Annotated in this window: 62 protein-coding genes and 1 pseudogene; 34 read left to right on the forward strand and 29 right to left on the reverse strand. The window is 45.4% G+C overall.

The features are described 5' to 3' along the window. Positions 1-241: 241 nt before the first annotated feature. The gene (gene yqhD / locus BMZ28_RS07635) at positions 242-1399 is read right to left on the reverse strand and encodes an alcohol dehydrogenase (protein ID WP_047781246.1); all 1158 of its coding nucleotides are present in this window, start codon (positions 1397-1399) and stop codon (positions 242-244) included. Positions 1400-1750: 351 nt separating this feature from the next. Between yqhD and BMZ28_RS07640 the strand changes: the two genes are divergently transcribed. The 4 genes from BMZ28_RS07640 to BMZ28_RS07655 all read left to right on the forward strand — a co-directional run bounded on the left by BMZ28_RS07640 (position 1751) and on the right by BMZ28_RS07655 (position 5433). Next, complete coding sequence (locus tag BMZ28_RS07640) at positions 1751-1963, forward strand: YccJ family protein (RefSeq protein WP_047781245.1); 213 nt, start codon at positions 1751-1753, stop codon at positions 1961-1963. Positions 1964-2237: 274 nt separating this feature from the next. Further along, complete coding sequence (locus tag BMZ28_RS07645) at positions 2238-2945, forward strand: GntR family transcriptional regulator (protein ID WP_047781244.1); 708 nt, start codon at positions 2238-2240, stop codon at positions 2943-2945. A gap of 6 nt (positions 2946-2951) precedes the next feature. Beyond that, on the forward strand, positions 2952-3941 hold the full coding sequence (locus BMZ28_RS07650) for a sugar phosphate isomerase/epimerase family protein (protein ID WP_074822078.1): 990 nt from the start codon (positions 2952-2954) through the stop codon (positions 3939-3941). A 232-nt stretch (positions 3942-4173) separates the two neighbouring features. Next, positions 4174-5433, forward strand: coding sequence for an MFS transporter (locus tag BMZ28_RS07655; RefSeq protein WP_074822081.1), 1260 nt, complete (start codon positions 4174-4176; stop codon positions 5431-5433). A gap of 70 nt (positions 5434-5503) precedes the next feature. Here BMZ28_RS07655 and ade read toward each other — a convergent pair whose 3' ends face one another. The 3 genes from ade to BMZ28_RS07670 all read right to left on the reverse strand — a co-directional run bounded on the left by ade (position 5504) and on the right by BMZ28_RS07670 (position 10527). After that, positions 5504-7237 (reverse strand): adenine deaminase, encoded by a 1734-nt coding sequence (ade, locus tag BMZ28_RS07660; protein WP_197723503.1) that lies wholly within the window; start codon positions 7235-7237, stop codon positions 5504-5506. Positions 7238-7378: 141 nt separating this feature from the next. Beyond that, a complete protein-coding gene (locus tag BMZ28_RS07665; protein ID WP_047781241.1) occupies positions 7379-9187 on the reverse strand; it encodes an adenine deaminase in 1809 nt (602 codons plus the stop codon). A 17-nt stretch (positions 9188-9204) separates the two neighbouring features. After that, positions 9205-10527 carry an NCS2 family permease gene (locus BMZ28_RS07670; protein ID WP_074822434.1) on the reverse strand — a complete coding sequence of 441 codons (1323 nt, stop codon included), beginning with the start codon at positions 10525-10527 and terminating at the stop codon, positions 9205-9207. 447 nt (positions 10528-10974) lie between these two features. Between BMZ28_RS07670 and BMZ28_RS07675 the strand changes: the two genes are divergently transcribed. Next, on the forward strand, positions 10975-11802 hold the full coding sequence (locus BMZ28_RS07675) for a VanW family protein (RefSeq protein ID WP_047781240.1): 828 nt from the start codon (positions 10975-10977) through the stop codon (positions 11800-11802). A gap of 35 nt (positions 11803-11837) precedes the next feature. Here the strand turns inward: BMZ28_RS07675 and allS are convergent, their stop codons facing one another. After that, the gene (allS, locus tag BMZ28_RS07680; RefSeq protein ID WP_047781239.1) at positions 11838-12776 is read right to left on the reverse strand and encodes an HTH-type transcriptional activator AllS; all 939 of its coding nucleotides are present in this window, start codon (positions 12774-12776) and stop codon (positions 11838-11840) included. A 474-nt stretch (positions 12777-13250) separates the two neighbouring features. On the opposite strand from allS, the gene BMZ28_RS07685 reads away from it, so the two are divergent. Further along, on the forward strand, positions 13251-14603 hold the full coding sequence (locus tag BMZ28_RS07685; RefSeq protein ID WP_232036550.1) for an MFS transporter: 1353 nt from the start codon (positions 13251-13253) through the stop codon (positions 14601-14603). Between the two features lie 317 nt (positions 14604-14920). Here BMZ28_RS07685 and allE read toward each other — a convergent pair whose 3' ends face one another. The 4 genes from allE to allD form a co-directional block, all read right to left on the reverse strand. Beyond that, the gene (allE, locus tag BMZ28_RS07690; RefSeq protein WP_047781237.1) at positions 14921-15706 is read right to left on the reverse strand and encodes a (S)-ureidoglycine aminohydrolase; all 786 of its coding nucleotides are present in this window, start codon (positions 15704-15706) and stop codon (positions 14921-14923) included. An 88-nt stretch (positions 15707-15794) separates the two neighbouring features. Then, a complete protein-coding gene (locus tag BMZ28_RS07695; protein WP_047781236.1) occupies positions 15795-17051 on the reverse strand; it encodes an MFS transporter in 1257 nt (418 codons plus the stop codon). Between the two features lie 11 nt (positions 17052-17062). Then, the gene (gene allC / locus BMZ28_RS07700) at positions 17063-18295 is read right to left on the reverse strand and encodes an allantoate deiminase (RefSeq protein WP_047781235.1); all 1233 of its coding nucleotides are present in this window, start codon (positions 18293-18295) and stop codon (positions 17063-17065) included. A 232-nt stretch (positions 18296-18527) separates the two neighbouring features. Next, entirely contained in the window at positions 18528-19577 is a 1050-nt protein-coding gene (allD, locus tag BMZ28_RS07705; RefSeq protein WP_047781234.1) for an ureidoglycolate dehydrogenase, read from the reverse strand. A gap of 493 nt (positions 19578-20070) precedes the next feature. Between allD and BMZ28_RS07710 the strand changes: the two genes are divergently transcribed. From BMZ28_RS07710 to BMZ28_RS07725, 4 genes are all read left to right on the forward strand, one after another. Continuing rightward, positions 20071-21738 carry an acyl-CoA synthetase FdrA gene (locus BMZ28_RS07710; RefSeq protein ID WP_074822084.1) on the forward strand — a complete coding sequence of 556 codons (1668 nt, stop codon included), beginning with the start codon at positions 20071-20073 and terminating at the stop codon, positions 21736-21738. A gap of 10 nt (positions 21739-21748) precedes the next feature. Continuing rightward, on the forward strand, positions 21749-23008 hold the full coding sequence (locus tag BMZ28_RS07715; protein ID WP_047781232.1) for a YlbE family protein: 1260 nt from the start codon (positions 21749-21751) through the stop codon (positions 23006-23008). 86 nt (positions 23009-23094) lie between these two features. Then, positions 23095-23955 (forward strand): oxamate carbamoyltransferase subunit AllH family protein, encoded by an 861-nt coding sequence (locus BMZ28_RS07720; protein ID WP_074822087.1) that lies wholly within the window; start codon positions 23095-23097, stop codon positions 23953-23955. Positions 23956-24107: 152 nt separating this feature from the next. Next, complete coding sequence (locus tag BMZ28_RS07725) at positions 24108-25034, forward strand: carbamate kinase (protein ID WP_047781230.1); 927 nt, start codon at positions 24108-24110, stop codon at positions 25032-25034. 117 nt (positions 25035-25151) lie between these two features. Here the strand turns inward: BMZ28_RS07725 and BMZ28_RS07730 are convergent, their stop codons facing one another. Then, on the reverse strand, positions 25152-25352 hold the full coding sequence (locus BMZ28_RS07730) for a 2-hydroxymuconate tautomerase family protein (protein ID WP_074822089.1): 201 nt from the start codon (positions 25350-25352) through the stop codon (positions 25152-25154). Positions 25353-25533: 181 nt separating this feature from the next. On the opposite strand from BMZ28_RS07730, the gene BMZ28_RS07735 reads away from it, so the two are divergent. The 5 genes from BMZ28_RS07735 to cobT are packed head-to-tail and all read left to right on the forward strand — an operon-like array spanning position 25534 to position 30083. Further along, the gene (locus tag BMZ28_RS07735) at positions 25534-27072 is read left to right on the forward strand and encodes a cobyric acid synthase (protein WP_074822092.1); all 1539 of its coding nucleotides are present in this window, start codon (positions 25534-25536) and stop codon (positions 27070-27072) included. Then, positions 27069-27629 carry a bifunctional adenosylcobinamide kinase/adenosylcobinamide-phosphate guanylyltransferase gene (cobU, locus tag BMZ28_RS07740; RefSeq protein WP_074822096.1) on the forward strand — a complete coding sequence of 187 codons (561 nt, stop codon included), beginning with the start codon at positions 27069-27071 and terminating at the stop codon, positions 27627-27629. Before BMZ28_RS07735 ends, cobU begins: the two co-directional genes overlap by 4 nt. A gap of 2 nt (positions 27630-27631) precedes the next feature. Continuing rightward, positions 27632-28381 carry an adenosylcobinamide-GDP ribazoletransferase gene (gene cobS, locus BMZ28_RS07745; protein ID WP_345889633.1) on the forward strand — a complete coding sequence of 250 codons (750 nt, stop codon included), beginning with the start codon at positions 27632-27634 and terminating at the stop codon, positions 28379-28381. 3 nt (positions 28382-28384) lie between these two features. After that, a complete protein-coding gene (gene cobC / locus BMZ28_RS07750; RefSeq protein ID WP_074822097.1) occupies positions 28385-28999 on the forward strand; it encodes an alpha-ribazole phosphatase in 615 nt (204 codons plus the stop codon). A 31-nt stretch (positions 29000-29030) separates the two neighbouring features. Then, positions 29031-30083 carry a nicotinate-nucleotide--dimethylbenzimidazole phosphoribosyltransferase gene (gene cobT / locus BMZ28_RS07755; protein WP_074822101.1) on the forward strand — a complete coding sequence of 351 codons (1053 nt, stop codon included), beginning with the start codon at positions 29031-29033 and terminating at the stop codon, positions 30081-30083. Between the two features lie 268 nt (positions 30084-30351). Here the strand turns inward: cobT and BMZ28_RS07760 are convergent, their stop codons facing one another. Then, on the reverse strand, positions 30352-31062 hold the full coding sequence (locus BMZ28_RS07760; protein ID WP_053007609.1) for an autoinducer binding domain-containing protein: 711 nt from the start codon (positions 31060-31062) through the stop codon (positions 30352-30354). A gap of 282 nt (positions 31063-31344) precedes the next feature. On the opposite strand from BMZ28_RS07760, the gene BMZ28_RS07765 reads away from it, so the two are divergent. After that, entirely contained in the window at positions 31345-31773 is a 429-nt protein-coding gene (locus BMZ28_RS07765) for a DUF4902 domain-containing protein (RefSeq protein WP_074822104.1), read from the forward strand. A 97-nt stretch (positions 31774-31870) separates the two neighbouring features. Further along, positions 31871-32428: an acyl-homoserine-lactone synthase gene (locus BMZ28_RS07770; protein ID WP_047781224.1), complete on the forward strand. Its 558-nt coding sequence runs from the start codon at positions 31871-31873 to the stop codon at positions 32426-32428. Positions 32429-32521: 93 nt separating this feature from the next. On the opposite strand, the gene cobO is transcribed toward BMZ28_RS07770, so the two are convergent. Next, complete coding sequence (gene cobO, locus BMZ28_RS07775; RefSeq protein WP_047781223.1) at positions 32522-33121, reverse strand: cob(I)yrinic acid a,c-diamide adenosyltransferase; 600 nt, start codon at positions 33119-33121, stop codon at positions 32522-32524. A gap of 324 nt (positions 33122-33445) precedes the next feature. On the opposite strand from cobO, the gene BMZ28_RS07780 reads away from it, so the two are divergent. Next, the gene (locus BMZ28_RS07780; protein WP_074822107.1) at positions 33446-34639 is read left to right on the forward strand and encodes an amino acid aminotransferase; all 1194 of its coding nucleotides are present in this window, start codon (positions 33446-33448) and stop codon (positions 34637-34639) included. 400 nt (positions 34640-35039) lie between these two features. Here the strand turns inward: BMZ28_RS07780 and BMZ28_RS07785 are convergent, their stop codons facing one another. Together BMZ28_RS07785 and BMZ28_RS07790 are read right to left on the reverse strand one after the other, a co-directional pair. Further along, entirely contained in the window at positions 35040-36761 is a 1722-nt protein-coding gene (locus BMZ28_RS07785) for an amidohydrolase (RefSeq protein ID WP_074822111.1), read from the reverse strand. 201 nt (positions 36762-36962) lie between these two features. After that, entirely contained in the window at positions 36963-38315 is a 1353-nt protein-coding gene (locus BMZ28_RS07790; protein WP_047781220.1) for an APC family permease, read from the reverse strand. A 1304-nt stretch (positions 38316-39619) separates the two neighbouring features. Between BMZ28_RS07790 and BMZ28_RS07800 the strand changes: the two genes are divergently transcribed. From BMZ28_RS07800 to BMZ28_RS07810, 3 genes are all read left to right on the forward strand, one after another. Beyond that, on the forward strand, positions 39620-42265 hold the full coding sequence (locus tag BMZ28_RS07800) for an autotransporter outer membrane beta-barrel domain-containing protein (protein ID WP_074822116.1): 2646 nt from the start codon (positions 39620-39622) through the stop codon (positions 42263-42265). 292 nt (positions 42266-42557) lie between these two features. Next, positions 42558-42902, forward strand: a complete 345-nt coding sequence (gene yajD, locus BMZ28_RS07805) for an HNH nuclease YajD (protein WP_047781219.1) — start codon at positions 42558-42560, stop codon at positions 42900-42902. Between the two features lie 45 nt (positions 42903-42947). Then, positions 42948-43589, forward strand: coding sequence for a glutathione S-transferase family protein (locus tag BMZ28_RS07810; RefSeq protein ID WP_074822119.1), 642 nt, complete (start codon positions 42948-42950; stop codon positions 43587-43589). A gap of 59 nt (positions 43590-43648) precedes the next feature. On the opposite strand, the gene BMZ28_RS07815 is transcribed toward BMZ28_RS07810, so the two are convergent. Beyond that, the gene (locus BMZ28_RS07815; protein WP_074822121.1) at positions 43649-44146 is read right to left on the reverse strand and encodes a hypothetical protein; all 498 of its coding nucleotides are present in this window, start codon (positions 44144-44146) and stop codon (positions 43649-43651) included. 808 nt (positions 44147-44954) lie between these two features. On the opposite strand from BMZ28_RS07815, the gene BMZ28_RS07820 reads away from it, so the two are divergent. The 5 genes from BMZ28_RS07820 to BMZ28_RS07840 all read left to right on the forward strand — a co-directional run bounded on the left by BMZ28_RS07820 (position 44955) and on the right by BMZ28_RS07840 (position 64437). Beyond that, positions 44955-58592 carry an Ig-like domain-containing protein gene (locus BMZ28_RS07820; RefSeq protein ID WP_074822124.1) on the forward strand — a complete coding sequence of 4546 codons (13638 nt, stop codon included), beginning with the start codon at positions 44955-44957 and terminating at the stop codon, positions 58590-58592. A 165-nt stretch (positions 58593-58757) separates the two neighbouring features. After that, the gene (locus BMZ28_RS07825; RefSeq protein WP_074822128.1) at positions 58758-60155 is read left to right on the forward strand and encodes a TolC family outer membrane protein; all 1398 of its coding nucleotides are present in this window, start codon (positions 58758-58760) and stop codon (positions 60153-60155) included. A gap of 10 nt (positions 60156-60165) precedes the next feature. Beyond that, positions 60166-62304, forward strand: a complete 2139-nt coding sequence (locus tag BMZ28_RS07830; protein ID WP_047781214.1) for a type I secretion system permease/ATPase — start codon at positions 60166-60168, stop codon at positions 62302-62304. A 10-nt stretch (positions 62305-62314) separates the two neighbouring features. Continuing rightward, positions 62315-63484 carry a beta-barrel domain-containing protein gene (locus BMZ28_RS07835; protein ID WP_047781213.1) on the forward strand — a complete coding sequence of 390 codons (1170 nt, stop codon included), beginning with the start codon at positions 62315-62317 and terminating at the stop codon, positions 63482-63484. A 269-nt stretch (positions 63485-63753) separates the two neighbouring features. After that, the gene (locus tag BMZ28_RS07840) at positions 63754-64437 is read left to right on the forward strand and encodes an outer membrane protein (protein WP_175474934.1); all 684 of its coding nucleotides are present in this window, start codon (positions 63754-63756) and stop codon (positions 64435-64437) included. 55 nt (positions 64438-64492) lie between these two features. On the opposite strand, the gene BMZ28_RS17490 is transcribed toward BMZ28_RS07840, so the two are convergent. The 5 genes from BMZ28_RS17490 to norV are packed head-to-tail and all read right to left on the reverse strand — an operon-like array spanning position 64493 to position 68860. Further along, positions 64493-64651: a hypothetical protein gene (locus tag BMZ28_RS17490; RefSeq protein ID WP_158487434.1), complete on the reverse strand. Its 159-nt coding sequence runs from the start codon at positions 64649-64651 to the stop codon at positions 64493-64495. 14 nt (positions 64652-64665) lie between these two features. Beyond that, positions 64666-65361 carry a c-type cytochrome gene (locus BMZ28_RS07845; protein ID WP_345889634.1) on the reverse strand — a complete coding sequence of 232 codons (696 nt, stop codon included), beginning with the start codon at positions 65359-65361 and terminating at the stop codon, positions 64666-64668. A gap of 22 nt (positions 65362-65383) precedes the next feature. Further along, complete coding sequence (tehB, locus tag BMZ28_RS07850; RefSeq protein WP_074822134.1) at positions 65384-66247, reverse strand: SAM-dependent methyltransferase TehB; 864 nt, start codon at positions 66245-66247, stop codon at positions 65384-65386. Between the two features lie 37 nt (positions 66248-66284). Beyond that, complete coding sequence (gene norW, locus BMZ28_RS07855; RefSeq protein WP_074822136.1) at positions 66285-67418, reverse strand: NADH:flavorubredoxin reductase NorW; 1134 nt, start codon at positions 67416-67418, stop codon at positions 66285-66287. Positions 67419-67429: 11 nt separating this feature from the next. Next, positions 67430-68860 (reverse strand): anaerobic nitric oxide reductase flavorubredoxin, encoded by a 1431-nt coding sequence (gene norV / locus BMZ28_RS07860; RefSeq protein ID WP_074822138.1) that lies wholly within the window; start codon positions 68858-68860, stop codon positions 67430-67432. A gap of 164 nt (positions 68861-69024) precedes the next feature. Between norV and norR the strand changes: the two genes are divergently transcribed. The 3 genes from norR to BMZ28_RS07875 all read left to right on the forward strand — a co-directional run bounded on the left by norR (position 69025) and on the right by BMZ28_RS07875 (position 73742). Further along, on the forward strand, positions 69025-70566 hold the full coding sequence (gene norR / locus BMZ28_RS07865) for a nitric oxide reductase transcriptional regulator NorR (RefSeq protein ID WP_074822142.1): 1542 nt from the start codon (positions 69025-69027) through the stop codon (positions 70564-70566). A gap of 215 nt (positions 70567-70781) precedes the next feature. Next, positions 70782-72659, forward strand: coding sequence for a bifunctional glutathionylspermidine amidase/synthase (gene gss / locus BMZ28_RS07870; RefSeq protein WP_047781208.1), 1878 nt, complete (start codon positions 70782-70784; stop codon positions 72657-72659). An 87-nt stretch (positions 72660-72746) separates the two neighbouring features. Continuing rightward, positions 72747-73742, forward strand: a complete 996-nt coding sequence (locus tag BMZ28_RS07875) for an alpha/beta hydrolase family protein (RefSeq protein WP_074822145.1) — start codon at positions 72747-72749, stop codon at positions 73740-73742. A 423-nt stretch (positions 73743-74165) separates the two neighbouring features. On the opposite strand, the gene BMZ28_RS07880 is transcribed toward BMZ28_RS07875, so the two are convergent. The 9 genes and pseudogenes from BMZ28_RS07880 to BMZ28_RS07920 all read right to left on the reverse strand — a co-directional run bounded on the left by BMZ28_RS07880 (position 74166) and on the right by BMZ28_RS07920 (position 84169). Continuing rightward, entirely contained in the window at positions 74166-75917 is a 1752-nt protein-coding gene (locus BMZ28_RS07880) for a UvrD-helicase domain-containing protein (protein ID WP_074822147.1), read from the reverse strand. Further along, the gene (locus BMZ28_RS07885) at positions 75914-77920 is read right to left on the reverse strand and encodes an AAA family ATPase (RefSeq protein WP_074822150.1); all 2007 of its coding nucleotides are present in this window, start codon (positions 77918-77920) and stop codon (positions 75914-75916) included. The genes BMZ28_RS07880 and BMZ28_RS07885 overlap by 4 nt, the downstream gene beginning before the upstream one ends. Positions 77921-78086: 166 nt before the next feature. Beyond that, positions 78087-78677, reverse strand: a pseudogene (locus tag BMZ28_RS17605) (tyrosine-type recombinase/integrase). A 170-nt stretch (positions 78678-78847) separates the two neighbouring features. Further along, a complete protein-coding gene (ychF, locus tag BMZ28_RS07895; RefSeq protein WP_047781207.1) occupies positions 78848-79939 on the reverse strand; it encodes a redox-regulated ATPase YchF in 1092 nt (363 codons plus the stop codon). Between the two features lie 144 nt (positions 79940-80083). Further along, complete coding sequence (locus BMZ28_RS07900) at positions 80084-80584, reverse strand: protein disulfide oxidoreductase (RefSeq protein ID WP_114986707.1); 501 nt, start codon at positions 80582-80584, stop codon at positions 80084-80086. Then, complete coding sequence (locus tag BMZ28_RS07905) at positions 80581-81321, reverse strand: DsbA family protein (protein ID WP_074822158.1); 741 nt, start codon at positions 81319-81321, stop codon at positions 80581-80583. The genes BMZ28_RS07900 and BMZ28_RS07905 overlap by 4 nt, the downstream gene beginning before the upstream one ends. Before the next feature lie 4 nt (positions 81322-81325). Then, a complete protein-coding gene (locus BMZ28_RS07910) occupies positions 81326-83350 on the reverse strand; it encodes a protein-disulfide reductase DsbD family protein (protein ID WP_074822160.1) in 2025 nt (674 codons plus the stop codon). 52 nt (positions 83351-83402) lie between these two features. Beyond that, positions 83403-83765: a hypothetical protein gene (locus tag BMZ28_RS07915; protein WP_047781203.1), complete on the reverse strand. Its 363-nt coding sequence runs from the start codon at positions 83763-83765 to the stop codon at positions 83403-83405. Positions 83766-84034: 269 nt separating this feature from the next. Next, complete coding sequence (locus BMZ28_RS07920; protein WP_047781202.1) at positions 84035-84169, reverse strand: entericidin A/B family lipoprotein; 135 nt, start codon at positions 84167-84169, stop codon at positions 84035-84037. Positions 84170-84658: 489 nt separating this feature from the next. On the opposite strand from BMZ28_RS07920, the gene BMZ28_RS07925 reads away from it, so the two are divergent. From BMZ28_RS07925 to BMZ28_RS07945, 5 genes are all read left to right on the forward strand, one after another. Beyond that, entirely contained in the window at positions 84659-84931 is a 273-nt protein-coding gene (locus BMZ28_RS07925) for a transposase-like zinc-binding domain-containing protein (RefSeq protein WP_047781201.1), read from the forward strand. A gap of 273 nt (positions 84932-85204) precedes the next feature. After that, entirely contained in the window at positions 85205-85408 is a 204-nt protein-coding gene (locus BMZ28_RS07930; RefSeq protein WP_047781200.1) for a hypothetical protein, read from the forward strand. Positions 85409-85432: 24 nt separating this feature from the next. Beyond that, the gene (locus BMZ28_RS07935) at positions 85433-85741 is read left to right on the forward strand and encodes a hypothetical protein (RefSeq protein ID WP_047781199.1); all 309 of its coding nucleotides are present in this window, start codon (positions 85433-85435) and stop codon (positions 85739-85741) included. Positions 85742-86612: 871 nt separating this feature from the next. Then, on the forward strand, positions 86613-89465 hold the full coding sequence (locus BMZ28_RS07940; RefSeq protein WP_074822162.1) for an autotransporter outer membrane beta-barrel domain-containing protein: 2853 nt from the start codon (positions 86613-86615) through the stop codon (positions 89463-89465). A gap of 151 nt (positions 89466-89616) precedes the next feature. Next, the coding region (locus BMZ28_RS07945) for an AIDA repeat-containing protein (protein WP_175474935.1) at positions 89617-90871 on the forward strand (1255 nt) is incomplete at its 3' end.

Here is a 90871-nt window from a genome sequence, read left to right on the forward strand (position 1 = left end):
CCCGCGCCTTCGCCCCCGAATCCAGGTCGCCTACGGCGACTTCCCTCCACTATCAATAAGGCTTAACGTACCGGCATAGACCCGCTCCCGGCGGCGCTATGCCTCTCGCAGCATCCATGCTGCTCGTACTGCCTTATTGCCAGTGTCGGCTGAATTCCAGCGCTCAATAACAAAGGGCCGAAATAAAGTCATCCTGAGGCTACCGAGATGTTGGCCTTTTTTATTAAAGATCAACCCATCCTTAGCGTGCTGATTCGTAAATTTTCTGACTGTCCGCCAGCGTAATATCACGGTGCTCACCCAGTTTGGTCATTCCATGTTCTTCCAGTTTTTTGATCAGGTCTGGAATGGTGCTGCCGTCTAACTGGTAATCAGACAGGCGGGTTGGTGCGCCCATTTGCTGGAAGAATTGCTCGGTGGCTTTAATGGCGGCCTCAATACGCTGGTCTTCCGTACCGGTATCAATTCCCCAAATGCGATCGGCATATTGCAGGAGTTTTTGCCATTTTTGCGCTTTTCTGGCGCGCATCACCGCAGGCAGAATAATGGCCAGCGTTTGTGCGTGGTCTAAACCGTGCATGGCGGTGAGCTCATGGCCTAACATATGGGTGGTCCAGTCTTGAGGTACACCGGCACCGATTAAACCGTTAAGTGCCATGGTGGCACACCACATAATATTGGCGCGTACCGCATAGTTTTCCGGCTCTTTTAACGCTTTTGGGCCTTCCTCGATCAGCGTTAACAGTAAACCTTCAGAAAAACGGTCCTGTACTTTGGCATCTACCGGGTAAGTTAAATACTGCTCCATGGTGTGAATAAAGGCATCGATAACGCCGTTAGCCACTTGACGCGGAGGTAAGGTATAAGTGGTTACCGGATCGAGAATAGCGAACTTTGGTAACACCAGTGGGGAGCCGAAGGCTTGCTTATCGCCGGTTTCTCGACGGCTGATTACCGCACCCATATTCATTTCTGACCCGGTAGCCGGTAAGGTTAAGACTGAACCGATGGGCAGAGCTTGAGTGATTTTTTTACCACCGCTGGTGACGATATCCCAAGTGTCACCGGCATAATCTGCCGCTGCGGCAATAAATTTGGTACCGTCTAATACTGAGCCACCGCCAACGGCCAGCAGAAAATCGATTTTGTTATTATGAACCACCTCCACGGCCTGCATTAGGGTTTCATACGTAGGGTTAGGCTCAATTCCGCCAAATTCAAACAGGGTATAGCCCTTTAGCGCCTGATGAACCTGATCTAAAACACCATTACGTTTTATGCTGCCGCCACCGTAGGTAATCAGCACTCGTGCATCGGCGGGAATGACGCTTGGCAGTTGGGCAATTTGCCCCTGACCAAACAGGACTTGTGTTGCGAGATGAAGGCTAAAGTTATTCATAGCAATAGATCCTGAGGATAAAATTTCGGATAGGAGAGCATCGTTAAAACCGGTGCGTTAACGAAGCGTTTTATAAACGGTTCTCAAACAGATTGAGTTTCCAATTTACGCCTTTAACTCTGGATAGTCGATGATAAAAGGAAGGGGGGAGTCAGCTTGGCCTGGATGGCTGCTAAATTGCGGATTTCAATCATTGATACGGTTTTTAGCAATAAAAAGAATGAAAGTTAGACGGGAGGGAAAAGTGGTTTTTTGAGATATTTAAATAATATTTACGTGCAAAATTACCTGTCACGGCGATACTCTAATAAAGGAGTTATCACAGCTTCATAAAACCATTTGGAGATAACAATGCATAAGTTAAGAATAAAAGAATGGGCCAGAATTCGTGAAACATCGGTAGAGATTGCCGAAGCCATTTTTCAACTGGCGGATAATGATGAAGTGAAGGCTCAGCAAATCTGGGACGAAGGTTGCGATGAAGTTCTGCCCATTGCATTTAGTAAAACGGACGCCGATATCCTTTATTGGGGTGAAGAGTCGATTGAGCGTAAGAACGTCTAGTGATGTTGCATCGCAGCTAAATAGATTGTGTTATCACTCTAATGGCTACTGGCTGTATTGGTAGCCATTAATACCACAGACCTGCCAATAATTAATTTACTCACACATGTTCATCTTCATGAAAATATATTTGCCATAGTCTGAGCCTTTCCTCAAAGGTTCTGCGAGCAATATCACAAATATCCTCTCAATTATAACGAACTCATTGCTTCTTTTTAGCGATAAGAACTACCATTTATCATCTGGTTTAAACCAAAAGGGATAACCCAATCTTATGGATAACGTATCAACGGTAGAAGTAGCTAAAGAAAAACTGGATCGATGGCTACAGAATGGCACGATTATCGCTGGAGCAAAGCTCCCCTCGGAAAGAGAGTTGGAAGAGTTATTAGGGGTTAAAAGAATGACTCTGCGTCAGGCTTTACTTAACCTTGAGTCGGAATCCAAAATCTTTCGTAAGGATAGAAAAGGTTGGTTCGTTGCCCTACCTCGCTTTATCTATAACCCGAAATCCTCTGCAAGTTTCAAACTTGCTGCCTTAGAACAAGGAAGAGAGCCATCTTGGGATTTTATTGAAAAAAGCTTGGTGTCTAGCTATCCCGCGGTAGTTGAATCTCTGCTTGAGGAAGGAGATTCTGGTGAGCTTTATCGAATCACCGGATGGGGGGCGTTAGATAACCATAAAGTGTTTTATCACGAAACCTTTATCAATCCCCGTATCGCTCAGGGATTTATTGATAAATTAGGTCATGACTCTTTTTCTCATTTATGGGAGGAGGAATATAAAAAGAAAATAGTGACTCAACGATTGGCTTTTAGACCCATTAGAATGTCTGGTGATGTGTGCAAAATAATAGGTGGCTCCGTTGGCACGCCAGCAATTTTAGTGGAGAAATATCGAGCCGATAGCAATAAAAATATTATTCAGATAGATATTGAATACTGGCGTTTCGAGTCAGTAGACTTTCTTATTAACCTCTAGGGGAAAATTATGACTAGGGATGAAGCCAATAAAATTATCCAGCGTGTAGATAATTTACCGCTCTATTTGCATGCCTATGCTTATCATTTAAATATGCGCGTAGAGAATATTTTACCTGCTGATTTATTGGATATTGCTTATGAACAGAAATTAACCGGAGTAAAAATTCACGTTTTAGACGGTGAAACCCGTGCTTTAGGTCAATTAGACGACGCTGAACTCGCATTATTCCGTTTAAAGGCAGAGAAATTAAAGTTAGATATTCATATTGAAACCAGCTCATCAGAACAAAAATATATCGATCAAGCGGTCAGGATTGCAGAACAGGTCAAAGCCTCTTCAGTCAGGTTTTACCCAAGATATGAAGGGCCTTTACAAGAGGTTATTGCCAAGATTGATGCCGATATTCAATATATTAAAAACAACTATTCTCAATCGGGATTAACGTTCACCATCGAGCAACATGAAGATTTAAAAGGCATTGAATTGGTTGATATCGTTAAGCGTAGCGATATGGCATCCCTGTCTATTCTGTTTGATTTCGCCAATATGATTAATGCCAATGAAGAGCCGCTGGATGCGCTTGATGACATGAAAGACTGGGTCACTCAGGTACATATTAAAGATGCATTAATTATTCCTGAAGGGAATGGGAAAGGGCATAAAGCCTGTGCTTCTGGGGCGGGTGATATGCCATTTAAGCAGCTGTTAACTAAGTTAATATGTCTGGGTGATGAGCAACCACAGGTGATTGCTTATGGTCTGGAAGAAGAGGTGGATTACTATGCGCCAGCTTTTCGCTTTACAGGGGAAGATGATAATCCTTGGATCCCTTGGCGCGAAATGAGTGAAACGCCGTTGCCAACGGAAAAACTGACGCAACGACTGGCTCAGGAACGTGAGGATGCATTGAAACAGATCGATTTTGTACGCAGTACATTACAAGAAATAAAGCGTGATGCGCTATTAACCCTTGAACAAGAGAATCAGATTTAATTAAGTGATCTATGTCATCATTTATTAAAAAATAGCTATCTTGACAATATCAGTGAGTGTTTTTATGTAATTAATTTTTATCACCCATCATTAGGTTTATGGTTATTTTAAATAATTAATATATTGGCCTGTTAATCATGGCTAAGGGGCATCTTTATTTTAAAACTTAAACCATGAAATGTATTTTTATATCCGAACTGTTTTAAGTGCTCTAAAAATAAAGGGTTAAACTATGTTAACTAAAAAGAAGTGGGCAATATTTAGTTTGTTAACACTCTGCGGCGGTACTATTTATAAGCTGCCTTCGTTAAAAGATGCTTTCTATATTCCAATGCAGGAGTATTTTCATTTAACGAATGGACAGATTGGTAATGCCATGTCCGTTAACTCCATCGTGACCACCATAGGATTTTTCCTGTCTATCTACTTTGCAGATAAACTGCCAAGAAAATACACGATGTCATTCTCGTTGATCGCCACGGGTCTCCTTGGTATTTACCTATCGACCATGCCAGGCTATTGGGGCATCCTTTTTGTGTGGGCGCTATTTGGCGTAACCTGCGATATGTTGAACTGGCCGGTACTGTTAAAGTCGATTAGTTTGTTAGGTGATAGTAACCAACAAGGGCGGTTGTTTGGCTTCTTTGAGACCGGGCGAGGCGTTGTTGATACGGTGGTTGCTTTCTCCGCGCTTGGATTATTCGCCTATTACGGCAGTGGGTTATTAGGTTTTAAAGCGGGAATTTGGTTTTATTCCGGTATAGCGATTCTGGTCGGGATTTTTATTCCTTTAGTGCTGGATGATAAGAGTGATAATCAAAAAGAATCAACGGATAAACCCGCTCAAAAGAATAATAATCGTATTTCTGCGGTATTAAAAAATAAGACGGTATGGATGATTGCGTTTAACGTATTTTTTGTTTACGCCGTTTATTGTGGTTTAACGTTCTTTATTCCATTCTTGAAAAACATCTATGCTCTGCCAATCGCCTTAGTTGGAGCGTATGGCATCATCAACCAATACTGCTTAAAAATGATTGGTGGACCGATTGGTGGAATCATTTCCGATAAGATTTTGAAGTCCCCGAGTAAGTTCCTTTGTTACTCTTTTATTATTAGTGTTGTGGTCTTAATTCTGTTGATTGTTTTACCTCATGAGCAGATGCCGGTTTATTTAGGTATGGTTTGTACGCTGGGCTTTGGCGCCATTGTGTTTACTCAACGAGCGGTATTTTTTGCGCCAATTGGGGAAGCTAAAATAGGTGAGGAATATACGGGATCGGCCATGGCATTGGGCAGCTTTATTGGTTATGCGCCGGCAATGTTCTGCTTCAGCTTGTATGGGCATATTCTGGATTCTAATCCAGGTATTCTGGGCTATAAAATTGTGTTTGGAATTATGGCTGCTTTTGCATTCTGTGGGGTGCTGGTGTCTGTTGCGTTAGTGAAGAATATTTATAAAAACAGAGAGGCGACGCCAGTAGCATCATAAAGAGGAATAAACCGTCATAGCAAAGCGTTCTGCTATGACGGTTTGATTTTATATCACCGGAGTAACGTACTTAAACGCAAACCTCAACCGGCTGGAATTTCACCACATCAAAGAGTCCGGTGGAAGTCAGTTTCAGCGTTGGGATTACCGGCAATGTCATAAATACCAACGTCATTAGCGGCTGAATATTTTCATTGATATGGAATTCAGCGTGAGCCAACTTCAGCATATGTTCGATTTGTTCAGCCACTTCCTGAGCACTCTTATCTGACATTAAACCACCAACCGGCAATGGCAGATGGGCCAGAATTTTGCCTTCACGGCATAGGGTAAAGCCACCGCCCATCGCTTCAACATCTTTAACCGCAGTCAGCATATCCGCATCATTATCGCCCACGACCACAATATTGTGGGAGTCGTGTGCAACGGAAATCGCAATTGCGCCACCTTGTAAACCATAGTTAGCTAGTACGCCAAGACCCATATTGCCGGTAGCGTGATGGCGTTCTATAACGGCAAGCTTATTCAGACCAGGATTCAGCTGTGAAGTAAATAACCCTTGAGCGTCAGGGACGACGGGTAGCTCCAGATTTTGAGTAACGACGCTGCGTGGTTTCACACCAATGGCGCGTACTGTATTACTGGTTAGAGGCAGCTTAAAGTTATCCTCGGTTAGCGGTGCCAGACGCACGGTATTCCGCACGCTATCGGGAATAATGTTAGGGAGTTCAACCAGCATCTTACCGTCACGAGCAATCTCTTTGCCCGCAGTGAACACGTGTTTAGCGTTAAATTCTTCCAGATTATCAACAATCAGAATGTCAGCATCATAGCCCGGACCTAAAGCGCCTTTATGACGTAAACGGAAGCATTCCGCGGCGTTCAGGGTTGCCATGCTAATGGCCATTAATGGATCCAAACCGGCTTCAACCGCCAGACGCAGGCTCTTATTAATGTGGCCGGTAGACAGAATATCGGATGGCTCACGGTCATCGGTACACATGACACAGCGGCGGGAGTTGGCCGGGGTAATTTCTGGGATCAGATTAAGCAGGTCTTTACAGGTAGACCCTTCGCGCAGCAGGATATACATACCTAAACGCAGACGTTCCAGCATCTCTTCACGGCGGCTACATTCGTGATCGGTCATTACGCCACTCATCACATAGGCGGTGAGATCTTTACCTTTCATACCCGGACTATGGCCGTCAATCACCCGGTCATGACGGCGCGCCATCATGATTTTATTCATCATAGAAGGGGCGTGATTGATAACGCTCGGGTAGTCCATGACTTCGCCAAGGCCTAACACACCGTCATAATCGATAAGCTGTTCGAGGTCTTCTGCTTCCAGTATGGCTCCAGCCTGTTCAAACGGCGTGGCCGGAACGCAGGATGGCAGCATAACGCGAACGTTGAGCGGCAGATCGCGGGAAGAGTCCAACATATAACGAATGCCGTCCAGGCCGCAGACGTTAGCAATTTCGTGCGGGTCAGCAATAACGGTGGTAGTGCCGTGTGGCAGAATGCAACGGGCAAACTGCGGTGGAGTTAACGATGAGGATTCGATATGTACGTGTCCGTCAATCAAGCCTGGCATCACATAGCCACCTTTGGCATCCAGAATCTGTTTCGCCTGATAATCACCGCAACCAATAACCTTACCGCAACCGATAGCCAATGGGCCGTCCATCAAAGTTTGGTCAAATACGTTAACTACTTTACAGTTTATAATCAGCAGATCGGCTGGAATACGTCCGGCAGCCATATCAATCAATGTTGCCAACTGGGCTTTATCGCTCACTCTACACCTCGGATAATAACAATTTTATCCCCTTAACTTGTAAGGTTTTAAGGGGCTATAGAAATACCAAGCGGCACGAATAATGTGCCGCTGTTGTTGTTCAGTTTACTTGTGTAATAACCAATTCAAATCGAATCATCGCTATTCCGGCTTATGCAGTTTTCCGTGGCTGCAACCGCAGCGTAAAACCGGGTCAAAGGTTTTTTGCTGATGGAAGTCAATCACGCCTAAATCGGTAATCGCATAGTCAGGTATGGCAGTAATCTGTAAACAGCACATATAGAACAGCGGATCCGGTAGATCGCAGCCCAGCTCTCTGGCAAGTTGCAGTAGTTTCTCTTCTTCTGCCGCCATCAGTTCAGGCTCAAGGTCAGACACAATACCGCAGATTGGTAATGGTAAGAAACCAAGAATTTGTCCATCACGTACGATAACCTGTCCACCGCCATTCTCTGCCAGATGGTTAATGGCCATTGCCATATCTTCAGAGTTGGTGCCGATACAGATCACGTTGTTATCATCTGGGGCACAGGAACTGGCCATCGCACCGGCTTTCAGTTTCCAACCGGAGCAGAAACCAACGGCAGGTTTGGTGGTGGTTTTACCAAAGCGTTCAACGACTGTTGCATACAGTACGTCGTTAGCTATGTCAGGCATCACTACGCCATTAACTACGTCCAGCTCTACGTTACGGCCTTTACGGACAAACGGTACGTTAAAGTCAACGTCCAGCGATAGGGCGTGAACGCGCGTTGCATCCAGCGTGGTGCGAACTTTCATATCATCGGCTGATACCGGGTTTAGCTTCATGCTTTGCAGCAGCGTGGCGCTACGTACCGGCGGTTGCAGATCGTAAGCCATTTTACCTGCTTCTACGGTTAGCTTACCTTTGGCAATCACCGTATCTATTTCAAATTTGCACAGGTCTTCTACCAATAAAATATCGGCAAAGCGTCCCGGGGAGATTGAACCCACTAAATGATCGATACGATAAGCTTCAGCCGAGTTGATAGAACCCATCTGAATCGCAGTCATTGGATCAACGCCGCAGGAGATAGCCATGCGGATTAACTTGTCCATATGACCATTAGCCATAATATCGGAGGCAATAACGTCATCAGTACAGAAGCTGACGCGACGAGAAATACGTGGATTCAAATGGGTAACAATCTTCAGGTTTTCACGCATAAAGTGTGAAATGGAAGATTCACGAATCAGCACATACATCCCTTTACGGACTTTTTCCATCATCTCTTGATGATCATAGCTTTCGTGGTCAAGGCGTAGACCGGCACACAGCACGGAGTTCAGCTTTTTACCGCGGGTCATAGGGGCACAGCCGAATACCGGTAAGCGGTTCTCGCGCGCCAGCTCAATGGCTTTCATCACGTCGTCGTGCTGATTTTCAACAAACTCGGAAACCGTTTCCCATACGCCGAACACTTCAGGCCACTTCTGCACTTCACGGTGGGTTTCTGCGGTGACGTTAAAGCCGACGTTACTTTGCGGCAGTGTATAAGGAGTAATAAACGGTAGACCCCAGAATACTTTTAGTGGGCCCATATCGATTTCATCCAGCACTTCGCGGATGCCTTCCAGACCTGCGGTAACCACGTACTGATCCAGACCGGAAATAATACTGGTGGTACCATGAGGAACCACGGCCTTCGCGAAGCTGGTCATCGATAACTTGCTGCACTCAATATGCAGGTGACCATCGATTAGGCCAGGAACCAAATATTTTCCTTTGGCGTCAATGCGCTGAGTATTAGGGCCAATATATTCCGAAACATCACCGGTGGCGACGATCTGAGAACGATAAATAGCAACGTCAGCCTGATAGATTTCTGCTGAGTTTACGTTAACCAATTGGCCATTACAGATAACGAGATCTGCCGGAAACTTCGCCGCGCCGGCATCAATCATTTCACGCAAGTCTTCTTGTAACATCCCTAACACTCCAGTTTTTATAAAAAGATATAACGTCCGAGGAACAAAATAGTCATTACTGCGGTACAGGCGGAGATTTCACGCCAGCGCCCGGTGCCCAATTTCATAAATGAATACACCACGAAACCAGCGGCAATACCTTCAGTAATGGTGAAGCTAAATGGCATCATCACCGTAGCAACAAAAGCGGGAACGGCTTCGGTTAAATCATGCCAATCAATACGGGTTAAATCAGAAATCATCAGTACGCCGATATAGATCAGTGCACCGGCGGTCGCGTAGCCGGGTACCATTTCTGCCAGCGGAGAGAAGAAGATAGCCAGTAGAAATAACAGGCCAACGCCCACCGCCATCAGACCGGTACGACCACCAACGACCACGCCGGAAGTACTCTCGATATAGGCGGTAACCGCGGAGGTGCCCATATAAGCGCCTCCGACGGAGCTGATGCTGTCAATACACAAAGATTTCTGCTGGTTGGGGTAGCGGCCTTTCTCATCGGCGAGTCCGGCTCTATCGGTAACGGCAATTAACGTACCGGATGATTCAAACAGGTTAATCAGCATCACTGAAATAATGATACCGGCCAGCGTCATATTAAACGCACCGCTCAAATCAAGCTGACCAACGACCGGAGAGATATCCGGTGGGGTACTGAGAATACCGTTGTATTGAACGTCGCCCAATAACCAACCAATAAACGTCACTACGGCAAAGGAGATCAGCACCGCAGCATGTAGACCGCGATAGGCTAGAACAGCAATCAGTAAAAAGCCCAAACTACCCAACGCAAAAGGAATGGATTTAACATTACCGATAGTCACCATGGTGTCAGGGTTAGCAACCACAATTCCGGCGTTGTGCAGGCCAATCAGGGCAATTAATAGACCGCAACCGCTGCTGATACCAATGCGCAATGAAAGAGGGATATTGGAGACCATCCAGTAGCGTACGCGGAAAATGGACAGCAGAAAGAAACCTACCGCACCAAGAAAAACGATGGTCATGCCGGTTTGCCAAGCCAGTCCCATACCGGCAACCAATACGTAGGCAAAATAAGCATTGATTCCCATACCGGGCGCAACGGCGATTGGTAAATTGGCGATAACGCCCATCAGAATACAGCCGACGGCGGTGATAAGCGCCGTGGTGACGAATACGGCTTTCATATCCATACCAGCAGCGCCAAGAATCTGGGGATTAACGAAAATGACATACACCATGGTGATAAAGGTGGTGAAACTGGCAATCAGCTCGGTTTTCACCGTGGTACCGTGCTCTTCAAGCTTAAAAATTCGCTGTAGTAGCGAACGTTTAGCAATGGATGCAGTATCAGCAATATCAGTCACTTCGTTTCTCCATAGACTGAAACATCATTGAGTGCTAATCCTTTGAAATTTCATAAAGTTCAAAAACCAAAAAGCCGCTACACAAAGTGTAGCGGCACAACCGTATCGGTAAGGAATTTTATAAATTAGGATCTAGCGCTTAAAGCGGTCTGGACACAGACCGTCATTTTGTTGCGCCTATCATAGCAACCGATTGCCTAAGATTGCAAACGTTTGCTTATAATTTTTGAGATCTTGATGCTATTTCACTCATATCGATGTTTATTGGCAAGTAACATGATGAAATTCAAAGCATTGGGTGATTTTTCTTCATCGTGTGGGGATAGATAAGCGACATCTAATGGATTCATCGATATTCTGATGGTTTATCAACTTCATATAAAACACATATTCTCTGGTTAGGCTGCTCTTATTGTATAAGCTAATGGATTAACCATCATGAGCAGGCCGCTTTCTTCATATCATCCGATTCTTTATTGGTTGCGCGTTAGGCAAAAGCGTCTATTTCGTCAACTGGGTTGGACATTTTCGCCGCGTCGCTATGCCAGTTTGAAAACGCCAGAGCAGCGACTCGACTATCGCTTTATTAAGCATACTTCTAAGCTGATCCGTCAATTAGGGAGCAGTGATATTGCTCTGCAGCATAACAAAGTGATTAACTTAAGATTAGCGACGGCGTCGACCAGCGGCATTATTATTCGTCCCGGTGAGTACTTTTCTTTTTGCCGATTAGTTGGCAAACCTACGGCGAAACGAGGATTTGTTGAGGGAATGGAGCTTTCCCATGGCGAGGCCCGTAGTGGCGTCGGCGGCGGTATTTGTCAATTAAGTAACCTGATTCACTGGATGGCCATTCATTCACCTTTGACGGTGGTTGAGCGGGCAAATCATAGTTTTGATCCTTTTCCCGATGAAGGGCGGATTCTGCCGTTTGGCTCTGGTGCAGCGATTTTTTACAACTATATCGATCTGGTTTTACACAATCCTACACAGGATACTTTCCAGCTTATCTTTAAGGTGGCCGATCATCAGTTAGAAGGGGAGCTGTTGTGTGACCGACCTCGTGAGGTGAAATATCACGTGTATCAGAAAGCGCACCGATTTGTGCTTATGGGGGGACATGTATATCGTCAGAATGAGATTTGGCGCGATATCTCAACGAAAGGGCAGGAGCCGATAGTGTTGCAGTCAGAATGCCTTTATCGCAATAACGTAGTGGTAAAATATGATGTTGATACGCAAGAGCTACAGCAGGTCGTTGAGTAGGCGAATATTGTTCTCTCGCTCAACGACCTTACTAATTAAGCATGACGTTTAGTTGCACCTGGTGTCACATTTTGTAGAAAACCGTGGATAATAGGGTTATCCGATTTAAATAATGAAACGATATGATGAACAATCTGACCGTCTTTTTCATTGTTCCATGCCAGCGAGAGCTGAGAAGGATGGCGACTGTTCTGAATTGTTTTGGTGATGAGTTGCCCGGAGTTTAAATAAGGCTGACAGAGTTTACGCGGTAGAAAGCCGACGCCGAGGCCGTTAAGGTGGCACTTTAGTTTACTTCCCAGGTCAGGCACTTTTATCTCTTTTTGACCGGGTAACAGCCATGCAATACGTTTAGTCAGGTTTTTGGACGTATCTTCAATATTGATCGCTGGGTATCCACGTAGCATCTCTTCGGTCAGGACTTCCGGCCCTTTGGCTAATGGATGAATAGGGGCAACAACAAATACCCATTCTACGCCGCCCAGCGGTAGAATTTGAATATTATTGGACAGCGATTCGCTGCCGGTTGCCCCGATGGCCATTTGACAGTCGCCATACAGTAAGTTATCCCATACTCCCATATAGATTTGGCAGGAAACTTGAAATTGGGTGAAAGGGAATTTCTGATGTAGGTAGCTGAGTAGGCCAGCACAAGTATCTTCATCGTAGAGTAGATTGTTCACGACAATATTAACCTGACGCTCAATACCATCGGTGATCTGACGAAGTTCATTAGGCACGCTATCCAGCCAAGATAGCCACATTCTGCACTGTTCTAACAAATGAACGCCAGCGGGTGTTAGTGACACGCTACGGGTGGTGCGTAAAAAAAGCTGGGTACCGACATCATCCTCTAGCGTTTTTATCCGATAGCTGATTGCTGCTGGGGTTTTGTGCAATAACTCCGCCGCTTTAGAAAAACTGCTACATTCGGCAACTTTGATGAATGAGCGGATAGTATCGTGATCTAGCATAGTAAGCCTTTATGTTCCGTAACTGAATAATGACTAATTTGATGTGGCCATTCTCTTAATACCATGAATTTTCGCCTTATTCGCCTAACGAGTGTATTTGTTATGAGGTCAGTTTCAAAGTAGATTATTGAGATAAATTTTTTATATTAGTGATTTAACAAGGTAAATCTTAAAATATGTGATCTGATACTTTTTACTGATGTATTTACATTTTTTCATAACCATATGATTAGCATGGTTATTAAGTGGTACTTATTTATTCAATTAGTTATGTTGTCATGGCTAAAGTGTAAAATAAATGACTGGCTGTTAAGTCATAATAATTGTAAAATTTCTTTAATCAATAATTAATCGTATGGCAATATTTTTTAACTAATCCAGTTTATTATAAAAACTGTGTAATATCGCCGGTATTTCTTAATTCGTTTTAATTAAACTTCTCCTGCTGAACAGTTATAGCAAGGAGCTATGAAAGTGGAAACAAAAAACGCTGTGAAAACAGGATCTTTTTCATTAGATAGTGAAACAGAAAAAGATCGTATTTATTCCAAAATCGCTTGGCGAGTGATGCCAATATTGCTAATTAGCTATATTGTTGGCTATCTGGACCGGGTAGGGATCTCCTTTGCAAAATTCCAGATGATGCCGGATTTGCTTGGCGGTAATATCGCTATGGCTGAGTCGGTTTATGGGCTTGGCGCTGGCGTTTTCTTTATCGGTTATATTATTGCTGGTGTACCCAGTAATATTTTACTTAGCCGTTATGGCGCCAGAAGAATCATTGCCTTTCTGATGGTGGTGTGGGGAACGATTTCCATGCTAACCATGTTTATAACCACCCCTTTACAGTTTTATATTGCCCGTTTTTTACTGGGTATTGCCGAGGCCGGTTTTTATCCCGGTGTGATTCTCTATTTAACTTATTGGTTCCCCTCTAGCCGAAGAGCCAAAATGACCGCGTTGTTTGTGTGCGGTATTCCGGTAAGCAATATTATCGGTGGCCCATTATGTGGATGGATCATTGAGAACTTTGACGGTCTATTTAATTTATCCGGTTGGAAATGGTTATTTTTTGTTAGTGGCCCAAGAGCCGTAATTGTTGCTTTGATTATTTTTCTCTTTTTGGATAATACCTACAGCAAAGCAAAATGGTTAAGCCCAAGAGAAAAGTCATTAATTGATGATGATATGCAGAAAGCCAAAGTGTCATCAGATAACCAAAAAGCCCCGGTAAAGGAATGGACCACCCAAGAGATGCTGAAATCCTGGAATTTTAGCAAGATGTGTCTGATCTGTTTTTGTACCGTGATGGGGCAAGGTGGGCTGGCGTTTTGGGTGCCGACTATTATTAAGGATACCGGTGTGAATTCGGTATTTGAAATTGGTGTGATGACGATGTTCCCTTATATGTTAGCGGTGGTGGCGATGCTTTGGGCGGCACGTAGCTCGGATAAGCACCGTGAACGGCGCTGGCATATGATTGTACCGTTTTTGATTGCTGCGGTTGCGCTGGTTTGTATCGGTTTATTCCATGAAAATAAGCTGGTTGTGATGATTACGCTGTCAATTGCGGTCGCGGCAAGTCTGGTGCCTTCTCCGTTATTCTGGAGCCTGCCCAACGCTATTTTCACCGGTGGCTGTGCCGCGGCGGGAATCGCCTTGATTAACTCATTTGCCAATATTGGCGGATTTATTTCACCCTATATTATTGGGTATTTTAAAGAAATAACCGGTACCAATCTGGCGGCCATGAGTGTTTTGGCGGTAATGATGATTTGTGGCGCAATATTAACTTATAGCGTATCGCCTAAGCTGGTCAATAAGTAACAGATTACAGGTATTAGCCTTGTTGATTGGTTAACCATTTTTACTCAGCGTGTCATAGTTCAATAACCCATCATTTCGGTAAAAGCCGGGGTGATGGGTTTTTGCTATTTGGTTTAAGGGGTAGTGCCCATCTAGCATTTTTTTCCATCTAACACGTCATTCCGGTGGTCACCAGGATGACGGGATTCATCAGTTATGATGACATACAGGAGTGAAATACCTGCGCATTGGGTATAACGTTTATCGCATATTACTGTCAGTTAGCCATAAAAATGGCCGCACAATGGCGGCCATTTGGCAATTAACGGAATAAACGATTACAGTTCGGCATCCCGGTTACAGTCTTTAGAATAGATATAGCTAAATGGCTGATCGCCAACTGCATAGCCTGCCTGAAGGCAGTACGCCGCCATAAAGATGTAGTCGCCTTTTTTCACCGGCATCCAGTCATTATCCAGATTGTACATACCCGCACCGGTCAGAATGTAAGCACCGTGTTCCTGAATATGGGTTTCAATATAGCCGTGGCTGGCGCCTGGTTCAAAGCTCAGGATATGCATATTCATATCAAAGCCCAGATCCTTAGGCAGCAGGTCTTTCAGAATAACGTTGCTCATGCCTTCATACTGGATGTTTTCCAGATTATTAACGTTATCAGAAACCACGATTGGTTCATGACCGGCCAGCGGTGAATATTTTCTCTTGTACAGGAACAGTTGGCTGTTTTTACCACCGTTCTCATTTTTCAGATACATCAGCTTGCCCGGTGGGCAATACAGATAACCGCCAGTGCTCAGATTGAAGGCTTGATCGCCCGCTGAGGCTTTGACATTTCCGTCGATAACATAAACGAAAGTTTCAACGCCGGCTTCGCCATAGCCCGCTTCATTACGGCCGTTTGGCTGCATGGTGACGATATAGTCTACGAAAGAGGCACCCAGTTTAGGGGAGGATAAAATGGTAACGTCGCACTCTTCAAATCCGGGAACGATATTTTTGACTAAACCGTCAGTCGGAATTAACGCATAATTTTCACGTTTAATAACGGCACGGGACGCTAATAAATCCTTTGGATAACCCGTATTGTTATTGAAATAACCCATGACTTACTCCTATCTATCGAACTCTTTTTACTCGATTTAATAAAGAACAAACCGTCTTTATTGCGTTATGACATGTTTATACTTAGCGCTATTTATTTTTCTTCATGTTAGCCATAAAGAAGATAGCGGTACCGACAACTAAAATAATGGCGGAGATATAGAAGCCCATGACTTTTGAACCCATTTGGTCAGAGATAACGCCGGTCAGGAATGGAGCAATCACCGATGAACTCATACCAAAGAAGTTAAATACGCCAAATGAGGTGCCATAGCCGGTTTTAGGGGCGTTATCTGCTACATAAGAGATCAGAATAGGTTCAACCGCCAATTTACCCAGCAATCCGTACAGCACCAGACCGATAAGCAGGATGGTTGAGTTCGGTGCGATAACGGTTAAGATCAGCATCACTGCGGCACACAGTTCCAGAAAGATAATCAGACCAATCTTTCTGTCGCGGAATTTATCAGACATGCGGCTAAAGAACAGGGCGCCAGGGATCGCGGAGAAAGCAACCAGTGCTGAGGAGAAGCCAATGGCAACACCTTCAAAACCGCGCTCTTGTTGCAAGAAGGATGGTAACCAAGTCACGACCATGTAATAGCCATAACAAGTGGCAAAGTAAATCACATAGGCTGCAATCATTTTGCCGGTAAACAGGTTTTTCTTGCCGCCTGCGACAGGAACTGGAACGTCTTCTACCGGGGCTGCTGCTGCCTGAGTGACCGGTTTAGGCGCTGTTTGTGGTGTTTTTATTACAATAGCGAAAACCAAGACCATGATCAGCAGAATGGCGGCAATCATATACAGCATCAGCTGCCAGTCCATTTGCAGACTTTTCACAAAGAAGCTGGACGCAATCAGACCGATACCCATACCAATCGCGGAACCGCTGTTGATAATGGCGGTCGATAAACCACGACGCTCGGCAGGAATATTCTCGGAGGAGAGAGAATAGGCTGAGCCGTAATAGGAACCACAACCGATACCCGCTAACAGGCTACCCAGATAGATCATCGATAGGCTGGTGGCATTACCGATAACCAAGGCTGCAATGGTAAACAGCAGGAAACCGGGAATTAATACGACTTTCTTGCCGAACTTATCCACCAAAATACCGGCTGGAATTTGCATCCCGGTATAGGCGAAGAAATAGAAACTGGCAATCAGCCCCATTTCAGCGTCGGAATGTTGACCGATAGTTCCCTGTATTTCAGGGAAAATAGGGGTTAATACCGTACGGTAAATCCAGATGGCGACCCAACCAAGGCAAAGGATGATAATAATCTTTTGCCAATACTCCATACCACCGGTTTTACTATTTTTAGCTACGCTATCCGCTTGCATAATATAAACCTCTAGTCCTGATAAGCTAATTGATACAGAGCTTGAGTTAAGGCTTTAACCCCTTCCACTAAGTCTTCTGTTTTGGTTTTTTCTGCCGGGTTGTGGCTGATACCTTTAATACTTGGGATAAACAGCATGGCAGTAGGTACACGCGGTGCAAAAATCTGCGCATCATGACCAGCACCACTATGCATAACGCGGTAGTTGAGCTGTTCTTTATCGCAGATATTTTTCAACGTATCGACTAACTGAGGATCCATCGGAACCGGGGCTTCATCCATCCAGCGGTCGATTTCGATTTCCATCCCCATCTCTTTAGCGATGGCGCGCATATCATGTTCAATTTCTTCCGTGAAGGTTTTCAGATAGGCTTGGTCGGTATGACGACAGTCCATCGTAAACATCACTTCGCCAGGAACCACGTTAACGGTGTTGGGTTTAGGTACCACTTTACCGAAGGTTAATACCAGTGGATCGCCAGCGGCTTCGGCTTTAGCGATAGATTCGGTACAAATGCGACTAAAACCGTATACCGCATCTTTGCGATAGCGCATTGGCGTGGTGCCCGCATGGTTAGCTTGACCCTTCAGCGTAATGTTATAGCGACGCTGTCCAACAATGCTGTTAACCACACCAATGGTGTTGCCTTCATTCTCCAACACGCTGCCTTGTTCGATATGCAACTCGACAAACGCTTTAATATCTTTGCGTGCGGCGGTCTCATCCTGTTTAAAGTTAAAGCCCAGGCCGCGCATGGCATCGGTAAAGGAAACGCCGGCACCGTCTTTGATATTTTGTACATCTTCTTTTTTAGCCAAGCCAAACAGGTTTTTACTTCCCCAGAATACATAAGGGAAACGGCTACCTTCTTCTTCAGCCAGAGAAATAACTTCCAGAGTACGCAGTGGGGTACCGTACTTTTCTTTTAAATATTGTATTGCCAGGTAGGCCGCAATAATGCCGAAATGACCGTCGAGATTACCGCCGTTTACTACGCTGTCGACATGTGAACCAGACATAATGACTTGTTCAGGATATTGACTACCGGTTAAACGACCGGAGAGATTACCCACTTCATCAAATGAAACGTCTAATCCAATATCTTCAAATTTGCTTTTTAATGCCTGCTGAGCATCAAACCACTCTTTTGTGTAGAGTAAGCGCGTAATTCCACCACTAGGGACTGCGCCAAACTGGCTCAGCCAGTTCACATTATTCTCTACGTCCTGAATAATATTTTTCATGGTACCTTCGCCTTTATTGCTTAATTGGGTATCCAAATGAGTTTGTCTCAATTGGCATTACATTTAGGACACGTTATAAAATATGAATAACAAACTGCCTATTGGGTAAATAACTACCATCCAAGGAATTGATTAACTAATTGAACAAGTCACAACATACTAATTATTTTTCTCACCTGAATATAACAGGTGAGAAAAATTAATGATTAATTTATTTATTATTAATGATGAATTAATGTGCAAACGGATTCTTATGATCATAAGAATTGTTATACAGCGCATCTGAAATCAGGTAATCATATATTTCATCAACGATTTCAATGCCATTTTTATTGCTTTCATCTTCATAAATATCGCAGTTTTGTCCAGGATAAAGTACTTGCTTAACGCCTGGCGCAGGTCTAACTGCATTCAAGTCTGCCATGGTTTGCATAATATTTTTCTTGAAGGTTTCTGCATCGGTAAAGAATGAAGGATTAATCACGATATGCAACTGACCCAGATCGCGACCCTGAGTCAGGTCGTTATACATTGAGCTAACGCGGTTACCGAACGGTAGACCAAGCAGAATGCCAGACAGCACATCCACCATCATCATTAGACCATAGCCTTTTGGCCCGGAGAGGGGAACCAGCGCTTCAACTTCAAAAGGATCGGTCGTCGCTTCACCGTTGCTGTCTACTGCCCAAGTATCAGGGATGCTTTCATTACGTGAACGGGCATCAAGAATTTTACCCCAAGCCTGAACTGTTGTAGCCATATCAAACGTCATAATTTTGCCGTTTTCACCTGGTGCAGCGAACGCGATCGGATTGGTGCCGTAATAAACACCGGTACCGCCGAAAGGAACCGCCATCGGATCTGACTGACACAAGGAAATACCGACAACGCCTTTCTCTGCTGCCTGTTGCACAAAATAAGAGAGTGCGCCACTGTGACCAATTTGTCTGACGCCAACCACGGCAACGCCGTTTTTCTGAGCTAGTGCGATAGCTTCATCCATTGCCAGTTTGGCAGCAACATGGCCAACACCGTTATCACCGTGAAAAATACCTGAACAGGGACCAGTTTGTTCAAAATTGAACTGAGGATGGGTATTGGTACCACCTTTAGATATTCGCTCTGAATAATATTCTACTCGGACGGCGCCGTGTGAGTGAATTCCTCTGGCATCGGCATGAACCAGTACATCTGAAACTATAGAGGCATGTTCATCAGACAAACCTGCTTTAGCCAGTTTTTGTTGAATAAGTTGGTGTAATTTTTGACGTGTAACTTTCATTGGGCTTTCCTTATTAACATCCCGGAGTAAGCATTTATTTTGTATCGTACTATTCTATCTATTTCTATTTTGCGTAATACCATACCTGACTAAATAGGAAATTATGTGATCTAATTATCCTTTATTAGATAGTTAGATGTTTTTTTAAAATAAGCTACAGATACAAAAAAAATTTAATAAAGAACGAAAAGAACAAAATCAATATTAACATATTTGAAAATTTTTAAAATATAGCCGCCTCAATGGATTAAAATTTATGATAATAGGCTTAGTGTGACTTACCTCAACTTACGCCCCCAGTTTTATTTGTACTGTGTCCACAGCGTTAATCGTGTGATTTATACGAATTTTATGACAGCAAGTAATTACTTCTTATGATTGTTAAAATCATCTGAATAATTAACCAACTTAAAATTATTATTTGCAGTTTTTATTAATTTGTCTATTTCACTCAGGCAATGTATTCATGGTTAGGCTTCTTAAGGTGAATAAAATGATACATGCGTTTGTAAAAAAAGGGAGCTTTCAGGACTCGGTGAGCTTAATGATTATCTCCCGAAAACTGAGCGAGTCTCCTGAGGTCGATGAAGTATCGGTCATGATGGGAACCCCGGCAAATAAATCATTATTGGAAACGACGGGTTTCTGGCACGACATGTTCCTTGATGCAACACCTAATGATATCTGTGTTGCTATCCGTACTGATAATACCGATCCCGCTATTATTGATTTCATTAGCAGTGAACTAGAGGCATCGCTGGAAGCCCTGGCTCAGGGGCAGCGCGGTGGAAAAAAACTACTTAAGGTTAGGCGTTGGGACAGCGCACTGAAAAAGCTGCCTAAGGCCAATTTATTGCTGATCTCCATCGCTGGCGAATATGCCGCCGATCTGGCTGAGCAAGCCATTGATAGCGATAAGAACGTGATGATCTTCTCCGACAATATGTCGCTGGAAGATGAAGTTCGCTTAAAGAGCAAAGCCAGCAGCAAAGGCCTGATTATGATGGGGCCAGACTGCGGTACCTCCATTATTTCTGGTGCACCTCTGGCATTCTCCAACGTATTACCTCAAGGCAATATTGGCGTGATTGGTGCATCCGGTACTGGTATTCAGGAACTGGTTTCACAGGTTGCTCTCGCAGGGCAGGGGATTACCCACGCCATTGGTTTGGGCGGTCGTGATTTATCCGTTGAAGTGGGCGGCGTTAGCGCACTCACGGCGCTGGATATGCTGGCCAATGATACCAATAGTAAAGTGATTGCGTTTGTTTCTAAGCCTCCGGCTGAAGCTGTTCGCCAGAAAGTCCTTGATGCGATGAAGGCGATTAATAAGCCAATCGTGGCGTTGTTCCTTGGTGCTTCTCATGAAAAAGCACGCGAAGGTAACGTTTATCTGGCCAATACCCTGAATCAGGCTGCTGAACTGGCGGTAACGCTGGCTAAAGTCGAAGAGATGGCAGAACAAAGCAGTAAAGTGCCAGGCAAGAAGATTATGGGTCTGTACACCGGCGGTACGCTGGCGGCTGAATCGGCGATGTTATTGGCTGACCAACTGGGTTTACAGACGGATAGCGAACACGCCAAAGGTGTGATGCTGAACGCTGGCGGTCACAAAGTTATCGATTTAGGTGATGACTTCTACACCGTAGGTCGTCCACACCCAATGATTGACCCTGCGGTCCGTCAACAGGAAATTATCAAGCTGGCGGATTCAGCTGATATCGGCATCTTGATGATTGACGTGGTGCTGGGATATGGCTCGCTGCTGGATCCTGCGGGTGCCGTAGTTGAAGCCGTGAAAAAGATGCACGCTAAACGCGGAGCTAATCAACCGATTGCCGTGATTGCCACCGTAACCGGTACAGAACAAGATCCACAGTGCCGTTCGGCGCAGGTGCAAATTCTACGTGATGGTGGCATCGTGGTATGTGAAACCTTACCACAGGCCGTATTACTGGCTAGCACCTTGATCGACACTATTCCTGCTGCTAAAGCGATTTCTCCGGCACCGTTACTCGAAGGTGTGAATGTGATTAATGCTGGTCTGAGAAGCTTTGCTGAAGATCTCCAGAGTAGCGATATTCCCGTCGTGCATTACCAATGGGCACCTGTTGCCGGCGGCAATGAAAAATTAGCTAATTTATTAAAAAAATTACAGTAAGGGCATTGATATGTATAAGTCTATTGCAGAAGCCAATACCGCAGTTATCGAACGTATTAAAGAGGCTCGTCCTCGCTGGATTGATGTTAAATCGGCTAAACAGGTTGTTCCTGTATTACAGAGCGGTCACAAACTGCTTCACGCCGGTCCACCGGTAGAGTGGAAATATATGAGTGGCCCAGTACGTGGCGCTTGTATCGGTGCTTGTCTGTTTGAAGGTTGGGCTAAGGATGAGAATGAAGCCTTAGCTATGCTGGACGGCGGCAAAATTGAATTTATCCCTTGCCATCACGTTGATGCCGTTGGTCCGATGGGGGGAATTACCTCCGCCAATATGCCAATGATCGTGGTTTATAACGCGGTGCACGGTAACTATGCCTACTGTAACCTGAACGAAGGTATCGGTAAGGTAATGCGCTTCGGTGCTTACGGTCCGGACGTGCAACAGCGTTTAGCCTGGATGCGTGATGTATTGGCACCTGTGCTGAGTGAAACTCTGCAAATGTTTGAAGACGGTATCGACCTGACTGCGATGATGGCTCAGGGAATTACCATGGGGGATGAATTCCACCAACGTAACATTGCGACCTCTGCACTGTTAATGCGTGCTTTAGCACCGAAGATTTCTCAGCTGAACCGCGGCAAAGAAGAGATTACTGATGTAATGCAATTTTTAAGCATCACTGACCAATTCTTCCTTAACCTGGCAATGGCTTACTGTAAAGCCGCTATGGATGCGGGTGCACAAATTAAAGCAGGTAGTATTGTTACCGCAATGACCCGTAATGGTCAGAACTTTGGTATCCGCGTGAGTGGCTTAGGTGACCGCTGGTTTACTGCACCGGTGAATACGCCACAAGGCCTGTTCTTTACCGGATTCAGTCAAGATGATGCTAACCCAGATATCGGTGACAGTGCGATCACTGAGACCTTTGGTGTTGGTGGTGCAGCAATGCTGGCCGCACCGGGCGTAACACGCTTCGTAGGCGCAGGTGGTATTGATGCGGCAACGGAAGTTACCGAGGAAATGAGCGAAATTTATCTGGAAAACAACATGTTACTGCAAATCCCAACTTGGGATTTCCAAGGCGCATGTATTGGGCTGGATATCCGTCGCGTCGTTGAAACGGGCATTACTCCATTGATCAATACCGGTATTGCTCATAAAGAACCGGGAATTGGACAAATTGGTGCTGGAACAGTTCGTCCGCCACTGGCTTGTTTTGAAAAAGCTCTCGAGGCTCTGGCTCAGGAAATGGGCGTAGAGTAATCGAAGGTTTGATGGGGCTGGGTATTGCTGAATTTAGCGGTACCCAGCCCGCTGTGACTTAACCAGACGAATTTACAGAGGATGTTATGCAGCAAAATCGTATTCGGTTTAGTCCGTTAGCTACCAGTCAACACATTAGCTTGATTGATGGCGAGGTGAAGTGCCACAGCATTTATTCAAAAGCGATTAATCTGGTGTTGGCCAATGGGCAATTATTAACCTTGCAGCACGGTGTGCAAGCGATGAGTCCATTTGGCATGGTGCTACAGCAGGATGATTTTTGTTATCTGGCCGATAGCTTATTGATTGATCAGGTTGGGACTATTCAGCAGCAGCAAATTATTTTGGACGATATGCAGATAGATTGTGCTGAACGACGCTTGAGCCTAAAGGCAGAGTTAACTGGCACTATCAACGGTCAAAATCTGCAACAGGCGATGATTCAACATAATGGTTGCTGTGGCTTATATGGTGACTTAGCTGGGTTGGTCAGTTCACGATTAAATGATGAGTTATTAGCACTTCAACAAGGCTTTGTTCGTTGGTTATCCGGTGAATCTGTTAGTTGGCAATCTTTCGTAGGTAAAGGGCCGGGATTAACTCCCAGCATGGATGACACCTTAGTGGGTATGTTGCTGACGGCATACAGCGATCGGCGTTTAAGTCATCGGTTAAAGCAGCTAAGCTTTTTCAGTCAGGAAGAGCATCAACGGTTGGAACTGTTAACCACGATTGTCAGCGTGAATTATTTGTCTTATGCCGCACGGGGAATATTTGCTACGCCATCATTACGTTTATCCAGAGCGATGGTTGGGAATAGCCAGCATAAAATGATGATGTCAGTAAGTCAGTTATTAACATCTGGTCATCATTCGGGAGCGGATACGCTATTAGGCGTTTGGCTTGGTTATTTAGCCATCAATGATTATTTTTCTCAGGCTGCTTAATATCAATGAATAAATAAAGTCATTAAATAGAGACATTATTTAAAAATATATTTAATGAATTTTTAAATGCTGTTTTTTCATTAATTTTATAAACCAATCAATAGGGCTGATGTTTAGCCCTGAGTACGCTTTTTATATTATAGAGGTGAATCATGGATAAGAGTAATAAGCAATATAAAACATTAGTGCTTGCATTGGGTGGCAATGCCTTATTACAGAGAAATGAAGTTCTTTCTGCGGAGAATCAATATAAGAATATTGCTGCAGTAGCAAAAGTGGTTAAAACCTTATCGGAAGACTATAACGTGGTTATTGTTCATGGTAATGGTCCACAGGTCGGTTTGCTGTCATTGCAGAATTTAGCTTATGAAGAAACTCCAGCTTATCCATTAGACATTTTGGTTGCTGAAACCCAGGGCATGTTGGGCTATATGATTTCACAAAGCCTGAGCGAAGAAGCGGGCATGCCACCGGTTTCTTCGGTAATGACTCGGGTACTGGTTGATAACAACGATGAAGCGTTTGCCGATCCAACCAAGTTTATCGGCCCGGTGTATAACAAGGAAAGCGCTGAAGAAGCCGCCAAGCGCTACGGCTGGATCATGAAAGAAGATGGTAAATATATTCGTCGAGTTGTGCCTTCTCCGATGCCGCAAAGTATCCTCGATCTTGACGCTATTAATGCGCTGATTGGTATGCGTCACGTCGTAGTATGTAACGGCGGTGGCGGCGTACCTGTAGTGAAGAATAGCGGTGCTGGCTATAAGGGAATTGAAGCAGTAATCGATAAAGATTTCTCGGCAGCGCTATTAGCGGCGGAATTAAAGGCTGACTGTTTACTGGTCTTAACCGATGCGGATGCCGTTTATCAGGATTGGGGTACGCCAAACCAGCGCGCATTACGTGATGTGACCACCGAGGAGTTAAAACCGTTTGCGGTTGCCGATGGTTCGATGGGACCAAAAGCTCAGGCGGTAATTGGCTATGTTGAAAAGAGTGGTAATCCAGCCTTTATCGGTGCGCTACACGATGCAGCACAAATTCTGAAGCGTGAGAAAGGAACCTGTATTCACCTGTAATTGCGTTGAGTACTTCGCCAGAAACCAGAGTTTTTCTGGTTTCTGGTCGTTCAGAATGGGCGGTAAGTCAGCGTTTTTCTTCTACCACATATTTTGCTTCTGCTTAAAGCCAAATCGCTATTTGTTTTTTCTCAGTTCTGTTATCTGAATGCCACCGATTCCCCAATTATCAGTATCAACTTCATCAATAGTGACAACGGTCGTCGCTGGGTTTTTATTAAGTACATCAACCAATAATTGCGTTACCCCTTGAATTAGCTGTTGCTTTTGTTCAGCGGTCGCACCTTCTTTAGTAATTTTGATATTAACGTAAGGCATTAAGGTATTCTCCAGCGTGATGATAGAAAATAGAAAGATATGGCATTCAATATAATGGCGCTAAAAATGGTTTGCACCACAAACAATCTGCCATAGGTTGAGGTGTAATGCTAAAAAACGTTATTCTTGAGCCTAAAGTTGGTTTTCATCACGTAGATAGACGTTGATCTTAAGGTAATTCATGACCGTATCAATCATGTTGCAAGGGACGGCCTCCGATGTTGGCAAAAGCGTTCTGGTAGCCGGACTATGCCGGATCTTTTATCAGGATGGATACCGCGTTGCGCCGTTTAAATCGCAAAATATGGCATTAAATTCAGGGATCACCGCAGCCGGTGATGAGATGGGGCGTGCGCAAATATTTCAGGCGGAAGCGGCTGGCGTGGAACCTGATGTACGCATGAATCCAATATTGCTTAAGCCCAGCAGCGATATGCAGGCACAAGTGGTGTTGATGGGTAAGGTCTTTAGCAGTATGGATGCGCAGACCTACCACCATTATAAGCCACAATTAATGGCACAGATTGAGCAGGTTTACCGCAGTCTGGCGGCTGAACATGACATTATGGTGCTGGAAGGAGCCGGTAGTCCGGCCGAGATTAACCTGCGGGATCGGGATATTGTTAACATGGGAATGGCCGAGCGAATCGACGCGCCGGTTATTTTGGTGGCAGATATCGATCGCGGAGGGGTGTTTGCATCGATTTACGGTACGCTGGCACTATTGAGTGATGATGAACGTGCGCGAGTTAAAGGCGTAATTATCAATAAGTTCAGGGGAGATATTGCGCTGCTACATTCCGGCATTGAAATGATTGAGCAAATGACTTCAGTACCGGTATTGGGCGTAATGCCATTTATTGACTTGAATATTGAAGATGAAGATAGCGTTGGCCTAAGCCAGAACAAATATCGGCAACATGGCTATGCCAAATATGATGAGCTGGATATTGCAGTCTTACAGTTGCCATACCTATCGAATTTTACTGATTTTAATCCGTTGGCGGCCCAGCCGGATGTGCATCTGCGCTATGTGGCCTGCGGAGAAGCCATTGGTTATCCCGATCTGCTGATTATTCCCGGCAGTAAAAATACCCTGGGAGACTTAAGCTATTTGTATGAAAGCGGTTTAGATCTTGAGATAAAACGCTTAGCGGAATTGGGGATTCCTATTCTGGGAATTTGCGGCGGTTATCAAATGTTAGGCACTAAACTGTACGATGGCATTGAGTCAGGGATAGCAGAAATGCCGGGGTTAGGTTTGTTGGAGTGCGAAACCCGTTTTGCTCAACATAAAGTCACGACTCAAGTCGTGGGGATAACTGCATCATCCCCGCTGTTTAGTGATGGACTGGTGGTTCAAGGCTATGAAATTCATATGGGACAAACCGTTCGAGCACCGGGCGTTAAGCCGTTCTGTCGTTTAACCTCTCGCAATAGTCAGCTTATTCATGAAGACGATGGTGCCGTTAGCTCCTCAGGCAATGTGATGGGAAGCTATATTCACGGGATTTTTGATGAAGGGGCATTTACCCGAAGCCTGCTTAATCAGCTACGCCAGCGTAAGGATCTCCCCCCATTGGCCGAGAATTTTTCATTTCTGGAAATGAAGCAGAAAGAATACGATAACCTGGCGATGCATATGCGAGCCCATATCGATATTGAACGTATCTATCAGATTATGGAGCAGCAAAGCGGCTGTAAGGTAAGGAAATCATGATTTTGATTACCGGTGGGGCTCGTAGTGGAAAAAGTCGTCTGGCTGAAAAGATGGCGAATGAACGTGCACTGAGCTACGGCGGCAATGTGCTATATATTGCTACGTCTCTGGCGACGGATGAGGAAATGTCGCAGCGTATTGCGATCCATCAACAGACGCGACCGACACATTGGCGAACCCATGAAGGTTACCGCCAATTAGGCAATGAGATTCGCCAACAGTCTGAATATTTTCCCGTTATCGTTTTAGAATGTATAACAACCATGTTGACCAATCTGATTTTTGAGCGGGCAGGAAACCAAGATCCTGAAATGCTGGATTACGATGATATTGAACGTTGGTTGACCCCTCAAGTTGATGATTTATTGAAAGCCTGTAGCGAAAGTCGCAGTGATATCATCATTGTGACGAATGAGCTTGGCTGTGGCATTGTCCCTGAATATACGCTGGCGCGTCGCTTTTTGGATATTGCGGGTCGGGTTAATCAGCAATTGGCTCAGCAGGCTGATGAGGTCCATTTTGTGGTGTCTGGTATTGATATGAAGATTAAAGGTTAACAATGAAATACATCAAACTCTTCTTGGTTTCACTACAGTTATTGACGCGTATTCCGGTTCCCTCACGTTATACCGATGATGTTGATATCTCAGAGTATCACCGGATGACGGTGGTTTTCCCATTGACCGGATTAACCGTTGGCTTCATTAGTGCGTTTGTTTTTGTTTTGACTCAGCTCTGGTGGGGTAATCTGCTGGCGGCAACCTGTGCGGTTCTGACCATGGCGATGATAACCGGCGGATTTCATCTGGATGGATTGTCTGATACGGCGGATGGCATTTTTTCTTCCCGACCACGGGAACGGATGCTAGAGATTATGCGTGACAGTCGAATAGGCGTTCAGGGCGCGCTGGCGCTGATATTTAAAACTGCACTGCACATTTTTGCCGTATATCAGATAGCCGAAAGCAAGCCTGCGGTGGTGGGGTTATTGATTATTGCTCCAGTGGTCAGCCGCTCACTCAGCGTATTATTAATGTATCGTCAGAACTATGCGCGTGAGAGCGGAATGGGCAATCTGTTTATTGGCAAGATTGGTGGCGGTGAGTTTTATCCGGCATTGATTATTGGCGCTATTTTGGTGTTTCTGTTTATTGGTGGATATGGTGTTTTGATGGCCGCAGCAACCGGGGTTATCTTATTGCTCTACCGCGCCCTGATTCAAAATAAGCTGGGCGGGCAGACCGGGGATACGTTAGGCGCCGGTATTGAAATTGCTGAATTGCTGTTTCTGTTGTTGATGGTTCACTAGGTTATGAGGCTGTATTTAGTTCGGCATGGTATGACTGAGATTAATCAGCGGGGTGTTTACTTCGGGTTAACCGATCATCCACTGAACGAGGAAGGTATCCGGCAGGCCGAATCACTGGCTCAGAGGCTATCGCTTATCCAGTTTGAACAGGTTATTACCAGCGGTTTGTTGCGAACTCAACAAACCGCGGCTTATATTTGCCCATTAAACCGTGAATCCCATCAGGTATTGGCAGGGTTAAATGAAATCAGCTTTGGTCAGTGGGAAGGGCGGCATTATCAAGAGTTGGAACAGAATGATGCCGAGCACTATCTTGCCTGGTGTAATGACTGGCAAGGGATCGCGCCGCCGGAGGGTGAAAGTTTTAATCAGTTCTCTCTAAGAGTTGAACAGACATTTACCGCTTGGTTGAAACAAGCTGAAGCGGCGGCCTTACAAAACGTGTTGTTGGTAGGGCACCAAGGGACATTGCGCTGTATTTTGCTTTCCCTGCTAAATATGCCTGCGGAGGCATTTTGGCACTTTACTTTCCACCATGACGCCTATAGCGTTATCGACATTCATCAGGGGCATGCCGTGATTCGACATTTGAATACTCACGGTGAGGCGACTGCCTGATTTCTCTTACTTCCTTAAGGTTTTCAATGTTATGAGTATGCTGTCCCAGATTATTAATCAAATTCGTCCGTTAGATACGCTATCTATGCAGCAAATGACGGAGAAGCTGGATGAACTGGTCAAACCGATTGGTAGTTTGGGGCGTCTGGAGCAGCTTGCCATTCAACTTAGCGGAATATCCCGACGTACTGATATTGCCTATCCCCGTAAACAAATCATTGTGATGGCCGCCGATCACGGCGTTTATGCTGAAGGTATTTGTCAGGCACCTCAGGCGGTTAGCCAGATTCAGATGGTGAATATGGTCAAAGGGAAAGCCGGGGTTAATGTATTGGCAAAACAGGCAGGCGCTGAGGTTTTATTGGTGGATTGCGGTATTGATTCAGCGCCTATTGAAGGGGTGTTAAATCATAAGGTTGCACGGGGCTCGGGCAATATTGCCAAAGAAGCCGCCATGACGCGGGATCAGGCGGTAGCACTGATTGAACGCAGTGCCGCTTTAGCTATGGAACAGGTTAATCAAGGCGTTGATTTACTCGGCGTTGGGGAACTGGGGATGGGAAATACCACCTCGGCCGCTGCGATTGTTAGCGTATTGTGTCACGCCGACCCAGATGATGCCGTAGGTATCGGGGCCAATTTAGCGCCGGGACGCCTACAACATAAAATTGATGTGGTTAGACGAGCAATTGAAATAAATCAGCCCGATGCTAAAGATGGTATCGATGTCTTAGCAAAAGTCGGTGGCTTTGAACTTGGCGGTATGGCCGGGGTGATTATTGGTGCTGCTGCGGCCGGTGTTCCTGTGGTGCTGGATGGTTTTCTGTCGTATGCGGCGGCACTGATTGCGATGCAAATAGCGCCAACGGTACATCCTTATTTGATTCCTTCTCATTGTTCTGCGGAGAAAGGGGCTCAATTAGCGCTTAATTATCTTGGTGTGCGCCCTTATCTTGATATGGAGATGCGATTAGGAGAAGGCAGCGGGGGCGCCATGATTTTGCCGATTATTGACTCAGCCTGTATGATTACTCGCCAAATGGGAACGCTATCAGAGTGTGATATCACGTTATCCATTGGCTGAGCAGGGATTGAAACAGGACAAATGATTATACAGTGGCTAATATTATATCTTTTTTAGTCGATAGTGCTAACTAAGTAAAAATAGCTAATGTGTTGTTTTTTATTCGGTGTTACTAAGAAATCACCAACCTATCAATTGCTTATTATTCGATCGAATAGATCGAATAATTTAATTTCATTAAGAGATTATTCTGAAAAATGGATAAAGACACTCATGGACAGCTGCGATTATCCACGTTGATGATAGTTATTTTACTAAATTAAAATAGTTAAAGCAGATTAAGAACCATTGCTTTAACAGTAGCCGCCGTTTTATTTGAAACCGATAACTTTTTCAAAATATTGTTTACATGGAAATTAACAGTGCGATCGCTGATAGACATTAAAATTGATATTTCATTGGACGTTTTTCCTTCAGCCGTCCAGCGTAAAATATCTTTTTCTCTTTTAGTCAGTTGATAATCAAGAGTGGCCGTTTCCAGAGGCATTAAATACTCAGCCAAATGGTTATGGGCTAATTGGGATAACCAAATAAGAGAGGGAGCCTGAAGCAGTAATGTTTTAGATGTATGATTTTGATTTGCGCTGGCAAAGGTCAACATACCCATTCTACCGTGATTATCTTTTTGGGACTGGGATATACCGTGATGAATACCAAAAGATCTGGCTTCTTCCCAAAAATAAGGCACGTTTTTAAAAACTTCAGCTTGCCAAAACAGTACCTGCGTTGTTTGTGCACAGTGTTGAACGGTAGGATCTATTTCAATATAGCTATTGCTTGAATAGGTTGAATTCCAGTCATCGGGATAATTATTAATAACCTGTGGCTTATTGGATGAAATGGGATACGTATGCCTCACACCGTAAGCACAGTATTCAAATCCAAGATTATTGACTGCTTTTTCTAGTGTGTTAAAGAAGGCGTCCTTATCCTTGGCTTTTGATAAATTCTCATATGTCTTATATAAATTAATTTTCAAAACCCTTCCTTTGATTGCAATGCATTCATATATTACCCAGAACAGATTAAACACAGCCAGTGCATAGTATAACAACAGTATGAGTTTATTTCATATTACAGGTAGTGTATATGTCAATAAGCCAGACCGTTGATTGAATTATACAATTATAGTTAGTGACTGACTCGTTCGAGTAACTAGTATACTAATATTATAATGTAGGGCTGTAAACGAAATAAGTCCTGATAATCAATGTTGATCACAAGTTAAAATTTTTATCAATTAAACTGCAAGGAGCTAAGAGTGCAAAATAAAAGAGATATCAACAAAGCCAACAGCAGTGGTAATAATGTCATCATGGATGACCTTAGAGTTAAGGTACACATTGATTTTTTTGAACATATTGAATTTATTCATCTGCACTCTGCGGTCTATGAAGAACCGGCTAATCAGCACTTTCTTGGAGGAGTTGCAACGGTGATTAATGGCTATACCGAATGGGTGAGCCAAACATCTCCCGTGATATCAATTGGTTGGGATTGGGAATTGCGTTATGAAAATGCGTGTTGCCAATATGTAAAAATTGGTCCGGTTTTTAGCAACGTCGTTTTTCATGCTAGTGAGTCGACGTCGCCCATTCAGGATGAAGAGGCGTGGACCCAGCAATTGCTGGATAACAAAATCGCTCAAATAGAGTGGCAAAGCAAAACAGGACAGTATATCACTCAATAAGCAACTCTTATAGCTGTTAGATCTGTCAGGTTACTATCCATAATCCAATGTTATTAATATGTTTTTCCACGCAGTTAATAATATAGGAAGACAAATTATGGAATTTTTATCCGGTTCAACAAATAGCTTACCCGGTGGATTAGAAAATGAACTTGCGGCTTATCGTTATAAAGTTTTTGTGGAAAAATTAGGCTGGGAATTAGACACTCCGGTCGGATATGAAAGGGATCAATTTGATAAACCAGAAACCATATATGTTGTTGCCAGAAATAGTAAAAAAGAGATTATTGGATGTTCCAGACTGTTACCAACCAGTGAACCTTATCTATTGAGTGAGATTTTTCCTGAGCTATTAAATGGAACGCCTCCTCCACACTCGCCTTTTATTTGGGAAATATCAAGATTTTCGGCAATGGATCTTAAGGCTACGAGTATGGAGAAGCAGGCGGGAAGTTCATCTTCGGCCATTGCGGTAGGATTGCTAAGAGAGTCAATCAATTATATCAAGCAGTTTAATGCGACAACAGTAATTACCGTGTCTCCGCTGGCGGTAGAACGATTAATTAAAAGAGAGGGCTATAAAGTTCACCGGGGCGGAGCGCCGATGTTAGTGGATGGACATCCGGTCATTGCCTGCGTTATTGATATTACTTAATCGATAAACGTTGCAATAATATCATAGCCAGTAAGGTGGTTTTTATAGAGATACCTTATTGGCTATATTGATGATTGTTTATAAATGCGTGGGTTACCAGTCGATGCCTTTTCTGGCCTGTAGACCATGCTCAAACGCATGTTTTACTGAGCGCATTTCTGTCACTGTATCCGCCATTTCCACCAGGTTACGGTGGCATCCACGTCCGGTGATGATGACTGTCTGACCTGATGGGCGCTGTTGTAGTGCATCAATCAGTTCATTAAGGACAATGTACCCATAGGTAATCATGTAGGTGATTTCATCCAATACCACTAAATCCAGTGAAGGGTCAGATAACATTCGCTTACTGTGCTGCCAGACTTCCTGAGCCGCTAAGGTATCACTCTCTTTATCTTGAGTATCCCAAGTAAAGCCGGTTGCCATGACCTGAAACTCTACGCCGTTACGTGAAAGTAAATTACGTTCACCGCATTCCCAAGTTCCTTTAATAAATTGGGTTACTGCTGCTTTCTGGCCGTGGCCAACGGCTCTGGTAACGGTACCAAACGCGGCAGTACTTTTCCCTTTACCATTTCCGGTACAGATGATTAACAATCCTCGGTCTTCTGTGGCGGCAGCAACCCGACTATCAACCTGCTGTTTAATTTTTTGCTGACGTTGTTGGTAGCGGTCATTACTTTGGATTGTCATAATATTGTTACTCTTTTGAGAATAAGAAATGCTAAGAGTAGCAACCAGGCTGACCTTTTATCTAGTTTTATTCTACGTGGTGGTTGAAAAGCGTAGCTTTAGCCAGATAATGTTACCGTTTTGCTCAGCTTTTAGGGTATTAGATTCAGCCATTATGTATTAGGCTATATCTTGTCATAACAGGTAAGTACCGTTAGCAGTGATTTAAGCGTGTAGTTAATTACCGGGTACAGTTTCAAAGAGCTACTATCAGGTCTGGAAAAGAGCGATATCACCAGATCATTAATTAGACAGCAAAGGACACAGCTAAATAAGGGGTCAGAAATGTTTCAGCACGTCAAAGCCTATGCCGGCGATCCAATTCTTTCATTAATGGAAGAGTTTTCGAAAGATACTCGTGAATCAAAAGTTAACCTGAGTATTGGTTTGTATTATGACGAACAGGGCCGGATTCCTATCTTAAACTCGGTGGCTCAGGCGAAAGAGCGGTTATTTAAAACCAATCATGACCCGCTGGTCTATTTACCTATGGATGGTATGCCGTCTTACCGTACCGTCACGCAACAACTGTTATTGGGGGAAGGGCATCCGGCTTTGGTTGCCAACCGAGTAGCAACCATTCAGACGTTGGGCGGCTCTGGGGCATTGAAAATAGGTGCTGATTTTCTGAAAGCCCATTTTCCTGATTCTGAAGTTTGGGTAAGTAATCCGACGTGGGACAACCACGTAGCCATTTTTGAAGGGGCGGGTATTAAGGTCAATCGCTATCCTTATTTTGACAGTGAAACGCGCGGCGTGGCCTTTGAGCAAATGCTGGCTACGTTGAAGACCCTACCAGCAAAAAGCATTGTATTGCTACATCCTTGTTGTCATAACCCAACTGGAGCCGACTTGATACCGGCGCAGTGGGATCAAGTGATCGCCGTATTGGCCGAGCGTCAGCTCATTGCATTTATGGATATCGCTTATCAAGGGTTCAGCGAAGGTTTAGATGAAGATGCTTATGCGATTCGTTCCGTGGCATCAGCGGGCTTACCGTGCCTGTTATCGAACTCTTATTCGAAGAACTTCTCCATTTATGGCGAACGCTGTGGTGGACTATCGGTGTTCTGCGATGACGCTGATGAAGCCGTAAGAGTGCAGGGGCAGTTAAAAGCGACGGTGCGTCGTAATTATTCCAGCCCGCCGTTAGACGGTGCGCAAATTGTTTCGCTGGTACTGAGCGATCCACAGTTAAAAGCGACTTGGATGGCTGAAGTGAGTGAAATGCGTAATCGCATTATACAAATGCGCCAAAAGATGGTGGATGTGATGTCTCAAGCATTACCGGGGCTTGATTCAAGTTATTTGGTTAAGCAAACGGGGATGTTTAGCTATACCGGATTAACGCCAGAACAGGTTGATCGTCTGAAGAGTGAATTTGCTATCTATCTGGTTAGAAATGGTCGGATGTGCCTGACTGGACTGAATAGTCAAAACGTGGAGCGGGTTGCTCAGGCGTTTGCTGCGGTGATGTGAGTTATCTGTTTCGGATATTCTGATTGAACAATAAAAATCCGCTTAACTTATTCAGTTAGGCGGATTGAGACTGCTGACAAAGTTATTTAATTTGATTTCAGTGAATATTTCGTCCGTAAAAAGAATGTCGGAATATTCACTTTTTCTTACGGACGAGAGGCGATTTTTTTGAGTTCAACGGGCGTCAGGCCTACGATTCTTAGGGGCGCTTCGGCAGCTAAAGCTGCTACGACCCCAACAGACAACGCCGTCAGGAACGGCGTTGAACAACACGAAGTGTTGGCCCGAAGGGCAGGCTACAGGGCGTAGCCTGTAATCCTCTCCTTCCGTTTATGTTTAGTCAATCAACCTGCCCAATCTTTAGGGCTTGTCATCAAATCTAACGTAATGTATTTCCGTATTACTCTGCAATATAAACGGTTTTTCCACCAACGATGGTACGTAACACCGTGACATTCTCAATATCTTGCGCTGGAATATCAAAAACGTTTCGGTCAAGTACGATCATATCGGCAAATTTACCCGGTTCTAATGAGCCAATAACGTCTTCGCGATGCTGGGCATAGGCGGAGTCGATAGTGGCGGAGCGCAGAACTTCGGTTACGGTGAGATTGCGATCGTTATCCAGACGCGGCGGTGTTACGCCGTTAACCGTACGACCTTGACGAGTAGCGGCGACTTTCAGATCGTACCATTCATCTAACCCATCAATTGGCCAGTCGCTACCAAATGCCACGACGGCACCAGCATCGATAAACTTGGCAATTGGTTCCAGCTCTTGAAAACGAGTTTCTCCCAACATATGCCGTTCAGCGATAATCAGTTCCGGGGTAGGGGCTGCCCACTGGAATGACAGGCAGGCAATGGCACCCAAACGAGCAAAGCGCTGGTAGTCGTTGGCATTCACCAGTTCGTTATGCGCCAGCCCTGGGCGAATATCTTTATCCGGATGAGCGGCACGCATTTTTTCAATGGCATCCAGCGCGATGGAAACTGCGCCTTCACCGACGGTATGCAGATGGGGATCAAACCCGGCAGCGGCAATTTTTTCCATCAGTTCATCAAGAATCTCAGGAGTGAAATAGAGATCGCCATAACGGTCGGTTAACTGCCAGTCTGGCGCCTCTTCTGTACCTTTATTGATGGTATAAGGCTCAAGCAGTGATGCGGTCATGGTTGGCGGTTGTAGAACACCATCAACAAACATTTTGATATTGTGTAGACCAATACCTGGCTCTGGGGTCCACTCTGCCTGATGATAACGGTTAGCGAACTCAACGGCTTTGTCGACGGCAGCGGCAACGGCTTCTACGCTATGGGCGTCATCCGGGGTGATTTCACGGGCGGCCTGAAAACGAACCGTCAGCTTATTTTGCTGTTGTAATACACTGAACGCATCAAGTTGCTTCGGTGAAACGCGGGCATCCATCACAGTCGTGACGCCTTGCGCATTCAGCACCTGCTGCACCAGTTCGGCAACTTTTACTGCCTGTTCAGCATTTAATGATGGAATACTGTCAACGGCGCGCATCGCCGGGGCATCTTCCAGAATACCGTTGAGCTCACCGTCGGCATATTTACCTATTTTGCCATCGCTAGGTTCTGGGGCATTTTTGTCGATGCCAAATAGTTCCAGAGCGCGGCTATTGGCCAACATAGTGTGACAGTCATTGGAGAACAGAATCACCGGGCGTGAGGTATTCAGGCGATCCATATCCGAACGATACATATCCGTACCGGCAGGCAGCATTCCCTGACGTAACCACGCGGTAACTTTTAACCAGTCGTTCTCACCTTTCAGCACATCTTTATCCAGATGTTGCTGCACACGCTGTAAGATTTGTTCAATCGTCAACGATTCGTAATTAAGATGACAGCCGGATAGTTGTTCACCGCCCCAAAATGGATGCATATGCCCATCAATAATACCCGGCATCATCATCTTACCCTGCAAGTCTATCTGCTGGGTTTGTGGTGTAATAAACCCTTGTAGCTCTTGCTCTGTACCACAGGCCAGAATTCTTCCTGAGGCGATAGCAACGGCTTCAACCACGCGGTTTTCAGCATCTGCCGTATAGATATATCCATTAAAATAAATGACGTCGGCCATTTTATTACTCATCGTCAAACATCCACTTATTGAAACATTGTTGTAAATTGCTGGCGTGTATGGATTCACGTCAGCACATATTTAGACCTATTACCCGTATATTAAAAGGAACGGGATAATAAGATAAGCCCTAATTAGGCGGTAAAATGATAAACGGGGAGAATGAAGTTCTCCCCGTTTAGGCTAATCATACTCTCTGTAATAGGGGGTAAGTTAGCCGATAATCAGGTCCACTTCTTCAGCAGAAATCGACGGCGGCGTTTTACGGAAGCCGCGGGTAATTAGTGCCAGATAGGCTGCACCTACCGATAACCAAATCAAGCCAACGGTTAACGCTTCTTTATCCAGACTAGTCCATAACCACAGTGTTAACAATACACCGATGGAAGGTAAGACCAAACAGGTAAACAGTGTTTTAGCGCTGACTTTCTCTTTGCTATCAATAATGAAATGCTTAATCACCGTCAGATTAACAAAGGTGAATGCAATAAGTGCACCGAAGCTAATCATTGACGCAACCATGCTTAACGACAGTACCAAGGCAAACAGCGATGTAATACCCACGAAGATGATCGAAATCACCGGGGTCTGTAAACGCGGATGAATATAGGCGAAAACAGACTTCGGCAGCACACCTTCACGACCCATAGCGTAGAAAATACGGACGATACTGGCCTGAGATGTCATAGCAGAAGCAAAAACACCGATAACATAAGCCATGATAAAGCTGGATGCCATCAGGGCACCGCCCACTTTCTTCATCACTTCCAGACTGGCGGTGTCGGTATTAGGAATAAAGTCCTGCCATGCCGGATAAATCAGATGGGCACTGTAAGAAATAATGATAAACAGCGTACCGGCAATAAAGACGGTATACATAATGGCGCGTGGTAGAGCACGCTTGGCGTCTTTAGTTTCTTCAGCCATGGTTGAAATAGCATCAAAACCAAGAAATGCCAGACAAAGCACCGCGGCACCGGCAAACAGGCCAGAGACCTGATTTTGGGCAAAGGTAATCGGCACCAGTAATGCGTCCACATCTAAAGTAAACGTGGTCTGGAAGCACAGATACAGGAATACCGCAATAAAGACCAATTGCATCAGAATAATCAGCATATTCATTGAGCTAACCAGCTTAATACCTAAAATATTCAGGCTGGTAACAATAAATATGGTGGCGCAGATAATCACACCCATCGGAATTGACGGGAATGCTTCATGCATAAATATACCAATAGCAATATAGTTAATTATTGGTAAGAACAGATAATCAAGTAATTGAGTCCAGCCAACTAAAAAGCCCAAATTACCCCCAAATGTCTTTTGGACATAGGAATAGGCTGAACCTGAAAGAGGTAGCTCGCTTGTCATACGGCAATAGCTTAAGGCCGTAAACAAAATTGCTGATAAGGTGATAATATAAGCCACCGGTAGGTGACCTTCACTGAGTACTGTAACTTGACCATATGTGGTGAAGATACCCAATGGAACCATATAGGCCAATCCAAAGAATACTAACGCTGGAGTGGTAAGTACTCTTTTCATTCGTACTGCATTATGTTGCATTATTTTCCAAGCCCTTCCCAAAAGCCCTACTCAATGCAGCCTATATATTGGATATAGCACTACACCTGAAATAATCGATGGTGCGCTCATTTTCAGTGAAACTACGTCTGATAAAACAGAGCAGGGTTCATTGAAACGTCGGAGATAAAAAGTCTTATCATCCATCCGCTGGGGTGAGCGCAGGGGGCGTACCATATAGCACTTACCATGGTTTGGCAATCACTAGTCGTAGCCCGTTGTGATTTTATCATCAATCTTTATTGAAAAGCTAGATATAGCAAGGCTTACAGCGAGATTTTAATCGTAAAAAAATATTAGCGTCTCATGATAATATTTTGTGATGTTTTTGTTAGGCAGAATAGGGGGTATCAGCTATTTCGTATTGATTACTGCGTGTTATTCCTAATGCTTATAAAAACAAGCTTATATTTAAGTATTAATAAGTATTCATTCAAGTTAATTTAAGTTTAAATTTTGGGTAATTAATCTTATTTCCTTAACTGTTGCACGGTTTTTAAATAAAATTATTGATTTGGAAATATAGGTAATACCATGAAGAGGATTAAGCTAAGTGGTTATTTTTAAAATAACATATTAATCATTGTTATCAATTAAAGGAGGCGGAGATTTAATCTTTGCTGGAATATAGATTAAATTTAGTTGTTCAATATTTTCCAGTGATGTTTTTTTAATCATTATCCATGAAGGAATGAATAACAATAAAACAATTAACGCTGGCGTCATCTGTTGATTAAACAATGGCAACAGAGGTGATGAAAACATTTTTTCATGACTGGAGATGGGCTGAGAGGTCTGGCGTCTGGTCTTTTCCTCCTCAGTGCTGAGGCAGAGTATTAACTTTTAATTTACCTTGGTTATTATAAGTGGCCTAAATTAACTGTGGCATTGAGTGCTGAAGTTCCGTGGTGAAATTAAATGAGTAGACTGCTTAATAGAATAAAGCAGCTCATGGATTTATATATTTATGAAAATATTGTAGTTATTTATTATTTAAATTGATTTCACATGTAATTATTAAGATTAAAACTACTTTTGTGATTTTTGATTTAATATTTTAATCGGTTGCATGTGGACAATTAAAAAGAAAGAGAGATAATAATATAAACAGCCTGACTTTCATTTTACTCGATAGATAAAATACATTTTTAATGTTCAGGCTGATATTTTTTATAAAGCACATTGCAGAAAATCGGGTAGCTCGAAAGGTGAATATGCCTTTTCTGCTTAACCGTGGTTCCTCTTTTTGTGATGTTTGGTCTAAATACCCCAGGAGTTGATAAACAATGGATGCATTTCCTCGCGGCTTAAATCAGCTAAAAGCGGGCAACCAAAAGATGATAATGACGATAAAACCTTCAGCGATGGCGCTTGCGATTGCTCTGTCGTTTACCTCGAATGTGGCATTGGCAGACGATTACCTGGTTGAAGGGGCTGACGTTCAGGTTGACGCAGGACACCCGTTAGCGATGCCACAAGGCGATACACTGATCATTGGCGGGGATAATACCTCGGGCTCACTGACCGTTTCCGAAGGCGGACTGATCGATAATAGTTCTAGCGATGGTATCGTGAGTATTGGTGGTTGGATATTTAAGGATTGGACTAATTCTCGCGGAGAGCTTCACGTTACCGGTCAAGGTTCTTCGTTAAAAACGGGGACGTTGATGATTGGCTATACGGAAAATAGTCAGGGGAAATTGCTGATTTCGGATGGTGGACAGGTTAGCGCGAGTACTTACGGATATATCGGCGGTGCCGGACTCGGATCTCGTGCAGAAATCATTGTTTCTGATACTGGCAGTCAATTATCCGTTCCGCTTATGTTGCTCTCGGATAGACTGACCGTTCAGGACGGAGGAAGCGTCAACATTAAAGATATGCTGTCAATAGGGCAGTTTTATGCCAATGGCAGCAATGATCCTATCTCTGGGCGAGTTGTTGTTACCGGTAGTGGTTCTTCACTTAATGCGGGCTTCATTTTGATGGGAGTTGGCGAGATTGATGGCGATATTAGTACATTAACCGTGGCTGACGGTGGCAGTGTTTTTGCCAAAAGGGTATCGAATTTAGGTTTGGATTTAGGTCATTTCAACGGTGATATTCTATTAGGTTTAAATGATGGTTCTCGAGGCGTTTTGGCGATTGGTGCAATAGCCGGTGATACCGCTCAAAAAGCGGGTTATGTTATTGCAGATGAAATTCAATTGAGTAACCGTCAGTTAAATATCTCGGGTAATACGTTGGAAAATTCCGAGGGGCAGATCGTGTTTAATCATACTGCTACTGAGGAAGAGCGCTATACCTTTACCCCACGGATTGTTGGTGACGGTACCGTAGATGTTTATTCCGGCGTAACGACACTATCAGCGGCGAATAGCTATACGGGGATGACATCGCTCTATGGCGGTACTCTCAAAGCCGGGGGTGAAAATACCTTCAGTCCAGCGGCAGATTATGCCACTTACGCTGATAGTCACCTTGATTTGAATGGATTTAATCAGACGTTAAGCTCATTAACCCATGCCGGTACGTTGATTTTTGGTGAACAGCCCGGCACGCATCTGACCATTAGCGGAAATTACGTCGGTAATGGTGGATTATTGTTGATGAACGGGGCGATTAATGGGGACGATTCGTTAACCGATAAATTAACCGTGATTGGGGATACCTCCGGAAATACTCGGGTAAGGGTGACCAATCTAGGCGGAAAAGGCGCTCAGACGATACAAGGAGTTGAGCTGATTAGCGTTCAGGGCAAGTCTGACGGCGTTTTTACTCAGGAAGGGCGAATTGTAGCCGGTGCTTATGATTATACGTTAGTGAGAGGGAGTGGTAACAACAGTGCGAATTGGTATTTAACCAGCGAATATGTTGAACCCAATATACCGCCCAAAGAACCTGATGTGTCTAATAATCAGCCAGATGCGCCGTCTGAAAAACCTATATTACATAATGAGCGGCCAGAGGCAGCGAGCTATAGCGCCAATCTGGCTGCGGCAAATACGCTATTTAATACCTCCCTGCACGACCGTTTAGGCGAAACGCAATATATTGATGCGCTGACCGGTGAAACTCGCGTTACCAGCATGTGGTTAAGGCAGGTTGGTGGGCATAATCGAGTGCGCAGTAACAGTCGTCAATTGAGAACCCAAAGTCATCGTTATGTGGTGCAACTGGGGGGGGATATTGCTCAATGGAGTAGCGATGGCCTTAATCGACTTCACTTGGGGCTGATGGCGGGTTACGGTAATAGCCAAGGTGATAGCTATTCAAAATTGTCGGGCTATCGTTCAAAAAATGAAGTCTATGGTTATTCCGCTGGCGGTTATGCCACTTGGTATGCTAATCAGCAGGAGAAAACTGGAACCTATATTGATATCTGGGCTCAGTATAGCTGGTTTAAAAACCAGGTTAATGGCGATGCCTTACCTTCCGAAAAGTATAACGCCAGTGGTGTGACAACCTCTATTGAGAGTGGCTATACATTTAAAGTTGGAGAGGATAGAAATGCGGGTAAGCGCTATTTTATTCAGCCTAAGGCTCAGATTGTTTGGATGAATGTTGAAGCCGATCGCCATACCGAAGCCAATGGTACACAAATGATTGGTCAAGGTGACGGTAATGTGATGACAAAATTAGGGTTTAGAGCCTATATGCAAGGGCACAACTCAATTGATGATGGCAAAGACAGAGAGTTTGAACCCTTTATTGAGACGAGTTGGATTCACAATAGCAAACAGTTTGGCGCAAGAATGGACGGTGGTGCCACGATAGAGCAGCAGGGCGATAAAAATTTGGCTGAAGTTAAACTGGGTATTGATGGACAGTTAAATAAAAATATGAGCCTGTGGACTAACGTTGCTCAACAAGTCGGTCAATATGGCTATAGTGATACTTCGCTAACGTTAGGCCTGAAATACGCATTCTAATGATAACGTTATGGGCTGGGGAATCTCCTGGCCCACATCTCTCCTGATTCACCGACGACTGAGTACTCTGCCACATTAATATTCTTTGTCTGAACCTTTGAAGCCGAATGGTCGAGATTAACCGCTAAATTCAAAATTAGTGACAGTGTCACGTATTGATGGCTGGCAACCGGGTGCGCGCACTGCGTGCTGAAATGTTAAGACATACGCTTTTTCCATTTGTGAACCCGGATAGTTTAGCTATAAGATGTTTAACAGAACAAATTCCGATATTTTAATTTGAAGGTTGATAATGGCTTATATCCCTAAAAACTATGCCAGACTTGAAAGCGGCTATCGCGAAAAAGCGCTTAAGTTGTTTCCATGGGTGTGTGGTAGATGCTCTCGCGAGTTTGTTTATTCCAATTTACGTGAGTTAACCGTACACCATATCGATCACGATCATTCCAATAACCCTGAAGATGGTAGTAACTGGGAAATGCTTTGTCTGTTTTGCCATGACCATGAGCACTCTAAATATACTGAAGCGGATATCTATGGCTCAACGGTTATCGCTGGGGAAGATGCCCAAAAAGATCAGGGGCTGGCAACCCATAACCCGTTTGCTAATCTGCGGAATATGATGGATAAGAAATAGTTTATTTGGTTTTTTCTAACAGGCTTAATCAAAGGAATCGATTTTATGACGTCAGATAAGGTACATATACTCGGCCCGCAGTTCAGTACTTTCGTGCGTAGCGTACAATTATGCTGCGAGGAAAAAGGGATTGCCTATACCGTTGGCTCGACAATCGACCAACAAACGGTATCGCTGAATGACGGTAGCCTGTTTCAGTTCCATCCCTTTGGTAAAGTGCCAGTATTAATTCACCATGGAAAACGTTTTTTTGAAACCCCGGCCATTTGTCGCTATCTGGATAACTGTTTTGATGGGGTCGCTTTACAGCCAGATACCGCCGAAGCTAAGGCCGAAGTTGATGAATGGTCAAACTGCTTGGCTATCTATGTTGATCGGGCGTTGGTGCGTGATTATCTGTTGGAATTTGCTTTTCCAAGAGGGCCAGAAGGCCAGATCAGAAAACAAGAGATTAAAGCAGCTGAACCTCAGGTGCTTAAAGTGCTTGGGCTATTAGATACAGAGCTGGGAAGTAAACCATTTTTTAAAGGCGACAACTTTACCATTGCCGATGCCATTCTTATTCCGATGCTGGATTACCTGCAAAGACTACCGCATGCCGAGCAATTATTCAGTGGGCTGCAATATTTACCCGGGTATTTACAGCGTATGCGTGACAGAGCATCCGCCAAAGCAGTTTTGATCTAAACGTTAATGGACGGTTATCGGCTAGACAATCGAAAGGGATGACCGATCATATCAATAGACTAAATCACCGTCATAAACGGAGCGGCTCGCTGTTGAAGTCGTTCGCACACTTCATTAAAGGTCGCTTCATTTTTCAACAGGCTTTTTTGAATTCGATATTTTCCCTGTAACGTCACGATTTCCAATGCTTCATTGTGTTGGCGATTAACCCGTTCTAATGCCCTGATATCGCCATATTGCACGGTGATGATTTTCGACATTACGTGACCTTTTGGGTAGTTAACGGAATCAGAGGTCAAGATCAGGTTCTGGCGAGAAGAAAAGCTGTTGAGCAGAATTAAGAACGACATGAGCGTCAGCAGGGCGAAAATGATGGCGGTTGCGGAAAGTAAGTATTGGGTTTGAGTCACCGAGAGTTTGGCCGATTGGCCAATCACCAACCACTGGTCAACATCATCGATTTGATTGAACGAAAAATAGGTTAACCAGCCGAAAAAGCCGATAGCCATCAGCACAAAAAAACGATTCATTTTATAAGGATATTTTATCCTATCCATAAGTGATTCCTTCTGGTGTTGGTGGCAAGTCGTCTGAATAACGTTAGTTGGCTTCACTATATTCGTCTGAGCCGGGAATAACAAATTAAGCAGGCCGATTGTTTCATTATCAAGCAATCCAGCACCTATATTCTTTACACTCAGCCGGTCTAAACGGTTATTGAAATTCGAACAATAATTATCATTTGAGATGGTGATCTATATTTTACTCAGGTAAATACCAATCATTAATTGTATTTAAATTACATGGCTCACTCTATTTCACGGTTTCATCTTTGAAACTTTTCTTATTAAACAAGTGCGACTTTTTATTTTATCCGCGGAGAGAAACCGGTGTATCTTAAATAATAGAGTGGAACGACACGACGATCGTTAATTTATGGTATTGCCATCTCGTTAATGAATAAATAAAAAAGCAGAGATAAAATTTTTCTTAATCTGATGAATTATATGAACTACTGGTTTAAATAAAATTATTTTTATAAATTAAATTATTTTTTATACTCTTCCTTTTAGCTGTTATTTTATTTTTGTTTAGTATTATCAATTGGTTAATTATTTTAATTTCATGCGTTATTTATTTTTATTGTCTATTCGTAATATTTCTTTGATTAAATGCCAAACCTTGCCTATATATCTACTTAATAAAACAAAATAGTTACTCAGCTTTATTTATTATTTTTTAAGGGATTGTGAATTTATTCCTGGGCCAAGTTTTGACTTCCTTTGGTTTTTAACCTTGCGGGAAGTTTTCTTGGCGTGGTTTGTCGTCGTATTTTGCATTTAACTCATAGGTAAGAGGTGGTACATGGCTCAGGAAAATAACGTGTTAGGAACTGTCGATGTGGTAGCCCAGGGTAGCGGTGCACAATTGGCGCATTATTCTCAAGGAAGTCGGGTTATTACGTTAACCCAATCTAGTGTAGTAAAAATTCATGGTAATCCAGATTTGGTTGCCAGCTATGAGCGGCAGGGCGATGACCTGATTGTTCATATGAAAGATGGCTCGACAGTACGCTATCAACGTTTTTTCTTTTTAGACCAAAATGGTGAGCACAGTGAACTGATATTTGTTGATGACAATGAAGCATATCGCGCAATATTCCCATTAGCCGATCTTCCTGGGCCTGCAACGGCTGAGGCAATCTCACCAACCTATGCGGCAGTGACAGGTAGCCTGTTTGAGGGTTCCGACCTTTCTGCCGGTGCACTGGCCGGGATATTAGCTGCTCTGGCTGTTGGTGCTGGCGTAGCGATTGCGGCTGGTACTGGCGGTGGTGGCGGTGGTGGACACAGCAGCAATAACGATGGTGGTGGTGTCGCCGAGCCTAAAGCGCCGACGGTTAAAATAACTGCTCTCGGCGGTGACGATAAGCTTAATCAGGCTGATGTCCAGGTTAGCCAACTGATTACCGGCACCACGACCAATGTTGAAGCAGGCCAAACGGTCACTGTTACGTTAAACGGTAAAACTTATACCACTCAGGTTGCTGCTGACGGCAGCTGGCAGGTCAGCGTTCCAGCGGCGGATCTGCAAAATCTGGCACAAGGGACAGGCACCATTCAGGTCAGCGTTAGTAATCAGGCTGGGCAAACCGGGCAGGATTCGCACGCTATCACCGTTGACACCGTTCCTCCAACTGTCACTATTTCGGCCTTTGCTGGCGATAATATTCTGGATAGCGCAGAGCGAAGTGCGTTTCAAATTATCAGTGGAACCGCTGTTGGTGCAGAAGGCAGAACGGTGACCATTACTTTAGGTAGCAAAACTTATACTGCAGTGGTCGATGCAGAAGGTCATTGGACAACCAGCGTTTCTTCTGTGGATCTGCAAGGCTTGGCCGACGGCAACTATACCCTGAGCGCCAAAGTTAGCGACGCAGCAGGTAACAGTGCAACGGCGAATGAGTCGATTACCGTTGTCTCTACTGAACCGGCGATTTCAATCAATACCTTTGCCGGTGATGATATTATTAATAGCGCGGAATCGAAAACCGGTCAGGTGCTAAGCGGTGACACGGTGAATGTGGAGTCGGGCAGCGCGGTGAGAATTACCATCAGCAACGACAATCCGCTAACCCGTATACCGGGCGGTAGTAACAGTCAGACATTTTTGGCAGAGGTTGATCTGGATGGAACCTGGCATATAGTGATTCCACCGGGTTCTCTGGAGCAATTATTTAATGGCCCGCATACCATCACCGCAGTAGTGACCAACGGTGCGGGACAGACTGCAGAGAGCACCCATACGATTACCGTGGATACTTCGCTATCCGGCATTGCCATTGACATCGTGTCATCTGATGATTACTTGAGCGCAACTGAGGCCACACAGGTATTGGCTATCAACGGGGTAACCAGCGGCGTGCCTGCCGGCACCCATGTTACCGTTATGCTCAATGGTAAAAGTTATGATGCGGTAGTAGACGTTGCCGGTAACTGGAGTGTTGGGGTTCCACCTGCCGATTTAAAACTGTTGGCGGACGGTGTGATAACCGTGACGGCAACGGTGGTTTCTTCAGGTAATACTTATACTGCCGATCATCCGTTTACCGTCCTTACTCATCAATCTCCACAACCTACACTAAATTCACCGTTTGGTGACGGTATTCTTAATCTGGCTGAAAGTGGCGTAAATCAAATTATTTCCGGTACCACAGGAATCACCGGTGCTGGACAAAGCGTGGTGGTGACCCTGGGAGGGGTAAGCTACGTTGCCTTTGTGAATGCGGCCGGACAATGGTCGGTTCTGATTCCCGCCAAAGATCTTCAGGCGCTGAGCGATGGCAATGCATCACTCAGCGTTAAAGTGACCGATGTGGCCGGTAACCCCGGGGAGCTCAACGGATCAGTGGTCGTGGATACCACGGCACCTACGCTGGCGGTTAAGGCGTTTGCCGGTGACAACATCCTGACGGCGTCGGAAGAAACGGGTGGGCAAATCCTCTCCGGTTCGGCATCGATAGCCGATCATGGAAAAACGGTGATGATCACCTTGAACGGTGTCTCTTATCAGGCCACCGTAGGAATAGATGGCAGTTGGAGTGTCAATATTCCGGCAACCGACCTGCAAAAACTGTCAGACGGTAGCCACACGATTAATATGTCACTCACGGATGCGGCAGGAAATACCACACAAACTACCTTACCGTTCGACGTTAAAAACAGCTTACCAACGCTGGCAATTCACACTTTTGCCGGTGATGATATTTTGAATAATGTTGAGGCAAAAGTTAACCAAACGCTTAGCGGCACCACGACTAATGCTGAAACGGGTAGCTTGATCACCGTGGTACTGAATGGTCAGGTTTATACCACTCACGTACTGGCTGATGGTAGTTGGAGCATTATCCTGCCTGCGGCTGAGCTGTCGGTGCTAAGTCAGGGTAATACCACCATCCAAGTCAGCGTCACCGATCTGGCTGGACAAACCGTTCAGTCGAGCCATGATTTTACTGTGGTTAACGGTGTTAGTGGTATTGCTATCAATACCGTTGCTGGAGATGACTACCTCAATCAAACAGAGGCCCAGTCGCCGGTTATGATTAGCGGTAGTACCAGTCAGGTTAATGTTGGACAACCGGTAACGATCACGCTAAACGGTAAAGAATATATTGCGTTAGTGCTGCCGGACGGTAGTTGGCAAGCGGAGATTTCGCCTCAGGATTTATCCGCGTTGCAAGATGGTACTGCCACGATTACCGTATCCGTTATCGATCAACATGGTAATACGTTAAGCAGCAGCCATGACTTTAACGTCCTGACCCATACGTTACCCGATCCATCCATCAATACGCCTTTTGGCGATAATGTTTTGAATGCTCTGGAAACACAGAGTGCTCAGTTGCTATCGGGAACAACTGGCATTAGCGGAGCCGGGCAAACGGTGGTGGTTCATTTTAACAATGTGGACTATAACGCTATCGTTGATGTTAACGGTAATTGGAGCTTGAGCCTGTCTCCGAGCCAGTTGCAACAAATATCCGAGGGTCCACTCCAGTTTGGCGTGACGGTAACCGACATAGCCGGTAACCAGTCTGAGGTGGTGGCGACGACAAGTATTGATACTCTCGCCCCAGTGTTGACCGTAAATCCGTTTACCGGTGACGACCGAATCAATATTGCCGAAGCGCAGATTGATCAAACATTGTCCGGTACGGCGATTGGGGCTGAAGCGGGACAGACGGTTGATATTACCCTCAATGGTAAACACTACAGCGCCATTGTTGATGCCAGCGGCAACTGGAGCGTGAACATTCCTGGTGCCGATTTACAGGCTTTGCCGGATGGTAATTTAACCATACAGCTCAGCGTGGCGGACAAGGCCGGTAATCAGACGACGAGCCAACACGATATTCTGTCTTCAGGCAATCCACTGTATCCACCGGTGATTAGTATCGATTCTTTTGCCAGCAACGATGTGTTGGACGGAGCAGAACAACAAACCGATCAGTGGGTAAGAGGTGTCGCCTATTATGTCGAAACCGGCCAAACCGTTACCTTGACCTTTGATGGAAAAACCTATCAGGGCGTGGTTGATGCCACGGGTCATTGGGCAATTAAGGTGCCGTCGGCTGATTTGGCTCTGTTAAGCGATGGTTCTTATACCCTACAGGCTAGCGTGAGCGACCTGAGCGGTAATATTGGAATCGATAGCCATAATATTATCGTGAATACTCAGCTTGGTTCACTGGCGGTGAATGCGATTACCGGTGACGATCTTGTCAACCTCAGTGAAGCCGAGTTAGGTTTAACCATTAGTGGTACATCGGTTGGCGTCCCTGCGGGTACCAACAATTTGACCATCATGTTAAACGGTAAAACCTATGTTACATCCGTTCTGGCCAACGGTACCTGGAGTTACCATATTCCAGCCATTGATGCGCAGGCGATTGCTGATGGTGGTGCCAGTGTTGTGGTCTCTGCGTTAAACGATGCAGGAAATCCGGTTAGCAGTACACACGATTTTACCGTGATTACTCATGCTTTGCCTGATGTCACCATGAATACACCATTTGGCGATGGTGTGCTTAATTTACAGGAAGCGAATAGCGTACAAACGCTGAGTGGCTCAACCGGTGTGTTAGGCAACGGGCAGAGCGTGACGGTTAATATTGGCGGTCAAGACTATACCGGAACCGTTGACAGTCAGGGTAACTGGTCGGTCACGTTACCGGCTGGAAGTTTGGCGTTGGTTGATAACGGCCAATTACCGATTACCGTCACCGTTAATGACATTACAGGTAATAGCGATACTTTAGTCAGTAATGTACAGGTAGATAAAGCGTCTCCTTCGCTGAATGTTAATGATATCTCAGGAGACAATACGATTAATGCTGCGGAAGCGCTGGCACCGATCGAGGTTTCAGGCACCGCTTCATTGGATGTGGTTGGGCAAACGGTATCGATCACTCTGCCTAACGGAATGACGTATACCGGTGTTGTTGGCGTTGGTGGAATATGGAGCATTACGATTCCGGCTGGCGACTTAAGCAATATCCCTGACGGACAACTCGTGTTGACCGCCAGCATCAGCGATCCGGCGGGAAATACCACTACGCTGGATGTGCCGGTTCAGCTTAATGCCTCTGCGGCCAATCAACCAACTATCCACGTCAATATTACTTCTGGAGATGACTACATTAACGCGGCTGAATCGCAGTTGGCGTTAGTGATTTCCGGTACAACTATCCATGTGGCAGCTAATCAGCAAGTCACTATCACGCTGAATGGAAAAACCTATCAGGCGGATGTTCTGGCGGATGGCAGTTGGAGTTATAACGTGCCAGCTGAAGATGTTCAGCAATTACCGGATGGTAAACTGACGATTAATGCCACGGTAAACGATACTTCTGGCAACGTCGCTCAGGGTTCTCGTGATGTGACAGTGATTACCGATGCCGAGAATTTGCCGCAGATTCAGGTTAATGTCGTTGCTGACGATGATGTTATTAATGCGCAAGAGGCGCAGAGTACAGTGACCATTAGCGGCACGACTCAGAACGTCACCGAGGGGCAGACGGTTACCGTTACGCTACATAACGTGACTTATACCGCGATTGTTGATGCGTCAGGCAACTGGTCGGTAGATGTCCCTGCCGATCAGATACAAGATCTGCCACAGGGCGCACAAAATATCACTGTACAGGTGAGTGACGTTGCTGAAAATAGCGTCAGTACCACCCATGGTATTTCCGTCGATACTTTGCCTCCGTTACTCGAAGTTGATGTCGTCGCTGATAATAATATTCTTAACTTCGTTGAAGCATCATTGGGTCAAATCCTGTCTGGGATGACCGAGCCAGGATTAACGGTACATATTAGCATTAACGGGGCTGAAGTCGCTCAGGTGACAGCGGATGGCACAGGTCACTGGCAACTGGAGATATCGGGTACTGACCTGCTATCTCTGCCACAGGGTGCAAACAGCATCGAACTGTCGGTGACCGATGCAGCAGGCAACACCAGTACTTTACCGATTGAGCTGTTGGTGGGAACCAGTAATTTGCCGACGTTGACGTTGGATCAGCCGTTTACCGATGGCCTGCTTAATATTGCAGAAGCGACGGCGGGCGGTACGCTCACTGGCTTGGCGACTAATCTGCCGGCCAACACCGCTGTCAACGTTATGATTGGCAATCAAAGTTTCACCGGAACGGTAGACGCAGATGGTCATTGGAGCGTCTCTATTCCAGAGAACGTACTGTTATCGTTAGCCGATGGCACTACATCCATTAGCGTCACTGCTTCAGACAGCTTTGGTAACGAGGCTTCAGCTAACGGTTCTCTGGTGGCGCTGGTTAATTTATCACCGATAGCGGAGATTACCACGCCGCTGTTTATCGATAATATTTTAAACCTTGCCGAAGCGACCAGCGGACAAATCTTAACCGGGAACTCAGGATTGGTCGGCGCCGGTCAGACGGTATTGATTACGCTGGATGGCCAAACCTATACCGGCACGGTAGACAATTTGGGTAATTGGTCAGTTCCGTTGCCGCCAGCAGTTCTACTGGCATTGGCTGATAGCAGTCATAGCGTTAGCGTAACGCTAAGCGATGCGGCAGGAAATACCACCGTTAGCGCACCAGTAAACTTCAGCGCGGATACGCATAATCTGCCAAGTCTGCATATCAACGTTATCTCCGAGGATAACTACATTAATGCCAATGAGGCGCAGGCCAAACTGGTTATTTCCGGTACCACAACGTTCGTTGAAGCCGATCAGCAAGTCACTATTTTGTTGAATGGTAAAACCTATACGGCTACCGTTCAGGCGGATGGTCGCTGGAGCTATGAGATTCCGGCTGAGGACGTTTTATTATTGCCGGATGGTCCACTCAACATCAATGCCAGCGTCACTGATACCGGTGGCAACCCAGCGCAGGATGTACATGTTGTCACCGTGATTGCTACGGCGGCTAATTTACCGCAAATCTTTATTAATGCCGTTGCCGAAAATGACATCATTAATCAGCTAGAGTCACAGAGTAGTGTGACGATTAGTGGATTTACTCATAATGTGTCTGAAGGGCAGATTATTACCATTACATTAAACGGAATACCTTATCCGATTGCTGTAGATGCGTTGGGGCATTGGTCGGTAAACGTATCCGCTACCGATGTGCAGAATTTGCCGCAGGGCTCGCAGAATATCTCGGTTCAGGTGAGTGATATAGCGGGTAATGACATAACAGTACTTCATGCTATTCAGGTTGATACGCTACCGCCATTGCTGAGCGTTAGCGATATTACGCTGGATAACGTGCTTAACCTAGCTGCTGCTCTGGCGGGTCAGGTTTTGTCAGGGACTACCGACGCGGGCTTAACGGTAAATATCACCATTAATGGCGTCACCACCCAAGTCACCGCGGATGGCTCCGGCCACTGGCAGTTATCCTTGTCTGCTGCCGAACTGTTGGCATTACCGCAGGGCGATGTCAGCATAGGTCTGTCGGTAACCGACAGTGCGGGTAATACCACCACCACAGCGCTGGACTTAACCATTGCAACCGGTAATTTGCCAACGTTAACGTTGGATCAGCCGTTTACCGATGGCTTGCTGAATATTGCTGAAGCGACGGCAGGTGGTTCACTATCCGGACTGGCGACCAATCTGGCGGCTAATACACCAATTAGCGTCACCATTGGCAATCAACAGTTTAGCGGCATTGTGACGGCCGATGGACACTGGAGTGTGAACATTCCTGCCGGCGCGCTGTTACTGTTAGCGGATGGCTTAACCTCTATCTCGGTCACCGCCGCAGACAGCTTTGGCAACCCGGCCTCGGCAAATGGTTCGCTGACGGCGCTGGTGCATTTGCAACCGACGGCCTCCCTTAGCGTTCCACTGTTTATCGATAATGTCCTAAACCTTGCTGAAGCAACGGTTGGTCAGGTGCTAACCGGAACATCTGGTTTGGTTGGCGGCGGTCAATCCGTGTTTATTACGCTGGATGGCCAACAATACCCAGGACTGGTGGATGCACTGGGCAACTGGACGGTACTGTTGCCACCGGCGACGTTACTGGCTTTGGCGGATAGTGGCCATACTATTAGTGTAACCTTGACTGATGCGGCGGGTAATACCACCACCAGTACGGGCGTCAACTTTACGTCGGTGATACATACCTTACCAGCACCAACCCTTGATCTACCGTTTACTGACGGCATTCTGAACTTTAGTGAAGCTTCATCCGGGGGGGAATTAACTGGCTCAACTCATATCACAGGTGCAGGCCAAACGGTAACGATCAGCATCAACGGTGTATTGTTGACGGCAGACGTTGACAATAACGGTAACTGGAGTCTGCCGCTGGATTCCGCCACTTTACTGGGCTTACCGGACGGCACTTGGCCGATAACTATTACCGCAACCGATAGCGCAGGCAATAAGGTTAGCGTTGTTCAGTCGGTGGATGTATTAACCCATACGCTGCCTAATGCGACGATTAATACACCATTTGTCGATGGTTTGTTAAGTATTGCCGAAGCCAACGCCGTTGGCGGACAGGTGATTTCTGGAAATACCGGAATAACGGGTGCGGGTCAAACTGTGGTGGTGACCATTGATGGCGTGCCACAGACGGTCGTGGTACTGCCTACCGGACAGTGGAGCGTTGCGCTGGACAGCACCGCGCTTAATACACTGGGTGGTGGAAGCCATGATATTCACGTTAGCGTAACCGACAGTGCGGGTAACAACTCTCAGCAGGATCTCAGTTTCAATTCGTTGCTGACGGCACCAACACCGGTCATTAACCTACCGTTTGGTGATGGAATTCTTAACCTAAGCGAAGCCGGACAAATTGCCATTGTGACCGGTATAACTGGCATCGTGGGCGGAGGTCAGGGTGTTACGCTCAAGGTTGACCTTAATGGAATAACTTATCCGGCAACGGTAGATGTTAACGGTAACTGGTCGGTTAGCATTCCTGCTAATGCGCTGTCGGCGTTGGGTAATGGAACCCATTCCCTCAGCGTAACGGCAACGGATGCTGCCGGTAACAGTACTACCGTGAGTCAGTCTTTCAGCACACAATTTACCTTGCCTCAGCCAACGTTAGCCACGCCGTTTGACGATAGCTATTTAAACATCAGCGAGGCCAGCAGTGGCCAAACCATAACAGGGCTGTTGAATGTGGTCGGCGACCCGACCAAAGCGACGGTGACGGTGACGGTTGGCGGCGTGCCGCATACCGCTACGGTCTATGCCAACGGTACTTGGTCGCTAGACTTGTCATCCAGCGATTTGATTACGCTGGGCAGCGGCGATAAAGCGATTGTGGTTAGCGTAACCGATGAGGCGCTGAATACCAACAGCACCACCAGTTATGCCCATTTCTCACTGACGCCACCAACTATTACGGTTAATCCGTTTGCTGGTGATAACACGCTGAACTATGCCGAGAGTCAGCAAACGCAGATTCTCAGCGGTATGACAACCAACGTTGAATTCGGTCAAACGGTCACTATCATGATTGGTGGTAAATCGTTTACCACCACGGTAGGGTTGGATGGTAGCTGGTCATTGGCGATTGCGCCGGTCGATCTGGCGACGCTGACCAGCGGAACAATCAACGTTAGCGTGGAGGATATAGCTGGCAATAGTGCAGCGGCACCATCGGTAAATCTGACGGTGAATAACGCTGTGCCAACGCCATTCCTGACGCTGGATCCGGTCGCGGTTGATAACGCGTTTAACCTGACGGAATCGCTACAACCATCAGTGACTATTAGCGGTACTGCGGCTCTATCCATGATAGGAGAGACCGTTACCCTGACGTTGGGCGGGTTGATTATCCCACCAACCATTATTGGATTGGATGGCCGTTGGAGCATCACTATTCCAGGGGGGATTGCATTATTGCCAGACGGCGTTTATACGTTAACGGCAACCGCAACCTCGCTGCTAGTTGAGACAGCATCAACATCGACCAGTATTTTGGTGGATCGCATACCACCAACACTGACGGTTGGTACTTTTGCCGGTAATGACGTACTCAATGGAACTGAAGCCGCTAGCGCTCAAATTCTGAGCGGAACCGGCAGTGAAATTGGCAGCAGTGTAACGATAACCCTGAATGGCCATACTTATCATGCCGTGATTCAGGCCAATGGTAGCTGGAGTGTTCCAATCTCTTCAGCCGACCTGAGCTCGTTGCCACAGGGAACACAAAATATCGTGGTCACTCTGGTGGACAAAGCGGGTAACGTCACTACCGTTCCACATCCTATTACCGTGGATACCGTGGCACCGCTGCTGTCGGTTGATGTCTTAGGTGTTGGTGATGTTCTGACTGCTGCCGAGATTCTGTTAGGGCTGCCGTTGGGGGGTAAAGGTAATCCGGGTGATACGGTCACCGTTAAACTGGGGCCATTGACCTTAACGGCATTGGTGGATGGTAATGGTGATTGGCACGTTAATTTCCCAACGTTGCAATTACAAACGCTGGTGGATGGTCCGCAGGTTATCAACGTTAGCGTCGGTGATGCAGCAGGTAACGTGACATCGGTTAACATCGGACTGGACGTGGCGCTTAACTCGTCACTGGGTGCTGGCGTTGATGACGTATTTGGATCAGACGGCATTTTGAATCTGGTCGAGTCACTGTTAACTCAGACCCTGACAGGAACGGCCACCGGCGACTATAACGGCGCGGTGGTCAGCGTGACGTTGTTGGGACAAACCTTCACTGCGAATGTAGGTAACAACGGCAAGTGGAGCATCAATCTGACGCCTGACCTGTGGCAAGGCTTGACCGCCAATACGCTGGATCTGGATTTCAGTATTACCGATGCTAACGGCAACGTTGTTAACCAGATTGTGCATACCAAGCTGGCGCTGACGGATCTGCCGATTATAAATTCAATCGTTGCCTTTGAAGATAACTTCCTCAATCAGTTAGAAGCAGGTGCTTCCCAACTGATTAGCGGTACGATCGGCAACATGGCTCCGGGTACTACAGTCAGCGTGACGCTAGGGACGAAAACCTATACTAACGTCACTGTTGATGCTAACGGTAGCTGGTCAGTATCAATACCGCCTCTCGATCTGGCCGCGCTACAGGATGGGCTTACCAAAGTATCGGTAGCCGTTACCGATGCCGGTGGTAACGTTGTACAGCAGAGTATCGATCTGGGCGTTATTACCCATAATCTGCCGGTGATTCATCTTAATCCTCTGTTTGGTGACGGTATCTTAAGCCTTAACGATCTGCTGGGCGCGTTATCGATTGGCGGTACGGCGACAGGACTGGCTGGACAGGTCATCGATATCAACATCGCCGGCGTTCCAACGCTTAACGCGACGGTTGGATCTGATGGTAGTTGGAGTGTGGCGTTAACGCCGTCAGTTATTCAGATTTTACAAGGACTGGGCAGCGGGAATATCACCGTTTCCGTAACGGCCAACGATGTGGCTGGCAACCCGGCAACGGCAAGCGCCGGACTGAAGTTGGATCTGCTGGCACCCGTGTTGGATACCATTTCGCTGTTTGACAATGGTCTGCTTAACGCGCTGGATGCTACGACGGCTCAGGTGATTAGCGGCACGGTGGCAAATGCGCCGGAGGGAAGTACTGTCAGCGTGGCGTTGGGAGGGAAAATCTTTACCGCTCTCACTCTGGCAAATGGCACCTTCCAGATTACCGTTCAACCATCTGATTTGACACAGTTACCGGATGGTTCGCTGACGGCAAACATTACCATTACCACACCTGACGGTAACACCAATACCATAGGTGCTAACTTACTGGTTGGATTGAAGAATCTGCCAGTCGTGACGCTGGACTCGTTGTTTGACGGCGATGGCTTCCTTAATCAGGCGGAGTCGGCGGTTGCTCAGTTAATTAGCGGTAAGGTGACTAACCTGACCTCCGGAACAATACAGGTTAATGTGGGTGGGAATCTACTTAATGCCACCATTAATCCGGATGGTACCTGGAGCACTTCGGTTTCAGGCTCAATTCTAAGCCTACTGCCGGATGGTCCACTCAACATTAGCGCCACTGTTACGGATGCCGTTGGTAATACCAATACTGCATCGGCTTCGCTGAGTACCATTATTCATAATCTACCGACCATTTCCATTGGCTCGATCTTTGGCGATGGCTTGCTGGGCGTCGGCGATTTGCTGACCTCTCAGTTGATCAGCGGTACGGTAACCAACCTGACAGCGGGTACACAGTTGACTATCACTTTGGGCGGTTCTACTTACCAGACAACGGTAGATAGCAACGGTAAATGGAGCCTGTCGATAGCGCCGCTAGATTTGCAAGGCTTGTTGGATGGCAATCTGACCGTTGGCGTATCGGCTAAAGATGCGGCAGGCAATACGGCTTCGGCCAGTGCAGGATTACAGGTTTCAATCCATGCACTGCCGACGTTGACGCTGGACAGTATTTTTAGCGACGGTGGATTGAATGCCAATGACATCCTGAGTGCTCAGGTGATCAGCGGTCATTCAACAAATGCGGCGGGATCTACGGTACAAGTCACGCTGGCCGGTGTCACTTATAGTGCCACGGTCGCGGCAGATGGAAGCTGGGCGCTGAGCGTGCCGTCATCGGCTCTGTCTGGACTGGCCGACGGTAATTTCAACATTGGCGCTACGCTGACTAACGTACTTGGCAATGTTGCCAGTACCAGTGGCGTATTGGATGTCATTACCCAGACTTTACCGAATATTACGCTGGGTTCGATATTTGGCGGCGATGGATTCCTCAATATCTCTGAGGCTGGCATCATTCAGACGCTGGGCGGGACGGTGACTAACGCGGCTGGTGGCAGCGTAACGGTAACATTAGGCACCACCAACTATAACGCCACGGTGAATCCGGACGGTACTTGGTCGCTGAATTTACCACCAAGCGTCTTGGATGCACTGAATGATGGAACATTACACGTTGGTGTTACCGTCACTGATAAGGTTGGCAACAGTAAAACCATCGATGGTGGCGATATCGTGGTTAAACTGAATCCACCACTGCTGTCATATAACCCATTGACTACGCTGAACATTAGCAACTTATTGACTAAGGGACTCACCATCGGTGGCGGTTCACTCAATCTGCTGCCTAACTCCGAGGTGAAAATCTCATTGCTCAACATTGCTTCAGTAACGGCGCGTACCGATGCCAATGGTAACTGGAGCGCCACGCTTAGCCTGACACTGTTGCAACTGCTGTCGTTGAATCTATTGACGCCTATTCTGGAGTTGTCCGCACAAGATCAGGCAGGGAATATTTTTGAGGCCACATTAGGTCTGGGAACTGCGCTGACTCTGCCAGCGCCAGAACCAACGCTGCTGGCTGCACCAATGATGGAATCTCTGGTGTTGGATACATCGACGGATTCCTTGAATACGACGACCAACAACAGTCTGTCAACGAGCACCAGCTCTTTAGCACCGGAGGATAATACGTCTAGCGGTACGCAAACCACATCAACCTCGACTACCTTTACCATTGGTGGCGTAACGATTGATTTGGCCGACGGTAGCCATAACAGTGGTGAGTCGGTGCAGGGTAGCAGCGGCAATGATGTGATTCACCTTAGCTCGCTGGGCTTTACCTCTATCGATGGTGGAACGGGTATCGATACCTTGATTCTGGAAGGCTCTAATATGAATCTGGATCTTACCCAACTGGCAGGCAAGATTGCCGGTATCGAAATCTTCGATTTGGGCAGCGGTGGCAACAACAGTATTACCTTGGACCTGCAGGAGTCATTAACCGTGAAGGATACCGCGCAGGATCAACTGCTGATTAAAGGCTCCGCAGGGGATCAGGTGAATTTGGTACACGGACAGGGTGATATCTGGAATGTCAGTGGTCAGAGCGTGGTTAACGGCGTGATTTACGATGTTTATCATAACTCATCTCAAGGCATGAATACCTTAGGCGATGTTCTGGTACAGCAAGGTTTACACGTCAATTTAGTTTAACTAGCCAGTATACCGGTGCGGCTGATTGTCGCACCGGTAAATACGGGGGAACCATTTGATATTCACGTTATTTAAGGAGTGATAAAGCAAACAGCATCACGGTATTTTAAGCGTTAGGCATGTAACACTATTATTTATAACAATCATCACCTTAAGGTGGGATAAATGAAGTGCATCAAGTATGGGTTACTCTCTGGGCAGAGTAGTAAGAAGTTGAAATATCGTCGACGTTTTTGGCTGTATGGAAGTTTAAGCTGTTGGTTATTGATTGCCTCTCCACTGGTCTATGCTGATGATGAGTATCAGTGGCAAGCTGCACCCAGCGAGCAGCAACTGGACAGCCTTTCTATTCATGAAGCTATTTTGCGGGCGTTTGGTCGTAACCCGCAAATTGCTCAGGCGGCTGCCCAAATTCGGGTAGGAAATGCCAATCTGACCGGTGCCGAAAGCGCTTGGTTTCCACAAGTGTCCTTACAAGGCGGCGTGGGTCGTACGCATCAAACGGATTCATCTGGTTCGTTAAATAATAATGGTTCGCTTGGTGTCAACTTGAAACAGTTGATCTACGATTTTGGTAAAACCGGCGGCAGCATTGATGAGCAACAAAACCTGACGGAAGCCTATAACTACCAACTATATAGTACGCTCAACAACGTCGGGCAGCTGACGCTACAGAGTTATTTACAGGTAAAACGCTATCAGGAACTGGCTTTGGCCGCTCAGCGTAATTTAGCCTCACTTAAAACGGTGCGGGATATGGCTAAAATGCGCGCGGATGCCGGATTAAGCTCACAGTCGGATGTGTTACAGGCGGATAGCCGCATTGATGGCATGAATGCCACTTATCAGCAATATCAGGCGCAGGTGCGTTCATCACAGGCGGTCTTGATGGCGCTAACAGGCGTGATGGCGGACACCTTGCCAGACTTACCCAAGAATCTACTCAATCAAAAAATCACCATAAAATCTTTACCCTACCAGCAAAATAATGCGGTTCGCAGCGCACAGGCTAAACAGTCAGCGGCAGAACAACGTATTCGACAGGCTAAGGCGCAGTATTGGCCAACGGTTTCGGTGCAAGCCGGGCGTACCCGTTATGGCGACAACAATGGTTCCTATTGGGACGATCGCGTGCAATTAGTGGTAGATGCGCCGCTTTATCAGGGCGGGGCAACCGGCGCTAAAGTTGAGGCTGCCGAAGGGGATCGCCAAAATTCGTTGGCTGAACTGGAAGCCAGTAAGTTGGATGTGAATCAAAAGGCCTCTACCGCTTATGCCGATCTGATTGGTGCACAACAGCGCCAACAGGCCAGTGAAGCTCAACAGTCTAGTGCGGTGCAGGCGCGTAGCGTCTATCAGGATGAATACCGTCTGAGTAAACGCAGTCTGAACGATTTACTGAGCGTGGAGCAGGATGTATTACAGGCTGAGAATGCGGCGATTACCGCACGTTACGATGCCTGGGATGCCGCGGTGCGTTATGCCGGGGCAGTTGACAACTTGTTGGATATGCTAGGGATTGAACGCCAGAAAGTGACTGGCGATACCTTACCCGAGCTTTGAGGATGAGATAATGGCGCAATATCCTAATTCTGACAGTTGGATTACAGCGATGGCCCGGGCTGCCGGGCGTTTTGGTATGACAACCGATCTTCCTGCGATACGTCAGCAGATGCATTGGTATGAAAATTTACCGTTGCCGCGTCGTCTGGAGCGACTGAGTGGCTTAATGGGGCTACAGGCAAAAATATTATCCGCATCTAAAGTGCACTGGCGTGATGAAATTTTACCGGTTATGGCACAGCTACAGGATGGTTCATTGATCATCCTCGAAGCGTTAGATGCGGAACAGCGGGTGATGTATTGGCTGGGCGAAAGCGGCGATCTGATACGGGAAGAACCGTTAGAGGAATTGCTAAAGCGTATTCAGCCAGACGTTGTGTTGTTGGGGATCGCAAATCGTGGACAGGATTCACGCATCGACGAATTCGTACAGCCGTATCGTAAGCATTGGTTCTGGCATCACTTTCGCCACGCTGGGCGGCAGTTGGGGGAGATCTCCCTGGCGTCGATTATTAGTAACGTTTTAGCGCTGGCAGGCATTTTGTTCTCGATGCAGGTTTATGACCGAGTGATCCCCGCGCAGTCCTATCCTACGCTATGGGTATTGTTTGTTGGGGTAATGTTTGCGGCGGCGCTGGAATTTGTCATCCGTTTGTCCCGTACCCATATTTCTGATTTGATGGGTAAACATATCGATCTGAAAGTTTCTTCGATGTTTTTTGCCCGCGCGTTATCCATCAAGAACGACGCGCGGCCTAAATCAACCGGTTCGTTTATCTCCCAACTGCGTGAAATTGACCAGGTCAGAGAACTCCTCACTTCAACCACGGTAGGGGCGGCGCTGGATATGCCGTTTGTACTGCTGTTTTTGGCGATCATGGCGGCAGTCGGTGGAGAACTGGTGATTATTCCGATTATGGCGATTCCGCTGATCGTGATTCCTGGCATCTTGGTGCAATGGCCGATGGCAAAATTAGCCAAAGAAGGGATGCGTGAAAGTGCGATACGTAATGCGGTGCTGGTGGAGTCTATTGAAGGGGTTGAGGATATCAAGGCGTTACAGGCTGAACCCTATTTTCAACGCCAGTGGGAACAGACCCATGCGGTGAGTGCCGCCATCGGCATGAAACAGCGGATTTGGGGGGCTCGGTTAAGCGGTTGGGCTTCCACGGTGCAGCAGATTACCTTTGCCAGCATGCTGGTGTTCGGCGCTTATTTGGTACTGAACGGCGATATTACCACCGGTACCATGGTGGCCTGTAGCCTGTTGTCTTCACGCACTATCGCGCCATTAATGCAGCTTACTATGGTGTTTTCACGCTGGCAGCATGCGAAAAGTGCCATGACCGGGCTGAATGACCTGCTAAAAAAACCGTTGGATCGTGATGCTGAAAAAAAGATGGCGCATTGTCCGGTATTGGCCGGACATTACCAAGTCAACAATGTGCAGTACAGCTATGACGAAGAGCAGGGCGATCAGGCACTGCTGATTTCCCAGTTGGAAATTAAACCCGGTGAGCGGGTCGCCATTCTCGGCAAGGTAGGCGCCGGGAAATCTACGCTGCTACGTCTGTTAGCGGGGCAGGCTCAGGCCACGAAAGGCAAAGTGCTGGTGGATGGAGTGGATATGTCACAGGTCGATCCGGCGGATATTCGCCGTCAGGTTGGCTTCTTGTCGCAGGATTCGCGCCTGTTCTTCGGTACGTTACGCCAAAATCTTATGCTCGGACATCCTCACGCAACCGATCAGGAACTGATCCAGGCATTGCGAATTAGCGGGGCAATAAGTTTGGTGCAGCAAGATGCCTCCAGCCTTGACCGGTTGATCAATGAAGGTGGTCGCGGACTGTCTGGTGGTCAGCGCCAGATGGTGATGTTGAGTAGAACTATCGTACGTAATCCTCAAGTGGTGTTGTTAGATGAACCTACGGCGGCGATGGATGAACAGTTGGAAAATTACGTGATTCAGCAATTACAAAGCTGGTTAGCAGGTCGTACGCTGGTGTTGGTCACCCATCGTCCGGCATTACTGGCGCTGGTTGACCGGATTGTAGTGATGGACGGCGGTAAAGTGATTGCCGATGGGGCGCGAGATAAGATCCTGAATCAGGCGCAGTCTAATAGCAAAGTGACGGCTGTTGTGGCATGAGGATAACACGATGAGCGAATTGTCGATGAAGGAAGACATGGCACGACAAGGGCGTTATTACTCGTCCGTTGTCTGGCTGACACTGTTCGGACTGGTAGTGTTCTTTATCTGGGCCTGTTTTGCCAAGCTAGATGAAGTAACGGTAGGAACGGGTAAGGTGACGCCATCGTCGCGGGCGCAGGAAATAGAAAGTCTGGATGGCGGGATTGTTGCAGAGTTGATGGTACATGAAGGGGATATTGTCAATAAAGGACAGGTACTGGCCAAGCTCGATCCTAAGCGTTTTCAGTCGAACTATGGCGAGGCAGCATCGCGGGTGCGCACACTGCGCGCCTCAGCGGAGCGTTTACGTTCTGAGTTGACCGGAGCACCGTTGCAGTTTAGTGAAGATACCCTGCGGGAACCGGAGCTGGTAGCGCGTGAACGGCAATTGTATGAGTCTCGGCGGCGTAATCTGGACGAAACGGTGGCTAACCTGCAAAAGTCGTATAATTTGCTGGTTGATGAGTTGAGAATGACTCAGCCGCTGGTGGCGAAAGGCGCGGCTAGTCAGGTGGAAGTGATTCGCCTACAGCGTCAGGCCAGTGAACTAAAGGGAAAGATTGACGATGCCCGAAATCAATACGCGGTACGCGCCCGTGAAGAACAGGTTAAAAATAACGCTGATTTAGATGCCCAAATGGAAGTGATGGCCGGTAAAGCCGATCAGCTTGACCGTGCCACCATATTCTCACCGGTACGCGGTATTGTGAAAGATATTCAAGTCACGACGGTGGGCGGGGTGTTACAGCCTGGGGGCAAACTGATGGAAATCGTTCCCCTTGAGGATCGATTGTTGGTTGAAATGCGAATTAACCCACGGGATATTGCCTATATTCGCCCAGGCTTGCCGGCCACGGTAAAAGTCACCGCTTATGATTCGTCGATTTATGGCAATTTGGACGGCACGGTGGAGGTGGTTTCACCGGATACTCTGCAGGATGAAGTTCGACGCGATCAATATTATTACCGAGTGTACGTGCTGACGAAAAGTGCTGAACTGCGTAATAAATCAGGTACTCGCTTCCCCATTTTGCCGGGAATGGTGGCCAGCGTGGAGATCAAGACTGGACAGAAAAGCGTACTGGATTATTTGGTCAAGCCATTGAATAAAGTGAAAGAAGCACTACGGGAACGATAGGTATCGATAATCTGTCGTTCTGCTAAAAAATACCGGTAGGTGCGCTATGTGCTAATGCTGGTTAGTGAAGACCGCGCCACGTCCAGCCTCGATGCTGGACGTGCTCCCTCATTCCGCCGTTAACTGAACGGCATAACCAAAGATCTCGCAGTTAAGTAAAAATACCTAAAACGTTAGGTAGTCACCCGAATTGTTCCTCTGCTTGCTACTGGTTAATTTAATCAGGCCTTTATTTTTCATCATAAATAACCTTTTCAAGCGAGGAAAACATGAATATCAAACCACTTATGTTGGTGGCTTCTTTGGCTATCGTGTCCGGTAACGTTTTTGCCGATAATAATTTGGAAGGATATTACGCAGCCATTAAATTACTGCACGCAGAACAATCTGCGAAAGATATGGATACCAGCAGCCGTCCCGGTGTTGGTAACTTTGTCAGCGGTGATGAGAAACATAATTTTTATAGCGGAGCCCTCTCTGCTGGCTATCAGTATGGGAATGGCTGGCGCAGTGAAGGCGAGTATGTATTCAAGAAGAAAAGCGAATATACCAGCGGTTCAACCACCTTTGCCAGCAGTTATAATCACCATAAAGTCGAAGCGCAGCGCCTGATGCTCAATGTGTTTCGCGACTACGAGTTAGGCTATAACGTTTCGGTGTATGGCACGCTGGGTCTGGGTGTGGCCAAAGTAAAATCTGAAGGTTGGCAGGGCAATACCTCTCGTCAGTATGCATCCAGCACGCAAAATAATCTGGCTTATTCAGCAGGGGCGGGGATCAGCTACACCGCGCTGGAGCGCATCAGTGTTGATTTAGGCTATCGCTATGTCGATATGGGCAAAATTGAAAGTGGCTACAATAACTTCACCAATGCCCGTGGTTTGAAAGACGAACAAATGAAAGCACGTTTGGTTTCAAGTGAGGTTACTTTAGGTATGCGTTATCTGTTCTAATTTATCTTAGCTTGGATCATTGCCTCTGCCCGGTGGCAGAGGCAATGAATAGCGCTTATTCCTTCGAGTTTTTCTGCTCAACACCCGGCTGTTTCATCTGTAAAAAACGGTATTTGGGTTCTTCAATCTTTTTCCGCCATGTCGGTGAACATAGCCAACATAACAGTGACAGTACCAGCAGAACTGACATCACAATCACGACGATAGTTAACATCTATTTTCTCCAAATCAGGGATGAGTATTCGCCGCTTTTTCTGGCTGATGTAAAGAACGAACATAGCTGGCAAGTGCCGCTCGTTGCGCCGCGCTCATCGTAGGGAAAGGTGGCATCGCGGTTCCCGGTACGCCTTGACGGAGCACACGATCGATCTCTTGTGCGTCCGGCTGTTGATGCAGAAAATCAAACGGAGCCGGTTTATACAGCGCCGCCGCCGGACCTTGGCCGTCGCCATTTACCCCGTGGCAACTGGTACAGTTATTCGCAAATAACTCAGCACCCTGAGCGATGCTGGCGGTGCTGAGTGCTTTGTTATCCGCTTTCGTCCGTAAGGTGGTTAACCAAGCGTAGATATCGGCAACCTGCTGTGGCGAGAGATCACGCCAGGCCGGCATGGAGGAACCCGCGACGCCATTATGCAGAATAGTCGCGAAAGCCAGTGGATCATAACTAAAGGCAGTGAGATTGGTTGGTCGCGGCAGTAGGCTACGGGCTGCGACAGAATTCCCATCCGCCTGAGCACCGTGGCAGGCGGAACAATAGTTATTCCAGACGGTTTGCCCGCGCTGTTGGTCGCCGGTCGGCAGGGTGAGCGTAGTTAATACATCACCGGAGGCACCCTTGAGCGTACGCGCTGGATTAGCTTGAATCTGATGAAGTTCACCGGGCGCATGCGCCCGGTGAACCGCTATGATGTTAGGTTTTATCTATGAGATCGGACTTAAAGGTCTAGTCTATTTTTCGTGCTAACAGCGTTGCAAAACGTAGGGTTAGGCGGTTACCGTCGGAATCAGTTTTATGTAGCTGACCGACATCTTCGTTATATTTAACGATTTGCCAATTCTGATAGTACCTTTTTAATTCATCCGGCTGGAAGGTAAAAGGGAATGGCATTGGACATGGATAGTCTTTGGTATCCATGGCGGCAACAATTAAGTTATATCCCCCGATTGCGGTACACTTTTGCATGTTATCGATTAATGCAGGGATCCTGTCCGGATGAAGAAACATCAATACCACGGTAGAGAGAATAAAATCGTAGTGACCGGCAAAATCGATACGGTTTAAATCGTTCACGCTAGCGGTAATATTTGATAGATTTTCTTGCTGTATCAAGTTATTAAGGTCATCAATGCTGGTGGAATGATTATCCCAAGCGCTGACCTCAAACCCCTTGAGATTTAAGTAGAGCGCATTACGGCCACGACCACAGCCTAAATCCAGCGCTTTACCCGGAGGGATCAGCTTCACGGCTTCAACCACTTCAGAGTGGGTCTGAGTCAACTGATATTTTTTACTAAAATACTCTTCAGCGGTGCAGTAAAAGGCTAACTGACACTGCATATCTTCGGAGTAGGAAGCAATCCGATGCCACTGTTGGGGCTCAACAAAAGGCGTATCGCTCTCGGGAGTAAAAACCAGTGTCTCGGTAGTTTCACCGGATTCGGTCATGATGGCGAAATTTAAGCTGCCTTTTAGTATCGTTAATTTAGCCCAAGTTCCGGGCTTAGTGTTGTGTTGCCGGGTAAAGCTTACCGGCAGATTTTCACTATTCCATACGGGCATGGTTTTATAACATAATAATTCTTTCATAGGTGACATCCTGTTTCCCCGTCCAGGGGCGCGATAATTAAAAAGTCAGCTCACGTAATAAGATAAAAGCCTGTGGCGTATGGCTTTCACTGGTGATAAAAGCGCGAAGTTGCTGTAAACGATCGAAACCTCGAGCAACCATTCCAGAATGACTCAACGCTATCTCCCAATTGAGATCTTGGCGATGGGTTTCACCGGCTAAAAACAGCGGTAGGTCAGGGGTTTTTACTTTGGTCAGCATGTTTGGCAGCCGTAATTTCTCCGTTGCACCCAGTAGATTTTTCGCCAGCGTTATGGCTGCCAATTGAATTGGTTGCAGAAAAGGCTGCACTTTGCCTTCCACTTCGGCGCAATCGCCCAGAGCATAAATATCAGTATCTGAGGTTTGTAATTGGCTATTAACCTGAATACCGCAATCTGTAGCTAATCCGGCTGCGGTAGCCAGTGAAATATTAGGTTTAAGGCCAATGGCAGCAATAACGGCATCCACGTTAGTGACGAGTCCGTTACGTAGCGTCGCTTTAATGCCATTAGTGGTTTTTTCTATGCTGGTAAGTTCATTATTCAGGGCTAGCTGAATCCCTATTTGGCTAAATTTATGGGTTAAACGGCTGCTGAGTTCTGCCGGCATAACCAGAGATAGTAAGCTATGAGCACGGTCAACTAATATCACTTGTTTACCCGCACGCTGTAGATCCATCGCCAGTTCACTACCTATCAGACCGGCGCCCAGTACCATGACTTTTTCTGCTGTCTGCAACCGATCCTGATGTTGTCGGTATTCATCCTGACTGTTGAAGGTGATTATCGAATCGTCTCCCGAAACAGAGGGGACGATAGCCTGTGCACCGGTTGCCAACACCAGCTTTTGATAGCTGGTGTGCTGATTGCCGCATACTATCTGTTTAATATGACGATCAATCATGGTTACCCGCGTGTTGGCATACAGCGTGATATTATTTTCCTGAGCAAATTGTTCTGCTGATTGACGCGTTAGGTCATCAGCACACTGTTTCAAACTGAATACATGGCTTAAATCCGGTTTGTTGTATTCATCACAGTTGTCTGCCGCAATTAAGGTAATGGCTACCTGCTTATTGAGCCTGCGGATATTTTTCACCAGTTGGCGCGCAGCAAAACCGGAACCAATAATAACAAGATTATTTTCCATTATGTCCTCCGTTACATTGGATCAAAGACTGATTTACCCAATGCGCAAGCAGGGCATAGGAATGATTCTGGTACATCGGACCATGAGGTTCCTGGTGCTACGTTTTGTAGCGGTTCGCCCAGCGCAGGGTCATAAACCCACTGACAAACGCTGCATATCATACAAACGCCAGTACTGGCCGCCGTTATTTCAGATTTATTGGCGTTGTTGGTCGATGAAATTAATGGCGCTGGAGTGTTTAGCGGGTGCAGCGCCCATTCCCGGGCAATTTTACCGCCGTGCTCGCGACATTCTTCCAGTGCACTACAGTCAGGACGCCATTTAGCTTTAAGAGAGAGGGATATATTAAATCCGGCATCCATCAAACGTGTTTGAATACGATCGACGGCACCGCCGGTCCAGCCAAAACTGCCAAAAGCGGAAGCTCTTTTATGACGAAAGCGCAAACCGGCCAGTTCTTCCAGCATACCGGCAACTTTGGGCATCATAACGTTATTCATGGTTGATGAACCGACCAGTACACCTTTGGAACGGAATATCTGAGTTAATATCTCGTTTTTATCGTGGCGGGAAATATTATAGATTTTTACCGCCACTGCCGGATCAGTTTCATGAATCCCCTGAGCAATGGCATCAGCCATCATGCGGGTATTAGAAGACATGGTATCGTAGAAAATAGTGATGCGATCTTCCTGATAATCCGCCGCCCACTCGAGATATTTTTCTACAATTTGGGTTGGGTTCTTACGCCATACAATACCGTGCGATGTCGCGATCATGGATACCGGCAAATTAAAACCGAGAATTTCATGAATTTTAGGTGCGACGAGCGGGCTAAAAGGCGTCAGGATATTGGCATAGTAACGGATACACTGTTCATACAGTTCAGTCTGATCGACTTCATCGTTAAACAGGTGTTCATCGCAATAGTGCTGACCGAAAGCATCATTACTGAATAACACCGCGTCTTCGGTCATATAGGTCATCATGCTATCAGGCCAGTGCAGCATTGGTGTTTCGACAAAAATCAGCTGCTTGCCATTACCAATATCCAGCGAATCGCCGGTTTTCACCGTGTGGAAATTCCATTCAGGATGGTGATGGTGGCCATTGATCGAGTCGATAGCATTGGTGGTGCAATAAATAGGGGTATTAGGGATTCGAGCCATCAGCTCGCTTAATGCGCCCGCGTGGTCTTCTTCTGCATGGTTGATAATGATGTAGTCGAGAGTATTAAGATCGATTTCTTGCTCCAGATTAGCGACAAAATCCCGGCTAAATTTCTTATCTACGGTATCAATCAGTACATTTTTACCTTCACGGATCAGATAGCTGTTATAGCTGCTCCCTTGAGTCGTTTGGTATTCCGTGCCGTGAAAATCACGCACTTCCCAGTCCCTTTGTCCAACCCAACTGATATTGTTTTTAACTTGAATCGCCATGGTGGTTTCCTAAATTAACATTAAATGGTTTCCTTCTATGGTTATTGCAAACTACATGCCAACTATTATTTAATTGATTTTTATAATAATTAAAAAGCTATTAGTCATTTTGACAATGCAGTATGATTGTCAAAATGACTATAACTGTGTCGAAATGACAAATTATGAACTTATCAATTCAATCTTTGGCTAATATTGCAATCGAATTACAGCATGGGCTGTCCGGGCAAGATCGTTTTCAACGGCTGATTAGCAGCGTAAGAGAGCTATTACAGTGCGATGCATCGGCATTATTACGCTATGAAAATCAGCAGTTCAGGCCGTTAGCTATCGACGGTTTATCACCGGATGTTCTCGGTCGGCGATTTGCTCTTTCAGCTCATCCCCGACTGGAAGCCATTGCCCGTGCCGGTAACGTGGTACGTTTCCCGGCCGATAGCCATTTACCCGATCCTTATGATGGTTTGATACCCGGTCACGATGAGCTTAAAGTTCATGCCTGTGTAGGATTACCTCTGTTTGCCGATCAGGAATTAATCGGTGCATTGACGTTTGACAGCCTGAATCCGGCGCAGTTTGACGTATTCAGTGATGAGGAGCTTTGGTTGATCGGTGCTTTAGCATCGTCAGCGCTAAACAATGCGCTTTTGGTTTCTATGTTGGAAAAACAGGCGCTGCCCACCTCTGGTGAGGCCGATCTCAGAAAACAGAGTGTGTATCGCGCCGATGAGGAGATGGTGGGGCTTTCTAAACCAATGCAGCAGCTTCAGCATGAGATTAATGTGGTTGCCAGCTCAGACCTGAATGTGTTGATTACCGGTGAAACGGGAGTCGGTAAAGAACTGGTGGCTAATGCGGTACACCGTTTATCGCCTCGAGCGGCTAAACCCATGGTATATTTGAACTGTGCGGCATTGCCTGAAAGCGTAGCGGAAAGTGAGCTGTTTGGTCATGTTAAAGGTGCGTTTACCGGAGCGATACATAACCGAACCGGTAAGTTTGAAATGGCGGATAACAGCACGTTGTTTCTGGATGAGATCGGTGAGCTGTCGCTGGTACTTCAGGCTAAACTCTTGCGGGTGATTCAATATGGCGATTTGCAACGGGTAGGGGAAGATAGTACCAAGCGGGTTAATGTACGAATTCTTGCTGCAACCAACTGTGACCTCAAGCAAGCGGTGGTTGAGGGGCGTTTTCGAGTCGATCTTTTTCATCGCTTAAGCGTATTTCCGCTTTATGTTCCGCCATTGCGGGACAGAAAAGGTGATGTTGTGTTATTGGCGGGATTCTTTGTCGAGCAGATTCGCAATAAATTGGGGCTAACACAGCTTAGCCTTCCCCCAGATACGCTTGCCATGTTGGAAAGTTATAACTGGCCGGGTAACGTACGTGAGATGAGACATGCCATTGAACGAGCGGCCGTTTTAGCCAGAGCGGCACAAAATCAAAGTGAGGTGTTACTGTATCGCTATCTGTTTAATTTACCGATATCTGAGTGTAAAGAAGAGACAAAAAGTAGCGTTACAGCGACGGTAGATGCCCCATTATCATTAAATCTTCAGCAGGCGACACAGGACTTTCAACGCCGGACTATCGCTAAAACATTGCAGGATAATCAGATGAACTGGTCCGCCAGTGCAAGAGCGTTAGGCCTTGATGTCGGCAATTTGCATCGCTTAGCAAAACGACTGGGAATGAAGGCATAGCGTTAGCAAGTATCTTACGGTGGCCTAAACCGAGTTTGCTATATTGATAACGGTGCTATTATAACTGTCATTGATCCTTTAAGGGTTCAGACTACCGGTTCACATACCAAGAACAAGCGCCACATTGTGAATCTGACTGGAGATTGCCTGCAGATTTTAGATGGATTTTTATTTCTGTTGCTATGGCAATGGCTACACTCATGTAAGGTCCCGCTATGTGTAAAAATACCACAGTAAAACACGCCCCTTTCGGTACGCTGCTGGGTTATGCGCCCGGTGGTGTAGCCATTTACTCCTCGGATTATGATTCGATAGAAAATCTGGATAAGCTTGATGACGCTTCATTTAGAAGCTATCGAGATAATGAGTATATGGGCTATAAGTGGCAGTGCGTCGAGTTTGCCCGTCGTTTTCTTTACCTTAACTACGGAACGGTCTTTACCGATGTCAGAATGGCCTATGAGATCTTCTCATTACGCTATTTACGTCAGGTAGTAAACGATAATATTCTGCCTCTGCAAGCGTTTGCCAACGGCTGTGAACGATTACCGGTCGCGGGGTCTTTGTTGATCTGGCAGCAGGGCGGTGAATTTGAACATACCGGGCACGTGGCGATCATCACTCAGGTACTGGCCGATCGGGTACGAGTGGTGGAGCAGAATGTGATCCATAGTCCGTTACCTGCGGGGCAGCAGTGGACGCGTGAATTAGCACTGATTCATCAGGATGGAAAATACTTTATTCAGGACAGTTTTGACGATACTGAAATTCTGGGCTGGATGATCCAGACCGAGGACAGCCAATACAGTCTACCGCAGCCGCAGATCTCGGCACCTTATCTGACCATTCATAGCGAACGCGTTGCCAATCAAGGGCAGTTTAACGGTGCATGGCTGAACGAACAGGACTCACTGGAACATGCCTATATACAATCGAACCATGGGCATGTGTTTAACGCCGATCCATACCGCTATTTTACTATTTCCCAAAGTGCTGAGCAGGAGTTGATCCATGCGACCAACGAACTGCATCTCATGTATTTACACGCCACCGATAAAGTGTTGAAAGATGACAATCTGTTGGCGCTGTTTGATATTCCTGAAGCACTGTGGCCTCGACTGAGGTTGTCATGGCAGCGCCGTCGCCATCATATGATCACTGGGCGTCTTGATTTCTGCATGGATGAGCGCGGTCTTAAAGTGTATGAATACAATGCTGATTCAGCCTCCTGTCATGCCGAAACCGGACTGATACTGGGAAAATGGGCGCAGCAGGCCGGAGGTGTACTGGGCGATGATCCGGGAAGATATCTGCTTGATGCGCTAGCGGATGCCTGGAAGCATAGCGACGCACGGCCATTTGTTCATATCCTTCAGGATCATGACGATGAGGAGAGCTATCACGCTCAGTTTATGCAGCGAGCACTAACCAAGGCGGGCTTCGCCAGTAAAATCCTGCACGGTCTGGATGAACTACAGTGGGAATCCGCTGGTTTATTAGTAGATGGCGATAATCGACCAGTGAACTGCGTTTGGAAAACCTGGGCATGGGAAACTGCATTGGAGCAGTTGCGGGTAGAGAGCGAGGAAGATCACGCCGCGCTGCCTATTCGCACCGGACATCCGAAAAATAATGTACGGCTGATTGATGTGCTGTTGCGCCCTGAAGTGATGGTATTTGAGCCGCTGTGGACGGTTATCCCCAGTAATAAAGCGATTTTGCCGGTGCTCTGGTCGCTGTTCCCACATCATCGTTACCTGCTGGATGCAGATTTTGAGCTGAACGCGGAGCTGGAGCAGAGTGGGTACGCGGTCAAGCCGATTGCCGGACGCTGCGGTAATAATATCGGACTGATTAGTCACGATGAGCAGGTGCTGGATGAAACCTCCGGAAAATTCTCCGGACAGAAAAATATCTACCAACAGCTATGGTGCTTGCCTGAGGTCGATGGACGTTATATTCAACTGTGTACTTTCACCGTTGGCGGTCACTATGGCGGTGTTTGTGTACGTTCTGAGAACGGTCTGGTAATTAAGAAAGAGAGTGATATAGACCCGTTGCGGGTGATGGATGATGGGGATTTTGTTTGTTAGGTTAGATAACGTGTTACAGCGAGCATGAATAGCTGATTTTTTGTTATGGTAAGTTTTCAATAAGTATTAAACGACAAGGATTTCGTAATGAGAAATTATAAATTTTTGACCAAGTCTTTTTTTATGTTAGCTGCTTTTTCCATATGTATATCCGTTACCGCCTGCGATCAAGCTGACCAATCCGGAGAGGTAAGCACCGAGAGTTTGAGTAGCGCTCGAGCGAAATTTAAGACGGATATTGTCGATACCAGCTTTCAAGGAGATGGTGAGCCAGCAACGCCCCCGGCAGATATCTTTTCATTAGTCCGCTATCCTGCCAAAGACGGCAATATGGCGGCTTTTCTTACGCCTGACCCACAGGATGGGAAAAAACATCCGGCGGTGATTTGGTTAATTGGTGGATACGGCGGCATTGGTCACGATGATTATTTCTGGGCAGAGCAGCCTAGAGATAACGACCAAACCGGTAGTGCATTCAGAAAGTCGGGGTTAGTTATGATGGTGCCGAGTTTTCGGGGCGAAAATAACAATCCAGGAAAATATGAAATGTTCTATGGTGAAATAGATGATTTAGAGTCTGCCAGACAGTATCTAGCCTCACTGCCGTATGTTGACCCAAACAGAATTTATTTAGCGGGACATAGCACGGGTGGTACGCGCGTTTTGCTGGGTAGCGAAGCTCTAACCGGTTTCAGGGCTGCCTTTTCACTGGGGGGCATTCCCGATTTGAAAAGCCGTATTGAAATGGGAAAAATGATGGTTGAAGTTCCATTTAATCAAAATAACCTGGAAGAATTTCGTCTTCGTTCCCCTGGTGTATTTGTGACATCAATAAAATCACCAACTTTTTATTTTGAAGGCGAAGAGTATTACTGGCCGGAGTTTGATGATTTAAAAACGGTGGCGAAAGATAACAAGATTCCTCTGTATATCTATAAAATTGATGGTGCTGACCACTTCAATATTATTAGTCCAGTGACTGAATTGATTGCGCATAAAATCTTGAGGGATACTGACGAAAAGGTAAATATCTCGTTTAGTAAGGAAGATATCGAAAACATCAGGAATGATATTTTTCGTTAATTTTTTGAAGTGAAATAGCATCTTTACTGTCGTCATAAATCATCCAAAGATGTCATAGACAGTAAAACTAACTACACATTAAACTGTTTTTATCTATCTATCTATCTATCTATCTATCTATCTATCGTATTGAATTTAAATTAATTTATTTAATTTTTCTTTATTTGTACTTAAATGTGTACTCATTTTTTGGGGGGGGGCACATCTTTATAGAGGGCAATGCAAGGCCACCTCTCTTAGAGGTGGTATTTTACTTATGCCAGTATTATATAAAGTTATCTTTTGTTAAATAATGACAATTAAGGTTTACTAATTAGATTTATTTTAACCCAATTAATAATGGCGATTCTAATTAATATACTAAAGTTTATAAAATCCATATTTTTCATTATGCTTAACGATATTCCCATAATTAGTCGACCATTACACTATCGAACTAACACTACCAAAGATCCGCTCAAGCACCGAAATTGACTTTTGGGATAACTCTTGGGTAAACAACAAGGTAAGGTTATGTTTTGCGCGCGAACAGCTTACGTAAAATAAGTTTCGATTTCGTTCAAATGTATCTTGCTTGTCGGCAGGATAAGATTCATCCATCCACTCCAACATTTGATTCCAGTTATATTGATTCCAGCCTCGACCACAGATCACAAGCACATTATCAAATTGGGCCCCTTTTACACCGTGCTTCGTTGAAAATGGGGTCTTGTCGTCGATATATGCGCTCAAACTTGAAATTTCCAGGTAACTTATAGAGTGAAACTTACTAAGCTTACGAGTAAATTTCGACTCATCATCGTCCAACTCCCCAGCTTGTTGTGATGTCAGGCTTTTGAATCTTGTTTCTGAGTCTTCAATTTTCGATGGAACTCGAGGTGTATTGGTCTCCATCAGGAGATCCAGCATATTGCCGATTGTTCCAGTAGTCTTCACTTGGAAAGCTCTATCAAGGTTTTTCAGCCAATTCGTTTTATCAGATTGACACTTTAATTTAGGATGATTCCCCTTCTTAATCTGTAGCAACTCGCCGTACTGTTTATGCTCATATGCAAATAAGGTTGGCTCAACAACTTCAAGAAAGAACTTTATATATTTGTCATTCTTTTTTAAGTAATCGTCCGTATAGGAAAAGCAGTCAGCTAGATTCTTAAAATTCTGCTCACTGGCGATAATATTATTGGTTAAAAACAGAATTTTTGTCTTTTCTGGGGAGAAGTCCCAACCATCTCCAATCATCAGTGATTTCGTCTTTAAGATATAATCCTTTACGTCAGATTCTGGGAGGTCATCCTTCCAATGCCCACCACCCTTGCCATCTCGTCTAACACCCCCCCAATCATTGGAATGAAAAACCTTTATGACACCCTGTGAGTTTGGGTTAGATTCAGCCTGCGGGAGATCGGGGCGCATTCTATTCAAACATTGCACTATGTTCTTATCTGATCGAAAATTCGCCTTTTTGCCTATTTCTACAATTTTTCCTTTGGTACTGGAAATCAAGCCGCAAGCAGAAGTCCCGTATATCTTTTGCCAATGGTCACCGAAAAGTCCAACCATAACACCAGAGTCGTTATCTATAAGATTGCCAACAATACTTTCCGCTAGATTGCGATCGGTATCCTGATATTCGTCAATGAACACTATCGGAAATTTACTTCTTAGCAGCTTTTGAAATTTTGGATAAGAAAGCATAAGGGACATCAATAAAACCACATCATCATGATGCAAGGTGATTTCTCTTTCGTTAATCGAAGGAAATCCTAGTTCGTATTTAACGACTTGATTATTAATGCCTGGAGAACCAGCTATTCTTTGCACCCACTTTTCACCTAGTTCAGGAATATGCTCCAGCAACTTCGCTTGATAGTGTTGTAAAATGCTCCAACAGAAAGCGTGAATGGTATCTGAAAAGATAACTGGGTGGTGGTCCGTTCTGTCTTTTATTTCGTCTTTTGCTACGTTGGTGTATGTGATACAAGCAATTTGCTGTCGATTACTTAACAATAAGTTGGCTTGGCGTGATATCAGATAATTAATAGACTCAATTAATGAATAGGTTTTTCCAGCACCTGCACCAGCTTCCAAACGAAAGCACGAATTGTTATCGATACAATGTCTGATTTGCTTAAGGGCCTCGACAGAAGCATGTTCAGCTGGATTCATGCTTATCATGAAGCACCTCCTTCGGGATTGCCTGAACAATCCTTATCCAACCATTCTAGTCCCTCACGAATATATTTGGGAACAACCCAGTTAGTTTTTTCCACAGCGTATTCAATTGCAAAGTTCGCTTTGCTGTCCTTACCTATTTCTTTAGCCCTTTCAAATACAGCTTTCTCTAATTTTTCTTCTTTTAAATCACTTAATTCAAATAGGCTCGTATTAGCCAGAATGAAAGCATCCTCAAAGCTTCGTCCACACAATTTGATTTCATCTTCATCAACTTGAAAAGCAAGCCGACGGCTTCCGGCAGTTTTTGAGTTTTCATCTTTAGAGCGAATATCTTTTAGCTCAGAATACCCATCGCCACCAAACCAGTTTGACAGTCCTACGTTGCTGGAATGGGTTCCTTCGCTAACAGCCGAAGCAGGATATGTTGTCGACTTTTTACCTTTAGTTTGCCTTACCGAATCCAGGTCAGTTATGAACAGTGTTTTGAGTTCAAGAAAGTCAATAAACTTATAAAAATGGTGAGCGTATGCACCGCCAACTTCAACCACCGACAAATATTTTCTCCGCAAACTACAACTCATAGCGTCATCGATTTTTTTGATCATCTCTGGTAAGAGTATTCGTTCTGTGGCACCTTCAATTAAAATAGCTATATCCGCAAAATAGAGATCGCATTTTGTGAGCGTTAAATACTTGTGCAAAAATTCCTTATCCGTCTTTGACTCTTCACTGCAAAACGCTTCCGCCAAGTCTTTAACTTTTGTTTCCTTACCACTTTTGGAGAGAAAATAACGAACTTTGCTAAAGTCAGCTTCGTTCGCGATATGTGACGAGTGGGTGCTAACAACAAATTGTACTGGCCATACATTTCCATCATTCAACTGCTTTTGGAACTCTTTAACTATTTCCTCTAGTTGTCGAATAAATACCTCCTGCATTTGTGGGTGCAGGTGTGCTTCAGGCTCTTCAATAAAAATTAAATGGCCTTTGGGAGGCGTTGTTTGCGACTGGAATTCTCTAAAATATTCGTAAATTCTAAAGAGAATGAATATTAAATTACGAATACCCAGACCATTGTAGGTCTCGGGCAAAGTAAAATGATCTTCCCCTTCATAAAAAACCTTGGTATTGCTCTCTAACAGAGACTTTACATTTAACTCTGTAGCAGCATTTAAGTTGGGATCTTGCAGTCCCGGGTAACCGAATATATTCAGCGTCGGTAAAAGTGCTTTAACTTTCTTCTGAAAGTCGGTATCTACTTTATCCTGAAGTTCTTCGACTACCTTATTCACCTCTTCAGATTTCGCTTTGAAGGCCTCAGGCGCACCAGAACTGTTTGCGCTTTTAAATATATTCCCCAGCGATTTCCCAAGTACGTCACGCTCGCTGTGAGTTTCATCATCAAGGCCTCTCTGCGCATTGATCAGTCCTGACAGGATAAGTCGTTTAAAGGATGCAAATTCAATCTTAACTTTGTTCTCAGGGTTAGTCGGATCAATTGCATATATGACAGGCTCATAATGCTGGTTTATCGATTCTTTAAGACCTGAGTAATATTTCTTTCGATTGGAGAGATTCAGTGGATGAAAGAAATCTTTAACCTTGCCGTCCTTCAATTGGTAGGAAACCAACACACAGGTCTCAAAGAGGGTATCGTCGAGATCAATGATAAAGTCGCCCAAAACTCCGAATTCGTTTTCATTGTCCTTGTAGTTAATGCGAAGTTCTAACTCTATTGTCGGCATTAAAGAGCGAACATCTTGATCTTCAATGGAACTATTGAAAGCTTTTAGAGCGTCTTCAAAGCCTTTAAGACATGACTGATTAAAGTCCTCATATCGGACTTTTGGTCCTCTTGAGTTCAATAAGCTGCGGAAAATCTCCGCAAACGAGGTCTTTCCTGTGTTATTGCGCCCGACAATCAATGTTGTTCTATCATCCAACGTCAGATTAATGTTTTTTAGCAATCGGTAATTTTTTATTCGGATATTTTTAATTTTCATACTTCATCCATGTATTTAATTGTTGCTACCCCAGTATGCTCATCATAATCATATTTTAATGCTAAAGTAAGTGAGCCTATTTGGAACTGCAGTTTAACTCACTGCTCAAAGCGGACTGTCAAATTTTGATTGGCGCTACCTGTGACAACCGTCAAGTTAAAGCAATTCAAGTAATCATATGCCATATTTTGAATTCAGAGGTTGGTTCCCCAGCCCAAATATCTAGTTTATTCTTCCAATTCTGCATCATAATCTCATGTTATTTGAGTCCATATGGACAAGTTGGGCTTCGATAGCATCAGGTCGATAACCTAGCTCGTTTAACCGTGTACTGAATGTTATTCTAGTTGCATGCGGGCTATAAGCCTCTCGTTTTAAGAAATTGCCTTAGCGAGTTGGTAGACATTGGCCTTATGGCAAGAATCTCGGCCGGGAAATAAATGCTTTCGGTTACCCGTGAAGCCATAAAGGGCTTTTAGAACAGTAATGGCTTGTATAGGTAAGAGAACAATATGTTCTCTTCGCGCTGCGGGAATAGTCCAGAGTGTATTATCAAGATCAAATTCAGACCGTTCAGCTTCGCAACTTCGAAAGGGCGAGCAAGTGCAAGCATGCTTGAATTTCCGTTTATTTGAAAACGAAAACGACAAGACTTTTTACCATTAGGCTTTACTTCAAGGTATAACCCATTGAAGTCATTGATACGATAACGCTTTTCTTTAGATTTTGCGGTAGGGTACTGGGTGTCTGTAAGCATAATGTGTATCTGTATAATTTTTATACCGTTATTGTGCTCATTTCCGACAGCACTGTAGTGAGAAAACTTGCGACACTATAAAAAGAAAAACCCATGCAATTGCATGGGTTTTAAGTGTTTTTACGTTTCTTTTAAGACACCGTAAGATGCCCTGAAACAGGAAAAATCAATTACACGTTAAACAAGAAGTTCATCACATCGCCATCTTTAACGATGTACTCTTTACCTTCTGAACGCATTTTACCCGCTTCTTTTGCACCTTGTTCACCTTTATAGGTAATAAAGTCTTCAAAAGCGATAGTTTGCGCGCGGATGAAACCTTTCTCAAAGTCGGTATGAATTTTACCGGCGGCTTGAGGGGCGGTAGCGCCAACCGGGATAGTCCAGGCACGCACTTCTTTAACACCGGCAGTGAAATAGGTTTGCAGGTTTAACAGTTCGTAGCCAGCGCGAATTACGCGGTTCAGACCCGGTTCAGTTAAGCCCATTTCAGCCATAAACTCATCGCGTTCGTCGTCGTCCAACTCGGCAATATCTGATTCTACAGCAGCACAAACGGCGACTACGACAGAACCTTCACTGGCAGCGATTTCACGCACTTGATCCAGATAAGGGTTGTTCTCGAAGCCATCTTCATTGACGTTAGCAATGTACATGGTTGGTTTCAGCGTCAGAAAGCTTAAATAGCGCAGGGCGGCTTTTTCTTCAGCATCCAGATCCAATGCGCGTAACATTCCGGCGTTTTCCAGATGTGGCAGGCATTTTTCTAAAGCGGCCAGTTCGGTTTTAGCATCTTTGTCGCCGCCTTTAGCTTTCTTCTGCACGCGATGAATCGCACGTTCACAGGTATCCAGATCGGAAAGGGCCAGCTCGGTATTGATGACGTCGATATCTTCCGCCGGGTTTACTTTACCGGAAACGTGAATAATATTGTCGTTTTCAAAACAGCGCACCACGTGGCCGATTGCTTCGGTTTCACGGATGTTAGTCAGAAACTGGTTACCTAAACCTTCACCTTTGGAAGCGCCTTTTACCAGACCGGCGATATCAACGAATTCCATGGTGGTTGGCAGAGTGCGCTGAGGTTTAACGATTTCAGCTAACTGGTCAAGGCGCGGATCGGGCATGGGAACGACACCCGTGTTAGGCTCGATAGTACAGAACGGAAAGTTTGCCGCTTCGATACCCGCCTTCGTTAACGCATTAAACAGGGTTGATTTGCCAACGTTAGGCAGCCCAACAATGCCGCATTTGAATCCCATACTCTTATCACCTTAAAATTGTTTAATATCAGAAAGTTAAATGGTCGCTTTCTTAATGGCGCGAAATTTGATGGGCTATTATACACATTATGAGGCGTTTGATCTCTAGCGGGGGAGATAAGCCCCCCGCACTGAATCATTTCTTTATCGACTTGCCCACCACATTCTCAGCTTTAATCCCCAGGAGCTACTCCATCCACTGGTGCTTGAGACCATTTTCCCCTGATGGATAATCACAAAGGTTGGTGTGACGCCGATATCCCATTCGGCAGCGAACTGCCCCTGTTCATCGTTAACCACCGGAAAAGTGAATCCTTTGGCCGCCATACCACGCATTAGCCGTTGGTCGTCACCGGAGCGAATCGCAATGCTTAATACGTTGACCCCATCGGCATTGAGTTTATCCACCGTGGGGGAGGTCAGCTTACATATGCCGCACCAGGTTGCCCAGAAGTAGACCAGCAGCGGTTTTTCTGCGCTAAGCTCTGCCAGAGAAACGGTTTGACCATTGGTCAAGGTTAATTCAGGCAGCGTGGCGATAGACGGTGGTTCTGGTTTACGCCATTGATCCATTCCCCATATCAGGGCCGTTAGCACCAGAATAAAAATGGCCAGCTCTCTGGCCCATTTTTTCCAACGCATTATGATTTCTTCGCCAGTTCAGCTTTCACTAACTGCTCTAAATCTTCGTAGCTGATAGCGCCAGGGATCATTTGATTACCAATCAGAGTGGCTGGCGTTCCCTGTACGCCCAACGCATCGGCTAACCCTAAGCTGTTGCGTACTTCAGCGGTAGTTTTCTCATCGATTTTTAATGAAGCATTATCAGTGGATTTCAACGCACTAATAATACTGCTTTCGCTATGGTAGCCTTTTTTAGACATTAAACGCTGATGAAGGGCGGTAAAACGGGCGGGGTTTTGTTGCCATAGCGTCAGGGCATACTGGGCTGAAATTTGTGACGTCTCACCTTTAAACGGCAGTAACTTAATCACTACTGCTACATCAGGATATTTTTTAACGATTTTCTCGACCAGCGGGTCGAACTGTTTGCAGTAAGGGCAGTTGTAGTCAGTAAATAGCACCAGCGTGAGCTTGGCATTTTTGGCACCAATACGTGGGCTGGCGGCATCATTAAACAGGGCATCATTATTTTGTTTAATCACGGTACTGAGTTGAACGCTGGCGCGTTCAGCGCTTTGTTGCTGCCATGCGGTTACCGCTTCTTCTAAAATCTGCGGGTTGTTAACCAACGTGTCGCGAATCAGCTCACGTACCTGATCCTGTTGTTCTGCGCTCAGCGGTGCCGCAGTGGCCATAAAACTCATGGAGGCAAGAGCCAGTACGCTGGTTTTCAATAAAGTTGAGAGCGTTAATTTCATTGTATTATTCCTTAGCATTGGAAAGGGTTTCTAATAGGGTTTGACGGTCAAGTAACGGGGATAACACTTCGCCGTTGGGCAGACCGGGGCCATAGATTTGGTTAAACGGCACGGCAGCAACGCCGCGTTTTTGTAAGAACTGACTGATTTCAGGGGAGGGTCTGGTCCAGTCACCTCGTAGCGCAACGACATCAGGCTGATTAAGCGCTCGTTGCACATCATCGCGTAGCAGAACATTGTATTTATTGGCTTTACAGGTTACGCACCAGTCTGCGGTAACGTCGATAAACACGCGTTTGTTTTCCTGTAGCGCTTGAGTAATGGCCTGTTCACTTAATGGTTGCCACTGCACATTATCGGTCATGGGCGAGCGCCAATAGTCAGCGGTTAACGCCCCGGTCGCCAAGATGGCTCCGGTGGTTAATAACAGCACGGCTCCCCAGATAAATAGCGTCTTACGGCCATAATGAATACCGGTCAGAACCAGTAAAATAAGCAGCAATGCGCCGATAAGGCTGAGCACTATTGAGATGCCAATATGCGTAACTAACAGGCTGATTAACCACAGGCTGGAGGCCAGCATCATCAATCCCAGAACAACTCGCAGGCGGTTCATCCACGCGCCCGGTTTAGGTAACAGTCGCGCAACGATCGGGAACGCGGCGATAAGTAACCAAGGGAGGCTCATGCCGATACCCAGTGCGCTAAATACTAACCACAAATCGGTTAATGGCGCTGCCAGAGCGAAAGCCAACGCAGTGCCGAGGAATGGCGCTGAGCAGGGGGTTGCTAGCAGAGTGGCAAAAACGCCTTGCCAAAAATGACCGCCGTGTCCCTGACCTCCGGCCGTGGCTAAACGAGTAGAGGTATTGCTGCCTAAATTAATGGCGAAGAAACCAAACAGATTGGCACTAAATATCGCGGTAACCAGTACCATCAAACCAATAAACCATGGGTTTTGGAACTGAATTCCCCAACCAACCGCCTGCTGGCTGAGACGTAAAGCGGTCATCAGTCCGGCTAATGCCCAGAACGAGACTAAAATACCCGTAGCGGAAGCCAGAAATTGACGTCGTACCACCGTGCGTTCGCGGTTTTGCAGTTGTAGCACCGAGCCCAGCTTCATTGCCAACACCGGTAGAACACAAGGCATGAGATTTAGAATTAGTCCGCCCAGCAAGGCAAATATAATCGCACTACCTAATCCTAATGAAGAGATGGAAGTGGGTAAGATATCGCTGACTTTTAGCGTGGTTTGTTGGGCTAATCCGCCATCGCTGAGTACCAGACTGAGGTTTTGTCCGCTTAAATCAGGTGAACTGCCTTCCCAGCCATCGGTAACCTGTACCGTGGCCAGCAGGCGATTGCCATCGATTTGTATTTTGGGTTTGGAAAAGCTGGTTTCTTCTGGAACATCAAAGAAGATCTCCGGTTTTTGCCAACCTTCAGTACGTATTGCGCTAATGCGCAGCTCACCATTGTGGTAACCCGCTTGTGCACTGTCGATCATTCCTTCATTCAGCGGCAAACTCCCCATAGCTTGGGTAAATGCATGATCGAAGTTTTGTGGCGCTGACTGTGTTAGATCCAGATCGAAGGGAAAATCGGTTAATACGCAGACGTTGCTACAGGTGGATAGCGTGAGAATACCCTGCAAATGACGTTCTGCCGTTGGCAACTGTAGCGTAAGTGGAAAGACGGTATCCCCGTGATAACCTTGGGTTGAAATGCCTGAAACGTCAAAACGTTGTGGTATCGGCCATCCCCAGGTCAGATTTTCAACCGGCGTTTGCCACTGAATTGTGGGAGCAACACCACCTTCACCGGGAGAGCGCCAATAGGTTTTCCATCCCTCGGCAAGCTGTACATCCAGCAATAACCGCACTGAACCGTTGGTTGATGGTTCTGCAATCAAGCGAACTTGAGCGTGCTCATTTTGTGGGCTTTTAAGCCAGCCGCTATCGGCCGCCCATGCGGCGGGTAGCCACAGACACAGGCTTAACGCCAGCGCCCTGATAAATAGGTACATAAGTTTTCTCCGAAAATAAAATTACTACGTCATTAGCGAACGACAGACGTGTTTATTCCCGGAAGATGCATAGCCTGAGATGAACCCGTAACCGGGGTAAAGAGACGGCGCGCAGTGGCGGTATCAGTAAACGAAGTTGGCGCGCTGGTTCAAGCAGTAAGGTAATAAATAATAACAGAGCAAAGAACAGGTGTTCTCCCGCCATGCTATTTGCTGCCAGTAATGATTTAGCGCTTAATTCACAAGGGGAGGTTGATTGGCTCTGGTCATCTTGTGCTTGTACTAATGCCGCAGTATCGCTGGATGAGTATTTGCTGAGCATATGCAAGCTGGCCATGCGCTGTGCTGTACAGACGAGTACCAGCAGGCAAGCCAATATTAAAAACCACTTTGCGATACGCTGTTGCTGAGCCATGAGTCCTTGAAACGATTACCTTACGAATTACCAAGCGCCTCATTTTACCTGGCAATGATGCAGACGCAACTTGTTAATAGTAACTTTACGTTTACATATATATCGCTCTCTATGGTTTGCTATCCGACAAACTGAGGGGGCAATAGTGATCTTAAGCGAGAGATTTCAGATTATCTAAAATCGAATGAATGAAATTTACTTAAAAGACAAGCGTTACTAATGAAAAACCCTCCATTCAGAGGGTTTTTCATCGGTGTATATCCAGGCATCTAATAGGTGCTACGCTGTATCGCTTCCCCGCCAGCTTCAATATCCTGACCAATACCTCGGGTGGTATTACAAGCCGATAGCAGACCACAAAGTACCAATAATGATGCAATAGCAATAAATCGTTTTTTCACCATGTTTTTTATCCTTCAGAAAGTCTGAATGCATAATTAAGATTAGTTCAGGTCATGGCAGCGCACAACTTACACCAAAATTTAGATCTATCTTTTAACTGCTTTAGGTTAATTATTTTTTGACTTGAGTGTTTAAATTCATTGATGGGTTAATTTGATCTTATTGCTTTTACTTTTGTTTTTATTGGTGAAAGTGGTTTTATATACTTGGGTCTCTCGGGTTTTTAAATGTTTCATTGGTTTGATTAACCTGTGTTATGTATTATTATTAGGTGGCTTATGATAAGGATGATGTGTTGTTGGTTAATATTCTTTGGCTAATGGTTTATAGTTGTTGTTATTGGGTATAAAAATGTTGCCTTAGAGTATGATTTCAACCTTATTACTCAAGTTTTTTTGATTTTTATTCTATAGGTTTTTAGGTAAGTCGATTATCTAGAAATTTTGAAAACTAAGAATGGACACAATGCTTTTATTAAAAAGGAGAAGACTATGGATATTAAACCTCCCGTTTGTCACCACTGCAAGCACAGCGGGCGAATCAGGCGTCATGGTCAAGCCCGCTCTGGGCTGCAACGATACTTATGTATGATGTGCAATAAGACTTTTCAGGTGAGTTATATCTATCAAGGCCATGAAGGTAACATTGCTAAACATGTTAAAACATTAATTGCCGAAGGGAGAAGTCGAGAAGAAATTTGTCGAACTTTGGGTGTTAGCCAGAGAGATGTTGATCGTCATATTTATATTCTTGAAAGCGAGTAAGTTTTAATACGTAATGATTTAATTTTACTTATTTTAATGGTAAGTAAATATTTATTATTGATTATATTTAACATGTATTTATTTATTTTTAATTATTTCTTTTGATAAGTTATTTTTTCTAATTACTTATTTTTGTGGTTTTAGATAAAAATAACTTTCTCATTATTTTCTTTAATATATATTCAGTAACGAAATAGGCATATATTTCACCTTTACTTTACGTTTAAGTAAGGCTTTTTAGGAATAAAATAATTATCTAGCTAAGGATTTAATATGAGAGAACTTTCTTGTAAAGAGATAGAGCATGTAAATGGTGCAGGAATTATTGGCGATGCCTTATGGAAGGCAGTCTATGCTGTTGTTGATCTACCTTCTCGTACGGCAGGGAAAGTGGTGGGCGATAAGATTGGTGGAACCATCGGTGGCATCATTGCGGTACCAGTAAACTGGATTTATTCTTTGTTTAACAAGAAGTAATTCCTCTATTTTAAGGATGAAGTAATGAGAGAACTCAATTTAGTTGAAATTGAACAGGTAAGTGGTGCGGGTTTTATTCAGGACTCGTTTGCTTCAGTCGGTGGCGTTTTAGGTAAAGCTTTAGGTGATACCGGTATTAAATTGGTTCAGAGTGCCGCCGATCGTTTTTCTCCTGCGCTAGGTGCGGGTATCAAATTGATTGCTTCCTCAGGTATTGGCCTGTCCGGTGAAACGGTAGGGCATTTAGCAGGCTTTACTTTGGGTGGTTTTGTGGAAGGCGTATTTTCAGGTATAGAGTCAGGTTTTAAAGGTAAGTTTGACTTCTGGAAGTAAGATAATCATTTAGCCCATTATACATTGATGATGAATAGCCATTACCTGTCTTTGATAGGTAAGTGGCTATTTTTTATCTGGCCTTGATAGTGTTGTTGTTACATAGGAAAAGAAAATATTTAATGGGTGCAACTGCTGAGAGAACGTACCAATTTATGATTCACACTGAGGGGGGTGATATAACGACTAATCTAAACGGGGTTACCTACTTTGAGCAGCATCTGTTTTTTATTATATTTCGTTCAAATTAATTCATTGTTGTTATTATTACTTTTGTTATTAAATCCTTGCTGTCCATATATCCGCATCGGATCATTATTTTATTCGAATAATGTGTAGTGCTTCAATGAATTAGCTTACGAACATTTAATGTCATTATTGAAAACTAGTTATAATGCAATCTCTTTATTTTTATTAAGTTAAATTTTGTTGTTTTTATATCCAGCAACAGATTAGTTTATTTTTTATTATGACCACTCTTTATCTATAACTTATGGTGATTATCAATTGAGTATATATATTAATAGCATTAAATCTCTTATTGGTATCTTTTAACGCATTGATTAATATGTATTTTATATTTTAATGGTTTGTTTTTTTATCATTCAATCTCCTGTGGATTCTGGTCGTTTGGGTGTTTTTATTGTTCTTTTGGCCTGAAGACGATCGTAAAAACCACTAATTTGTATTTTTGACATTTTTTGTGCTGTCATTTAACTTTGTATGTATGCTAACATCCGCACACAATGACTTTGTATGGCTTATTTTAAAGCCGTTGTTTATTTTTGGTTGAATAAACAACTGTTTTAATTGATTTTGCCTTGCGTAGAAAAACGTTTTGGATGCAAGTGGTAACCAAAAGGATTTAGATATGAAGTTAAATAAGTTAGTTTTAGCGCTACCTGCGTTATTTGCAGTTTCTCTTCCCGCTTATTCTGTTGAAGTTCCTCCTGAAGCCTTTCCGTCTAAGGTAGCAACACCGGATGTGAATGCTATTTTAAACGACTCCGCTAATACCGATGGTTGGCCGATAGCTTCAGACAAATGGGCAAATAAGAACACCTCTATTATTACTGGTAATCAGTATATTCACGGTAAGACATTCACCAGAACGTGGTTTCCTAGTTCGGGAATACAATCGCTTGATGTGAGTAATAATTCTTATAGCTTGAATAACGCGATTGACTCATTACAAGTCACGGTAAACAGCGGCAGTGTTGTTATTGGTAGCACGGTTAAAGGCGGTATCGTTGATCCCAACAATGGTAAGGTTTACAACGGCATTTTATTGATGACGGGGTCAACGACGGCCTATGATACGGTGCTTGAAGATCGCGGCCAATTGACGCTGAGTAATAGTTCTAAAGGCTATAATACTTTAGTTAATGCGGGGGGACAGCTTACGTTAGGTAGCTCTAGCTATGCTCAAGCCAACTACATTAATGGCGGCTTTATGCAGATGTCAGTGATGAGTAATGTCGTTGCTGAAGACACGATTGTCATTAATGGTGGCCAACAAATTATTTATGGTGGCACCTCGATAAATGCCCATATAGGCAACGGTAGTTACCAGTTAGCGAGTGGTTTATCGATTGATACCACACTTTATAACGGTGCATTCCAACGTGTTTATGCCGGAGCAGGTGGTGATTCGGTTTCCGATCGCAATACCACTATCTATGGTGGTGCGCGTCAGCAACTTCAGGTTGGTATTTCTGAAGGGGCTCATGTTTATGGTGTGCAGGTCATTAGTGCTGTTGATGGTGATTGGAGAAACGGTCAATGGGAGTCAGATGCCGATCTGAAGTTAAGAGGATCAAATCAAGTCTCTAAAGATGCGGTTATCTATGCCGGAGGTACGCAGCGAATCCATACGGGCTCGGCTGAAAATGCGCAGGTTTATGGCTTACAAATCGTGAGCGGTAAAAAAGGCGGTTGGGTCGGCGAGGAGTGGGTGGAAACTGATGGCTGGGTAGGGCGCGATCAAATCGCTAAAAATGCCACTATTTTTACCGGTGGTGAACAGCGAGTTGGATATTATGCTGATGCCATTGGTACCGTTGTTGATGGCGGTAGCCAAGTGGCGGCCGAATTAGGCCATCTTCAAGATACGACCGTTCAAAACGGTGGTTCTTCCTATATTGCTTATGGCGCATATTCTACCGGTTCACTGGATGTGGTAGATGGTTCTTTGACCATGCAGGGTGGTGATGCACATGCCTGGACTAATGCGAGTTTAGGCGGCAAAGGAGCCTGGGCTAGAAACGTTGACTTACAGAGTGCTAATTCAACGCTATATATTGAGCATAATGCCAATACCAGCGAATCAACTGCAACGGTTGAAACATTGAAGATGAATGATGGCTCGGTGGTTTTCGGCCGTCAGGATGGCAGTGATGCCGGTAAGTACAGCCGCTTGGATCTGATCTCATTATCCGGTAACGGTACGTTTGTGATGAACACCAACATTAACGGCGGGCAGGGTGACTTCTTGAGCATCAGCGATCCGCTGGATGTTAACAGCCGTTTTAATGTCAAGGTAATGGATTCCGGCGTGGAATTAAAACGTTCCGTGGCCGGAGTTGATCCTCATCATCTGATCTATGCCAATAGCAGTAACGCCGAGCACTTTACTTTGCTTAACGGCAGCGTCGATTTAGGTGCTTATAAATACTATCTGGTTCAGGGTGATGATACAGACACTGATAACTGGTATCTGTCTCCAACGGCTGCACCAGTTGAACCAACAGACCCTACCGAGCCAGGGACTCCGGGTGACAACGGCGGTGGTTCTGTCACGCCAAACCCAACGCCGGAACTGTCCGAGAGTGCGAAATCGGTTATTGCTATGGCCAACGTAACGCCAACCATTTGGGACGGCGAACTGTCTACCTTAAGAACTCGCTTAGGCGATCTGCGTGACAACCGTTCAGCTCAAAATGGCACATGGGGTAAATATATTACCAGTCGCTATCGCGTTTCTACCGATAACGTTGGTTATAAACAAGATATGAACGGGGTGATGTTAGGTGGCGATCGCGCCATTGAACTGCAAGGAAGCCGCTTATTAATTGGTGGTCTGTTCTCCTACACTCATTCTAAGCTGGATTCCCGCAGTGGTGATGGCAAAGTGGATAGCTATGGTCTCGGTGTTTATACCACTTGGATGCATGACTCTGGTTATTACGTCGATGGGGTGTTAAAAGCCAACCGCTTTAAAACGGAAAATAATGCTAACTTCAACGGTGGAAAAACCAGCGGAAGCGATAATACCAATGGTTTTGGTGCATCAGTCGAAGTGGGTAAACACATTAAGTTAGACAGCTATTTTATTGAGCCTTATATCATGGGATCAGCGTTCCGTGGTGGTAAGACAAGCTATGAGTTGGACAGCGGTATGAAAGCGAAAGCCGATAGTGCGCAGTCGCTGAAAACTGAAGTGGGTACCACGATTGGTCACACCTTTGTGCTAGACAGTGGGGCTTTGCTTAAGCCTTATGTCCGTCTGGCGGTAAGCCATGAATTCCAGAAGAATAACGACGTTATTATTAACGATACCGAACGTTTCAGTAATGATATGTCCGGCACCGTCGGTAAATATGGCGTTGGTTTAACCGCTCAACTAGATAATCAGTGGTCAACCTATGGGGAAATTAATTACTCCAACGGTAGCCATATTGAAACACCATATAGTGGGCATCTAGGTATTCGCTATAGCTTCTGATGTTGTCATTAAATAACAACCGATAGTTAGATGTGCTAATTATATTAAATATAAATAGCACATCTTCTTTTCGAATTAATACCAAATTAATTCAATAAGTTAACAAATAAATATTGTTAAATATAACATAATGAATGGATGCTATTATATTATGAAATATAAATACTCTCCGCTTTTTCTTGCGTTATTCCCGTTAGTCATTTCTTCTTATGTTAATGCTGATACGGTCATTGGTGATGGCGGTGGCACAACCGGCGTCTCATTAGGAACTCAGTATGGTGGTTTGATCAGCCAGGACAGGTTTATTGTTAATAATAACGGACGAGTAACGGCTGGCGGTTGGTCTGATGATTTTAGTCAAGAGATGCCTATCGAACGTTGGGGTTGGGCTGTGGTTAATAACACCGTAGTGAATAAAGGCGGTGATATTTATGTTCAAGGCGGTGTGGCTAATCATAGTTTAATTGACGGCGGTCGCATGCTTGTTTTTGGGGCTACTGGCGGCAATGCTGCAAATTTACAGTATTTTAAACAGGGTGAGTTATCCGTTGCTAACGATACCATCGTTAAAAATAGTGGTTTACAGTATGTTTTTGATAAAGGAACCGCAAACAATACTCAGGTGTCCGACCAAGGTAGACAGAATGTTTATTATGATGGGGTCGCAAATAACACCATCGTTAATAGCGGTGGCTTGCAATACATTTATTATAACGGTGAGTCCAACAATACCATCATAAATGAGGGTGGTAAGCAGTATGTTTATAGTACTGACAAAGTTAGCGGTACCGTGGTGAAAAAAGGTGGGGAGCAATATGTTTATTTCCCGGCGAGCTTACCCAATAATGTAGGATTAGTAAAAAACACACTGGTTGAGGCTGGAGGATTTCAGTCAATTACTGGCGTTAATGTTTCCGCATTAGATACCATGTTATATGGAGAACAACGAGTTTTTAGTGATGGCTCCTCAGTTAACACAACCGTCGGCGACGGTGGACTTATTTGGGCGTATGCCAAAGGGAACGTTTTAAATGCCAATATATTATCTGGCGGTAACGTTTATATTGATGCGTTAAATGATGCAACAACCGGTAATCCATTAGCACCTGCCTATGCAAACAATACCATCCTAAATGGTGGTGCTCTTTCTGTCCGGGGGCTGGACGCCTTAGCTGAAAATTCATTGGTGAATAGTGGCGAACTTTTTGTCCATAACGGCGGTATTATTATGGATACACGAGTGGCTGGTAATAGCTCAGTTATCCATATCGATAGTGACTCTTTTTCTAAAGGACGTTTAGATTTAAGCAGTGGCGCTACCGTTTATCTTGGTGCCAGTGACACCAGCGGAGCAAAAATCGAACATCTCACTTTAAATGATGCTTCCGTTATTTTCGGTAGTCGGG

It is taken from the genome of Pragia fontium DSM 5563 = ATCC 49100, from assembly GCF_900112475.1.
Taxonomy (GTDB): Bacteria; Pseudomonadota; Gammaproteobacteria; order Enterobacterales; family Enterobacteriaceae; genus Pragia; species Pragia fontium.

Bases quoted from the DNA above. Each gene is read 5' to 3' on its own strand.
- cobS (WP_345889633.1), top strand. From the start codon at position 27,632: ATGAAATACATCAAACTCTTCTTGGTTTCACTACAGTTATTGACGCGT.
- BMZ28_RS07785 (WP_074822111.1), bottom strand. From the start codon at position 36,761: ATGAGTAATAAAATGGCCGACGTCATTTATTTTAATGGATATATCTAT.
- BMZ28_RS07730 (WP_074822089.1), bottom strand. From the start codon at position 25,352: ATGCCTTACGTTAATATCAAAATTACTAAAGAAGGTGCGACCGCTGAA.
- BMZ28_RS07780 (WP_074822107.1), top strand. From the start codon at position 33,446: ATGTTTCAGCACGTCAAAGCCTATGCCGGCGATCCAATTCTTTCATTA.
- BMZ28_RS07695 (WP_047781236.1), bottom strand. From the start codon at position 17,051: ATGCAAGCGGATAGCGTAGCTAAAAATAGTAAAACCGGTGGTATGGAG.
- ychF (WP_047781207.1), bottom strand. From the start codon at position 79,939: ATGGGATTCAAATGCGGCATTGTTGGGCTGCCTAACGTTGGCAAATCA.
- BMZ28_RS07905 (WP_074822158.1), bottom strand. From the start codon at position 81,321: ATGAAATTAACGCTCTCAACTTTATTGAAAACCAGCGTACTGGCTCTT.
- BMZ28_RS07825 (WP_074822128.1), top strand. From the start codon at position 58,758: ATGAAGTGCATCAAGTATGGGTTACTCTCTGGGCAGAGTAGTAAGAAG.
- allE (WP_047781237.1), bottom strand. From the start codon at position 15,706: ATGGGTTATTTCAATAACAATACGGGTTATCCAAAGGATTTATTAGCG.
- allS (WP_047781239.1), bottom strand. From the start codon at position 12,776: ATGCTAGATCACGATACTATCCGCTCATTCATCAAAGTTGCCGAATGT.
- BMZ28_RS07930 (WP_047781200.1), top strand. From the start codon at position 85,205: ATGAGAGAACTTTCTTGTAAAGAGATAGAGCATGTAAATGGTGCAGGA.
- BMZ28_RS07920 (WP_047781202.1), bottom strand. From the start codon at position 84,169: ATGGTGAAAAAACGATTTATTGCTATTGCATCATTATTGGTACTTTGT.
- BMZ28_RS17490 (WP_158487434.1), bottom strand. From the start codon at position 64,651: ATGTTAACTATCGTCGTGATTGTGATGTCAGTTCTGCTGGTACTGTCA.
- BMZ28_RS07940 (WP_074822162.1), top strand. From the start codon at position 86,613: ATGAAGTTAAATAAGTTAGTTTTAGCGCTACCTGCGTTATTTGCAGTT.
- BMZ28_RS07835 (WP_047781213.1), top strand. From the start codon at position 62,315: ATGAGCGAATTGTCGATGAAGGAAGACATGGCACGACAAGGGCGTTAT.
- cobO (WP_047781223.1), bottom strand. From the start codon at position 33,121: ATGACAATCCAAAGTAATGACCGCTACCAACAACGTCAGCAAAAAATT.
- cobC (WP_074822097.1), top strand. From the start codon at position 28,385: ATGAGGCTGTATTTAGTTCGGCATGGTATGACTGAGATTAATCAGCGG.
- BMZ28_RS07810 (WP_074822119.1), top strand. From the start codon at position 42,948: ATGACGTCAGATAAGGTACATATACTCGGCCCGCAGTTCAGTACTTTC.
- BMZ28_RS07770 (WP_047781224.1), top strand. From the start codon at position 31,871: ATGGAATTTTTATCCGGTTCAACAAATAGCTTACCCGGTGGATTAGAA.
- gss (WP_047781208.1), top strand. From the start codon at position 70,782: ATGTGTAAAAATACCACAGTAAAACACGCCCCTTTCGGTACGCTGCTG.
- BMZ28_RS07925 (WP_047781201.1), top strand. From the start codon at position 84,659: ATGGATATTAAACCTCCCGTTTGTCACCACTGCAAGCACAGCGGGCGA.
- BMZ28_RS07880 (WP_074822147.1), bottom strand. From the start codon at position 75,917: ATGATAAGCATGAATCCAGCTGAACATGCTTCTGTCGAGGCCCTTAAG.
- BMZ28_RS07840 (WP_175474934.1), top strand. From the start codon at position 63,754: ATGAATATCAAACCACTTATGTTGGTGGCTTCTTTGGCTATCGTGTCC.
- BMZ28_RS07675 (WP_047781240.1), top strand. From the start codon at position 10,975: ATGAGCAGGCCGCTTTCTTCATATCATCCGATTCTTTATTGGTTGCGC.
- BMZ28_RS07800 (WP_074822116.1), top strand. From the start codon at position 39,620: ATGGATGCATTTCCTCGCGGCTTAAATCAGCTAAAAGCGGGCAACCAA.
- BMZ28_RS07935 (WP_047781199.1), top strand. From the start codon at position 85,433: ATGAGAGAACTCAATTTAGTTGAAATTGAACAGGTAAGTGGTGCGGGT.
- BMZ28_RS07735 (WP_074822092.1), top strand. From the start codon at position 25,534: ATGACCGTATCAATCATGTTGCAAGGGACGGCCTCCGATGTTGGCAAA.
- BMZ28_RS07665 (WP_047781241.1), bottom strand. From the start codon at position 9,187: ATGTTACAAGAAGACTTGCGTGAAATGATTGATGCCGGCGCGGCGAAG.
- tehB (WP_074822134.1), bottom strand. From the start codon at position 66,247: ATGAAAGAATTATTATGTTATAAAACCATGCCCGTATGGAATAGTGAA.
- BMZ28_RS07830 (WP_047781214.1), top strand. From the start codon at position 60,166: ATGGCGCAATATCCTAATTCTGACAGTTGGATTACAGCGATGGCCCGG.
- cobT (WP_074822101.1), top strand. From the start codon at position 29,031: ATGAGTATGCTGTCCCAGATTATTAATCAAATTCGTCCGTTAGATACG.
- BMZ28_RS07720 (WP_074822087.1), top strand. From the start codon at position 23,095: ATGCAGCAAAATCGTATTCGGTTTAGTCCGTTAGCTACCAGTCAACAC.
- BMZ28_RS07885 (WP_074822150.1), bottom strand. From the start codon at position 77,920: ATGAAAATTAAAAATATCCGAATAAAAAATTACCGATTGCTAAAAAAC.
- BMZ28_RS07790 (WP_047781220.1), bottom strand. From the start codon at position 38,315: ATGCAACATAATGCAGTACGAATGAAAAGAGTACTTACCACTCCAGCG.
- yajD (WP_047781219.1), top strand. From the start codon at position 42,558: ATGGCTTATATCCCTAAAAACTATGCCAGACTTGAAAGCGGCTATCGC.
- BMZ28_RS07875 (WP_074822145.1), top strand. From the start codon at position 72,747: ATGAGAAATTATAAATTTTTGACCAAGTCTTTTTTTATGTTAGCTGCT.
- cobU (WP_074822096.1), top strand. From the start codon at position 27,069: ATGATTTTGATTACCGGTGGGGCTCGTAGTGGAAAAAGTCGTCTGGCT.
- BMZ28_RS07715 (WP_047781232.1), top strand. From the start codon at position 21,749: ATGTATAAGTCTATTGCAGAAGCCAATACCGCAGTTATCGAACGTATT.
- BMZ28_RS07725 (WP_047781230.1), top strand. From the start codon at position 24,108: ATGGATAAGAGTAATAAGCAATATAAAACATTAGTGCTTGCATTGGGT.
- BMZ28_RS07915 (WP_047781203.1), bottom strand. From the start codon at position 83,765: ATGGCTCAGCAACAGCGTATCGCAAAGTGGTTTTTAATATTGGCTTGC.
- BMZ28_RS07655 (WP_074822081.1), top strand. From the start codon at position 4,174: ATGTTAACTAAAAAGAAGTGGGCAATATTTAGTTTGTTAACACTCTGC.
- allC (WP_047781235.1), bottom strand. From the start codon at position 18,295: ATGAAAAATATTATTCAGGACGTAGAGAATAATGTGAACTGGCTGAGC.
- BMZ28_RS07910 (WP_074822160.1), bottom strand. From the start codon at position 83,350: ATGTACCTATTTATCAGGGCGCTGGCGTTAAGCCTGTGTCTGTGGCTA.
- norV (WP_074822138.1), bottom strand. From the start codon at position 68,860: ATGGCGATTCAAGTTAAAAACAATATCAGTTGGGTTGGACAAAGGGAC.
- BMZ28_RS07640 (WP_047781245.1), top strand. From the start codon at position 1,751: ATGCATAAGTTAAGAATAAAAGAATGGGCCAGAATTCGTGAAACATCG.
- norR (WP_074822142.1), top strand. From the start codon at position 69,025: ATGAACTTATCAATTCAATCTTTGGCTAATATTGCAATCGAATTACAG.
- norW (WP_074822136.1), bottom strand. From the start codon at position 67,418: ATGGAAAATAATCTTGTTATTATTGGTTCCGGTTTTGCTGCGCGCCAA.
- BMZ28_RS07710 (WP_074822084.1), top strand. From the start codon at position 20,071: ATGATACATGCGTTTGTAAAAAAAGGGAGCTTTCAGGACTCGGTGAGC.
- yqhD (WP_047781246.1), bottom strand. From the start codon at position 1,399: ATGAATAACTTTAGCCTTCATCTCGCAACACAAGTCCTGTTTGGTCAG.
- BMZ28_RS07820 (WP_074822124.1), top strand. From the start codon at position 44,955: ATGGCTCAGGAAAATAACGTGTTAGGAACTGTCGATGTGGTAGCCCAG.
- BMZ28_RS07645 (WP_047781244.1), top strand. From the start codon at position 2,238: ATGGATAACGTATCAACGGTAGAAGTAGCTAAAGAAAAACTGGATCGA.
- BMZ28_RS07815 (WP_074822121.1), bottom strand. From the start codon at position 44,146: ATGGATAGGATAAAATATCCTTATAAAATGAATCGTTTTTTTGTGCTG.
- allD (WP_047781234.1), bottom strand. From the start codon at position 19,577: ATGAAAGTTACACGTCAAAAATTACACCAACTTATTCAACAAAAACTG.